At 70.3% G+C, this 113,711-nt stretch carries 100 protein-coding genes, 2 tRNA genes and 2 pseudogenes; 46 read left to right on the forward strand and 58 right to left on the reverse strand.

All coding sequences use genetic code 11. The features are described 5' to 3' along the window. Window positions 1-255 precede the first annotated feature (255 nt). Complete coding sequence (locus H180DRAFT_RS07215) at window positions 256-1,476, reverse strand: M6 family metalloprotease domain-containing protein (RefSeq protein WP_055485290.1); 1,221 nt, start codon at window positions 1,474-1,476, stop codon at window positions 256-258. 393 nt (window positions 1,477-1,869) lie between these two features. Here H180DRAFT_RS07215 and H180DRAFT_RS07220 point away from each other — a divergent pair, with 393 nt between their 5' ends. Then, entirely contained in the window at window positions 1,870-3,732 is a 1,863-nt protein-coding gene (locus tag H180DRAFT_RS07220) for a putative bifunctional diguanylate cyclase/phosphodiesterase (RefSeq protein WP_055485132.1), read from the forward strand. Window positions 3,733-3,797: 65 nt separating this feature from the next. Here H180DRAFT_RS07220 and H180DRAFT_RS07225 read toward each other — a convergent pair whose 3' ends face one another. The 4 genes from H180DRAFT_RS07225 to H180DRAFT_RS07240 form a co-directional block, all read right to left on the reverse strand. Further along, window positions 3,798-4,436: a LysE family translocator gene (locus H180DRAFT_RS07225; RefSeq protein ID WP_055485133.1), complete on the reverse strand. Its 639-nt coding sequence runs from the start codon at window positions 4,434-4,436 to the stop codon at window positions 3,798-3,800. 106 nt (window positions 4,437-4,542) lie between these two features. Next, window positions 4,543-5,553: an LLM class flavin-dependent oxidoreductase gene (locus H180DRAFT_RS07230; RefSeq protein WP_079099935.1), complete on the reverse strand. Its 1,011-nt coding sequence runs from the start codon at window positions 5,551-5,553 to the stop codon at window positions 4,543-4,545. 284 nt (window positions 5,554-5,837) lie between these two features. After that, a complete protein-coding gene (locus H180DRAFT_RS07235) occupies window positions 5,838-6,581 on the reverse strand; it encodes a maleate cis-trans isomerase family protein (RefSeq protein WP_055485134.1) in 744 nt (247 codons plus the stop codon). A gap of 340 nt (window positions 6,582-6,921) precedes the next feature. Continuing rightward, window positions 6,922-7,902 (reverse strand): maleate cis-trans isomerase family protein, encoded by a 981-nt coding sequence (locus tag H180DRAFT_RS07240; protein WP_055485135.1) that lies wholly within the window; start codon window positions 7,900-7,902, stop codon window positions 6,922-6,924. 220 nt (window positions 7,903-8,122) lie between these two features. On the opposite strand from H180DRAFT_RS07240, the gene H180DRAFT_RS07245 reads away from it, so the two are divergent. Then, a complete protein-coding gene (locus H180DRAFT_RS07245) occupies window positions 8,123-9,088 on the forward strand; it encodes a D-2-hydroxyacid dehydrogenase (RefSeq protein WP_055485136.1) in 966 nt (321 codons plus the stop codon). 205 nt (window positions 9,089-9,293) lie between these two features. Further along, window positions 9,294-10,706 carry an amidase gene (locus H180DRAFT_RS07250; protein WP_055485137.1) on the forward strand — a complete coding sequence of 471 codons (1,413 nt, stop codon included), beginning with the start codon at window positions 9,294-9,296 and terminating at the stop codon, window positions 10,704-10,706. Window positions 10,707-10,710: 4 nt separating this feature from the next. Here the strand turns inward: H180DRAFT_RS07250 and H180DRAFT_RS07255 are convergent, their stop codons facing one another. Then, a complete protein-coding gene (locus H180DRAFT_RS07255; RefSeq protein WP_055485138.1) occupies window positions 10,711-11,232 on the reverse strand; it encodes a DUF3830 family protein in 522 nt (173 codons plus the stop codon). A gap of 129 nt (window positions 11,233-11,361) precedes the next feature. Here H180DRAFT_RS07255 and ehuB point away from each other — a divergent pair, with 129 nt between their 5' ends. The 11 genes from ehuB to H180DRAFT_RS07310 all read left to right on the forward strand — a co-directional run bounded on the left by ehuB (window position 11,362) and on the right by H180DRAFT_RS07310 (window position 24,375). Further along, complete coding sequence (gene ehuB, locus H180DRAFT_RS07260; protein ID WP_079099912.1) at window positions 11,362-12,297, forward strand: ectoine/hydroxyectoine ABC transporter substrate-binding protein EhuB; 936 nt, start codon at window positions 11,362-11,364, stop codon at window positions 12,295-12,297. Further along, window positions 12,294-13,046, forward strand: a complete 753-nt coding sequence (gene ehuC / locus H180DRAFT_RS07265) for an ectoine/hydroxyectoine ABC transporter permease subunit EhuC (RefSeq protein ID WP_055485140.1) — start codon at window positions 12,294-12,296, stop codon at window positions 13,044-13,046. Before ehuB ends, ehuC begins: the two co-directional genes overlap by 4 nt. Beyond that, on the forward strand, window positions 13,043-13,693 hold the full coding sequence (gene ehuD, locus H180DRAFT_RS07270; RefSeq protein WP_055485141.1) for an ectoine/hydroxyectoine ABC transporter permease subunit EhuD: 651 nt from the start codon (window positions 13,043-13,045) through the stop codon (window positions 13,691-13,693). Before ehuC ends, ehuD begins: the two co-directional genes overlap by 4 nt. Continuing rightward, window positions 13,683-14,498 (forward strand): ectoine/hydroxyectoine ABC transporter ATP-binding protein EhuA, encoded by an 816-nt coding sequence (gene ehuA, locus H180DRAFT_RS07275; protein WP_055485142.1) that lies wholly within the window; start codon window positions 13,683-13,685, stop codon window positions 14,496-14,498. Before ehuD ends, ehuA begins: the two co-directional genes overlap by 11 nt. Before the next feature lie 246 nt (window positions 14,499-14,744). Continuing rightward, entirely contained in the window at window positions 14,745-15,503 is a 759-nt protein-coding gene (locus H180DRAFT_RS07280) for an IclR family transcriptional regulator (protein ID WP_055485143.1), read from the forward strand. A gap of 66 nt (window positions 15,504-15,569) precedes the next feature. Then, window positions 15,570-15,643: transfer RNA gene (locus H180DRAFT_RS07285), tRNA-Lys, on the forward strand. A 314-nt stretch (window positions 15,644-15,957) separates the two neighbouring features. After that, window positions 15,958-16,551 carry a lytic polysaccharide monooxygenase auxiliary activity family 9 protein gene (locus H180DRAFT_RS07290; RefSeq protein WP_055485144.1) on the forward strand — a complete coding sequence of 198 codons (594 nt, stop codon included), beginning with the start codon at window positions 15,958-15,960 and terminating at the stop codon, window positions 16,549-16,551. 259 nt (window positions 16,552-16,810) lie between these two features. Next, window positions 16,811-17,953 (forward strand): winged helix DNA-binding domain-containing protein, encoded by a 1,143-nt coding sequence (locus H180DRAFT_RS07295; RefSeq protein ID WP_055485292.1) that lies wholly within the window; start codon window positions 16,811-16,813, stop codon window positions 17,951-17,953. 408 nt (window positions 17,954-18,361) lie between these two features. Continuing rightward, window positions 18,362-20,332, forward strand: a complete 1,971-nt coding sequence (locus H180DRAFT_RS07300; RefSeq protein ID WP_055485145.1) for a glycosyltransferase family 2 protein — start codon at window positions 18,362-18,364, stop codon at window positions 20,330-20,332. Then, on the forward strand, window positions 20,329-22,317 hold the full coding sequence (locus H180DRAFT_RS07305) for a radical copper oxidase GlxA (protein ID WP_055485146.1): 1,989 nt from the start codon (window positions 20,329-20,331) through the stop codon (window positions 22,315-22,317). The genes H180DRAFT_RS07300 and H180DRAFT_RS07305 overlap by 4 nt, the downstream gene beginning before the upstream one ends. A 534-nt stretch (window positions 22,318-22,851) precedes the next feature. Continuing rightward, window positions 22,852-24,375: an alanine/glycine:cation symporter family protein gene (locus H180DRAFT_RS07310; RefSeq protein ID WP_055485147.1), complete on the forward strand. Its 1,524-nt coding sequence runs from the start codon at window positions 22,852-22,854 to the stop codon at window positions 24,373-24,375. Window positions 24,376-24,532: 157 nt separating this feature from the next. Here H180DRAFT_RS07310 and H180DRAFT_RS07315 read toward each other — a convergent pair whose 3' ends face one another. From H180DRAFT_RS07315 to H180DRAFT_RS07325, 3 genes are all read right to left on the reverse strand, one after another. Next, window positions 24,533-25,522: a glycoside hydrolase family 6 protein gene (locus H180DRAFT_RS07315; protein ID WP_055485293.1), complete on the reverse strand. Its 990-nt coding sequence runs from the start codon at window positions 25,520-25,522 to the stop codon at window positions 24,533-24,535. A 330-nt stretch (window positions 25,523-25,852) separates the two neighbouring features. Then, window positions 25,853-26,632: an HAD-IIA family hydrolase gene (locus H180DRAFT_RS07320; protein ID WP_055485148.1), complete on the reverse strand. Its 780-nt coding sequence runs from the start codon at window positions 26,630-26,632 to the stop codon at window positions 25,853-25,855. 77 nt (window positions 26,633-26,709) lie between these two features. Further along, the gene (locus H180DRAFT_RS07325; protein ID WP_055485149.1) at window positions 26,710-28,344 is read right to left on the reverse strand and encodes an ROK family transcriptional regulator; all 1,635 of its coding nucleotides are present in this window, start codon (window positions 28,342-28,344) and stop codon (window positions 26,710-26,712) included. A gap of 55 nt (window positions 28,345-28,399) precedes the next feature. On the opposite strand from H180DRAFT_RS07325, the gene H180DRAFT_RS07335 reads away from it, so the two are divergent. Beyond that, the gene (locus tag H180DRAFT_RS07335) at window positions 28,400-29,488 is read left to right on the forward strand and encodes a Gfo/Idh/MocA family protein (RefSeq protein ID WP_055485150.1); all 1,089 of its coding nucleotides are present in this window, start codon (window positions 28,400-28,402) and stop codon (window positions 29,486-29,488) included. Window positions 29,489-29,655: 167 nt separating this feature from the next. Here the strand turns inward: H180DRAFT_RS07335 and H180DRAFT_RS07340 are convergent, their stop codons facing one another. The 3 genes from H180DRAFT_RS07340 to H180DRAFT_RS07350 all read right to left on the reverse strand — a co-directional run bounded on the left by H180DRAFT_RS07340 (window position 29,656) and on the right by H180DRAFT_RS07350 (window position 32,070). Beyond that, a complete protein-coding gene (locus H180DRAFT_RS07340; protein ID WP_055485294.1) occupies window positions 29,656-30,516 on the reverse strand; it encodes a fumarylacetoacetate hydrolase family protein in 861 nt (286 codons plus the stop codon). 116 nt (window positions 30,517-30,632) lie between these two features. Further along, window positions 30,633-31,415 (reverse strand): YidC/Oxa1 family membrane protein insertase, encoded by a 783-nt coding sequence (locus tag H180DRAFT_RS07345; RefSeq protein WP_074466670.1) that lies wholly within the window; start codon window positions 31,413-31,415, stop codon window positions 30,633-30,635. Window positions 31,416-31,776: 361 nt separating this feature from the next. Further along, the gene (locus H180DRAFT_RS07350) at window positions 31,777-32,070 is read right to left on the reverse strand and encodes a DUF6412 domain-containing protein (protein WP_055485295.1); all 294 of its coding nucleotides are present in this window, start codon (window positions 32,068-32,070) and stop codon (window positions 31,777-31,779) included. Window positions 32,071-32,404: 334 nt separating this feature from the next. On the opposite strand from H180DRAFT_RS07350, the gene rdgB reads away from it, so the two are divergent. Then, window positions 32,405-33,037, forward strand: coding sequence for an RdgB/HAM1 family non-canonical purine NTP pyrophosphatase (rdgB, locus tag H180DRAFT_RS07355; RefSeq protein ID WP_055485151.1), 633 nt, complete (start codon window positions 32,405-32,407; stop codon window positions 33,035-33,037). Window positions 33,038-33,096: 59 nt separating this feature from the next. Here rdgB and H180DRAFT_RS07360 read toward each other — a convergent pair. The 3 genes from H180DRAFT_RS07360 to bcp form a co-directional block, all read right to left on the reverse strand. Further along, a tRNA-Leu gene (locus tag H180DRAFT_RS07360) sits at window positions 33,097-33,178 on the reverse strand. 13 nt (window positions 33,179-33,191) lie between these two features. Continuing rightward, window positions 33,192-34,211 (reverse strand): HNH endonuclease signature motif containing protein, encoded by a 1,020-nt coding sequence (locus H180DRAFT_RS07365; RefSeq protein WP_055485152.1) that lies wholly within the window; start codon window positions 34,209-34,211, stop codon window positions 33,192-33,194. 288 nt (window positions 34,212-34,499) lie between these two features. After that, window positions 34,500-34,973, reverse strand: a complete 474-nt coding sequence (bcp, locus tag H180DRAFT_RS07370) for a thioredoxin-dependent thiol peroxidase (protein ID WP_055485153.1) — start codon at window positions 34,971-34,973, stop codon at window positions 34,500-34,502. Window positions 34,974-35,301: 328 nt separating this feature from the next. Between bcp and H180DRAFT_RS07375 the strand changes: the two genes are divergently transcribed. Then, the gene (locus tag H180DRAFT_RS07375; RefSeq protein WP_055485296.1) at window positions 35,302-35,625 is read left to right on the forward strand and encodes a DUF3618 domain-containing protein; all 324 of its coding nucleotides are present in this window, start codon (window positions 35,302-35,304) and stop codon (window positions 35,623-35,625) included. Window positions 35,626-35,710: 85 nt separating this feature from the next. Further along, window positions 35,711-36,043: a GroES family chaperonin gene (locus H180DRAFT_RS07380; protein WP_055485297.1), complete on the forward strand. Its 333-nt coding sequence runs from the start codon at window positions 35,711-35,713 to the stop codon at window positions 36,041-36,043. 284 nt (window positions 36,044-36,327) lie between these two features. Here the strand turns inward: H180DRAFT_RS07380 and H180DRAFT_RS07385 are convergent, their stop codons facing one another. Continuing rightward, the gene (locus H180DRAFT_RS07385) at window positions 36,328-38,625 is read right to left on the reverse strand and encodes a transglycosylase domain-containing protein (protein ID WP_254665913.1); all 2,298 of its coding nucleotides are present in this window, start codon (window positions 38,623-38,625) and stop codon (window positions 36,328-36,330) included. 262 nt (window positions 38,626-38,887) lie between these two features. Between H180DRAFT_RS07385 and H180DRAFT_RS07390 the strand changes: the two genes are divergently transcribed. From H180DRAFT_RS07390 to H180DRAFT_RS07400, 3 genes are all read left to right on the forward strand, one after another. Then, on the forward strand, window positions 38,888-39,697 hold the full coding sequence (locus tag H180DRAFT_RS07390; protein WP_055485154.1) for an ABC transporter permease: 810 nt from the start codon (window positions 38,888-38,890) through the stop codon (window positions 39,695-39,697). 169 nt (window positions 39,698-39,866) lie between these two features. Continuing rightward, the gene (locus H180DRAFT_RS07395) at window positions 39,867-40,631 is read left to right on the forward strand and encodes an ABC transporter permease (RefSeq protein WP_079099936.1); all 765 of its coding nucleotides are present in this window, start codon (window positions 39,867-39,869) and stop codon (window positions 40,629-40,631) included. 133 nt (window positions 40,632-40,764) lie between these two features. Then, window positions 40,765-41,724 (forward strand): ABC transporter ATP-binding protein, encoded by a 960-nt coding sequence (locus H180DRAFT_RS07400; RefSeq protein WP_055485155.1) that lies wholly within the window; start codon window positions 40,765-40,767, stop codon window positions 41,722-41,724. Between the two features lie 7 nt (window positions 41,725-41,731). On the opposite strand, the gene H180DRAFT_RS07405 is transcribed toward H180DRAFT_RS07400, so the two are convergent. Beyond that, the gene (locus H180DRAFT_RS07405; protein ID WP_055485156.1) at window positions 41,732-43,030 is read right to left on the reverse strand and encodes an SGNH/GDSL hydrolase family protein; all 1,299 of its coding nucleotides are present in this window, start codon (window positions 43,028-43,030) and stop codon (window positions 41,732-41,734) included. Between the two features lie 227 nt (window positions 43,031-43,257). Between H180DRAFT_RS07405 and H180DRAFT_RS07410 the strand changes: the two genes are divergently transcribed. Beyond that, on the forward strand, window positions 43,258-44,733 hold the full coding sequence (locus tag H180DRAFT_RS07410) for a DUF445 domain-containing protein (protein WP_074466671.1): 1,476 nt from the start codon (window positions 43,258-43,260) through the stop codon (window positions 44,731-44,733). A gap of 55 nt (window positions 44,734-44,788) precedes the next feature. On the opposite strand, the gene H180DRAFT_RS07415 is transcribed toward H180DRAFT_RS07410, so the two are convergent. The 3 genes from H180DRAFT_RS07415 to H180DRAFT_RS07425 all read right to left on the reverse strand — a co-directional run bounded on the left by H180DRAFT_RS07415 (window position 44,789) and on the right by H180DRAFT_RS07425 (window position 46,409). Further along, window positions 44,789-45,244, reverse strand: coding sequence for a hypothetical protein (locus tag H180DRAFT_RS07415; RefSeq protein WP_254665914.1), 456 nt, complete (start codon window positions 45,242-45,244; stop codon window positions 44,789-44,791). Window positions 45,245-45,328: 84 nt separating this feature from the next. Then, complete coding sequence (gene rph / locus H180DRAFT_RS07420) at window positions 45,329-46,054, reverse strand: ribonuclease PH (RefSeq protein ID WP_055485159.1); 726 nt, start codon at window positions 46,052-46,054, stop codon at window positions 45,329-45,331. 121 nt (window positions 46,055-46,175) lie between these two features. After that, complete coding sequence (locus H180DRAFT_RS07425) at window positions 46,176-46,409, reverse strand: PTS sugar transporter subunit IIB (protein WP_055485160.1); 234 nt, start codon at window positions 46,407-46,409, stop codon at window positions 46,176-46,178. A 266-nt stretch (window positions 46,410-46,675) separates the two neighbouring features. On the opposite strand from H180DRAFT_RS07425, the pseudogene H180DRAFT_RS07430 reads away from it, so the two are divergent. After that, window positions 46,676-47,893, forward strand: a pseudogene (locus H180DRAFT_RS07430) (PTS transporter subunit EIIC); the annotation flags it as partial. Window positions 47,894-48,331: 438 nt separating this feature from the next. Here the strand turns inward: H180DRAFT_RS07430 and H180DRAFT_RS07435 are convergent. Beyond that, complete coding sequence (locus H180DRAFT_RS07435; RefSeq protein ID WP_055485161.1) at window positions 48,332-49,093, reverse strand: MBL fold metallo-hydrolase; 762 nt, start codon at window positions 49,091-49,093, stop codon at window positions 48,332-48,334. Between the two features lie 164 nt (window positions 49,094-49,257). On the opposite strand from H180DRAFT_RS07435, the gene H180DRAFT_RS07440 reads away from it, so the two are divergent. Then, a complete protein-coding gene (locus H180DRAFT_RS07440; RefSeq protein ID WP_055485162.1) occupies window positions 49,258-49,725 on the forward strand; it encodes a hypothetical protein in 468 nt (155 codons plus the stop codon). Between the two features lie 453 nt (window positions 49,726-50,178). Here H180DRAFT_RS07440 and H180DRAFT_RS07445 read toward each other — a convergent pair whose 3' ends face one another. The 6 genes from H180DRAFT_RS07445 to clpS all read right to left on the reverse strand — a co-directional run bounded on the left by H180DRAFT_RS07445 (window position 50,179) and on the right by clpS (window position 53,530). Then, the gene (locus H180DRAFT_RS07445; protein ID WP_055485163.1) at window positions 50,179-51,129 is read right to left on the reverse strand and encodes a PLP-dependent cysteine synthase family protein; all 951 of its coding nucleotides are present in this window, start codon (window positions 51,127-51,129) and stop codon (window positions 50,179-50,181) included. Then, a complete protein-coding gene (locus H180DRAFT_RS07450) occupies window positions 51,129-51,431 on the reverse strand; it encodes a MoaD/ThiS family protein (protein WP_055485164.1) in 303 nt (100 codons plus the stop codon). Before H180DRAFT_RS07450 ends, H180DRAFT_RS07445 begins: the two co-directional genes overlap by 1 nt. A 131-nt stretch (window positions 51,432-51,562) precedes the next feature. Continuing rightward, window positions 51,563-51,694, reverse strand: coding sequence for a putative leader peptide (locus H180DRAFT_RS07455; protein WP_368073112.1), 132 nt, complete (start codon window positions 51,692-51,694; stop codon window positions 51,563-51,565). A 130-nt stretch (window positions 51,695-51,824) separates the two neighbouring features. Then, a complete protein-coding gene (locus H180DRAFT_RS07460; RefSeq protein WP_055485166.1) occupies window positions 51,825-52,262 on the reverse strand; it encodes a M67 family metallopeptidase in 438 nt (145 codons plus the stop codon). Between the two features lie 276 nt (window positions 52,263-52,538). Next, complete coding sequence (locus tag H180DRAFT_RS07465; RefSeq protein ID WP_055485167.1) at window positions 52,539-53,219, reverse strand: DUF2017 domain-containing protein; 681 nt, start codon at window positions 53,217-53,219, stop codon at window positions 52,539-52,541. After that, window positions 53,219-53,530, reverse strand: coding sequence for an ATP-dependent Clp protease adapter ClpS (gene clpS / locus H180DRAFT_RS07470; RefSeq protein ID WP_055485168.1), 312 nt, complete (start codon window positions 53,528-53,530; stop codon window positions 53,219-53,221). Before clpS ends, H180DRAFT_RS07465 begins: the two co-directional genes overlap by 1 nt. A 130-nt stretch (window positions 53,531-53,660) precedes the next feature. On the opposite strand from clpS, the gene H180DRAFT_RS07475 reads away from it, so the two are divergent. Beyond that, window positions 53,661-54,989, forward strand: a complete 1,329-nt coding sequence (locus tag H180DRAFT_RS07475; protein ID WP_055485169.1) for a nicotinate phosphoribosyltransferase — start codon at window positions 53,661-53,663, stop codon at window positions 54,987-54,989. Window positions 54,990-55,076: 87 nt separating this feature from the next. Further along, the gene (locus H180DRAFT_RS07480; RefSeq protein WP_055485170.1) at window positions 55,077-55,670 is read left to right on the forward strand and encodes a nicotinamidase; all 594 of its coding nucleotides are present in this window, start codon (window positions 55,077-55,079) and stop codon (window positions 55,668-55,670) included. A gap of 60 nt (window positions 55,671-55,730) precedes the next feature. On the opposite strand, the gene H180DRAFT_RS30325 is transcribed toward H180DRAFT_RS07480, so the two are convergent. Both H180DRAFT_RS30325 and H180DRAFT_RS07490 read right to left on the reverse strand, forming a co-directional pair. After that, window positions 55,731-56,057, reverse strand: a complete 327-nt coding sequence (locus H180DRAFT_RS30325; protein WP_107097600.1) for a hypothetical protein — start codon at window positions 56,055-56,057, stop codon at window positions 55,731-55,733. 333 nt (window positions 56,058-56,390) lie between these two features. Next, entirely contained in the window at window positions 56,391-58,772 is a 2,382-nt protein-coding gene (locus tag H180DRAFT_RS07490) for an immune inhibitor A domain-containing protein (RefSeq protein WP_079099916.1), read from the reverse strand. Between the two features lie 310 nt (window positions 58,773-59,082). Between H180DRAFT_RS07490 and H180DRAFT_RS07495 the strand changes: the two genes are divergently transcribed. After that, complete coding sequence (locus tag H180DRAFT_RS07495) at window positions 59,083-59,400, forward strand: hypothetical protein (RefSeq protein WP_055485172.1); 318 nt, start codon at window positions 59,083-59,085, stop codon at window positions 59,398-59,400. Between the two features lie 87 nt (window positions 59,401-59,487). Here the strand turns inward: H180DRAFT_RS07495 and H180DRAFT_RS07500 are convergent, their stop codons facing one another. Continuing rightward, window positions 59,488-60,177, reverse strand: coding sequence for an RDD family protein (locus H180DRAFT_RS07500; RefSeq protein ID WP_055485173.1), 690 nt, complete (start codon window positions 60,175-60,177; stop codon window positions 59,488-59,490). Between the two features lie 216 nt (window positions 60,178-60,393). Continuing rightward, window positions 60,394-62,097, reverse strand: coding sequence for an RDD family protein (locus H180DRAFT_RS07505; RefSeq protein ID WP_055485174.1), 1,704 nt, complete (start codon window positions 62,095-62,097; stop codon window positions 60,394-60,396). A gap of 265 nt (window positions 62,098-62,362) precedes the next feature. Here H180DRAFT_RS07505 and H180DRAFT_RS07510 point away from each other — a divergent pair, with 265 nt between their 5' ends. After that, complete coding sequence (locus tag H180DRAFT_RS07510) at window positions 62,363-62,839, forward strand: SsgA family sporulation/cell division regulator (RefSeq protein ID WP_055485175.1); 477 nt, start codon at window positions 62,363-62,365, stop codon at window positions 62,837-62,839. A gap of 234 nt (window positions 62,840-63,073) precedes the next feature. On the opposite strand, the gene H180DRAFT_RS07515 is transcribed toward H180DRAFT_RS07510, so the two are convergent. Both H180DRAFT_RS07515 and hppD read right to left on the reverse strand, forming a co-directional pair. Next, complete coding sequence (locus H180DRAFT_RS07515; protein ID WP_055485176.1) at window positions 63,074-64,441, reverse strand: FAD-binding oxidoreductase; 1,368 nt, start codon at window positions 64,439-64,441, stop codon at window positions 63,074-63,076. A gap of 221 nt (window positions 64,442-64,662) precedes the next feature. Further along, on the reverse strand, window positions 64,663-65,805 hold the full coding sequence (gene hppD, locus H180DRAFT_RS07520; protein WP_055485177.1) for a 4-hydroxyphenylpyruvate dioxygenase: 1,143 nt from the start codon (window positions 65,803-65,805) through the stop codon (window positions 64,663-64,665). A gap of 134 nt (window positions 65,806-65,939) precedes the next feature. On the opposite strand from hppD, the gene H180DRAFT_RS07525 reads away from it, so the two are divergent. From H180DRAFT_RS07525 to H180DRAFT_RS07545, 5 genes are all read left to right on the forward strand, one after another. Continuing rightward, complete coding sequence (locus H180DRAFT_RS07525) at window positions 65,940-66,425, forward strand: Lrp/AsnC family transcriptional regulator (protein ID WP_055485178.1); 486 nt, start codon at window positions 65,940-65,942, stop codon at window positions 66,423-66,425. 129 nt (window positions 66,426-66,554) lie between these two features. Further along, window positions 66,555-67,202: an ABC transporter permease gene (locus tag H180DRAFT_RS07530; RefSeq protein WP_055485179.1), complete on the forward strand. Its 648-nt coding sequence runs from the start codon at window positions 66,555-66,557 to the stop codon at window positions 67,200-67,202. Between the two features lie 127 nt (window positions 67,203-67,329). Next, on the forward strand, window positions 67,330-68,526 hold the full coding sequence (locus H180DRAFT_RS07535) for an ABC transporter ATP-binding protein (RefSeq protein ID WP_055485300.1): 1,197 nt from the start codon (window positions 67,330-67,332) through the stop codon (window positions 68,524-68,526). Then, entirely contained in the window at window positions 68,523-69,434 is a 912-nt protein-coding gene (locus H180DRAFT_RS07540; protein WP_079099918.1) for an ABC transporter permease, read from the forward strand. Before H180DRAFT_RS07535 ends, H180DRAFT_RS07540 begins: the two co-directional genes overlap by 4 nt. 107 nt (window positions 69,435-69,541) lie before the next feature. Further along, window positions 69,542-70,432: a glycine betaine ABC transporter substrate-binding protein gene (locus tag H180DRAFT_RS07545; protein ID WP_254665927.1), complete on the forward strand. Its 891-nt coding sequence runs from the start codon at window positions 69,542-69,544 to the stop codon at window positions 70,430-70,432. Window positions 70,433-70,457: 25 nt separating this feature from the next. Here the strand turns inward: H180DRAFT_RS07545 and H180DRAFT_RS07550 are convergent, their stop codons facing one another. The 4 genes from H180DRAFT_RS07550 to H180DRAFT_RS07565 all read right to left on the reverse strand — a co-directional run bounded on the left by H180DRAFT_RS07550 (window position 70,458) and on the right by H180DRAFT_RS07565 (window position 74,678). Further along, entirely contained in the window at window positions 70,458-71,246 is a 789-nt protein-coding gene (locus tag H180DRAFT_RS07550) for a S16 family serine protease (RefSeq protein WP_107097601.1), read from the reverse strand. A gap of 166 nt (window positions 71,247-71,412) precedes the next feature. Continuing rightward, window positions 71,413-72,057, reverse strand: coding sequence for an IclR family transcriptional regulator (locus tag H180DRAFT_RS07555; protein ID WP_055485181.1), 645 nt, complete (start codon window positions 72,055-72,057; stop codon window positions 71,413-71,415). 255 nt (window positions 72,058-72,312) lie between these two features. Further along, a complete protein-coding gene (locus H180DRAFT_RS07560; RefSeq protein WP_055485182.1) occupies window positions 72,313-73,353 on the reverse strand; it encodes a hemolysin family protein in 1,041 nt (346 codons plus the stop codon). Beyond that, window positions 73,350-74,678: a hemolysin family protein gene (locus tag H180DRAFT_RS07565; protein ID WP_055485183.1), complete on the reverse strand. Its 1,329-nt coding sequence runs from the start codon at window positions 74,676-74,678 to the stop codon at window positions 73,350-73,352. The genes H180DRAFT_RS07560 and H180DRAFT_RS07565 overlap by 4 nt, the downstream gene beginning before the upstream one ends. Window positions 74,679-75,090: 412 nt before the next feature. Between H180DRAFT_RS07565 and H180DRAFT_RS07570 the strand changes: the two genes are divergently transcribed. Then, a complete protein-coding gene (locus tag H180DRAFT_RS07570; RefSeq protein WP_055485302.1) occupies window positions 75,091-76,119 on the forward strand; it encodes a sodium:calcium antiporter in 1,029 nt (342 codons plus the stop codon). 481 nt (window positions 76,120-76,600) lie between these two features. Further along, window positions 76,601-77,968 carry an MBL fold metallo-hydrolase gene (locus tag H180DRAFT_RS07575; RefSeq protein WP_055485184.1) on the forward strand — a complete coding sequence of 456 codons (1,368 nt, stop codon included), beginning with the start codon at window positions 76,601-76,603 and terminating at the stop codon, window positions 77,966-77,968. A gap of 286 nt (window positions 77,969-78,254) precedes the next feature. Here the strand turns inward: H180DRAFT_RS07575 and H180DRAFT_RS07580 are convergent, their stop codons facing one another. From H180DRAFT_RS07580 to H180DRAFT_RS07610, 7 genes are all read right to left on the reverse strand, one after another. Next, on the reverse strand, window positions 78,255-80,048 hold the full coding sequence (locus tag H180DRAFT_RS07580; protein ID WP_055485185.1) for a DEAD/DEAH box helicase: 1,794 nt from the start codon (window positions 80,046-80,048) through the stop codon (window positions 78,255-78,257). Window positions 80,049-80,234: 186 nt separating this feature from the next. Beyond that, entirely contained in the window at window positions 80,235-81,485 is a 1,251-nt protein-coding gene (locus H180DRAFT_RS07585) for a YeiH family protein (protein ID WP_079099919.1), read from the reverse strand. After that, window positions 81,485-82,087, reverse strand: coding sequence for a cysteine dioxygenase family protein (locus tag H180DRAFT_RS07590; protein ID WP_055485186.1), 603 nt, complete (start codon window positions 82,085-82,087; stop codon window positions 81,485-81,487). The genes H180DRAFT_RS07585 and H180DRAFT_RS07590 overlap by 1 nt, the downstream gene beginning before the upstream one ends. Window positions 82,088-82,225: 138 nt before the next feature. Continuing rightward, window positions 82,226-83,131: a LysR family transcriptional regulator gene (locus tag H180DRAFT_RS07595; RefSeq protein ID WP_055485187.1), complete on the reverse strand. Its 906-nt coding sequence runs from the start codon at window positions 83,129-83,131 to the stop codon at window positions 82,226-82,228. A 149-nt stretch (window positions 83,132-83,280) separates the two neighbouring features. Then, on the reverse strand, window positions 83,281-83,652 hold the full coding sequence (locus tag H180DRAFT_RS07600; protein ID WP_055485188.1) for a type II toxin-antitoxin system death-on-curing family toxin: 372 nt from the start codon (window positions 83,650-83,652) through the stop codon (window positions 83,281-83,283). A gap of 10 nt (window positions 83,653-83,662) precedes the next feature. After that, entirely contained in the window at window positions 83,663-83,863 is a 201-nt protein-coding gene (locus H180DRAFT_RS07605; protein WP_055485189.1) for an Arc family DNA-binding protein, read from the reverse strand. Between the two features lie 43 nt (window positions 83,864-83,906). Continuing rightward, window positions 83,907-85,577, reverse strand: a complete 1,671-nt coding sequence (locus tag H180DRAFT_RS07610) for an MFS transporter (RefSeq protein WP_079099920.1) — start codon at window positions 85,575-85,577, stop codon at window positions 83,907-83,909. A 146-nt stretch (window positions 85,578-85,723) separates the two neighbouring features. Here H180DRAFT_RS07610 and H180DRAFT_RS07620 point away from each other — a divergent pair. Continuing rightward, window positions 85,724-86,235 (forward strand): annotated as a pseudogene (locus tag H180DRAFT_RS07620) (transposase). 18 nt (window positions 86,236-86,253) lie between these two features. On the opposite strand, the gene H180DRAFT_RS07625 reads toward H180DRAFT_RS07620, so the two are convergent. Beyond that, complete coding sequence (locus H180DRAFT_RS07625; protein WP_055485191.1) at window positions 86,254-86,682, reverse strand: VOC family protein; 429 nt, start codon at window positions 86,680-86,682, stop codon at window positions 86,254-86,256. Window positions 86,683-87,056: 374 nt separating this feature from the next. On the opposite strand from H180DRAFT_RS07625, the gene H180DRAFT_RS07630 reads away from it, so the two are divergent. The 3 genes from H180DRAFT_RS07630 (at window position 87,057) to H180DRAFT_RS07640 (ending at window position 92,960) form a co-directional block, all read left to right on the forward strand. After that, window positions 87,057-87,926: an alpha/beta fold hydrolase gene (locus H180DRAFT_RS07630; protein WP_055485192.1), complete on the forward strand. Its 870-nt coding sequence runs from the start codon at window positions 87,057-87,059 to the stop codon at window positions 87,924-87,926. 296 nt (window positions 87,927-88,222) lie between these two features. Beyond that, window positions 88,223-88,564 (forward strand): trypco2 family protein, encoded by a 342-nt coding sequence (locus H180DRAFT_RS07635; protein WP_055485193.1) that lies wholly within the window; start codon window positions 88,223-88,225, stop codon window positions 88,562-88,564. Beyond that, on the forward strand, window positions 88,551-92,960 hold the full coding sequence (locus H180DRAFT_RS07640) for a S1 family peptidase (protein WP_055485194.1): 4,410 nt from the start codon (window positions 88,551-88,553) through the stop codon (window positions 92,958-92,960). The genes H180DRAFT_RS07635 and H180DRAFT_RS07640 overlap by 14 nt, the downstream gene beginning before the upstream one ends. A gap of 28 nt (window positions 92,961-92,988) precedes the next feature. Here the strand turns inward: H180DRAFT_RS07640 and H180DRAFT_RS07645 are convergent, their stop codons facing one another. Together H180DRAFT_RS07645 and H180DRAFT_RS29750 are read right to left on the reverse strand one after the other, a co-directional pair. Beyond that, window positions 92,989-93,435 carry an acyl-CoA thioesterase gene (locus tag H180DRAFT_RS07645; RefSeq protein WP_079099921.1) on the reverse strand — a complete coding sequence of 149 codons (447 nt, stop codon included), beginning with the start codon at window positions 93,433-93,435 and terminating at the stop codon, window positions 92,989-92,991. Window positions 93,436-93,476: 41 nt separating this feature from the next. Beyond that, window positions 93,477-93,623, reverse strand: coding sequence for a hypothetical protein (locus tag H180DRAFT_RS29750; protein ID WP_159033565.1), 147 nt, complete (start codon window positions 93,621-93,623; stop codon window positions 93,477-93,479). A 64-nt stretch (window positions 93,624-93,687) separates the two neighbouring features. Here H180DRAFT_RS29750 and H180DRAFT_RS07650 point away from each other — a divergent pair, with 64 nt between their 5' ends. From H180DRAFT_RS07650 to H180DRAFT_RS07675, 6 genes are all read left to right on the forward strand, one after another. Next, complete coding sequence (locus H180DRAFT_RS07650; protein ID WP_254665915.1) at window positions 93,688-94,512, forward strand: helix-turn-helix domain-containing protein; 825 nt, start codon at window positions 93,688-93,690, stop codon at window positions 94,510-94,512. Further along, a complete protein-coding gene (locus tag H180DRAFT_RS07655) occupies window positions 94,509-94,760 on the forward strand; it encodes a DUF397 domain-containing protein (RefSeq protein WP_055485195.1) in 252 nt (83 codons plus the stop codon). Before H180DRAFT_RS07650 ends, H180DRAFT_RS07655 begins: the two co-directional genes overlap by 4 nt. Window positions 94,761-94,832: 72 nt before the next feature. Beyond that, a complete protein-coding gene (locus H180DRAFT_RS07660; protein WP_074466673.1) occupies window positions 94,833-95,525 on the forward strand; it encodes an HAD family hydrolase in 693 nt (230 codons plus the stop codon). 119 nt (window positions 95,526-95,644) lie between these two features. Beyond that, window positions 95,645-96,097 (forward strand): NUDIX hydrolase, encoded by a 453-nt coding sequence (locus tag H180DRAFT_RS07665; protein WP_055485197.1) that lies wholly within the window; start codon window positions 95,645-95,647, stop codon window positions 96,095-96,097. A 104-nt stretch (window positions 96,098-96,201) separates the two neighbouring features. Then, a complete protein-coding gene (locus H180DRAFT_RS07670; protein ID WP_055485198.1) occupies window positions 96,202-96,783 on the forward strand; it encodes a GNAT family N-acetyltransferase in 582 nt (193 codons plus the stop codon). 331 nt (window positions 96,784-97,114) lie between these two features. After that, window positions 97,115-97,321 (forward strand): hypothetical protein, encoded by a 207-nt coding sequence (locus H180DRAFT_RS07675; RefSeq protein ID WP_055485199.1) that lies wholly within the window; start codon window positions 97,115-97,117, stop codon window positions 97,319-97,321. A gap of 158 nt (window positions 97,322-97,479) precedes the next feature. Here the strand turns inward: H180DRAFT_RS07675 and mycP (H180DRAFT_RS07680) are convergent, their stop codons facing one another. From mycP (H180DRAFT_RS07680) to H180DRAFT_RS07725, 10 genes are all read right to left on the reverse strand, one after another. Then, window positions 97,480-98,787, reverse strand: coding sequence for a type VII secretion-associated serine protease mycosin (mycP, locus tag H180DRAFT_RS07680; RefSeq protein ID WP_074466674.1), 1,308 nt, complete (start codon window positions 98,785-98,787; stop codon window positions 97,480-97,482). Window positions 98,788-99,116: 329 nt separating this feature from the next. After that, window positions 99,117-100,421 (reverse strand): type VII secretion-associated serine protease mycosin, encoded by a 1,305-nt coding sequence (mycP, locus tag H180DRAFT_RS07685; RefSeq protein ID WP_055485200.1) that lies wholly within the window; start codon window positions 100,419-100,421, stop codon window positions 99,117-99,119. Between the two features lie 91 nt (window positions 100,422-100,512). Next, window positions 100,513-101,877 (reverse strand): hypothetical protein, encoded by a 1,365-nt coding sequence (locus H180DRAFT_RS30775; protein WP_055485201.1) that lies wholly within the window; start codon window positions 101,875-101,877, stop codon window positions 100,513-100,515. A gap of 21 nt (window positions 101,878-101,898) precedes the next feature. After that, entirely contained in the window at window positions 101,899-102,219 is a 321-nt protein-coding gene (locus H180DRAFT_RS07695) for a hypothetical protein (RefSeq protein WP_254665928.1), read from the reverse strand. A gap of 438 nt (window positions 102,220-102,657) precedes the next feature. Then, on the reverse strand, window positions 102,658-104,991 hold the full coding sequence (locus tag H180DRAFT_RS07700) for a xanthine dehydrogenase family protein molybdopterin-binding subunit (protein WP_055485202.1): 2,334 nt from the start codon (window positions 104,989-104,991) through the stop codon (window positions 102,658-102,660). 175 nt (window positions 104,992-105,166) lie between these two features. Continuing rightward, a complete protein-coding gene (locus H180DRAFT_RS30330; RefSeq protein ID WP_055485203.1) occupies window positions 105,167-107,206 on the reverse strand; it encodes a 2Fe-2S iron-sulfur cluster-binding protein in 2,040 nt (679 codons plus the stop codon). Further along, window positions 107,203-108,063, reverse strand: a complete 861-nt coding sequence (locus tag H180DRAFT_RS07710) for an FAD binding domain-containing protein (protein ID WP_055485309.1) — start codon at window positions 108,061-108,063, stop codon at window positions 107,203-107,205. Before H180DRAFT_RS07710 ends, H180DRAFT_RS30330 begins: the two co-directional genes overlap by 4 nt. Window positions 108,064-108,399: 336 nt before the next feature. Beyond that, the gene (locus H180DRAFT_RS07715; RefSeq protein WP_055485204.1) at window positions 108,400-110,178 is read right to left on the reverse strand and encodes a beta-N-acetylhexosaminidase; all 1,779 of its coding nucleotides are present in this window, start codon (window positions 110,176-110,178) and stop codon (window positions 108,400-108,402) included. Between the two features lie 269 nt (window positions 110,179-110,447). Then, complete coding sequence (locus tag H180DRAFT_RS07720) at window positions 110,448-110,744, reverse strand: DUF3039 domain-containing protein (RefSeq protein ID WP_055485310.1); 297 nt, start codon at window positions 110,742-110,744, stop codon at window positions 110,448-110,450. Between the two features lie 11 nt (window positions 110,745-110,755). Then, window positions 110,756-111,406, reverse strand: coding sequence for a YqgE/AlgH family protein (locus tag H180DRAFT_RS07725; protein ID WP_055485205.1), 651 nt, complete (start codon window positions 111,404-111,406; stop codon window positions 110,756-110,758). A gap of 370 nt (window positions 111,407-111,776) precedes the next feature. Between H180DRAFT_RS07725 and murA the strand changes: the two genes are divergently transcribed. Further along, entirely contained in the window at window positions 111,777-113,096 is a 1,320-nt protein-coding gene (gene murA, locus H180DRAFT_RS07730) for a UDP-N-acetylglucosamine 1-carboxyvinyltransferase (RefSeq protein WP_055485206.1), read from the forward strand. A 119-nt stretch (window positions 113,097-113,215) separates the two neighbouring features. Here murA and H180DRAFT_RS07735 read toward each other — a convergent pair whose 3' ends face one another. Further along, window positions 113,216-113,497 (reverse strand): HU family DNA-binding protein, encoded by a 282-nt coding sequence (locus H180DRAFT_RS07735; protein ID WP_028436141.1) that lies wholly within the window; start codon window positions 113,495-113,497, stop codon window positions 113,216-113,218. Window positions 113,498-113,711: the final 214 nt, after the last annotated feature.

Below are 113,711 nucleotides of genomic sequence, written 5' to 3' on the forward strand. Positions count from 1 at the left end.
TGGAGTTTGCGGGAGTCCACGGAAAGAACAAGGGCGAGCCATGACCACGGAAAACGCGAACCAGGTCGCCCTCCTTGCTCTGCCCGGCTCCGCCTCGCGAGCAGGGGCTCCGCCACCCGCACCCCTCCAGGTTCACGGGTGATCGAGGGCTCAGTCGCACCGACAGCAAGGGCCCCCACACCGAGAGGGAAGACCCTCAGCGCGACGCGGACCCCCAGGCGGCCGGCCGCCGCGCCCGCCGGGGCCCCGTCCCCGCTACGCGACGTCCTTGCGCGTCACCTTCACCCGCCAGCCGCCGTCCGCCGTCCGCCCGGTGACCTCCACGCGCACCCCTCCGCCGTGGTCGGTCGTGTAGCTCTCGCCCTCGCCCAGCGGGGCGTCCGCGAGAGACGGATAGACCGAGCCGTCGGAGCAGCCATGGGTGCCCGGATGCCCGTCCACGACCTTCACCGGTCCGTAGGTCGACGCGCGGTCGCTGCGCACCCAGTACAGGAGGACGCCCTCCGCGCACAGCCCCCTGTCGTTGCCCTCGGAGTCGCGGACCTCTATCGCGAGCGCCTCGTAGCGGCCAGTGCGCACGACGGCCAGCCTCCGGTCCCCCCGGCCGCCCAGCGGATGCGCAGCCAGCGAGCGCAGGGTGTGCGCGGAGGCTCCGGCTTCGGACGGTACGCAGCTGACGTTGCGCCGGGTGAGCCAGCCCAGCTTCCACTTCTCCCAGGCGAAGAGATCCGGTGCGAGCCCGAACTGGCTGCCCATGAGGTCCCAGTCGCCGACGTACGTGTCCCAGTCGGCGAGCCCGGAGGCGGGACGCTGGTAGAGGTCCGGCAGGTCGAAGGCGTGGCCGGTCTCGTGTGCGAGGACGTGACGGTCGGGAGGGCTCTGCTCGAAGACGGTGACGAGGCGGCGCAGCTCGGTGCCGTCGGCCTCGATGGGGTTGTCGAAGTTCACGACCTTCGTGGCGTCCGAGTCGACGCCCCGCGCGTCCGGGTCGGCCACGAGGTAGACCAGGTCGTACCGGCCGAAGTCGACGCTCGGATCCGCCGCGGCCACAGCGTCCCTCAGGTAGGCGGTGCGCTGCCGCTCCTTCCAGTCGCGCTTTATCCCGTACGAGCTGGAACTGGCGGGCATCCGGATCCAGCGCTTGCCGAATGTGGTGTGCAGCCGGAACTTTCCGTAGGAGGCGCGTCTGTAGAAGTCGGACGTCGCCGGGAAGTGGTCGGCGGTCAGCTCCCGTGGCGTGGTCTGCGGCCGGGAGTCGGGGAACGACAAAAAGATCATGACGGCGTCTATGCGATGCCGCGGACGCGGATAGGCCGGGTCCCAGCTGTCCACCCCCAGCGAGTGGTGGGCATCGGTCCGCGGCAGGGCGCACGGGGCGGCGACGGCGACGGCGCTGATCGGCCCGGCGAAGAGACCCATCCCGATGAAGGCGGTCAGTGCGACGAAGACCGCTGCGGCGCGGCGCCATCCGCGCATCACGGAGGAAGGTCTCCGGAAGCCGTGCTTGGTCGGACGCGCCACGTGTGGACCTCACTGGGACGGGAGCAAGGACCCTTCAACCGTTGCCCGTAATGCCCGTTAAGTCCTGTTCCGTTAGACCATGCGCGTGAGCGGCAATATGGCTACTGTGTGTGATGCGCTGCCTTACGCGGACGAGCCCGTTCCCGCACGCCTGCCGGAACGGTCACCCTCGCGTTCACACTTACGTCCCACGCGCACCAACGCCCCTGTGGGACGCCGTGGTTGCTGGCTCCGCTCACGCCCGAACCTCTATGATCGGCACATTTCCAGCGCGGATCGCCAGACGGCACCCCGGGCACGACCGCCCGGCCGGTCCGCACGAGACGAGCCCCCCGGCGGGAGCGATTGGTGAACGGACCCAGCGAAGGACCGGGCAGGAACTCCGGCGAAAGCACCGGGACTTCACCGCAGAAAATCACGCAACGTAGCCGCGCGCGAAGTGGATGGCACGGCAGGGCGGAGTGGCGGACGCGGAAACGGGAGAGCGACTTCCGGGCCGCGTTCAACGCCGCGCGGCTCGCCATGGCCATCGTCGACCGCGACGGCAGAGTGGTCAGCGCCAACGACGCGCTCGGCACGCTGCTGGGCACCGCGCCCGAGTCGCTCGTCTCCACGTCCCTCACCGACCTGCCCTCGCTCGGCCTGGACGGGAACGTGGTCCGCGACGGGCTCGGCGTGGCCGCCCTCCCCCACCCCGTCGCTCCCCCTTCCGCTTCCGCCTCCGGCGACGCCGCACCAGTGGCCGGCGCCCCGGGCGGCACCGCGGGTGTGAACTGCACGCGGCGCCTGAAGAACATGGACGGGCACACCTTCTGGGCGGAGATCTCGCTCCTGCCCACGGCGCACGACGGCGAGACGCTGCTGTCGGTGGCCGACGTGACCGAACAGCGAGAGCTGCGCGACCGGCTCCGCCACCTCCAGATGCACGACCCGGTGACGCGCCTTCCCAACCGCACACTCTTCTTCGAACGCCTGGCGACTGCGCTGGCCGACACGGCCACCGGCCGCGTGGGCATCTGCTATCTCGACCTCGACGGGTTCAAGGCCGTCAACGACACGATGGGCCACCGGGTCGGCGACGAACTGCTCGACGCGGTGGCCCGGCGGCTCGTCCAGTGCGCCGAGAACGGAGGCCAGCGGCACCTCGCGGCACGGCTCGGCGGCGACGAGTTCGCGCTGCTCGTGGACGGCTCGACCGGCACGGAGCAACTGACAGCCCTGGCCGAGGCCACCCTGAAGGCGCTTCAGCAGCCCTTCGACCTGTGCGGCCAGCGCCTCACCGTCTCCGCCAGCATCGGCGTCGTGGAACGCGAGGCCGACGGCACCGACCCGACACAGCTGATGCAGGACGCCGACACGACGCTGTACTGGGCGAAGGCCGACGGAAAGGCGCGCTGGACGCTCTTCGACCCGGAACGCAACGCCCACCGGATGACCCGTCAGGCACTCTCGTCCGCACTGCGCGGCGCCGTCGAGCGAGGCGAGTTCGTACTGGACTACCAGCCGATCGTGGGCCTGGACGACGACCGGCTCGTAGGCGTCGAGGCGCTGGTGCGCTGGCAGCATCCGCAGTTCGGCAAGCTCGGACCGAACCGTTTCATCGGGCTTGCCGAGGAGAACGGCGCAGTCGTACCGCTGGGCCGCTGGGTCCTTGAGGAATCGTGCCGCCAGGCGAGGAAGTGGATGCTCGGCCACCCCGGCCCGCCCGCGTACATCAGCGTGAACGTGGCCGTGCGGCAGGTGTGGGATTCCGACCTCGTCGCGGACGTGCGCCGCGTGCTGGAGGAGACCGGACTGCCGTCCGGGCTGCTCCAGCTCGAACTGACGGAGTCCGCGGTGATGGGCTCCGCGGGGCGTCCCCTGCAGGCCCTTCAGGACCTGAGCGAGATGGGCGTCCGCATCGCCATCGACGACTTCGGCACCGGCTACTCGAACCTGGCGTACCTCAGCCGCCTGCCGGTACGGGCGCTGAAGCTCGACGGCAGCTTCGTACGGGGCTTCCGCGCGGCCCGGCACCCCAACCCCGCGGACGAGACCATCGTCACCGCGCTGGTGCAGCTCGCCCATGAGCTCGGCCTGACGGTGACCGCCGAGTGCGTGGAGAACCCGTCGCAGGCGGACCGGCTCCGCCGCATCGGCTGTGACGCAGGGCAGGGCTGGCACTACGCCAAGCCCATGCCGGCCCACTGCATCTCGGCGCTGCTGCGCTAGCGACCGCAGGCTCCGCGTACGGCGGGGCTGTTCGCCCGGCCCAGGCGGTGTCCGCCGGACACTGCCTAGTCCTTGCGTCCCGTCGCGGCGACGGTGACTCCGAGGCCGATCATCGTGAGTCCGCCCGCCCCGCCGACCATTGCGAGACGCCGCGGAGAGCGCGCGAACCAGCCGCGGGCGGTGGCGGCGGCGAGGCCCCACACGCTGTCGCAGCCCACGGCGATGACGTTGAAGACCAGGCCGAGCAGCAGCATCTGAAGGGGGACGTGCCCCTGGCCGCGGTCGACGAACTGCGGAAGCACCGCGGCGAAGAAGACCATCGTCTTCGGGTTGGCGACACCGACGGCGAACCCGTCCCACAGCGTGCGCAGCCCACCGTGCGAGGGTCCGTCACCGGTGACGGCCGCATGCAGGGAACCGCGCTCACGCACCGCCTTGACACCCAGGTACACCAGATACGCGGCGCCCACGAGCTTCAGCACGGTGAAGGCGACGGCGGAGCGCTCCACGACGGACCCGACGCCCAGCGCCACGCACACCACGAGCACACAGGCACCGAGGGTGTTCCCGACGACCGTCGTCAGCGCGGCCCGGCGTCCCTGCGCGAGCGCGCGTCCGACCACGAACAGCACGCTGGGGCCGGGAATCACGATCAGCAGAAAGGACATGGCGGCGAACGCCGCCAGTCGCTCGGTGGACACCATGACGTCATGGAATCAAGGGCGGCCGGACTCCGCGACTCCTTTACCCGGCGGCGGGCACCTCGCCGCCGGGGCGCCCGCCGCCACCGGACCGGCGCGGCGCCGGTTCTCAGGGCAACTCGTAGGCGTCCGCGATGAGTTCGAATGAGCGGACCCGCGCCGAGGGCGTGTGGACGTTGGCCGTGAGCATCAACTCGTCAGCGCCGGTGCGCTTGACGAGGGCGTCGAGCCCCTCGCGTACCGCATCGGGGGTGCCGTAGGTGACGTTGGCCAGCCAGCTCTCGACGAAGTCACGCTCGGCCGCACCGAATTCGTACGCCTCGGCCTCCTGCGGCGAGGGGACCAGGCCGGGCATGCCCGTGCGCAGCCGCAGCATGGCGAGGGCTCCGGTGAGCACCTGGCGGCGGGCCTCGGCCTCGTCGTCCGCGGCGAGTGCGGCGGCGCCGATGAGTGCGTAGGGCTCGTCCAGCACTGCCGAGGGGCTGAAGGTCTCGCGGTAGAGCTCCAGCGCGGGCAGGGTGTTGCGGGCCGAGAAGTGATGCGCGAATGCGAACGGCAGCCCGAGCCGGCCGGCCAGCTCGGCGCTGAACCCGGACGAGCCCAGCAGCCAGACCGGAGGACGCGTCACCTCTCCCTGCACCGGGCCGGGCACCGCGTGGATGCGGGAGTAGCGGTGCCCGTCGGGGAAGCCGTCGTCGAGGAAGCGGATCAACTCGGCGAGCTGCTGCGGGAATTCGTCCGCACCCTCACGCAGAGTGCCGGTTCGGCGCAGCGCCGCGGCCGTCGCACCGTCGGTTCCGGGGGCACGTCCGAGGCCGAGGTCGATGCGGCCGGGGGCGAGCGCCTCCAGCGTGCCGAACTGCTCGGCGATGACGAGCGGAGCGTGGTTGGGCAGCATCACCCCGCCCGAACCGAGCCGGATGCGTTCGGTGCGGGCGGCAAGGTGGGAGAGGATCACGGCCGGCGAGGAGCTGGCGACGCCGGGCATGGAGTGATGCTCGGCGACCCAGTACCGCGTGAAGCCGCGCCGCTCGGTGAGACGTGCCGTCTCGACGGTGGCCCGCAGGGCGTCGCCGGAGCTGAATCCGGTGCCGACGTTCACGAGGTCCAGGACCGACATCGGTACGAGGGCGGTGCCCCTCGCCTCGCCTCGTATGCCGCCGCCCTCGCCGCGTATGCCCTCGCCGCGTGTGCCCTCGCCGCCGCCTCCGCCGGCCTCGTTGCCGGTGCCTTCTGCGCTGCCTGTGGCGTTGCCCTCGTGCACGGGTGCCGCCCTCCGCTCGCCGGTGATACGTCCAGCTGTCGTCAACGGCGGGCGGCGCCCGTCTCTTCCCGCGTCCGCGGCTCTTCCCGGGCCGCGGCTTCCCGGGCCCGCGGCGCGTGCGCGCAGGCCCGGCGCGCGCCTCAGGCGGCGAAGAGCGTGCCCAGCGCCGGGCAGCGCACGGAGAGGTCCAGCAGCCGCAGTCCCTCCCAGGCGGTGACCTGGTTCGCGGTGAGGACGGGCTTGCCCAGCGCGTCCTCGATGTCCTCGATCCATGCGGCGGTGTGCAGAGCGGTGTCGGGTAGCAGCACGGCCTGCGCCTCCGGGTGGTCGCCGCTGCGGGCGAGCGCCAGCACCTCTTCCCTGCCCCAGGTGCCGACCTCCGCGGCGGTGATGATGCCGCTGCCGCGCATGGAGACGACCTCGGTGCCCGCCGCCTTGAGGAACGCGGTGAAGAGCTCGCCGACGTCTTCCGGGTACGTCGCGCCGATGGCGACGCGCTCCGCGCCCAGAGCCCGTACGGCGTGGGCGAACGCGAAGGAGGTGCTGGAGGCGGGCAGCCCGGCGGTCGCCGAGAGCTCGCGCACCTGCCCGTGCGCCCCGTCCCAGCCGAAGACGAAGCTGGCGCTGGTGCACGCCCAGACGACGGCCTGGATGCCGTGCTCCTTGACCTCTTCGACCTTCGCGGCGAGACGCTTCGCCGAGCCCATCTCCAGCAGGGCGTCGGCACGGTGCGCGTCCTCGCCGATGTCGGTGTGCACAAGCGGCAGCCGGACGTCGGTGCCGGCGTCCGAGAGGATTCGCTCGAGCCGCGGGTAGTCGTCCTCGGCCGAGAAGCCGGGGTAGAGGAATCCGACTGCCTGCGACTGTGCTGCCGCGTTTGCCATCTACGCCTCCTGGAGCGTCGCTGGGTGATCGGGTGCCCGGCACCGCTGACGTGGGACGGTCCGGGGGTTCTGGAGAGATTTGTCCGGCGTGCGGACTGCTTCGTCCTGCATGTAGCGGGTGCTTCCCGGCCGTGGCCGGGGCCGCCTCCCGGCAGCCGCCGGGGGAGCATGCTGCCGAGTGTCGCGCACCTCGCGCCCGTTCTGTCGTGTGCGCGCCCGCGCGGGACGCGCGACCTGGAGGGCCGGGGCACGGACCGGCGCCGGACTCCCTGTCCGGCGCCTGTTCTTGTGTGGTGCACCCCGCCCGGCGGCGGGGTGTCTCATCTCACACGGCCGGGGGTCACACCGGCGGCTGGTTGCCGCCGCCCCATTCGTCCGTGCCGCCGGAGGCGAAGCCCTGGTCGTATCCCTCGAGGGGTTCGCCGCTCTCGGTGCCCGCGCTCGCCAGCGCGGCCTCGGGCTCGACGGGAAGCACCACGGGCTCCGCGGCCGGCTCGACGGACTCGGCGGCCGGCTCTGCCGGCTCCTCGGGCCTGCTGACCGGAAGCGTCGGCGAGGGAGTCATCGCCGCGGGCCCACGCCGCGCCACCGGGTCGAGCAGCGCCTGGTACGGGCCCACCGCTTCCTTCCCGATGCGGCGCAGCGCGTCCCAGAGCGTGACCTGGTTCGCGGAGAGCACCGGCATGCGCAGCTCCGCCTCGAGCTGCGGGATGACGTCGTACGTCGGCAGGTTGGTACAGCTGATGAAGAGGGCGTCCGGGGCGTCACCGGCGACGGCCTCGCGCGCCATCTCCACGACGTCCCGGTAGGGGACGCGCCAGATCTCCCGGGTGAGCCCGAGGTAGCTGCGGCCGGTGACGGCGATGCCGGCCTCGCCGAGAAAGTCCTCCAGCGAGTCGGTGACCGACTTCGTGTACGGGGTGACGACGGCCACGCGCAGCGCCCCGATCTCCCGGAGCGCGGCGAGCAGCGCGCCGGAAGTGGTCAGCGAGGGGGCCTCGCCGGCTTCCTCCATTGCCGCGATCATGGACAGCTCACCGGCGGCGCCGCCGACGAAGCTGCCGGATGTGCACGCGTAGGCCACCACTTCGGGAGCCACCGCGTACAGCGCCTGCACACCTTCGCGCAGCGTCTCGTGCTCACTGACGAGGCGGGCCTGGTCGAGGCTCACCTCGACCGGCACAAAAGGGGTTCGGGTCAGGTGCAGTGACACATCGTCCGGCACCCAGCGCCACAGTTCCCGATCGAGTGCGAAGTCGAAGGGAGCGACGATGCCGACACCGCGCTGTGGCCGCGGTCCGCCGAGGAAGGAGACATCCATGGGTGAGCCCCAAAGAACGGAGGGGTGGCCTATGGCCAGAAAGGAAAAAAAATGAAAGCCGGTCATTAGCCGGAGAACGCCGGGACAGATGCCTTCATTGACGACGGTAGTTCGCGCTACCTACCGTGGTCAATCCTCACATGTGCCCGGGCTTCCCGCCGCCGAGTTGAGCCGTCCCGCCCAGTCAACCGCCCCCTCGTTTCGAAGTGGTTTCCTGCCTATGACCGAGCCTGTCCTCCTTGTCCTCGACGATGATCCATTGCCCCGGCTCGACCGGCTCGCCGGGCGTGCCCGCATCGAGCACGCGGACGAGAAAAGCCTGGTGGAGAAGCTGCCGACGGCCGACGTGCTGCTCGTGTGGGACTTCCTCTCCGACGCCGTCCGGCACGCGTGGCCGGGGTCCGGCCGACGGCCCCGCTGGGTGCACACGCCGAGCGCCGGAGTCGACCGTCTGCTGCCGGAGCTGGCGACCTCGCCGGACACCGTGATCACCAACGCAAGAGGTGTCTTCGACCAACCCATTGCCGAATACGTGGCGGGGCTGGTTCTAGCCATGGCCAAGGATTTCCGGGGCAGCTGGGAATTGCAGCGGCAACGACGGTGGAAGCACCGGGAGACGAAAAGGGTCGGCGGAACCCGGGCCGTTGTGGTCGGGTCCGGACCAATTGGAAGAACTATCGGCCGGACGCTGAAGGCACTCGGCGTCTCGGTGGACCTCGTCGGCCGCACCGAGCGGAGCGACGACCCCGACTTCGGACGTGTCCACGGCAACGCGGCGCTGGCAGATCTGCTCGGGCGGGCCGACTGGGTCGTGTGCGTCGCACCGCTGACGGAGGGCACGCGCGGCCTCTTCGACGCGTCGGCCTTCGCCCGCATGAAGCCCGACGCGCACTTCATCAACGTCGGCCGCGGTCAGCACGTGGTCGAGGACGACCTGGTGGAGGCGCTCGCCGGACGCCGGATCGCCGGGGCCGCGCTCGACGTCTTCGCGCAGGAACCGCTTCCCCGGGACAGCGGGCTGTGGGACGTCCCGGGGCTGCTCATCTCGCCGCACATGAGCGGTGACACGATCGGGTGGCGGGACGACCTCGCCGAACAGTTCCTCGACAACTACGAGCGCTGGGAGGCCGGGGAGCCCCTGATGAACGTGGTCGACAAGGACCTCGGTTACGTCCCCTCGGCCTGAGCCCACCAGGGTCCGGTCCAGGTCCGCCGCGCCGGGACCGGACCGGGTGCCGCTTCCTCCGCACCTCTTCTTCCCTCCTCGCCCCCGGGCCTCCCCGCCCCCCGTCCGTCCGGCGGCGGCTGCCGCCCGCTGCACGCGCGCGGCAGCCGCCGCCGGTCGCCCCTCCCTCGGCCATGGCCGGACTCGCTCGACTCGAAAGGCTCCCATGTCGGATCTCAGCAGCCTCACCGCCGGCCGGCTCCTCGCCGGATACAGCAACGGAGACTTCACGCCCGTCGAGGCGACACGCGCCGCGCTCGAACAGGCCGAGAAGGTGCAGCCCCACGTGAACGCCTTCGTCCGCATCGACGGTGAGGACGCCCTCGCGGAGGCGCACGAGTCGGCGGAGCGCTGGCGCCGCGGCGAGCCCTGCGGCCCGCTCGACGGCGTCCCGGTGACGGTGAAGGACATCCTGCTGCTGCGCGGCAAGCCGACCCTGCGCGGCTCCTGGTCCTCCTCCACCGAGGGGCCGTGGGAGGAGGACGCGCCGTCCGTGGCCCGCATGCGCGAAGCCGGCGCGGTGTTCGTCGGGAAGACCACCACGCCCGAGTTCGGCTGGAAGGGCGTGACCGACAGCCCCCGCCACGGCATCACCAGGAACCCGTACGACACCTCACGTACGGCGGGCGGCTCCAGCGGCGGCGGCTCCGCCGCCGTGGCGCTCGGCGCCGGCCCGCTGACCCTGGGCACCGACGCGGGCGGATCGGTGCGCATCCCGGCGTCCTTCTGCGGAATCTTCGCCCTCAAGCCGACCTACGGCAGGGTGCCGATCTATCCCGCCAGCGCCTTCGGAACCCTCGCGCACGTCGGTCCGATGACCCGTGACGCCGCGGACGCGGCGCTGCTGATGGACGTGATCTCGCAGCCCGACGCCCGCGACTGGTCCCAGCTGGCGCCGCCGCAGGGCAGCTTCAGCGAGGCGGTCGGGAGCGGGGTGCGCGGGATGCGCGTCGCGTACTCGCCGGACTTCGGCGGCAGGGTCGAGGTCGCCCCGGCCGTCGCCGCCGGGGTGCGCCGCGCCGTCGAGAAGCTGGAGGAACTGGGCGCCCACGTCGAAGAGGCCGACCCCGGGTTCGAGGACCCCCTCGAGGCGTTCCACTCCCTGTGGTTCGCGGGCGCCGCCCGCGTGACCCAGTACTTCACCGACGAGCAGCGCGAGGCGATGGACCCCGGTCTGCGGGAGGTCGCGGAGGACGGCGCGGCGCGCAGTGCCCTCGACTACCTGGCCGCCGTCGACGTGCGCATGGCACTCGGCAAGCGGATGGGCGTCTTCCATGAGACGTACGACCTGCTGGTCACGCCGACCATGCCCGGCACCGCCTTCGGCGCGGGCCTGGAGGTGCCCGAGGGGTCCGGGATGCGGCGGTGGACGGAGTGGACGCCGTTCACCTATCCCTTCAACCTGACGCAGCAGCCCGCCGGTTCGGTGCCCTGCGGGCTGGACGGGGAGGGACTGCCGATGGGCGTGCAGATCGTGGCCGCACGCCACCGGGACGATCTGGTGCTGCGGGCCTCGCACGCGCTGTACGAGGCGGGGGCCGCGCATGTGCCGGCCCCCGCGCTGGCCGGGAGCGCCTGAGCGGTCAGACCCGGCGGAAGTTGAGGGTCTCGCCGAGAGCGCCGGCCCGCCACAGGTCCTGACAGGCCTCGGCCATGGCGTCGAGGCCCTCGACGACCGCTCCCCAGACGATGCCGGGCACCCAGCCGGCGTCGCCGTTGATGAGCAGATTGTTGCGCTCGTAGAAGAGCGCGAGGTCGATGACGGTGGTCCGGGTGGCGTGGGCGGCCTGGCCGCCCTGCTGCTCGGCCGCCGCCTCGTAGCCGTACGACGCGGTGCTCAACTGCGTATTGGTGAAGGTGAAATAGCACAGGTCGCCCGGGATGGGCGTGATCGTCGGGTTCTCCAGCGGCGGCTCCTCCGGAGCGAACGGCGGGATCAGCGCGTAGATCTCGTTGCGGGCGTACTTCGCGTGGTAGACGTCGCCGCCGAGGGGCAGCGCGTTCCACACGGCCTCGCAGGTGATCGGGGCGCGGTCGTCGAGCAGCTTTGCCGTGCAGCTCACTCCCCGCTTGTCCAACGACACTTCAATGAACCGCTCGGCCATCGTGCCTCCGCGTCGCGCAGTGGTGATTCGTACGTGTCAATGGTGGCGCAGCGGTCAAGCCCACAACGAGCAGGTCAAGGGCTGAAAACGATCCGCATATCTTCCAGGCGCCTGGGTAGCTGCGGGCCCATGGCTCCACCACGAGGGAAAAACACCGGAAATGCCGCCAAAACCGGCAGAAGTCTGGGACGTCGTTCGATGCTTGCAGGTGCGGCATCGGTGGCGGCGCTCGGAACGCTGGGAACCACCACGGCGTGCAGTCGTGTGTCCAGCGCGGAGGCCGGAGACGGGGGCGATCTACTGGAGAGACTGAGGGCTCAGGGCACGGTCAAGCTGGGCATCGCGGGCGAACAGCCCTACAGCTACATCGACACCGACGGTGAGCTGACCGGCTCCTCCCCTGCCATCGCACGGGTCATCTTCGGACGGCTCGGGATCGACAACGTGCAGCCGATGCCCACCGAGTTCAACTCGCTGATCCCGGGGCTGAACTCCCAGCAGTTCGACGTGGTCGCCGCCGGCATGTACATCAACCCGGACCGGTGCCAGCAGGTGATCTTCGCCGACCCGGAGTACGAGATGCGGGACGCCTTCATCGTCCGCAAGGGCAACCCGAAGGACCTGCACAACTACAAGGACATCGCCGAGAAGGGCGCCAAGATGGCCACCGGCGTCGGCTACGCGGAGATCGACTACGCGGTGGACGCCGGCGTCAAGGAGAGCGAGATCAAGCTGCTCCCCGACCAGCTCGCGGGCCTGCTGGAGGTGCAGGGCGGCCGCGCCGACGTCTTCGCGGGCACGGCGATCACCGTCCGCAACGTGGTCAAGCAGTCCAAGAGCGGAAAGACGGAGTACACCGAGGAATTCGTCCCGATGCTGGACGGCAAGCCCGACCTGGGCACCGGCGCCTTCGCCTTCCGCAAGAGCGAGAGCAATCTCCGCGACGCCTTCAACGAGGAGCTCCACAAGATGAAGAAGAGCGGAGAGCTCTTCCGCATCATGAAGCCCTTCGGGTTCGTCAAGCAGGAGATGACGACCAAGACCGCGAAGGAGCGCTGCAAATGACGGACCTTACCTGGGGTCTGTGGGAGCTGCTGCTGAAGGGCGTCTGGCTGACCGTTCAGCTGACCGTCCTCAGCGCCCTGCTCGGCGCCTTCGTGGCGTTCGTGGTCGGGGTGGCGCGTACCCACCGGCTGCGCTTCGTACGGTTCCTCTCCGGCGCGTACATGGAAATATTCCGCGGCACGTCGGCCCTCGTCCTGATGTTCTGGATCTTCTTCGTGCTGCCGGTCGCCTTCGGCTGGCAGCTGGTGCCCATGTGGGCGGCGGTCCTGGCGCTGGGGCTCTCCTACGGCGCATACGGATCGGAGATCGTGCGCGGCGCGGTCGCCGCCGTGCCGCCCGCGCAGCAGGAGGCCGGCATCGCGCTCAGCTTCAGCCCGTGGCAGCGGCTCACCAAGATCGTGCTGCCGCAGGCGTGGCCGGAGATGATCCCGCCCGCCAACAACCTGCTGATCGAGCTGCTGAAGGGCACCGCCCTGGTGTCGATCATGGGTGTCGCGGACATCGCCTTCGGCGCATCGCTGGTGCGCAACGCGACGGGGCAGAGCGCGCCCGTCTACACGATCATCCTGGTGATGTACTTCGTACTCGCCTTCGTCCTCACCCGTGGCATGCGCGTCCTGGAACGCCATGCCAAGGCGGGTATCGGCCAGGCCCCGCCCGCCAAGACCCTGGGTGTACGCCGCCAGGTCAGGGTGCCCCGTCAGGCCGACGCCTCCCGTGACGTCCCCACCGCTGGAGGTGCCTCATGAGCTGGGACTGGTCCGCAGTCGGCGACTTCATGCCGCGCCTGTGGGACGGCGTGCTGCTCACGCTCCAGGCACTGGTGCTCGGATCGCTCATCGCCTTCGCACTCGGTCTGGTCTGGGCGCTCGCCCAGCGGTCGAGCCTGAAGATCGTGAGCTGGCCCGTGACCGCGGTCACGGAGTTCATCCGCAACACGCCGCTGCTGGTGCAGCTGTTCTTCCTCTACTTCGTGCTGCCCGAGTGGCACATCACCTTCTCGGCGCTCGTGACCGGCGTGGTCGGCCTCGGGCTGCACTACTCGACGTACACGGCGGAGGTGTACCGCGCCGGCATCGACGGCGTGCCCGTCGGGCAGTGGGAGGCGTGCACGGCTCTCAGCCTGCCGCGCAGCCGCACCTGGAGTGCGGTGATCCTCCCGCAGGCGATCCGGCGAGTGGTGCCCGCGCTGGGCAACTACGTCGTCGCGATGCTGAAGGACTCACCGATGATCGCGACCATCGGTGCACTGGAAATGCTGGGCCAGGCACGTCAGTTCAGTGCCGAGACCTTCCAGCCGACCGAGCCGATCACGGTCATCGGCATCGTCTTCATCCTGATCGCCTACCCGGCATCCCTGCTTATGAGAGCTCTGGAGCGTCGCCTTGTCCACTGAGAGCAGCACTTCGAAGGAAACCAAGAACCCTGCCGTCGACGGCAGTGAACTGATCGAGTTCAAGGACGTCACCAAGCGCTTCGGCAGCAACGTCGTCCTCGACAACCTGTGCTTCAACGTCGCCTCCGGCAAGCACGTCACCCTCATCGGCCCCTCGGGATCGGGCAAGACCACGATCCTGCGGCTGCTGATGACCCTGGTGAAGCCGGAGGAGGGCACGATCAAGGTCGCCGGCGAATACCTGACCCACGAGCAGAAGAACGGGAAGCTGGTGCCCGCGAGCGAGCGCCACTCCCGCGAGGTGCGCAAGAACATCGGCATGGTGTTCCAGCAGTTCAACCTCTTCCCCAACATGAAGGTGCTGCGGAACATCACCGAGGCACCCGTCCACGTGCTCGGGCTCTCCAACGACGAGGCGGAGCAGCGCGCCCGCGAACTGCTCGAACTCGTCGGCCTGACCGACCAGATCGACAAGTATCCGAGCCAGCTCTCCGGCGGTCAGCAGCAGCGTGTGGCCATCGCCCGCGCGCTGGCGATGCGCCCGCAGGTGCTGCTGCTGGACGAGGTCACCTCGGCGCTCGACCCGGAGCTGGTGGCGGGTGTGCTGGACGTCCTGCGGGACATCGCGCACACCACGGACATCACCATGCTGTGCGTCACGCACGAGATGAACTTCGCCCGCGACATCTCGGACGACGTGCTGATGTTCGACGAGGGCCGGGTCATCGAGTCGGGTGCTCCGGAGAAGATCTTCAGCGAACCGGAGCACGAGCGCACCAGGGAGTTCCTGAGCGCCGTCCTGTAACGGAAGGGCTGCACGGCGCCCGCGCGGGGCCGCACCCGGTACGCCGGGGGCGGCCCCGCGCGCGTGCCTGTATCCGGGAGGGCGTGACGGCGGGCACCGTACACGGCCTGCGAGTCTTCAGGTCGCATATGCCAAATCGCGGCAACGGCCCCCTCCGGCCGACCTGTTGACCGCTATCGTGAGAAGCGGACGTGACCGGACGCGACGGTCACGACGCAAACGGTCACATCTTCAGGGAGGCCCGTCGTGGGGCTGAAGCCGGAGCACAGCGCGCCGTTCCACTCAGTGCGTTACGCGCTGCGCGTGCTCGAGGCGATCGCCGCGCACCGCGACGGCGTCACGGAGACCGGCCTCTCGCAGGAGACGGGGCTGCCGCCGGGCCATCTCGCACACCTGCTGGCGATGCTCTGCCGGGAGAACTACGCGGAACGGCTCTCCGACGGAAGCTACGTCGTCGGCGAATCACTGGTGCTGCTCGGCTCCGGCGGAGACCGCGAACGCGCCCTGGACGAGCGTCTCCGGCGCACCCTCGCCGACTTGCGCGACACGGTCGGGGCCGCCGTCTACCTCAGCCGCTACAAGGACGGCGAACTGGAGGTCACCGGGTACGCGGACAGCCCGTCCACGCCCGCGGTGAACGAATGGGTCGACTTCCGTTCGGCTCTGCACGCGACGGCCATCGGCAAGTGCCTGCTGGGGCAGCTCGACCACAACGGCCGCAAGGACCACCTCTCCCGGCACAGGACCGCACGTCTGACGTCCCGGACGATCACGGACGAGAAGCTGCTGCTGAACACGCTGGACCGGCAGCCGCCCACCGTCCCCGTGCTGGATCTTCAGGAGTACGCGGTCGGCACGGTGTGCGCGGCGGTGCCCGTCACCGCAGGCTCCTCCGTGGGGTGTCTCGCGCTGTCCCTGCCGGTGGAGCACGCGCACCGGCTGCGTCGCGCCGCGGAGACGCTCAGCAGCCAGGCGGCTCCCGTCATGCTGTCGCTCGCCATCTGATCATGGTCATGAGCACCCTTCCGAAGGGGGTAGTATTTCCCATGGCCGGTCCGCGAGGACCGGCGGGCGCCGTTAGCTCAGTTGGTTAGAGCAGCTGACTCTTAATCAGCGGGTCCGGGGTTCGAGTCCCTGACGGCGTACCGAGCAAGACCGGAAGCCCTCCGCGCGAGCGGGGGGCTTCCGTCGTTCTCGCCCCTCCCGCCTGCGTGTTCTTCGGCCGCCTCGGCGTCCGCCCGGCCCCGTCGCGGGCTTCCACCCGACCCGCTTTGCTCCTCCACCCTTCCGTCCTCGTGGCGGTCCCACGACCCCGGGTCGCGCATGGCCGTCGGCGAGTCTCCGCCCCCGCCCCGGAATTGGTCTGGACATGGCTGGACAGCCGCGCTACATTCACCGTCTGGTCTAGACCGTTGAACGTCATGTGCGCACTCCGCCCCCCACGAACACCTGGAGAGACATGCGCAAGAAAATCACAACGGCCGTCGTAGGGCTGGGACTTGGCGGTGCCGCCATGTTCTTCGCCGGCGGCCCGGCACAGGGGCACGGCTTCAGCACCGACCCCGTCAGCCGCCAGGCGAACTGCGCCGACGGCAAGGTCACCGGCTGCGGAGCCATCGAGAACGAGCCACAGAGCGTCGAGGGCCCGAAGGGCTTCCCCGAAGCGGGCCCCGAGGACGGCTCCATCTGCGCGGGCGGCAACGAGGGTTTCAAGCAGCTCGACGACCCCCGGGGCGGCGACTGGCCCGCCACCGAACTCGAAGCGGGCGCGGACCACACCTTCAAGTGGTCCATGACTGCGATGCATTCGACGACGGACTTCAAGTTCTACGTCACCAAGGACGGCTGGGATCCGGGCAAGAAGCTCACCCGGGCCGACCTGGAGCCGAAGCCCTTCCTCACCGTGGACATGAACGGTGAGAAGCCCCCCGCCGAATGGACCGGGAAGGGCAAGCTCCCGGAGGGCAAGTCGGGCCGGCACCTGATCCTCGGGGTGTGGACGATCGCCGACACCGCGAACGCCTTCTACTCCTGCTCCGACGTGAAGTTCTGACCGCCGGGTCCGCGGGCGCGGACGCCGCAGCACAGCGAGCCCCGTGAGCACCGCACGACCCGAGGACCTGGCGGGGTCCACGGGACCCGAATTCCCGGACGGCCCCACAGGAGGGGTCCGGCCCGCGCGCCCACGCAGCACGGACCGGGCCCCGCCGCCCCGCCGGGCCCCGCCGGGCCGCCCGGCCCTCCGGTCTCCGCGGCGAGCCGTGCGGCCCCGCCGCATGGCGTGGCCGCGTCCCGTCCGCGAGACTCCCCTCATGCACCCCGCCACCCTCACCGCCCGAGCGCTCGGCCGCGCCTACCTCGCGCGTCAACTGCTGGCCCAGCGGGAGGCGATGACGGCCCTCGACGCGATCGGACATCTGGTCGGCATGCAGTCGCAGGCGCCGAAGCCGCCCTACTACGGGCTCTGGTCACGGCTGGTGGACTTCCGCGCCGAGGAGCTGTCCGCACTCCTGCGCGAACGGCAGGCGGTTCGCGTCAGCGTCATGCGCGGCACCGTGCATCTGGTGACCGCGGCGGACTGCCTGCAACTGCGCCCGCTGACGCGCGTCCTGTACGAGGGCCTCCTGCGCAGCAACTACCGCACGCGACTGGCGGGCCTGGACCCGTGGGACGTCGCGGCCGCCGGTCTCGAACTCGTGCGGGAGGAGCCGCGCACGGCCCGCGACCTGGCCCGGCTGCTCGCCGAGCGGTGGCCCGGCCACGACCCGAACGCGCTGGGGCAGGCCGCCCGTTACCTGTGCGACGTGGTGCAGATCCCGCCCCGCGGGCTGTGGGGGCACTCCGGGCAGCCGACGTACGCCACCATCGAGTCCTGGGCCGGCCGGCCCGTCTCGTCCGATCCGTCCATCGATGCCGTGCTGCTGCGCTACCTGGGCGCCTTCGGGCCGGCGTCCGTCATGGACGCGCAGACCTGGTCCGGACTGACCCGGCTCGGCGAGGTCATGGAACGGCTCCGTCCGCAGCTGCGCGTCTTCCGCAGCGAGAGCGGACGGGAGCTGTTCGACCTGCCCGACGCACCACGTCCGGACCCGGACCTTCCGCTCCCTGCGCGCTTCGTCGCCGAGTACGACAACCTCGTCCTCTCCCACGCGGACCGCACCCGCGTGATCAGCGACGCCGCCCGCAGGATCATCGCCGCCCGCAACGGTCAGGTCCCGGGAACCGTGCTGCTCGACGGGGAGGTGCGCGGCACCTGGAAAGTGGAACAGCCGCGGAAGTCGGCGGTCACGCTCACCGTCACGCCCTTCCACCGCAGGCTGACGGACGGGGAGGAGCGGGCGCTGGCCGCCGAGGGCGAGGGCCTGATGACATTCACCCTGCACGGCGGCGCGGAGGGCGAAGCAGCTCCGGGAACGCAGGAGTTCACCGTCGTCTTCGCCGACCCGGCGGGCTGACCGGCCGGCCGGCCGACGGGCCTCGGGGGGCCGAGAACTACTCACGGATCACACACAACGTGTCCAGTTCGGTGACACCTCCGTCACAGAGAACCCGGAAAACACTCCGCATCCGGGACCAACTGCCCCTTATCGCCCTTGCGTTCGGGCCTCGAGTCGGAGAACCTACCGACGTCTTCGACCGTCGTGAAGCCCTGCCGAACGGCGGCCGCCAGGGGGCACAAGCTCAGCCCACGGGCCGCGCCCGAAGCTCCGGCCGGACGGCTTCCGCGGTCCGCTCCACGGAAGCGGGCGCCGCCCACGCGCAGTCCCTGCACGAAGCAGCCGACGCCTGCCGCGCCGGGGCCGCGGGAAAGGACGCGGGACGTACGACCACACGCAGCCTGCTGCGTTCAGGGGGAATGACCCATGACCTCGACCTGGTCCGGCGACAGCGAGCCGGAACACGAGCAGGCCGCCGACGACGACCCCACGCGCACGACGCAGCTGCGCATCCCCGCGCACATCAGGCAGCGGGCCAGAGGCACGCTCGGACGCGGACTGCGCTGGACGCCCGCAGAGCTGCCCCGCTACGACTACGAGCACTACAGCCGCCTCGCCGGACCGCTCAGACAGCCCGACCCCGGCAAGCCCTACCGCGTCGCCTACCGCAGCCTGCTCTCGGACGAACCCCACCGGATACGCGCCGCAACACTGCTCTGCCTGGCGCCGCTGCTCTCCGCCGGTCTCCTGGTGTGGCTCATGCAGCCGCAGCACTGGACGCGCCGCGACGACGGCGCCGTCTCCGACCTGGTGCTCAAGCTCGACATCGTGATGCTGGTCTCCATCGGCCTCATCGAGCTCTTCCGCACGCTCAACGTCCTCTCCAACGCGCACGCCACGCTCGTGGCCAGGGACCCGGTGCCCGTCGTGCCGGAGTCCGCCACCCGCGTCGCCTTCCTCACCTCCTTCGTTCCCGGCAAGGAACCGATCGAGATGGTGACGAAGACCCTCGAGGCGGCCGTGAAGATACGCCACCGCGGCCTGCTGCACATCTGGCTCCTCGACGAGGGCGACGACCCGGAGGTCAAGGCGGTCTGCCGCCGCCTGGGCGTGCACCACTTCACCCGCAAGGGCGTCCCCCGCTGGAACAAGAAGAAGGGTCCGCACCGGGCGAAGACCAAGCACGGCAACTACAACGCCTGGCTCGCCGCGCACGGCGACAACTACGACTACTTCGCCTCCGTCGACACCGACCACGTGCCGCTGCCCAACTACCTGGAGCGGATGCTCGGTTACTTCCGCGACCCGGACGTCGGCTTCGTCATCGGCCCGCAGGTCTACGGCAACTACGACAACTTCGTCACCAAGGCCGCGGAGAGCCAGCAGTTCCTCTTCCACGCCCTCATCCAGCGCGCCGGCAACCGCTACAGCGCTCCCATGTTCGTCGGCACCAGCAACGCCGTACGCATCAAGGCCATCAAGGCCATCGGCGGTCTGTACGACTCCATCACGGAAGACATGGCCACCGGGTTCGAGATGCACCGGCACCGGAATCCGGAGACGGGCCGCAAGTGGCGCTCGGTCTACACCCCGGACGTGCTGGCCGTCGGTGAAGGGCCCAACGCCTGGACGGACTTCTTCACCCAGCAGCTGCGCTGGTCACGCGGCACGTACGAAACGATCCTCAAGCAGTACTGGCGCGGTCTGTTCACACTGCCGCCCGGCAAGCTGTTCAACTACACCATGCTGATGATCTTCTACCCGATCTCGGCGCTCAACTGGATCCTCGCGGCGCTGAGTTGCGCTCTCTTCCTGGGAATGGGCGCCTCCGGCGTGCAGATCGACCCGACCATATGGATGGCCCTGTACGGCAACGCGACAGCGCTTCAGATCGGCCTGTACATCTGGAACCGGCGGCACAACGTCTCCCCGCACGAACCCGAGGGGTCGGGCGGCCTCGCGGGAATGCTCATGTCCGCGCTCTCCGCACCGATCTACGCCCGCTCCCTCTTCGACACGGTGCTGCGCCGCAAGAGCAAGTTCGTCGTCACCCCCAAGGGCGACTCGGCCAGCCCGGACACCCTCTTCGGCACCTTCCGCATCCATCTGTTCTTCATCCTCGTCTTCGGCGGCTCACTGGGCGGCTCCTTCTATCTGGGGCACGACCACCCGGCGATGCTCACGTGGGCGGCGCTCGCGCTGCTCATCACGGCCGCCCCGATCTTCGGCTGGCGCGTGACCGTACGCGCGGAGAAGAAGAAGCGGAAGCAGCGGCGCCACCGGCACCGGATGGGCGCTCCGCTGCCCCCGCCGGACGAAACCGCGCACGGCGGCGGCCTGCCGCACGCGCAGCAGCCCGTACCTCTGCAGACCGCCCCTGGGGGACGTGACAGATGAAGTTCCGACCGAGCCGTCGTACGCGCCGTACCGCGATAGGCGTGACCGTGGTGCTGGTGATCGCGGGGTTCAACGGCCCCGCGATATACGGCATAGCCTCGGAGAAATACCACGACTACAAGATCAACCAGCCCGAGTACAAGGCCGAGAACGGCCACTGGAAAACCGTCGACGTTCCGAAGAAGTACCGGATCAACACCATCCACGCGGCGCTTCTGCACACCGGGAAGGTGCTGCTGGTGGCCGGTTCGGGCAACGACGCCAAGCAGTTCAAGGCCAAGACCTTCCGAACGGTCCTGTGGGACCCGGTGAAGAACACCTTCAAGAACATCCCCACGCCCAACGACCTCTTCTGCGCGGGCCACACCCAACTGCCCGACGGGAAGCTGCTCGTGGCGGGCGGCACGCGGCGCTACGAGAAGCTCGGCGGCGATGTGAAGAAGGCCGGCGGCCTGATGATCGTCCACAACGAGAACCCCGACCGCGCCAAGACGCTCAAGGCCGGTACGCGCTTCACCGGCCGGCGCAACGGCAAGACCTTCGAGGCCAAGGACAACGTCCTGGTGCCGCGCGCCAAGAAGAAGGTGAACCCGGTCACCGGCGAGGTCGAAACCTCCCCCAGCGTCGCCCGCGTCTATGTGGAGGCGGCCCGGCGCGGCAAGAAGTACCAGACCGGGACCGAGGACAACTACCGCGTCAGCGGGCTGCGGGGCGCCGAGCGCAGAAACATCTACGGCATCGCGCAGAAGCTCTCCTTCGACAAGAAGGACTTCCAAGGAATCAAGGACAGCTACGAGTTCGACCCCGTCGCCGAGCGCTACATCAAGGTCGACCCGATGCACGAGGCCCGCTGGTATCCGACGCTGACCACGCTCTCGGACGGCAAGGTCCTCTCCGTCTCCGGTCTCGACGACATCGGCCAGGTCGTCCCGGGCAAGAACGAGATCTACGACCCGCGGACGAAGAAGTGGGAGTTCCTGCCGCGCAAGCGGTTCTTCCCCACCTACCCGGCGCTGCACCTCACCGACGACAACAAGATCTTCTACTCCGGTGCCAACGCCGGCTACGGCCCCGCCGACAAGGGCCGCACGCCCGGGCTGTGGGACCTGGAGACCAACGGCTTCCGCAAGATCCCCGGCATGAGCGACCCGGACAAGCTGGAGACCGCGATGTCGGTGCCGCTGCCGCCCACGCAGAGCCGCAAGTTCATGGTCCTCGGGGGCGGCGGCGTCGGAGAGTCGAAGAAGGCCAGCGAGAAGACGCGCATCGTGGACCTGAACGACCCGGACCCGCGCTTCCGGGACGGGCCCGACCTGTACGCGAAGGCGCGCTACCCCAGCAGCGTCATCCTGCCGGACGACAAGGTGCTGACCACGAACGGCTCGGGCGACTACCGCGGCCGCAGCGACTCCAACATCCTCAAGGCCGAGATCTACAACCCCGCCGACAACACGAAGAAGCCCGTGGCCGACCCGCTCGTCGGACGCAACTACCACTCGGGCGCCCTTCTCCTGCCCGACGGGCGGGTGATGACGTTCGGCTCCGACTCGCTCTTCGCCGACAAGGAGAACACCAAGCCCGGGACGTTCGAGCAGCAGATCGACATCTACTCGCCGCCGTACCTCCACACGAAGGGCGAGCGGCCGGAACTGAGGAACACCGAACGGGACGTGCAGACCGTGCGGCTGGGCGGGACGGCCGAGTTCAGCAGCGAGGACGCCGGTTCCATCGAGAAGATGCGGCTGATCCGGCCGGGTTCGTTCACGCACGTCACCAACGTCGAACAGTCCTCCGTCGCGCTGAAGTTCAAGAAGACCGCGGACGGTGTGACGGTGAAGCTGCCCGACGACCCGTCGCTGGTTCCGCCCGGCTGGTGGATGGTGACGGCCGTCGACGACAAGGGAAAGCCGTCGAAGTCCGTGTGGCTGAAGGTGCCCCGCTCGCTCACCGCCGATTCGCCCACGACGACGCCGCGCTCGCCGTAGGGCCGCCGCTCCGGAAGGGCGCAGAGGGTCCGCTCCCGCCGGCGGCCGGGCCGGCGGGAGCGGACCTGTCGCCGGCGGGGAGGACGCTCCGGTCCGGGGGCGGGGAAGACGCTCCGGCCCGGGGGCGGGCCCCGCAGAATCCGCCGGTGCGGACCGGCGCGGAGGGGCCGTTTTCCGTTACGGACGGTGACCGGTCACGTGCCCTCGGCGGGGCACCGGTGAGGTCTCCACAGCCGCTCGAAGGTGCGGTGCAAGCACCCCAGAATCATGACAAGATGCACCTTGTCCTCCCGCTCAGACAAACCTCAAGCAGCGGTAACAGTCGCATCAACATCACCTGATACGCGCCCTCGAGTGATCTACGCCACTTGACTCGGTCGCCATACGTGATACGAACTGGCAATCCCGAAATTGCCCGGCCTTTCCCTCTGCACCGCGAGAAGGCCGCGCAGCCGGGGACAACCTGCGCTCGGCACACCGCAACCCTGAGGCGTGTCCGCAGCCGTACCCCGCCCGAACCGCCGAAGGTGGCACATGTCGCTCGACTCCATGACGAAATCCGTCGATGAGGCCGTGAACCGCCTCTTCGACCCGGTCGCCACCTGGCTGAGCGACCTCGTCTTCTACGCAGTACCCGTGGCCGGCACCGAACTCCCGCTCATCGTGGCGTGGCTCGTCGTCGGCGGGCTGGTCTTCACCCTGTGGTTCGGTGTGATCCAGTTCCGCAAGTTCAAGCTCGCCGTCGACGTGGTGCGAGGAAAGCACGACGAAAACGACTCGCCGGGAGAGGTCAACCACTTCCAGGCCCTGACAGCCGCCGTCTCCGGCACCGTCGGACTCGGCAACATCGCCGGTGTCGCGGTCGCCGTGAGCATCGGCGGCGCCGGCGCGACGTTCTGGATGATCCTCTGCGGGCTTCTCGGCATGGCCACGAAGTTCGTCGAGGTCACCCTCGGCGTGAAGTACCGCGAACACCACGCGGACGGCACCGTCTCCGGCGGCCCGATGCACTACCTGCCCAAGGGCCTGGCCGAACGCTTCGGCAATGGGGGCAAGATCTTCGGCACGGTGCTCGCCGGGCTCTCCTCCGTCATGATCCTCTTCTTCGGTCTCTTCGGCGGCAACCTCTTCCAGATCAACCAGAGTTACGCGCAGCTCGCCTCCACCACCGGCGGCGAGGACGGCCCGCTCGGCTCGTCCGCCGGCGCCCTCACCTTCGGCGTGCTGATCGCCATCCTGGTCGGCGTCGTCCTGATCGGCGGGATCAAGTCCATCGCCTCGGTCACCAGCCGCCTCGTACCGGCCATGGCCGTCATGTACATCCTGGCCTGCCTGACGGTCATCCTGTGGAACGCCGACCAGGTGCCGAGCGCAGTCGTCAGCATCATCGACGGAGCCTTCGACCCCGAAGGCGTCGCGGGCGGTGTCATCGGCGCCCTGATCATCGGCTTCCAGCGCGCCGCCTTCTCCAACGAGGCCGGTCTCGGCTCGGCCCCGATCGCGCACTCCGCGGTGAAGACCAAGCACCCCGCCAGCGAGGGCCTGGTCGCGCTGCTCGAGCCGTTCATCGACACGGTCATCGTCTGCACCATGACCGCGCTGACCATCGTCATCGCCAAGCCCGACAGCTGGAAGGTCGGCAAGGAGCCCGAGGGCGTCACCGTGACCTCCGACGCCTTCGGGACCGTACTGCCCTGGTTCCCGACCCTGCTGACGATCGCGGTGCTCCTGTTCGCCTTCTCCACAGTGCTGACCTGGGGCTACTACGGCCTCAAGTCCTGGTGCTACCTCTTCGGGAAGAGCAAGACCAGCGAGACGATCTTCAAGGTCCTCTACAGCCTGTTCGCGGTGGCGGGTGCGGTGCTCTCCCTGGAGACCCTCATCAGCATGGCCGACGCATTCCTCTTCATGCTGGCCGTCTTCAACATCATCGGCCTGTACCTGCTCGCCCCCGTCGTCAGGCGCGAACTCGGGTCCTTCGTCGCACACGTCCGCGGCGAGGCGCCCGGGAAGGCGGGCAAGCCGGCCGCGGAGGAAACCCCCGCTGCCCCCAACTGAGGCCTCACGGCTCACACACCTCGGCCCGCACCGGCGGAGAACCGGTGCGGGCCGAGGTGTGTCCGTGTCCGTCGGGGCCGCTCGGGCCCCGCGGCGGGGGCCCCGGCCGAACCGCTGCCCCGCGGCGGGGGCCCCGGCCGAACCGCTGCCCGGCCGGTCAGTCCCCGGCGTTGCGGGCCAGGTCCAGTGCGTACCGCGGCCACCACCGGCCCGCCTTCGGGCCGCCCTTGCACTCGCCGTCCGACTCACCGGGGCGCTTGATCCACAGATAGCCGTCGACGATCCGGTCGCCCGTCTTCGTCGTCGGCGCCTCACCGAGCGCGCGGCCCTTCGGGTTGCACCACGCTTCCTCGTCGGCGCCCGCGCCCTCGACCGGACCGTTGCCGTTGCGGCTGGTGTCGATGACGAACGGCTTGTTCCCCACCATGGGCGAGAACTTCTTGCCGTAGGCAGTGTTCGACGCGGTCGTCTGATAGTTGGAGACGTTCAGGGAGAAGCCGTCCGCGGCCCCGATGCCGGCGCGCTTCATCGGTTCGACGAGCGCACCCGGGTCGCGCACCCAGTCCGGGTTGCCCGCGTCCAGGTAGACCCGCACGTCCGGGAGGCCCTGCAGCTTGCCGACCGCCTCGTTGAGCAGCTGGTACCGCTCGTCGACGTACTTGGCGGGGGTGCAGCCCTTCGTGAGCACGTGCGGAACGGCGTCCGGCTCCACGATCACCGTCGCCGGGCGCTTGCCGATGCCCTTCATCACCTCGGCCAGCCAGGCGCGGTACGCCGCGGCGTCCGCGGCGCCGCCCTTGGAGTACTGGCCGCAGTCGCGGTGAGGCAGGTTGTACAGGACGAGCAGCGCTTCGCGGTCGGCCTTCTCCGCGGCCGTCGTCACCTTGCGCGCCTGCCCCTGCGGATCGTCCGTACCGATCCACTCGGCGACCGGCTGCGCTGCGATCCTCCGCATCAGCGACGCCTGCCGCTTCTTGCCGTCCTTGCGGTAACTCTCCGCCTGCCGGGCCGCGTTGCCGTCCGGGTCGACCCAGTACGGCGTGACGGACCTGGGCCGCTGTGCCACGCCGCCCGAACCCTCTGCGTTGCCGTCGTCGCCCGTGCCGGCGCCCGAGCCCGAGCCCGACGAGCATCCGCTCAGCAACAGGCCGGCGAGCGCCGGCGCGCAGACGGCGGCGGCGCGGGAACGGACGGGGCTGCGGCGCGGTCGTTCGCCGTGGCCGTCCGTTCCGCGCCGGAGAACGAACCGGAGAACGCAACTGCCTCTGCCGTGCATCGACTTCCCCCTGGGTGGGCCTGCCCCCTCGGCAGGCGCCCGGAACCGGAGAGCCATCGTGTCACAGCGGCCACACCGGCTGCCGGAGTCTCAACCGGCTGTTACAGCGCCGTTCTTCGCGTGGACGGACAGGGCGCGCGTGGTGGTGTGCGCTTCGTGCTTCGGGGCGCCGACGAGGTCCGGTCCGCCGGATCCCGTACGTCAGATCCGGTCGACGAGGTCCGCGATGGATTCGACCACGTTCGACGCCCGGTACGGGAAGACATCGACCTGGTCCGGCCTGGTCAGCCCCGTCAGTACCAGGAACGTCTCCAGACCGGCCTCCATCCCGGCCCGCACGTCCGTGTCCATCCTGTCGCCGATCATCGCGGTCGTCTCCGAGTGCGCCCCGATCGCGTTCAGACCCGCCCGCATCATCAGCGGGTTGGGCTTGCCCACGAAGTACGGCTCCCGCCCCGTCGCCCTGGTGATGAGCGCGGCGACCGAACCCGTCGCCGGCAGCGCACCCTCGGCGGAGGGGCCGGTCTCGTCCGGGTTGGTCGCGATGAAGCGGGCGCCGTCGTTGATCAGCCGGATGGCCTTCGTCAGCGCCTCGAAGCTGTACGTGCGGGTCTCGCCCAGCACCACATAGTCCGGTTCGGAATCCGAGAGCACGTACCCGATGTCGTGCAGCGCCGTCGTCAGGCCGGCCTCGCCGATCGCATACGCGGTGCCCCCGGGACGCTGGTCGTCGAGGAACTGGGCGGTGGCCAGCGCCGACGTCCAGATGTTCTCGGTCGGGACGTCCAGTCCTATCCGGGCCAGACGGGCATGCAGATCGCGCGGCGTGTAGATCGAGTTGTTCGTCAGCACCAGGAAGGGGCGGCCGGACTCCTTCAGACGCTTGATGAACGCGTCCGCACCCGGAACCGGGACTCCTTCGTGCATCAGCACACCGTCCATGTCGGTGAGCCACGACTCGATCGGCTTTCGCTCTGCCACGTGACGGCTCCTGCCAGGGTTCGGATCGGCCAGGTTTCGAATAGGCGTGCCCGCACTCCCGAGCGCCCCGCTTCACCCTAACCGCCGTTCGCCGGCGCCCCCGGGGCGCGGCCGAACAGCGGAGCGAGGACGAGCTGCGCGGCACCGTCGGCGACGCTACGGGTGCCCTCCGGGGCCAGCTCCACACGAACGGCGCGGCCGCCGCCACCCGCCACGTCCCGAGCGGCACCCGCCACGCCCGCGGCACCGCGCAACTGGGCCGCGACACCGTCGACGTAGGCGTCCGGTGCGGCCAGGACCGTGCGACCGCCGAGCAGCACGCGGTCGACGCCGAGGAGACTGACGAGGTTGGCGGCCCCCACGCCCAGCACGCGGGCCGCCTCGTCCGTCCTGCCGTGCCGCACGGCCTCCAGGCACAGCGCCTCCAGACAGCCGTTCCGGCCGCACCGGCACGGCGGCCCGTCCAGCTGGACCACCTGGTGCCCGAACTCCCCCGCCCCGTTCCGGCCTCCGCGGTGGATGCGTCCGTCCAGCACCAGTCCGGCGCCCAGGCCCGTACCCAGATGCAGGTAGGCCAGCGACTCCTTGCCGCGCAACGCGAGCCCGAGCGCGGCGGCATCGGTGTCCTTGTCGACGACGACGGGCAGGCCCAGGCGCCTGGCCAGGGCGTCCCGCAGCGGGAAGCCTGCAAGCCGCGGGGCCCCCGTGACGTCGCGCAGCACTCCGCGGACGTGGTCCAGCGGGCCGGGCACGGCCACGCCGACACCGACGACGCTGCCCCAGCGGCTGCCCGCGCCGGGCGGCAGGCCGGCAGAGTCCGGCGCCTCTGCCGCTTCGACGGACTCTGCTTCCGCGGCCTCGGCTTCTGTCACCTCTGCTTCCGCGCCCTCTGCTTCTGTCACCTCTGCCACTGCCGCGGCCTCCGCCTCGGCTCCCCCCTCCGGCTCGGCGGTGCGGTCAGCGGGCCGCCCGGGCTCCGGCGCCCCCTCCCCTTCTTCTGTTTCTGCTGCCGTCTTCCCCGCGGGCTCCGCGGCAGGACCCGGCCCGGGCTGCGGTGTGGCCCTCCCGGTCTCCTCGTCGCTCCACAGCTCCCCCTCCTCCGCGACGGCGCGCCTCGCCTCGTCCAGGGCGGCGCGCTCCGCGGCCGGGGCGGCCGCAGCGGGAGTCTTCGCGCGGCGGCCCGTCCACTCCTCGCCCGCGGGAGCCCGCTGCCAAACCTCCCCGCCGGTGGCTCCTTCCGCGCCGACGCCGCTCGTACCACCGGCGCCCAGGGCCGGAAGCCCCGAGCGGACCAGGTCGTGAACCGCCGATTCGACCGCTTCCAGCAGCGACTCCGTACCGGCGCCCAGGTCCAGCGGGGCGCTGTGGCCCGCCACGACACCGCCGGAGAGGTCGACGAGCACGGCGGTCAGCCGGTCGCGGTCGAGGTGTATCCCCACCGCGTGACGCGCACCCGGCGCCAGCCGAAGCACCGTGCTCGGCTTGCCGCCCGTCGAGGCGCGGCGGCCGGAGTCGGTGACGAGGCCGTGGGAACGGAGCCGGGCCGTGATCTTGCTGACCGCCTGAGGGGTGAGGCCGGTGCGCCGGGCCAGCTCGCTGCGGTTCGCGCCCTCCTGGCCGGCGAGGCGCAGCAGGCCGAGGACGCGGGCGGCGTTCCTGCCGTACGGGACGGCGAGGCCGTTGCCACTGCTCGGAGCGGGTTCGCTGCTCATGTCCCCATTGTCCGCCGGGCTTGCACTTACGCAACCGCGTTGCGAAAGTGTCTCCATGGACCGTACGGAATCAGCTGCCCCTCCTCCCCTGCGCGTCGGCCTCATCGGATACGGCCTGGCCGGTTCCGTCTTCCACGCACCGCTCATCTCAGCCACGGAGGGCCTCACCCTCGACACCGTCGTCACGGCCGTCCGCGAGCGGCAGGCACAGGTGCAGGCGGAGTTCGGCGACACCCGTACGCTCGGCACGACCGAAGAGCTCTTCGCCCGCGCGGACGCACTCGACCTCGTCGTCGTCGCCTCCCCCAACCGCACCCACGTGGCGCTCGCCCGCCAGGCACTCCAAGCAGGGCTCCCCGTCGTCGTCGACAAGCCGCTCGCCGGCACCGCAGACGAGGCGCAGCAGCTTGCGTCGCTCGCCGCCGAACGCGGGCTGATGCTCTCCGCGTTCCACAACCGGCGCTGGGACAACGACTTCCTGACCGTCCGCGCGCTCCTCGCCGACGGCACACTCGGCGACCGCATCCACCGCTTCGAATCCCGCTACGAGCGCTGGCGTCCCCAACTCAAGGGCGGCTGGCGCGAATCCGGCGACCCGGACGAAGTCGGCGGGCTCCTCTACGACTTGGGCAGCCACCTCGTCGACCAGGCGCTGACCCTCTTCGGTCCTGCCACGTCCGTCTACGCGGAGACCGACCTGCGACGCGCCGGCGCCGAAGTCGACGACGACGCCTTCATCGCCCTCACCCACGCCGACGGCGTCCGCTCACACCTGTGGATGAGCGCCGTCGCCGCCCGACTCGGGCCTCGCTTCCGGGTGCTGGGCAGCGAAGCGGCATACGTGAAGGACGGCCTCGACCCGCAGGAAGCCGCGCTGCGGGAGGGCGCCCGCCCCGCACGCGGCCAACGGTGGGGCGTAGAACCCGAGGCCGACTGGGGCACGGTCGGCGACCTGCACACGCACCGCCCCGTACCGACCCTCGACGGCGACTACCCCGCCTACTACAAGGGCATCGTGGCGGCCCTGCGCGGGGGAACCCGGCCGCCGGTCACCGCGGACGAGGCCGTGGCCACCATCCGCGTACTCGAAGCCGCCCGCACCTCGGCGCTCGAATCCCGCGTGGTCACCCCGGACTTCGGCTGACGCGCACCCACAGACCCGGGCGGGCCCGGCCCCCGACAAGCCCGGCGGGCCCGGCAGACACGACCCGCCCGACAACCTCGGCGGGCCCGGCAGACACGACCCGCCCAGGGCACGATCCGGCAGGTCAGGACAAGACCCGACGCCTCACGCCCGCCGGGCCGTTCACCTCACGCGTCCTTCAACACCTGGCGCTGCCTGCCCAGTCCATCGATCTCCAGCTCCATCACGTCACCGGCACGCAGATACGGCTTCGGCTCCGCGGCCCCCATGGCCACACCCGCAGGCGTGCCCGTATTGATGACGTCTCCCGGGCGCAGCGTCATGAACCGGCTGAGATAGCGCACCACTTCGGCCACCGGAAAGATCTGCTCCGCCGTCGTGCCGTCCTGCTTCAACTCGCCGTTCACCCACAGCCGCAGACCCAGCGCCTGAGGATCACCCGCCTCGTCCGCCGTGACCAGCCACGGACCCAGCGGATTGAACGTCTCGCAGTTCTTCCCCTTGTCCCACTGACCGCCGTGCTCCAACTGGAAGGCCCTCTCCGAGACATCGTTGGAGACCGCAAAGCCGGCGACGGCCGCCAGAGCCTCCTCGTCCGAGGAGAGGTACCTGGCGGTCCGGCCGATCACCACCGCCAACTCCACCTCCCAGTCCGTCTTCACGCTGCCCCGCGGCACCAGCACCGTGTCGTACGGACCGACCACCGTGTCCGGAGCCTTCATGAACAGGATCGGCTCCTGCGGAACCGCACCGCCCGTCTCCCGCGCGTGATCGTGGTAGTTGAGACCGATGCAGACCACCTTGCCGATCCCGGCAAGAGGCGGCCCCGTCCGCAGCCCTTCCGCCTCCAGCGCGGGCAGCTCACCGGGAGCGGCAGCCGCGTCACGCACACGAGCCATCGCCACCTCGTCGGCGAGGAGAGCACCGTCGACGTCCGGGACGACGCCCGACAGATCCCGCAGGACACCGGCCTCATCCAGCAGAGCCGGACGCTCCGCCCCAACCGGACCCACGCGCAGCAACTTCACGTCCCACTCAACTCCCGAGGTCGTGCTCGGCAGGCCCCGCCCGGGGCCGGCCACCGGAATGTCCTGATCGGAACGGCCGATCCTCCAAGAGGCCGTTCAGCCGCACAACCCCGTGTTCATGTAGTGGACCGCCGTCGCCGCGACGCCGCTCCCGCAGCGGGTGCTCCCGACGCTCCCGGGGCCCTGCCCGCACGCAGAGCAGCACGCTCCACCGCCGTCCAAGTCGTACTCGTCACCACGTACAGAGCGGCAGCGAGCGGCACGAACGCCACCGTGGCCAGCGTCCCGAACGACAGCAGCGGCAGCATCCTCGCCATTGCCGCACCCCCGGCCACTCCAGGAGCCGCCCCGGCCGTCGCAGCGGCTCCCACGGTCCCGGCAGCCATGAGCCTCCGGGTACGCACATACGTCCACGTCGCCACAGCACCGACGAGCACGAACAGCGCCCCGTACACCAGCCCCGGCCCGCCCAAGACACCGCCCGCCTGCAAGGCGCCGAACCAGCGCCCGCCGAGCGGAGCGCCCAGCAACGTATGACCCAGCAAGGCCTCGTCGGCCGTGAACAAGTGGTACATCGCGAAGAACACCGGCAGTTGCAGCAGCATCGGCAGGCAGCCCGCCACCGGGGACGCCCCCTCCTGGGAGCGCAGCCTCTCCAACTCCCGCCGCAGCCGCACCGGATCGGAGCCGTAGCGACGGTTCAGCTCCGCCATGCGGGGAGCCAGCGCGGCCCGCACTCGCTCACCCCGCACGGCGGCACGCGCCAGGGGGTGCAGCGCCAGCCGCACGCACAAAGTGAACCCGACGATCGCCGCGGCCGTTGCCGAGGCTCCGAATACAGGAGCCAGAACGCCGGACAGCCGCGCTACGAGTTCAGCGAATACATCGAAAACAGACATGGTTCGAGCCCTCCACGGGTCTCGTCGAGCCGGATCGGGAAACACCGGCCACCACCGGTGCGAAGAAGACCGACGCGACGAGCCGAGGCACGCACCCACGCTCAGGCCCGGAACTCGAAGGCCTCTCCCGGCCCTCTCCCGGCCGCTCAACAGCCATTCGCAAGAGACGAGTTCGAGACAGACCAAAGGAATCCGGAGGAATCCAGGAACCCGGAGGAATTCGGAGAACCCCGAAGAGCCGGAAGGGGCCCGAGAAACCCGGATGAACTCCAGCGAACCCGACGGGACCCGGGGAATCCTGACAGCCCCGGAAAACCGGAGAGCCGAAGACCCGCAGATGGCAGACGGAGCGGAGTGAGCGCTACACGGCCGTCGCAGGACGACGGCCCGGCGCTCGCGGACGCGGCCGCCCCGCAGCGTCCGGATCACGCTGAGGCAGGAAAGCCGTACGCAGCTCACGGTCCCTGATCGCCGTACGGACACGGGCCCGGACCACCTGCGGCACAGCCGCACCCACAGCCCCACAGGCCAGAGCGTCGCACACCAGCGCCACGGCGGCCGACGTCGCGGCAGCCGTCAACGCGGTGGTCAGCCCGGACCCGGCCAGGAAGAACGAGACGAGGCAGAACAGTGCACCGGAGAGACGCACACCCAGGGCACGCGCCGCCGTACTCGCGCCGGAACCGATCACGCGCCCTGCCACCTCCCCGCCGTCAACTCGCAACTGGGCCTGCCCGTACGAGAATAGCCCCTCAGCAAACACCACGCCTCAGCCCCGGCGCGGCCCTCTCCCACCCCCGTACCCGTACCCACGCCCGCACCCGCACCCGCACCCGCACCCGCACCCGCACCCGGGAACGCCCGCACAGCACGCAGCGCACGGGCGGCACGGCGGCACGCACCCCCACAGACGGCAAGGCAAGAGGCGCGGCGCCACCCGGCGGCCGGCGGCCGGCGGCCGGCGAAACCGCCGGTGGATAATCGGACCCATGAGCAGCAGCGCCCAACACCAGCCCGGCCGCCTCGTACTCGCCACCCGCAACGCGCACAAGGTCACCGAGCTCCAGGCCATCCTCACCGACGCCGGCACGGACCTCGAACTCCTCGGCGCCGACGCCTACCCCGACATCCCCGACGTCAAAGAGACCGGCGTGACCTTCGCCGAGAACGCCCTGCTCAAGGCCCGCACCCTCGCACAGGGCACAGGACTCCCCGCCGTCGCCGACGACTCCGGCCTGTGCGTCGACGTCCTCGGCGGAGCCCCAGGCATCTTCTCCGCCCGCTGGGCCGGACGGCACGGCGACGACAAGGCCAACCTCGACCTGCTGCTCGCCCAGCTCGCCGACATGGACGCCGCGCACCGCTCGGCCCACTTCGCCTGCGCGGCGGCGCTCGCCCTCCCCGACGGCACGGAACGCGTCGCCGAGGGCCGGCTCCTCGGCACCCTCCGGCACGCACCCTCCGGCACAGGCGGCTTCGGTTACGACCCGATCCTCCAGCCGGACGGCGAAACCCGTACCTGCGCGGAACTCACCCCCGAGGAGAAGAACGCGATCAGCCACCGCGGCCGCGCCTTCCGCGCCCTGGCCCGGGAGATCAGGGACCTGGGACTGGTGCGCTGACCGAGCGGCACCGGGGAAGACGACGGGCCCCACTCGGCATGCCGAGTGGGGCCCGGTTGTGCGCGAGGAGGGACTCGAACCCTCACGCCCGCAGGCACCGGGACCTAAACCCGGCTCGTCTGCCAATTCCGACACTCGCGCGCGCCAGCGCAGTCTACTGCCGCGGAGAGCCGGCCGATCTCGCTCCCCGTCCGCGGTTGCGTCCGCACCAGGTGTCGGTCACCGCGTGACAGTTCGGGCACAGATAGCGCAGGTTCTCCGGTCTGTTGTCGCGCCAGTCACCGTTGACGTGGTCGATCTGCAGCGTCATCGGCCGCCCGTTCCAGGAACCCGGGTTGACGCATCCGGCACATGCGTACGGCACCCCGGTCTCGTCCAGCGCCCTGCGCAGCCGCGCATGGTTGACGCGCGGCATGCCCTCGGGGCGGACCCGGAGGATCTCCTGGGCGTTCCGCCTCGCCGGCACGGACCGCCGGGCAGTCGCCACCGGCCGGCGGAAGTGGGAAGTGTCCAGGCCGAGCCGGGCCGCGCGCCGCTGGACCTTCGTGCGGTTCGACTCGTTCACCGGCATGCCCAGTTCGCGCAGCACTCCGGCGTGGGAATCGCTCCGCGCCACGGCTTCCCGCAGCGCCGCTTCGGGGACGGCGATGCGGGCGTGGGAGAAATGCGAGACGTCCGCCCCGGCTTCATGCAGCATCCTGCGCAACGCGGCGCGGGAGCGGCCGTCGTCCGGCACACCGAGGTCCCGTGCAAGCGCGCGAAGACTCCGCACGGACTCGGCCGCCCTCCGCAGCTCCTCGCGGGAGAAGGGCAACTCGGCCCCGTGCCGGTTCAACCCCGGGAAGTGGCCCACGTCCACACCTGATGCGGCGATGCGCCGGCGAATGTGGGAGAGGGTTCCCGTCGACGGCGCGGCGCCCAGTGCGGCGACCACTTCCCGGAGCCTGGTGGAGGAGGCAACGGCCTGCGCGATCTGCTCGTCCGAATACTTGCTCCAGGGACTGCGGCCTGTGAAGTGACCGGTGTCCAGGCCGTGTTCGGCCACAGCTCTCTGCAGCGAGCGGCGGCGGCCTCCGCTGGCACGCACGCCCAGGGTGCGCATCAGCTCCGACCAGTTCGAGGAGGCACCCACCGCCTCCGCCAGTTGCTCACGCGTGTACTTGGTCCCCCGCACGTTTCCGCTCCCTCGTCCGACGCCCCCGGCGAATCCGGCCGCGTTTCCGGACATCCGTAGTGGTCTCGCACAGATCAACGACCGGGACGGGCCACGGTTACGCCGTTCGGGGCGGGGGAGGCAGCAGCCGGGACCCGCCTCCTCAGGCAGGTCCCGACGACGCCGAGCGGGCCGCCGGTCAGGAACGCAGTGCGCCGTCCCCACGGGACGAGGTCGCCCTCGCCGGGATGTGCTGGAGGAGGCCGCGATGGCGGCCGCGCACGAGTGCGTGCACGGTGGTGGCCCGGCCTACTGCCCCAGTTCGAGGTCCTTGATCAGCTTGGCGACGTGTCCCGTCGCCTTGACGTTGTAGAGGGCGCGCTCCACCTTGCCGTCGGCGTCGACGATGACCGTCGAGCGGATCACGCCGGTGACGGTCTTGCCGTACAGCTTCTTCTCGCCGAAGGCGCCGTAGGCCTGCATGACCTCCTTGGACGGGTCGCCGACGAGCGTGACCCCGAGGTTCTCCTTCTCCCGGAACTTCGCGAGCTTTTCGGGCTTGTCCGGCGAGACGCCGATGACCTCGTAGCCGGCGCCGCCGAGCAGGTCGAGGTTGTCGGTGAAGTCACAGGCCTGCTTGGTGCAGCCCGGAGTCATCGCGGCGGGGTAGAAGTAGACGATGACCTTGCGGCCCTTGTGGCCGGCGAGCGAGACCTGCTTGCCGTCCGCGTCCGGCAGGGAGAAGTCGGGGGCGGTGTCGCCGGGCTGCAGTCGCTCACTCATCTGTGCTCCTCGGTGTGGCTGGCGTCGGTCCCGAGAGTAGCCGCACCGTTCCGCGCCGGGGGTGCCGCGGGCCACCACGTGCGGTGAGCTGAGAGACTGTACGGCAGGCCCGTCCAACGGCCCGCGGCGCTCGCACATTCCGGTGTCACCGGTCCTTGCGTGGCGAGTTCGCGCGGCCGGTCCGGGGGAACGCGGAGAGGCAGCGGAAGCGACGAGCGCGACCGTGCCGCACACCGGGGCGGCCGACCGGCCGGAACCGGGCCTCGGTTGGCCGGTGAACGGCGTATGACGACGTATGAGCGACGGATCGATCGACGGAGGCGGCGCGGTGCCACAGGGCAGGACTCCCGCGGACATCGAGGCGGACATCATCAGCAGGCGGCGTGAACTCGCCGCGACGCTCGACGAGATCGCTGTGCGCGTGCACCCCAGGACGATCGCGGGGGACGCGAAGGCCAAGGCCGCCGCGGCCGTGGACCGTACGGCTGGGCGCGCCTACGTGGCGGCCAATCGCGCGGTGGCGGACGTGCGGTCGCAGTTCGTCGACGAAGAGGGCTCGCCCCGTCTGGAGCGGCTGGTGCCGGTGGCCGTGGTCGCCGTGGTCGTCGTGGGCGGGCTGTTCGCGCTCTCGTCTCGCCGCCGCCGGCGCTGAGCCCCTGGGATACGGTCTAGCCGTGAGTTCCGAAACGTCTACCGGCCGTGCGGCCCCCGGCGAGAAGTCCGGCGCGGGCTCGGGCATGGCGCACCACGACAAGCTGCCCATCCGGATGCTGCACGACCGGGTGCTGGTCCGTACGGACATCGAGGAGGGCGAGCGGCGTTCGTCGGGCGGGATCGTGATTCCCGCGACGGCGGCGGTGGGTCGCCGGCTGGCGTGGGCCGAGGTCGTGGCGGTCGGGCAGAACGTCCGTACGGTCGAGACGGGTGACCGTGTGCTCTTCGACCCGGAGGACAGGGCCGAGGTCGAGGTGCGGGGTGTCGCGTACGTGCTGATGAGGGAGCGCGATCTGCACGCGGTGGCCTCCGAGCGGCTTCAGGGCTCGGAGGATTCGACGGGGCTCTATCTGTGATGCGGGATCCGTGATGCGGGATCTGTGATGCGGGGCGGCGGAGCCGTCTGCGCTCCGGCTCCTCGGCTTCCGTCCGTGAGGTCTCGGCTCCCGTTCCCGGCTTCCGTCCGTGAGGTCTCGGCTCCCGTTCGCGAGTCCCGTTCGGAGGGCCTGAGACGTCGCGGGGCTTGAGACGTCGCGGGAGTCGAGGCCCCACCCCGCTTCGAGGGCCCGCCCCTCACTTCGCCTGCCGAGCGAACGCGCACCCGTTCAGCGCCGTCGGACTCCCGCCCGTTCCGCGCCCGTCAGCCGCCCTCCCGTTCATCGCCCGACGCCGTGAAGCGGGCGGCAGTGGCAGGCTGTCCTGTGGTGTTGCCGCCCTGCCAGCCGCCCCCGTCGCCGGGGCCGCCCGAGGTGCCGTCGGTGTCGCCGCCGTTCTGCCCCTCCGTGTTGCCGCCTTCGAGGCCGCCTGTCGGCGGGGTTCCGGGGTCGGTGGGTTCGGTCGGCGGGGTGCTGGGTGTGCCGGGGTCGGTGGGCGGCGTCGTGGGACCGGTGGTCGGCGGCTGCGAGGTGGGGCCGCCGTCGCTGGGCGGGACGCTGGGTGTCTCGCTGCTCGGGGGCTTGGTGCCGGGGATGTCGGCGTCGCCTCCGGTCTTCAGGTCGAAGTCGCGTACGGGCTCGCCTTTGAGGGCGGCCTTCGTGTAGTCGCCCCAGATCTCGGCGGGGAAGCCGCCGCCGTTGATGCGTTTGAGACCGGCGGCTCCGTAGAGGGGCTTCTGCACGCCGGTCTCGGAGTTCTGGCCCATCACGCTGATGACGGTGGCCAGTTCGGGCGTGTATCCCGCGAACCAGGCCGCCTTGTCCTCCTCGGCGGTGCCGGTCTTCCCGGCCGCGGGGCGCCCCGCGCTCTGTGCCGCGGTTCCGGTGCCGCCCTGAACGACCTTGCGCAGTACGGCGGTTGTGGCGTCGGCGGCGCTGCGCTCGACCTGCTCGGAGACGTCGCGCTCGGGCAGGTCGATGACTTCGCCGCCGTGCGTGGCCTTCTCGACGAGGCTGTAGTGGCCGCGTTTGCCGTGGTTGGCGAGCGTGGCGTAGGCCTCGGCCATGTCGGTGGTGGAGGCGGTGGCGACGCCGAGGGCGATCGAGCCGTCCTCGGGCATGTTGGGGGTCTTCTCGGGCAGGCCGAGGTCGATGGCGGTGCGCTTGACCTTCTTGGGGCCGACGTCGACTCCCATCTGTGCGAAGACGGAGTTGACGGATTTGTTCATGGCCTGGGTGACGGGGATGTCGCCGTAGGACTTCTCGTCCTCGTTCTCGGGGGCGTAGTCGGTGCCGCGGCCGTCGCTGACGACTTCGCGTTTGTTGGTGCCGTCGTAGATGGTGCCGGCGGTGATGCGGCGCCCGTCCTGGGTCTTGGCGTCGTTCTGCAGTGCCGAGGTGAAGATGAACGGCTTGAAGGTGGAGCCGACCTGGTAGTCGCGGCGGGTGGCGTTGTTGACGTACTGCTCGGTGTAGTCGATGCCGCCGTACATGGCGACGATCTTCCCGGTCTTGGGGTCGACGGAAGTGCCGCCGGCGCGCACGTACTTGTCGACTTTCCGGTCCTTGTCGAGCTTGGACATCAGCCGCTTGTCGACCGCTTTGGCCATGGCTTTCTGCCGCTTCGGGTCGAGCGTGGTCGTGATGCGGAACCCGCCGGCCGCCAGGCGGCGTTCGTCGATGATGTCGTTGCTTATCAGGTAGTTCTTGACGGCTTCCACGAGATAGCCGCGCTGTCCGGACAGGCCGGTCGCGGGCTTGTCGCGGCCGGGCTCGGGGAACTTGAACGCTTCCCGCTCGGAACGGCTGATCCAGTTCTTCTTGAGCATGCCGTCGAGCACGTAGTGCCAGCGGGCGACGGCCCGTTTGCGGTTCTCGGGGTGCGCCTGGGTGTCGTAGGCGTTGGGCGAGTTGACGAGGGCGGCGAGGTAGGCGCCCTCGGCGGTGCTGAGTTCCTCGACGTCCTTGCCGTAGTAGGCCTGGGCCGCCGCCTGGATGCCGTAGGCGTTGCGCCCGAAGTAGCTGGTGTTGAGGTAGCCCTCGAGGATGTCCGCCTTGCTGACCTCGTTGTCCAGCTTCAGGGCGATGAAGAACTCCTTGGCCTTGCGTGTGAGGGTCTGGTCCTGGCTGAGGTAGTAGTTCTTGACGTACTGCTGCGTGATCGTCGAGCCGGACTGCTTTCCGCCGCCGGTGACCATGTTCCAGCCCGCGCGGAGCATCGCCTTCGGGTCGACGGCCGATTCCTGGTAGAACTCGCGGTCCTCGGCGGCCAGGACGGCTTCCTGCACGCTCTTGGGGACCTGGGCGAGCTTGATGTTCTCCCTGTTGATCTCGCCGTCGCGGGCGATCTGCGAGCCGTCGGAGTAGAGGAAGACGTTGGTCTGGGCGGCGGCGGCCTTGTTCGCCGGGGGGATGCTCACCAGGAGGTAGCCGGCGACAAGGACGCCGCAGGCGAGGAGGAGCAGCAGCATGGCCCCGCCGAGCGCCCACCGCCAGGTGGGCACCAGCCGGCGGAGGCCGGTCCTGCCGGGGGCGCTCCCCGTTGCTTTCGCCTCGTCGCTCATCTCTTCTGGGACCCCTCGTCCGAATTCGGGCGATCCGGTCATAACGCCCATCGTCGTAAGCGCGCCTGCTCGATCGTCCAGCTCACCGGGGTCAGTCGTATACGAGCGCGGCCCCGTCACTGTACGTGCCACGGATCGGTGACCGTGCACGCGAATAATCGTTGGCTGCCCGTTTCCCGCGTGAGCTAGGCTCCTTCGTTTCCCAATCGTGAGAATCCGCGAGGAAGCTCTACCGGGGTAGACGGAGAAAGGCTTCAAAAGGATGCGCCTGCGAGGCGTCTATTTCGCCGTGGCGGCCGGCAGCTTCCGCCGTTACTCCACATACCGGGTCGCCACCGCAGCCGGGGTGTTCACCAACACCGTCTTCGGCTTCATCCTCGCCTTCACCTTCAGCGCCCTGTGGAGCGAGCGCCCGCACCTGGGCGGCTACGACGAGTCACAGGCGCTGACCTTCGTGTGGATGGGCCAGGCGATGCTCGCCGCCGCGGCGCTGATCGGCGGCGGCTTCCAGGAGGAGCTGCAGGAGCGCATCCGCACCGGCGACGTCGCCGTCGACCTCTACCGGCCCGCCGACCTTCAGCTGTGGTGGCTGGCCGCCGACCTCGGCCGGGCCGGCTTCCATCTGCTGGCCCGCGGCGCCGCACCCGTGGCCGTCGGCGCGTTCGTCTTCGAACTGGCCCTGCCCGCATCGCCGTTGGTGTGGCTGGCCTTTCTCGCATCGGTCACGCTCGGCATCGTCACGGGCTTCGCGCTGCGCTACCTGTTCGCGCTGAGCGCCTTCTGGCTGCTGGACGGCACGGGTTTGAACATGCTGAGCACCCTGCTGAGCATGTTCTTCTCGGGAATGCTGCTCCCGCTGACCGTCTTCCCCGGCGCCTTCGGCGAGGTGGTGCGTCTGCTGCCGTGGGCGGCGACCATGCAGGTCCCGGTGGACGTGCTGCTGGGCCGGTACGAGGGGGCAGGGGTGCTGACGGCCTTCGGGTTCCAGTCGCTGTGGGCGCTGCTGCTGCTCGCGGCGGGCAGGGCGCTGCAGTCGCTGGCCACGCGGAAGGTGGTGGTCCAGGGTGGCTGAGCCCGCACTGAGAGGTGGTGCGCGCACTGATGTCGCGGAGCCGGGCGAGGCGGGCGCGTACGCCGACGGCGATCCCGCGGGGCCGGCCGCCGGCCGGGACGGCGCAGCGGCCGAGGGCCTCCTGGCCCGGCTGGGCTGGGGCCTGCGGGCGTACTGCTTCATCGCGGCGATGTGGGTGCGCTCCACGATGGTCTACCGGGCGTCGTTCGCCATGCTCGCTCTGGGCAGCTTCGCGACCTCGGCGCTCGACTTCGTCGCCATCATGATCATGTTCTCGCATGTGGAGGTCCTCGCGGGGTTCACCTTGCACGAGGTCGCCCTGCTGTACGGCACATGCGCGGCGTCCCTGGGCCTGGCGGATCTGCTGCTGGGCTCCTTCGACCGCGTGGGCACGCGGGTGCGTGACGGCACGATGGACACGATCCTGGTGCGGCCGGTGCCGGCGCTGGCGCAGGTCGCCGCGGACCGGTTCGCGCTGCGGCGGCTGGGCCGTCTCGTCCAGGGCGTCCTTGTGCTGGGGTGGGCGCTGAGCGGTGTGCGGCTCGAGGGCGGCCCGTGGGCGCCCCTGCTGCTGGCGGTCACGGTGCTCAGCGGTACCGCGGTCTTCGGCGCGGTCTTCGTCCTGGGCGGCGCCTTCCAGTTCGTCGCGCAGGACGCCGCGGAGGTGCAGAACTCCTTCACCTACGGCGGCGCGACGATGCTCCAGTACCCGCCTGCGGTCTTCGCGAAGGACCTGGTGCGCGGGGTGACGTTCGTGATCCCGCTGGCCTTCGTCAACTGGATGCCCGTGCTGCGGCTGCTGGGCCGCGACGATCCGCTGCGTCTGCCGGGGTGGGTGGACTTCGCGGGCCCCGCGGTGGCGGCGGGCTGCTGCGTCCTGGCCGGGCTGGCCTGGCGGGCGGGGCTGCGGGCGTACCGCAGTACGGGCAGCTGAAGCGCCACCGGACGGGGACGGAACAGAGCGGCACAGGACGGGATGCAGAAGCACGGAACCCGGCCGGAAGGCCCGTTCCGCGCACGGACGAGCAGGTGCTGAGCGGCGACGAGCGGGAGGGGAACCGGAGGAGATGGACGGCGACTTCATCGTGCTGGAGGACTTGGAGAAGGTCTTCCATGTGCGCATCAGAAGCGGCAGGCTGCGGCGTGAGCGGCGCGAAGTCCGTGCTGTCGACGGGATCTCCTTCGGCGTCGCGCGGGGCGAGATGGTCGGCTACATCGGCCCGAACGGCGCGGGGAAGTCGACGACGATCAAGATGCTCACGGGCATCCTCACGCCCAGCGGCGGGCGGCTGCGCGTCGCCGGCATCGACCCGGCCCGCGAACGCACCAGGCTGGCGCGGCGCATCGGCGTCGTCTTCGGGCAGCGCACGACCCTGTGGTGGGACCTGCCGCTGCGCGACTCCTACGCGCTCATGCGCCGTATGTACCGCATCCCGCAGGCCCGCTTCCGCGAGAACCTGGAGCGCTGCGTGGAACTGCTGGAACTGGGCGACCTGCTCGAAGTCCCGGTGCGGCAGCTGTCGTTGGGGCAGCGCATGCGCGGCGACATCACGGCGGCGCTGCTGCACGACCCGGACGTGCTGTATCTGGACGAGCCGACGATCGGACTCGACGTCGTCAGCAAGTCAACGGTGCGCCGCTTCCTCAGCGATCTCAACGCGTCGCAGGGCACGACCGTCCTGCTGACCACCCACGACCTCACCGACATCGAGCAGCTGTGCAAGCGCGTGATGGTCATCGACCACGGGCGCCTGATGTACGACGGTGCACTGGCGGGGCTGCACGAGGTCGGCGAGAGCGAACGGACGCTCGTGGTGGACCTGGAGCGCGAACTGCCCCCGATCGAGGGGATCGAGGGGGCGCGCACAGTGCGGACGGAGGGCCCGCGCCAGTGGCTGGCCTTCCCCGCGTCGGCGAGCGCCGCGCCGATCGTCTCGCGGATCGCCGACGGCTATCCGCTTGTGGACCTGTCCGTGCGGGAGCCGGCGATCGAGGACGTCATCGCCCGCATGTACGGGGCGGGTTGACGGGCTTCTACGTCGTGGCGGGTGAGGAGCCCTTCAGCATTTTCAGGTCGAGCGCTTCGGCCATCGCCCTGTACCCGTTGTCGCTGGGGTGCAGGTGGTCGCCGGAGTCGTAGGCCGGGCGCAGGCGCTCGGGGTTGGCCGGGTCCCGCAGCGCGGCGTCGAAGTCGACGACGTCGTCGAAGACCTTGCCCGAGCGGATCTCCTCGTTGACCCGCTGGCGGATCGTGTCCAACTGCTTTTCGTAGCCCCGGTGTCCGCCGAAGGGGGTGAGGGTGCCGCCGATGACGCGCAGATTGCGCGCGTGCGCGTACTTCACCAACTGCCGCAGCCCGTCGACGATTCGCTCGGGGTCGCGCTGCCGGGGCTGCTTGATGATGTCGTTGAGGCCCATCTCGATGACGACGGCCTTGACCCCGGACCGCGAGAGCACGTCGCGCTGGATCCGGGTCAGGCCGCTGGGGCCGTTGTTGGGCGAGTAGCGGGGCCCGTCGACGAGGACGCGGTTGCCGCTGATGCCGCCGTTGAGGACGCTGTACCGGGGCGCTCCCCGCTCCGTGCGCAGACGTTCGGCGAGGAAGTCCGTCCAGCGGCGGTTGGCGCCCGGGCTGGAGGTGATGCCGTCGGTGATGGAGTCGCCGAGCACGGCCACCGCGCCGCGCGTCTGACTGGTCCACACGTCGACTGCGGTGAGGTAACGCCAGTACGGGCTCTGCTGGGTGAAGGCCGTGCCCGAGGTCTCCTCGGCCTTGTCGCCCTGTGCCACGTAGCTGGTCTGACGCGCATAGGGGTGGTACGTGACGGGCCCGGACGGCTTCGGGGAGTAGGTGGTGACGAGGAGGTCGGCTGCGTGCGGGACGTTGAGTCTCACCGAGTCGCTGACCGCCTTGCGGCCCGGAGGGATGGTCACCGAGCGGGAGTTGCCGAAGGTCAGCCGGCGCATGGTGCCTGTGGCCGCCGTGGGGTTGCTGGGTGCGGCGGCGAGGGCGAGCGTCGCGTGCGTGATCGTGAGGGGCTTGGTGCCGTAGAGGTTGGAGAGGGTGATGCGGGCGCCCGATCCGCCCACCGAGGTGTGGACGACGTTGCGTATCGACATCTTGGGGTAGCCGTCGGCGGTGTTGGGCTCGGCCGCGACGGCGGGCGCCGACCAGGTTCCCACCCAGTTGCCCGAGGAGGCGGGCGCGGCGGAGTCACGGGTGCCCTGCGTGATGCCGTCCAGACTGCCGTCGTCGCCGCCCGCACCGATGAAGACGGCGGTGGACACCAGCACGACGATGGCCGCCAGACCGGCCAGCAAGGCATAACCCATGTTTCTGGTCACGCGCGGTGTATCTCCTCGGGCAGGCGGAGCCCGAGGCTCCGAGTGGTCGCGGTGGAATGATCCCACGATCGCGGCGAGGCCCTCTCCCTGGGGGCGGCCAGGCCGGGGCGACCCGGGTGGTCGTCCGCAATGACAGACGCCGTATGCCCGGGCTTCGTTCCACCTGTCAGGCACCTTGGGACACTGTAGGGGGGACAGGCCGAACGGTGGAGTGGATGGATCAGGCAAAAGCGGGCGACGTGACCCCCGCAGGCGCGGGTGGAGTGAGAGCAATCACAGACGGGAAGGCCGCGCGAACCGCGGGGCCCGGCCCGAACGGCCGTACGGGCAGCGACAGTTCGGGCCGCAGCGCGGCATCGGATTCCGGCGCCGCAACGGGTTCCGGCGCCGCATCGGGTTCCGGTGGGCGGCCCCCGAACCCGGGCCCCCTGGGTACCTTCACCGCCGCGGACGAGGAGCGGCGCCGCGGTGTGCGCAGGATGAAGACCATCGCGACAGGCGCATTGCTGCTGATGGCCGTGGTCTTCGTGCTGGCGAAGTGGGCGCAGCACGAGGGTGCGGGAGTCTGGAGCGGATACGTCGCGGCTGCCGCCGAGGCGGGCATGGTGGGCGCGCTGGCGGACTGGTTCGCGGTGACTGCGCTCTTCCGTCATCCGCTCGGGCTGCCGATTCCCCACACCGCAATCATCCCCACCAAGAAGGATCAACTCGGACATACGCTCGGGGAGTTCGTCGGCGAGAACTTCCTCTCCGCTGACGTCGTACGGTCCCGGCTGCGGACGGTGGGCATCGCCGGCCGCCTCGGTTCGTGGCTCGCGCAGCCGGAGCACGCGGACCGGGTGACCTCGGAACTGTCGACGGCGCTGCGCGGCACGCTGGCCGTCCTGCGGGACTCGGACGTGCAGGCGGTGGTGGGCGAGGCCATCACGCGCCGCGCCGACGCGCAGGAGATCGCGCCGGCGCTGGGGTCGATGCTGGAGCGCGTCGTGGCCGACCAGGGCCACAGGCGCGTGGTGGATCTGGTGTGCGGGCGGGCGGCGCAGTGGCTGGAGCAGCACAGCGACTCCGTGGTCGAGGCGGTCACCGGCGGTGCGCCGGGCTGGACGCCCCGCTTCATCGACCGGCGCGTGGGCGACCGCGTCTACCGGGAGTTGCTGCGGTTCGTGACGGAGATGCGGGACATGCCGGAGCACCCGGCTCGCGGGGCGATCGACCGCTTCCTGACGGACTTCGCGGCGGACCTGCGGTCGGATCCGCAGACGCGGGCGCGGGTCGAACGGCTCAAGAGCGACGTGCTCGGCCGCAGCGAGGTGCAGGACCTGATCTCCTCGGCGTGGAACTCGGTGCGTTCGATGATCGTCGCGGCTGCGGAGGACGAAAGCAGCCAACTGCGCCTGCGGGCAAGGGCGTCGCTGCTGTCGCTGGGGAAGCGGATGGCCTCCGACGGGCGTCTGCGGGGCAAGGTCGACGGCTGGATCGAGGACGCCGCGGTGTACGTCGTCACCACGTACCGGAACGAGATCACGTCACTGATCACGGAGACGGTCGCGGGCTGGGACGCCGGACACACGTCGAAGAAGATCGAGGCACACATCGGCCGTGATCTTCAGTTCATCCGTCTCAACGGCACAGTCGTCGGCTCGATGGCGGGACTTGCGATCTATGCGCTGGTGAACCTGGTCACGCGCTGAGCCCGGCCGTGGCGGCGGGGCGGCCGTGGCGCGGCCGCCCCGCCGGAACCACGCGTCAGCCTGTGCAGACCTTGGTCAGCTCGTCGGCCGCCTCGCCGACCGGACGCACATCGGGCTCGCGCCCGGCGTCGACGGCCTTCTGCGCATCCTCGACCGCGCTGTTCATGTGACCGACGGCCTTGTCCACGTCGGCATCGCCCGTGCTCTGGTCGATCTTCTCGAGGTTCTTGTCGATGCGGTCTATCGACTCCTTCGCCTGCGCCGGGTCCTCGGAGGCACCGGAGACGGCCTTCTGGAGATCGTCGGCCGCTTCGGCGACCGTGACCGCTGTGTTGGCGCAGCTGACCGCCTTGTCGACCGCGCTGCACCCGGTCAGAACGGTGGCGGCGAACACTGCGGCGCCGAGAACGGGGAGCACGGGAGAACGGCGCACTGGGACCTCTTCCTTGGCGATGGACGGGCCGCGCGGTTTGACACGCGCGGCCCGTACCTCTTCAGACGCGTAAAGCATACGCAAAGTTCCCGGCTTCCAACCGCCCTGCGCAAGTTGCGAATTCGCCTCGGAACGGCCCCGGCGACAGCGGCCGGGATGCCCTCAGCCCGCGAGCGCCTTGCGCTGCGCACCGTCGAGCTGCGCGCACCCCTTGACGGAGAGGTCGAGGAGTCCGTCGAGCTGCTCACGTGCGAACGGCTCCCCCTCGGCGGTCCCTTGGACCTCGACGAACTTCCCGTCGCCGGTGCAGACGACGTTCATGTCGGTCTCCGCGCGCACGTCTTCCTCGTAGCACAGGTCGAGCAACTGGTTCCCGTCGACGATGCCGACGCTGACGCCGGCGACGGTGCCCGTGAGCGGCTGGGACCTGCTCTTGACGAGCTTCTTCTCCTGGGCCCAGGAGACGGCGTCGGCCAGTGCGACGTAGGCGCCCGTGATCGCGGCGGTGCGGGTGCCGCCGTCGGCCTGGAGAACGTCGCAGTCGAGGACCACGGTGTTCTCCCCGAGCGCCTTGTAGTCCACGACCGCGCGCAGCGAGCGCCCGATGAGGCGGGAGATCTCATGTGTGCGGCCGCCGATCTTGCCGCGCACGGACTCGCGGTCGCCGCGGGTGTTCGTGGAGCGCGGCAGCATTGCGTACTCGGCCGTGACCCAGCCCTGTCCGCTGCCCTTGCGCCAGCGCGGCACTCCTTCCGTGACGCTGGCGGTGCACAGCACGCGGGTGTCGCCGAAGCAGATCAGAACGGAACCCTCGGCGTGCTTGCTCCAGCCGCGGTCGATGGTGATGGGGCGCAACTGGTCAGCCGTGCGGCCGTCGATACGAGTCATGGTGCGAGCCTAAGCCCTCGCGCCTGAAGGCCCGTTCAGCCCTTTGTCCGCTCGCACTTCCCCGGATCGGCGGCACCGGCGGGCCGGAGAAGCCGTGGCCCGCCGGTGCGGACGCGGTGCGTCACATCATGTCCTCGATCTCGACGGCGATCGGATCGGCGTCGGTGCCGATGACGATCTGTATGGCCGACCCCATCTTCACGACTCCGTGCGCACCCGCGGCCCGCAGGGCCGCTTCGTCGACGAGCGCTGCGTCCGCGACCTCGGTGCGAAGACGGGTGATGCAGCCCTCGATCTCGGAGATGTTGTCGAGTCCGCCGAGCCCGGCGACGATCTTTTCGGCCTTGCTGCTCATGTCATTCTCCTGCTCTCCGGCGCCGGCTCACGTGCCGAGCACGCACCCCGGCAGGCCGAGGTCTACACCAGTATGGGCCAATCGTCGGCTCGCGCCTCTTGCGTCCGGGATGCCGGTGACACTCCCCGGTTCCCCGGGTACATATGCGCCCTTAACACAACAAGTTGCGCTTTCCGCGCTGCTGCACCCGTGCTACAAGAGGTCTACACCATTCACGGGGTCTGCTCCGCACGGTCCGACCTCCCGCAGACCACTGGAGGACGTTGATGACCACGGCTACCGAAGCCCGGACGACGGGCCGGGGCTCGGGTGCGATGGCTGTAGCCCAGCGCATCGGCCGCAGCCTCATGCTTCCGATCGCCACCCTGCCGGCCGCCGCGCTGATGGTCCGGCTGGGCCAGCCCGACATGCTCGGCCGTCCGGGATTCCCGGACTCCCTGAACCGCATCGCCCAGTTCCTCGCCAGGGGCGGCGGCGCACTGATCGACAACATGCCGCTGCTGTTCGCCGTCGGCATCGCCGTGGGATTCGCCCGCAAGTCGGACGGGTCGACGGCGCTGGCCGCCGTCGTCGGCTACCTGGTCTTCAAGAACGTGCTGGGGGCCTTCAAGGACGGGAATCTGCCCCCGGTCGAGAAGGTCGTCGACGGCAAGGTCGGCACGGCCGCACCGCCGGTGGACGCCGGTGTGCTGGGCGGCGTGGTCATGGGCATCGTCGTCGCCCTCCTCTACCAGCGCTACTACCGCAAGAAGCTCCCCGACTGGCTCGGCTTCTTCGGCGGCCGCCGTCTCGTGCCGATCCTCTCGGCATTCGCCGGCCTCTTCATCGGCGTGATCTTCGGCTACATCTGGCCGGTGCTGGGCACGGGGCTGCACGACTTCGGCGCCTGGCTCGTCGGCTCGGGAGCCGCGGGAGCCGGTGTCTACGGGGTGGCGAACCGGGCCCTCATCCCGATCGGCATGCATCACCTGCTCAACTCCTTCCCGTGGTTCCAGGCCGGCTCGTACAAGGGGCAGCACGGTGACATCGCGCGCTTCCTCGCGGGCGACCCCAGCGCCGGCCAGTTCATGACGGGGTTCTTCCCGATCATGATGTTCGCCCTGCCCGCCGCGTGCCTGGCGATGTACCACTGCGCACGGCCCGAGCGGCGCAAGGTGATCGGCGGCCTGATGATCTCCCTCGCGCTCACCGCCTTCATCACGGGCGTGACGGAGCCCATCGAGTTCTCGTTCATGTTCATCGCACCCGTGCTGTACGCGATCCACGCGGTGCTGACGGGCATCTCCATGGCCCTGGTGTGGACCCTGGGCATGAAGGACGGCTTCGGCTTCTCGGCCGGCGCGATCGACTTCATGCTGAACCTCGGCATCGCCACGAACCCGTGGGGCCTGGTGGTCGTGGGCCTGGGATTCGCGGTGGTCTACTACACCGTCTTCCGCTTCGCGATCATCAAGTTCGACCTGCCCACGCCCGGCCGGGAGGCGCCCGAGCCGGAGGAGCAGGAGCGGCAGCAGGAGCGCGAGCCGGCGACGAACAAGGGCGGAATCCGCGGCGACGTACCGGTCGCGGTCGCGGAGACGACCACCGACAAGGCCATCGACAAACAGGAGTATCCCGTCTCCCTGGGCAAGGTCTCCCCGAACAGGCAGGACGCGGGGGCGGCGCAGCCCGCCAGGCCCACTCAGCCCCAGGAGGCACGGCGCGGCCGCGACGACGGGGACGAGGACCAGGACAGGAGCCGCTTGGGGATCTGACGCCGGGGCGGCCACGGGGCCGGCGACCAGCGACCGGCGGAACGGCAACCGAGCCGCACCCGCTGCCGACAGGCGGCGGGTGCGGTGCCGTGTGTGCCTGTCCGCGTGTGCCTGCCCGCGTGTGCCCGGAGGAGTCCGCGGGGCCGCGCCCCGCGCCGTGCGGCGCCGCTACAGCTCGTAGACCGCGCCCGGCCTGGCCAGCTCGACGGGGCCGCCGAAGGCGTCCTTGGCGTCCCGGAGGTTGACCTTCGCGTCGGTCCACGGCGGTACATGGGTGAGGACCAGCCGCTCCACGCCCGCGGACTGTGCGCACTCCCCCGCCTCACGGCCGTTGAGATGCAGGTCGGGGATGGCTTCCTTGCCGTGCGTGAAGGAAGCCTCACACAGGAAGATGTCCGCGCCGCGTGCCAGTTCCCGGAGCGGCCCGCAGGCCCCCGTGTCACCCGAGTAGACGAGCACCTTGCCGCTTTCCCGGTGGGTCACCCGGAACGCGTAGGACTCCACGGGGTGCAGGACCTCCTCCGTGCGGACCGTGAAGGGACCGAGGTCGAAGGAGTCCCCCCGCGTGAGCGTTCGGAAGTCGAAGACCTCGCTCATCGCGGAGTCCGACGGTGTGTCACCGTACGCGACGGTCAGGCGCCGCTCGGTGTCCCGAGGACCGTAGACGGGGAGCGGCTCGCAACGTCCGCCCTCGTGACGGTAGTAACGCGCCACGAAGTAGCCGCACATGTCGATGCAGTGATCGGGGTGCAGGTGGCTGAGCGCGATGGCGTCCAGGTCGTAGAGACCGCTGTAGCGCTGGAGCTCGCCGAGCGCGCCGTTCCCCATGTCCAGAAGCAGCCGGTATCCCTCGGCCTCGACCAGATAACTCGAACAGGCCGACTCCGCCGATGGGAACGACCCGGAGCAGCCGACGACGGTGAGCTTCATGAAAGCAGTGACCTCCGTTGGCGGCTGTGGGGTTTTCCGAGCGTAAGCCGCACGGTGCCGCCTTTGGACTCAAGAGCGCGCTGGTGTGGGCGGAATCACCAGCGCGGGGTACGGTCGGCAATCTGTGCGGTGCTGCCGTGCGCGGTCCGGGAGGCGAGGCGGGCGTGGACACTTGGTGGTGGCTGGCGCTGGGTGCCGTCGTGGCCCTGTCACTTGTGGCGGCGCTGATCGACGGGGGCGCGCGGCTCGCCCGTCCCGTCGGCCGGCTGCGCGGCGACCGGAACCGGCGGAACGTCTCGCTGCCCGACAGGGGACCGCGTCCCGGGGAGATCTGGTGGACGCGCGAGCCGCTCCTCGTCCTGGTCCTTGCGGTACGCATCGACAGCGCCCGGGTCGCACGGATCAGTGCGGAACGGCCTTCCCGCGATGGCGAGTACCGGCTGCCGGAGTCGTCCGGGGCGAAGCTGGCCCTGCCGCCGGGGACGGTCGCGGACGCCCCCGGCCGCGTGACCGCGCTGTGTACGGACGCCGATGCGGCATGGGACGTGGAACTGAGCGAGTTCGGACGGCGTGCGGGTGAGGTCGACCAGGACACCTGGGTGCAGGTGCGTCATCTCGCCGGTGAGGACTGACGCTCACGGCCGGAGCGGAACGGCCCCGGGTACCGCCCCGGGGGACCCGGACCGCGAACCGCACGACCACACGGACTGCGCGCGACGCGGGGGCACGGCGGCTGCGGGCGGCCTCACACGCCGCGCGCCGCGCACGAACTCACCCCTCCCCCGCCGGAGTTGACCGGCGGTGAGGCCCGGCGACCCGCCCGGGGCACGGGCCGCAACAGGGGGCGTCCGACGAACAGCGCCGTCCTCACCCGGGCGTCCGGCCGGGTGGTGCCGCGGCTTCCGCCTTGGTCCCCGGAAGCAGCCGGGGAGGGACCGGGCAGCTGCCCTGGAGGGCGTGTCCGCGAAGCGGTGTCGTCGCAGCGGGCTGCGCCGACCGACGACGCAGCGTGGGAGCACCCCCGGCCGAAGGCAGGGGGAATGCGTGCCAGGCCCCGCGGCCCGGACGGGACTTGCTGACGCTCCTCAGGCCCAGAGCTGGCCCTGGAGCGCCTCGACCGCCGCTTCGGTGGACTCCGCCGTGTAGATGCCGGTGGAGAGGTACTTCCAGCCTCCGTCGGCGACCACGAAGGCGATGTCGGCGCTCTCGCCCGCCCGTTGGGCCTTCCGCGCGACTCCGGCGGCGGCGTGCAGAGCGGCACCCGAGGAGACGCCCGCGAAGATGCCCTCCTCGGCGAGGAGTTCGCGCGTGCGGCGCACCGCGTCCTCCGAGCCGACGGAGAACCGCCCGGTGAGCACGGATTCGTCGTACAGCTCGGGCACGAATCCCTCGTCCAGGTTGCGCAGGCCGTAGACCAGGTCGTCGTAGCGCGGTTCGGCGGCGATGATCTCCACGCCGGGGCGCTGTTCGCGCAGATAACGGCCGGCGCCCATCAGCGTGCCGGTGGTGCCCAGGCCCGCCACGAAGTGGGTGATGGACGGCAGGTCGGCGAGGATCTCGGGGCCGGTGGAGGCGTAGTGGGCCGCGGAGTTGGCGGGGTTGCCGTACTGGTAGAGCATCACCCAGTCCGGGTTCTGCTCAGCGAGTTCCTTGGCCACGCGCACGGCGGTGTTCGAACCTCCGGCCGCCGGCGAGGAGATGATCTCGGCACCCCACATGCCGAGCAACTGGCGCCGCTCCTCACTGGTGTTCTCCGGCATCACGCACACGATGCGGTAGCCCTTGAGGCGAGCCGCCATCGCGAGCGAGATGCCGGTGTTGCCGGAGGTGGGCTCCAGGATGGTGCAGCCGGGCGTCAACCGGCCTTCCTTCTCGGCCTGTTCGACCATGTAGAGCGCCGGCCGGTCCTTCACGGAGCCCGTCGGGTTGCGGTCCTCCAGCTTCGCCCAGATGCGTACGTCCTCCGACGGCGAGAGCCGCGGGAGCCGTACCAGCGGGGTGTCGCCGACCGCGTCGACGGGGGAGTCGTAGCGCATCAGCGGGTTCCCATGCGCACGGGGGCGCCCGATCCGCCCGCCACGGCGGGGAGGATCGTCACGTTGTCGCCGTCGCTGAGCTTCGTGCTGATGCCGTCGAGGAAGCGCACGTCCTCGTCGTTGAGGTAGACGTTCACGAAGCGGCGCAGTTCGCCGCCGTCGACGAGGCGGCCCTGGATGCCCGCGTGGCGGCTCTCCAGGTCGTCGAAGAGCTCCTTGAGCGTGTCGCCTTCCCCCGTGACCGACTTCTCGCCGTCGGTGTAGGTGCGGAGGATCGTCGGAATGCGGACCTCGATGGCCATGGAAGCTCCTGTGTGGAAGGTGGGCAGAGCGGTCTGTGCGGGCGGTGCGGGAGCACCTCGGGGTGCGGGATGCGCGGCGGTGCCGGTCGCTGTTGTCCGTGCAGGGCGGCCCGCTGCGGGCCGGGGCCGGATCAGACGCGGACGTGCGCGCGGCGCCGGGTCGCCCTCAGCGCGCTGGCGAGACGGCACAGATCGACGTGCAGGCGCCCGACGAGCAGCGTGCTCCGGAGCGTCGAGGAAGCTCTCACGTCGTGGACAACCATGGGCTCATCGTAACGATTCCCGGTGCGGTGACCCGATCCCCGTTCCGCCATGTGGACGGAACCGTCTCATATGACGCCGATTCGCCCGTGACCTGCGGGAATCACCCGGCTCTGGGCGCCCTCGGGGGCTTCACGCGGACTGCGCCTGCCCGTCCACGATCTCGACTTCCTCCTCGGTGACCTCGCCCTCCACGATGCGGAACGACCGGAAGGAGAAGGGTCCTTCGTCGTTGCCGCACTCGGCGGTGGAGACGAGAACGTAGTGGGCGCCGGGCTCGTTGGCGTAGCTGATGTCCGTGCGTGAGGGATACGCCTCGGTGGCGGTGTGCGAGTGGTAGATGACGACCGGCTCCTCGTCCCTGTCGTCCATCTCACGGTAGAGGCGCAGCAGGTCGCCCGAGTCGAACTCGTAGAACGTCGGCGAACGGGCCGCGTTCAGCATCGGGATGAAACGCTCCGGGCGGCCCTCCCCCGCGGGGCCCGCGATGACTCCGCACGCCTCGTCCGGGTGGTCCTTGCGGGCGTGAGCGACGATCTTGTCGTGCAGGTCCTGGGTGATGGTCAGCATGCCCGGAAGGATATGCGGGAGCCTCTTGCGCCCGGCCGGGGGCGTCGCACCGGGGACTTCGCGGGGCCGCGCCCGGGGCCGATACGGGGGCGGTACGGGGCCGGCGCCGGGTCGGTGCGGGGCCGGTCCTGCCCGTACGAACGCCGGCAGGGGCCCCTCCACGACGTCACGGCCGGTCTTCCCAGAAGAGTCGTCCTTCCAGGAAGAGCCGTCCCTCCGGGAAGAGCCGTCCCTCCGGGAAGAGCCGTCCCTCCGGGAAGACCGGCCGGACAGGCCCTACGGCAGCAGCGTCTCGACGAGCGTCTCCTGCAGCCCGCCCAGCCACAGGTAGGCCATCACCATGGGCTTGCGGGGGTCCTCGTCGGGCAGCGCGTACAGCTCGTTGCTGTCCTCGTCGTCGGTGACCTCGAGGCGCGTGCCGATGGCCAATCGCAGGTCGTTCAGCGCGCCCAGCCACTGCTTGGACTCCTCCGGCTTGAGCGTGAGCACCGCACCCGCGCTGCCCTCCGAGCCCTGGTGGGACTTCCCCCGGCCGCGCCGGGTAGACCCCACCCCGGACCCGGAGGCCGCAGGGGAAGGGTCGGGAGTGAGGGAGTCCAGGGCCCGGACCACGGCGAGCAGGTCCTCGCGCTTGCGGGCACGCAGGTCGTTCTCGGTGAAGCGGCGGAACTCGGCGGAGGCCCTGCGCTCCTCCGCGTCCTCCTCGCCGGGGACCGAATCCGGACCGTCGCCGTACGCGTCGGGGAAGAGCCTGGCCAGTGCCGGGTCGGAGGGCGGCTCGCTCGGCCCGTCCGTGAGGAGGGCGCTCAGCGGGTCGTCGGCGCCGTCGGCGGGCTCCTCGCCCGGGCCGATCAACTCCAGCAACTGGACGGCGAGGCTGCGCAGAATCGAGATCTCGACCTCGTCGAGGACGATGGCGGCGCCTCCGTCACCGGTCGCCTCGAAGTGGCCCGCCATCAGCGGTCCTGCTGGAGGGTCGCCCAGAGTCCGTAGCCGTGCATCGCCTGCACGTCGCGCTCCATCTCCTCGCGGCTGCCGGTCGAGACCACGGCCCGGCCCTTGTGGTGGACGTCCATCATCAGCTTCTTCGCCTTGTCCTTGGGGTAGCCGAAGTAGCTCTGGAAGACGTAGGTCACGTAGCTCATGAGGTTGACCGGATCGTTGTGCACGATCGTCGCCCACGGCACGTCGGGTTCGGGCACCTCGAGGGGCGCCTCGGCCGACTCGGGGCGTTCGATCTCGGTGGGGGCAACACTCACGGGTCCCATGCTGCCACTCACAGGTGCCGGGTGGCCAAACGGCCACAACCGATATCGTCAGACTGACGAAATGTGTTGTACGCTCAGTTCTTGCCCCGCCCCTCCCCCAGGGGCTCGCCGAAGCGAGGAGTCAGGAGCAGTGAACATGGCAGACAGGGGACTGCCGGTGGCCGTGCCGTCGACGGCGCTCTTCACCGATCAGTACGAACTCACCATGCTCCAGGCCGCGCTGCGCGCCGGAACGGCCGAACGGCGTTGCGTCTTCGAGGTGTTCGCGCGGCGGCTGCCCGAGGGCCGCAGGTACGGCGTCGTCGCGGGAACCGGCCGCGTGCTCGACGCCGTCGAGAACTTCCGGTTCGACGACCAGGTCCTCGGCTACCTGCGCGAGTGCCGCATAGTCGACGAACCCACCCTCGAATGGCTGGCCGGCTACCGCTTCAGCGGCGACATCCTCGGATACCCCGAGGGCGAGGTGTACTTCCCCGGCTCGCCCGTGATGCGGGTGGAGGGCAGCTTCGCGGAGAGCGTGCTGCTGGAGACGGTGATCCTCTCGATCCTCAACCACGACTCGGCGGTCGCCGCGGCCGCCTCCCGCATGGCCGTCGCCGCCGGCGGGCGTCCGCTGATGGAGATGGGCGCACGGCGCACCCACGAGCTGTCGGCCGTGGCCGCCTCCCGCGCCGCCTACCTCGGCGGCTTCGCCTCCACCTCCAACCTCGCAGCCGGCTTCCGCTACGACATCCCCACCGTCGGGACGAGCGCGCACTCCTTCACGCTCCTGCACGACAGCGAGCGCGACGCCTTCACCGCGCAGGTCGACTCGCTCGGCAGCGGCACGACCCTGCTCGTCGACACCTACGACGTCGCGGAAGCCGTGCGCAGCGCCGTCGAAATCGCCGGGCCCGGGCTGGGCGCGGTCAGGATCGACTCCGGCGACCTGCTGCTGCTCGCCCACCGGGTGCGCCACCAGCTGGACGAGCTGGGCGCGACGGGCACCAGGATCGTGGTCACCAGCGACCTGGACGAGTACGCCATCGCCTCGCTCGCCGCGGCACCGGTCGACGCCTACGGGGTCGGCACCCAGCTGGTGACCGGCAGCGGTCACCCGACCTGCGCGATGGTCTACAAGCTGGTCGCGCGCGCCGCGTCCGACGAACCGGACGCGCCGATGCTCCCCGTGGCGAAGAAGTCGATGGGCGGCAAGAGCTCGGCGGGGGGAGCCAAATGGGCGGCGCGCCGGCCCGACGAGAACGGCGTCGCGGCGGCGGAGGTCGTCGGCACCGGCCCCGTCCCCGGGGATCTGCGGGAGCATCAGCTCCAGGTGCGGCTCGTACGCGGCGGCGCGGCCGTCGCCCGCGAGCCGCTCGACAGCGCACGGGAGCGGCACACCCGTGCTCTCGCCGGGCTGCCGATGTCCGCCATGCAACTCTCACGCGGCGAGCCGGTGTTGCCGACGGAGGCCGTGTGACAGGTCTGCGTGGGACCTCCCACGGAGGCGGCGGATTCTCTAGGGTCGTGCCGACGCCCCGCCCACCTTCCCCGAAAGGCATCTCCAATGCACCGGGCACTGATCGTCGTAGACGTGCAGAACGACTTCTGTGAAGGGGGAAGCCTCGGGGTCAACGGCGGGTCGGACGTAGCCGCCGCCATCACCGATCTCGTGGGCGACGCCTCCGCCGGATACAGCCATGTGGTCGCCACCCGCGATCACCACATCGAACCGGGCGGCCACTTCGCCGACAACCCCGACTTCGAGCGCTCCTGGCCGCCGCACTGCGTCGCCGGCACCGAAGGCGTCGGATTCCACCCGAACTTCGCGCCCGCCGTCGCCGCCGGCGCGATCGAGGCGGTCTTCAGCAAGGGATCGTACTCCGCCGCCTACAGCGGCTTCGAGGGCTCCGACGAGAACGGCACACCGCTGGAGGAGTGGCTCCGGAGGCGGAACGTGGACCAGGTCGACGTGGTCGGCATCGCCACCGACCACTGCGTGCGCGCGACCGCGCTCGACGCGGCCTCCGCCGGCTTCGCCACCCAGGTCCTGCTGAACCTCACCGCCGGGGTCGCGCCCGCCACCACACAGAGCGCGCTCGACGAGATGCGCGACGCGGGGATCCGGCTGTCGGGCACACCGGTGCTGCGGGAGGCCTGAGCGCCGCTCCGCGCAGGGGCGGGCCCCAGGGGCTGCCCGCTGGACAGTGCCGGACAGTCCCTAACCCGTGCGCACCCGGTCCGAGGGCCGCAGCAGGGTCTCGATCGGGTGCCACGACTCACGGTCGTCGCCCGGCGTCGTGCGCCACACCAGCCCGTCGGGGTGGTGCAGCACGGCCGTGATCTCGTCGGCTGTCGGCGGCTCGGCGTTGCCCCGCAGGTAGACCGCCCGCATGCCCAGGTTCCGCAGCCTGGTCAGGGCGCGGGCCCGGTTGACGGAGTGGACGAGGACGCGCACGCGCGGCTCGTCGCCGTGCCGCCCGGCCGTGACGGCACGCACCGTGTGCGCCTCGTCGGCATGGGCGGACCAGCGCCGCCGCTCCGGCATGAGGCCGTCGTACGGACCGCCGCCGCGGCCCTGCCGCCCAGGACCCGGCTGCCGGCCTATTGCCGCCGCCTCCGGGCCCGCGTCGGAGCCTGCCCCCGTGGCCGGCTCCGCGTGCCTGGCTGCACGCTGGGCCGGGACCGGAATCGTGAGCGCGACGATCACGCTCCCGTCCGGCAGCTGGACGAATCCGCCTCCAGCCATGATCAAAAACACCCCCGCGAGAACTGTTCCGGTGGGCCTCCGCAGACACCCGTCACAGGCATCTAAACGCGATCGGCCGCCGCCCGCCAGGGGGGCAACGGCCGATCATGTTTTGACCTGCAACGATGCAAATTAATTTGTGGAAGGTCTCACCTGGACGGTGATCGTCTCACCGGAACGGGGTTGCTTCACGACCATGATCCGGGTGTTGGTGTCCGGCACCTTGACCCCCTGCGTGGGGTTCGATTCGTACCAGTACGTCCCCTTGTGATCGTCGAAGACTCGAACGCCCTTCTTCGACTTGATCTTGACGGCCTTGCCGTCGTTGTGAAGCGTGATCCCCTTTGTCGCATACTTTCCGAAGGTCGAATCGTAGGCCTGCATGCGGTTGCGCAGGGGCTTGCCGTCCGACCACTTCTCCGGCTTCGCGTGCGCGTCGACCGGCAGGATCAGGCCCGTGCCGGGGTGCGCCGAGACGTTGTTGTCCAGCTGAGAGGTGTCCCAGAGCCAGATGAGCAGCCCCTTCTCGTACGCGTAGCGCTCGACCCAGTCGGGCCGTGTCGAGACCCAACCGAAGTTGTACGGGCCGTAGTTGAGCGACTTGTCGTAGGAGACGTGGTTGCGGTTCTCAGCGATGTAGAACTGCGGGTAGGGCTTTGTGAAGGACTCCCCGATGCGCGAGAACCCCTTCGTCGCCCAGCCGTTGTCGTCGTCGCCCTCGGCGCCGTCCTCGAAGATTTTCTCGCCGTCCGCGGTGATGCTCAGAGCGTCCGCCGCGAACCCCTTCTGGGCGACCCCACCATCCGTCAGATAGCGGAAGCGAACATCGATCTTCTTGCCCGCGAAGTCGTCGAGGGGGTAGGAGAGATCGCGGTACGACTCCGACACACCGTGCAGCGCCGGCTGGTCGCTGCCGTCGCGCGGGATGGGCTCGCCGTCGGCCGTCCCGTCGATCGGCGTCCAGTTCTCGCCGCCGTCCTCGGAGACCTCGGTGTAGAGGTAGTCGTAGTTCTCCTCGATGTCCCACCAGCCCTGAAGGTCCAGCGACGCCTCGGACTTGCCCGTCAGATCGACGCTGCGGGTGAGGGTGTTGCGCAGATCGTCGCCGCTGCCGCTCCACCACTGCTTCTCGCCCTCGGCGGGCTTGGTGATGGTCGTCGTCACGTCCTTCTCGGGCAACTCGACGATCAGCGCCTGCTTGTTCTTCGTCTGGTACGAGTGCGTGCCCAGCTTGTGCCGCGACTTGGTGGCCGCCTTGGCCGTGTCGTAGTCCAGCCAGCCCAGTTGCAGCTTGTCCCACGCGTTCATGTCGCCGGCCGAGTCGCCGATGGCGTCCTTGCCCTTGTTGAGCCAGGAGCCCACGGACATGATCGACCAGAAGCCGACCGAGTTCTCGCCGCCGCCGCTGGTGTCGTAGTGGTCGGGCAGACCCAGGTCGTGGCCGTACTCGTGGACGAAGACGCCGAGTCCGCCGTTCTCCGGCTGCGCGGTGTAGTCGCCGACCCAGATACCGCTGTCGCCGATCTGGGTGCCGCCGGCCTTGTTCTCCTCCGGACCGGTCTTGCCCGCGTCGCTGCCGTACGCGTACCAGCGGTGCGCCCAGATGGCGTCCTCGCCCTGCGCTCCGCCGCCCGCCGACTCGTCCTCACCGGCGTGCACGAACTGGAAGTGGTCGATGTAGCCGTCGGACTCGTTGAAGTCGCCGTCCTCGTCGAAGTCGTAGCGGTCCCACTTGTCGTACTCAGCCAGCTGCGCCTTGATCTCCGCGTCGCTCCTGCCGGCTGCCTTCTGCTCCTCCACCCACTTCTCGACGCCGTCCCGGATCGCGTCCCACACGGTCGGGCAGTTGCTGGAACCGCAGTAGTTGGAGCCGTAACGGGCCTCGTTGTAGTCGACCTTGACCCAGTCGGAGACGGTGCCCTCGACGGAGTAGCGGCCGGAGGACTGCTTCTCGAAGTAGCTCTTGACCGAGTCCTCGGTCTTGTCGGAGAAGTACGTCTTCTGGAAGTGCTCCCTGTTGAAGTCCTTCTTCCAGAAGGTGGAGTTGTCCTTCTTGCGGTCGGGCGCGGGGATCTTGTTGTGCAGAGGGCCCGGATCGCCGCCGTACTTGTCGTCGATCTTGTCGCCGAACTCGACGAGGATGGTGAAGATCTTGTCCGTCTTCTCGCGCGCCAGCTCCACGTACTTGCCGTCGTCGAGCTTGACGACCTCGGAGCCCTTGCGCTGGACGGGCTTGGCGTCACCCTGTGCCAGCTTCTGCAGCGCCGCCTGACGCTGCTCGTTCCGCTCCTTGTCGAACGGACCCTTGAGGTTGTCCTTGCTGTGCCCGTCCTGGCTCCCCCCGGGTGCCCCGGGCTGTGCTGCCGCGGACTGCGGCGCCGGATGTGCCCCGGGCGCCGGTATCTGCTGAGCCTGCGCCGCACTTGCGGGTATCAGTGCGGTTGCGCCGAGGGCCGCGACGGCTGTTGTCAGCGCCGCCACTCTGGATCTTTTGGATCTCCGTCTGCCGTTCACCTCTGAGGTGCCCTCCCCTGTGGAGTGTCATGGGACAGGAGGTATTGGACAGCAGAGGGGAGAGAAAAGACAGACCTGATGCGTACATTCGTGCTGGGTAAGCAAGCTTCCGCGGCCGTCCGCCAGTTGGGACGTTCAAAGGCCGTGCGACCGTGCGCCCCCTGTGCGACTTCGACGTGGGTCAGGTCACGCTTACCGTGGTGTTCGTCCGGGAATCCCGGACCGTAGAGTCGTTCGACGGGCACCGCGTGCCTCCGTACGGCTAGACCGACGGCCCCTCCCGACACGTCTTCTGAGGACGGATCACGCCATGCCGCGTCCGACCCCCGCACAGCTCGCATACGGTTCGGTCACCGTCATCTGCTCGACCCTCGCGATGCTCCTGCTCTCCCGGACCCAGTCGGGGCCCGGAGTCGCGCTGATCGCGGTCGTCGCACTGGCGGTCGGTGTACTGGTGGCACTCACGACTCCGGGGGTGCAGACGGTCCGGCGGGTGCGTACACGCTCGCAGGCACGCGCGGTCGCGCTGCGGGCCCGGACCTCCCCGCCCTCCCGCATCCACGCACGGCACGACGCCGCCGCGGCGCGGGCCGCGAGGCGGGTGGCGGAGCCTTCCCTGCGGTCCTGACCCGGGCAGCCGGACCTCGGCGTTCCGGCCGGCGAAGGCCGGCCGCCGCGCCCGCGGCACGCAGCGCACGGCCCGTCGTTCCGCGCTTCACACGGGGCGATCGGCGTCCACGACCACCGTCCTGGCCGCCTTGTCGTGCAGGCACTGCCGGTACGGCTTGTCCCACGTGCAGAAGAGCACGTTCACGAGCCAGAAGATGAAGCCGATGCAGGGCACCAGCGGCGGCACGTGGTAGACCGCAGAACGCAGCCACCCCGGCACTCCGCTCGGCACCGTTCCGTCGGCGAGCACGGCGACCCTGATCCCCACCACCTTCTTGCCCAGCGTCTGCCCGGACTGAGTGAGCATCAGCCCCTCGTAGACCAGATAGACGACTGTGTAGACGAGTTGCTGACTCGCCGTACGACCGCTGTCGTCCGGGTTCCACCACCCTTGCGCGAATCCCATGACGACGAAGACGGGGATGCCGACGATGAGCGCGTCGATGATCCGCGCGAGAAGCCGCCTGCCGCGGGACGCCAGGGGCGCCATACCCTCCAGGGGGTCGGCTGCTCCCGTCATGTCGCCGTACGGGTTGGAGGCGTACGGACCGCCGCCGTACGGGCCTCCCGTGCCGCCTCCGTACGGGTCTCCCCCGGGGCTCTCGCCCCGGTCGCCGGGCGGCGGGGGCGGACCGCCGTACGGACCCGCCGGATCGCCGTACCGGGGCGGCTCCTGCCCTTCGCCGGGCGGCTCCTGCTTGCGGAACGGGTCGTTGCCGGGCTGATCCGTACTCATGCGCCGAGTGGACCGCGCCCCGCTCCGCCTCGCACCCGGCGGGCGTCATCGGAGTGACCGGCGCGGCGACCGGGCGGGCACGGTGCACCGCAGGCCCGCGCCCGCACCTCCTCGGCGGCCGGTCCGGCTCCTTCGGAAGCCGGTCTCGCTCCGGGAGGGACCATGCTCGGAGGCGGGCCTCGCTCAGAGGCGGACCTTGCTGAGAGGGAGTCTCGCTCAGAGGCGGATCTCGCCCGAGTCCTTGGAGACGAAGGTGCCCGCCAGCTTGTCGTGCCAGCACTGACGCCAGGGGCGGTCGAAGAGGCACCACAGAACGTTGAGAATGCCGATCACCAGGAGCGACAGCACGCCGTACGTCAGCCAGCGCGTCAGGGCGCTGCCGAAGCCCGGCTTGTCCTGCTGCTCCATCGTCAGCACCCTCAGCCCGAACAGTTTCTTGCCCAGGGTGCGGCCCCAGCGCCCCGTGGGAAGCACCTCGTACAGCAGACCGAAGAGGAGCAGGGCACCGAGGACCAGGGCGAGATAACCGCCGGTCGTACCGTCGATCAGCCAGACCGTCCTGGTCTCGCCCGCATCCCGGACCGCCTGGATCTTCGCCTCGACATGGTCCACGGACGGGCCGATGAAGGGGAACGCGACGGCGGTTGCCACCACCCCGGTGAGCACACCGTCGACCACGCGGGCGCCCAGGCGCTTGCCCAGCGCGGCGGGACGCGCCTCCCGCTGCGCCTGCGCGAAGGGGTCGGCGGCCGGAGGACGCCAGGCCATCGCGGCCTCCGCGCCCGGAGCGGCATGCGCGTCGGGGCTGCCGCCGGGGGCGCCGCCTGCCAGGTCGTGCACCTGCTGGGCCCAGGACGGCTGCGCGGGCGCGGGCGCGGCGCCCTGGTGCGGTGCGCCCTGGTGCGGTGCGCCCTGATGCGGTGCGCCCTGATGCGGTGCGGCCTGATGCGGCACGGCCGGAGGGGCCTGGGGTGCCGCGCCCGGGGCGGGCGACTGCGGCTGCGCGGGCGAGCCCTGACCGGGAACTGAGGGAGGCTGCTGCGCGGCCGGCGACGGCGCGGCCGCGGAGGACGGCGTGTGCCCGCCGCCCGTGCCGTACTGCTGCACGTCCGCGCGGCGCAGCCCGACGGTGTGCTCGGGCACCTGCGCGCCGGCGGCGTAGCTGCCGGCGCCGCGCGCGTCCTGCGCCTCCTGCCTGAACGCCTCGGGGCTCATCGCCCGCATCTGGAAGGTGCCGTCCCGGGGAGGCGAGCCCGCGGCGTCCCCGCCGGCGGCGGGGGACGCGGGGGCACCGGGCGAAGCGGAACCGGGGGCGGCGGCCGCGGCGCTGTCCGTGCGGCCCTCCGGGCCCGTTTCACCGGCGGGCCGTCCCCAGCCCCCGCGAGGATCGGCGGCGGCGTCCGCGACGGCGGCCGTTCCCTCACCGCCCTCACGGCCCCACGAAATGCGCTCGTCGCTGCGGCCCGCGAGACCGCCCTGCTGCGCGGCGTCGGCCTGCCACGCCGACGCCGGTTCGGGGCGCTGCCCGTGGAGCCGGCTCGGATCGTCCCAGTCGATGGCCCCCGGGGCTGCGACCTCGCCGCGCGGGCGCACCTCGGGCAGATGCGCATCGTCGCCGGTGCGGGCGGCGGGCAACTGCGGCTCCGGGCCGGCGCCGCCGTCCGTCGCCTCGTCGAGGAAGACGGGGCCGGTCTCCTCCGCCGGCGCCGGCTCCTCCCGGGTGGGCGGGGCGACCGCCGACGACGCGGCGGCCGACGACGGCGGCGTGGGCATCGCCTCGCCCTCTTCGGGCTCGGGCCGGCTGGTGCCGGGCACCCACGAGGAGCCGTTCCAGTAGCGGATGTAGCCGGGGATGGACGGATCCGGATAGAAGCCGGGGGCAGGGCTTCCGCCGGCGGATCCTGAGAGGGGCGCGCTCATAGTGTCCAGGTCCCGTATCTGTTTCGACTGTTGTGTCGTCTTGTGACGTACGCACTCCGCGGTTGACCCGCGCGGCGCAACCGAGAAGCGTAGTGTCCACATCTACCAGACAGGGCCGACAACTTGCCCGCCCGTGCTGGACGCACCTGCCCACTCTGAGGAGAGAATGGCGCGAACACGCGTAACCGGCCACGGCCTGGGCCCTCTTCAGTGCACGCCAAGACAGGCTGCGCGACTGATCACAGGATCACGAAAGGGCGGTCCGATGAACCTCGTCGTCGAATGTGAACTCGAGATCAGGCTGGTGCTCTCGCCCGAGCACAGCCTTCCCGTACAGGCGCGTCTGACCTACCTCGCGGAGGACCCCTACGCCGCGCACATCGCCTTCCACGTGGGCGCGGGTGCGCCCGTCACCTGGACGTTCGCGAGGGAACTGCTCGTCGAGGGCGTCTTCCGCCCGTGCGGAGAGGGGGATGTCCGGGTGTGGCCCGCGAAGGTTCAGGGGCGTGACGTGATCTGTGTGGCGCTCTCCTCCCCCGACGGCGACGCCCTGCTGGAGACACCGTCCGGTGCCGTGTCCGACTGGCTGGAGCGCACGCTGCGGGCCGTGCCGGCGGGCAGCGAGAGCGAAGTGCTGGGCGTGGACGCCGGGTTGGCCGAACTGTTGCGGGCGGGGCACGCCGACGGGGTGTGCCTGACCGATCAGTCACCGTCCGACGAGGCAGGCGACGCCGAGATGTGAGGGTGAATTTCCCTCAGACTTTCACTCGATCCGACGAATGTGCGTCGAGCCTGAACATCCCACGCACGGTGGGGAGTTCGACGGATCGCATCGTCGACCGACAGGTCCGCCGCCCGGGAGCGCCGGCTGCACGCCGCCGGTCCGGAAGGAGCACGGCCGGTCCGGGCCGTGCGCCCGCTGCCCGTCCGTCCCCGTCCCGTACGCCTGTTGCCTTGCGTTGCGTGTCCGGGCGTCTCAGAAGAGCTTGCCGGGATTGAGCAGGCCCAGCGGGTCGAGGACCTTCTTGATGCCGCGCTGCATCTCCAGCCCCACCGGGCCGAGTTCGCGCGCCAGCCACTCCTTCTTGAGGACGCCCACGCCGTGTTCGCCGGTGATGGTGCCGCCCAGTTCGAGGCCGAGCGCCATGATGGCGTCGAACGCCTCGTGCGCGCGGCGCGTCTCGTCCTCGTCGTCCGGGTCGAAGCAGACGGTCGGGTGGGTGTTGCCGTCCCCCGCGTGCGCGCAGACGCCGATCGTCAGCCCGTACTTCTCGCTGATGGCGGCGGTGCCGTCCAGCATGTCGGCCAGCTTCGTCCGCGGCACGCAGACGTCGTCGATCAGGCTCGTGCCCGGGAGTGCCTCCAGCGCCCAGTGCACGCTGCGCCGCGCCTCGAGAAGCAGCTCCGACTCGGCGGGAGTCTCCGCCGGTACGACCTGGCTCGCGCCGGCAGCCTCGCACAGCTCGCCCACCGCTGCGAGGTCGGCGGCCGGGTCGTCCGTGTCGAACGCGGCGAACAGCAGTGCCTCGGTGGACTCCGGAAGTCCCATGTCCCTCAGGGCGTTGACGGCCCGCAGCGTCGTGCGGTCCATCAGTTCCATCAGCGAGGGGACGTGGCCGCACTCCATGATCCGGCCGACGGCGTCGCCCGCCGCGGCGGCGGAGGGGAACTCGGCGGCCAGCGCCAGCTGTCGGGGCGGCCGCGGCTTGAGTGCCAGCACGGCACGCACGACGACGCCGAGGCTGCCCTCGGAGCCGACGAACAGCCGCGTCATGTCGTAGCCGGCGACGCCCTTCGCCGTGCGGCGCCCCGTCGACATCAGCCGTCCGTCGGCCAGTACGACGTCGAGGCCGAGCACGTACTCCGCCGTCACCCCGTATTTCACGCAGCACAGACCGCCGGCTGCCGTGCCGATGTTGCCGCCGATCGTGCACTGCTCCCAGCTGCTGGGGTCCGGCGGGTAGTGCAGGCCGTGCTCGTTGACGGCTCGGGAGAGGGCCGCGTTGACGACGCCGGGCTCCACGACCGCGATGCGGTCGACCGGGTTGATCTCCAGGATGCGGTCCATGCGTATCAGGGACAGCACGATGCAGCCGTCGGAGGCGTTGGCCGCGCCCGACAGGCCGGTCCGGGCGCCCTGCGGCACGACGGGGACGCGCAGGGCGGTCGCCGTGCGCATCACGTGCTGCACCTCTTCGACGGTGCGGGGCAGCACCACGGCGGCCGGTGTGCCCGCGTCGCAGAAGTCGGCCATGTCACGGGAGTAGGAAGCGGTGACGTCGGGGTCGGTGACCACGGCGTCTTCGGGCAGGCCGTCCCTCAGCCGCTGGATCAACTCGCTCATCGACTCAGCGTCGCACCTGCCCGCACCGTCGGGAAGGCCGGGCTTCCGGAACCGGCACGGCGGCCGTCGCGTGTGCGGCCGGCCGCCGCGGACGCGCGCGACGCCGGGACGCGGCGGGCGCCCGTCCGGTCCACGTCCCGGTGCGTATCCGAGTCCAAGTCCCGGTGCCCGTCCCGGCGCGCGTCCCGGCAACCGGGGCCGCACCGGGACGCAGGCGCGGGTCAGAGGTTGCCGCGCCGCTCCTGCTCGCGCTCGATCGCCTCGAAGAGGGCCTTGAAGTTGCCCTTGCCGAAGCCCATGGAGCCGTGTCGCTCGATCATCTCGAAGAAGACGGTCGGACGGTCCTGGACCGGCTTGGTGAAGATCTGCAGCAGATAGCCGTCCTCGTCGCGGTCGGCGAGGATCTTCAGCTCGCGCAGCGTCTCCAGCGGCACCCGCGTCTCGCCGACCCACTCGCCGAGGGTGTCGTAGTAGGAGTCCGGGGTGTCCAGGAACTGCACGCCCGCGGCGCGCATCGCCCGTACGGTCGCGACGATGTCGTTCGTGGCGAGCGCGATGTGCTGGACGCCGGCGCCGCCGTAGAACTCCAGGTACTCGTCGATCTGCGACTTCTTCTTGGCCACCGCGGGCTCGTTGAGCGGGAACTTCACCTTCCGGTGGCCGTCGGCGACGACCTTCGACATCAGGGCGCTGTATTCGGTCGCGATGTCGTCGCCCACGAACTCCTTCATGTTCGTGAAGCCCATGACCTTGTTGTAGAAGGCCACCCACTCGTTCATTTTGCCGAGTTCGACGTTGCCCACGCAGTGGTCGATGGCCTGGAAGTTCCGCTTGCCCGGTTCGACGACGGGCGCGGCGGCCACGTACCCGGGCAGATAGGGGCCGGAGTAGCCGGAGCGCTCGACGAGGGTGTGCCGGGTCTTGCCGTACGTGGCGATGGCCGCCAGCACAACGGTGCCGTGCTCGTCCTTCTGCTCGTGGGGTTCGACGATGCCGGTGGCGCCCTGGGCGACCGCGTACTCGTACGCGGCACGCGCGTCCGGCACCTCGATGGCCAGGTCGATGACGCCGTCGCCGTGCGCCGCGACGTGGTCCGTCAGGAAGCGGCCCCAGTCGGTGACGGGCTTGACGACGGAGGTGAGGACGAAGCGGGCGCCGCCCGATTCGAGGACGTAACTGGCGGTCTCGCGGCTGCCGTTCTCCGGTCCGGAGTAGGCGACGAGCTTCATGCCGAACGCCGTCGAGTAGTAGTGGGCCGCCTGCTTGGCGTTGCCGACGGCGAAGACGACCGCGTCCATCCCCTTCACCGGGAAGGGGTCCGCCTGCCTGGCAGTGTCGGGGGCTGCGTGGGTGGTCTCAGTCATGCACCAAGGCTCCCCCCGTTCCACAAGGTGCGCAATACTTCCCGTATTCACTGGACACCTTGACCAGTGTGACCGGCCTACCGCCGGACGATCTGTACAAGATGCTCAGAAGTCCGGCCACTGAGAGGAAGCCCGTGGGTATCGACCGGCTCGATGGACGACTGCTCGAACTCCTCGCGGACGAGCCCAGGATCGGCGTGCTGGAGGCGTCCCGGCGGCTCGGCGTCGCCCGCGGCACCGTGCAGGCACGGCTCGAACGCCTCCAGGCCAGCGGAGTGATCCGCGGCTTCGGCCCCGACGTGGACCCGGCGGCGATCGGCTACCCCGTCACCGCTTTCGCCACCCTGGAGATCAAACAGGGCCAGGGCGCCGACGTGCGCGCCCACTTGGACTCCGTACCGGAAGTGCTGGAGCTGCATACGACGACGGGTCACGGGGATATGCTCTGCCGCCTCGTCGCACGGTCCAACGCGGACCTGCAGCGGGTGATCGACCGCGTGGTGGGCTTCGAGGGCATCGTGCGGGCCTCGACGGCCATCGTCATGGAGAACCCGGTGCCGCTGCGCATCGTCCCGCTGGTCCGTCAGGCGGCAGGCGGAGACGGGGAGCCGGTGACGTGAGGAACCCGTGACCGGTGCGTCATTCCGGCTTCGCCGGGCAGAAGAGGTCGCGGCACAACAGGGCGAGCCCGCGCGTGAGCGGCGGGCAGGAACGGACGGAGCGGCTTTGAAGAGGCGAGGGACGCCGGGATGAGCTTCTGGGAGTATCTCGGCAACCGGCACATCCAGTTGCTCGCGGACTCGTTCCAGCACGCGAGCGCCGTGTTCCAGTGCATCGTGGTCGCGACCCTCCTGGGGGTCGCGATCGGTGTGCTGACCTACCGCAGCGAATGGGCCGGCGACGTGGCCACCACCACCGGGTCCACGATCCTGACGGTGCCGTCGCTGGCGCTGATCGGTCTGCTGATCCCCCTCGTCGGGCTCGGGGTGGCGCCCACCGTCACCGCGCTGACGCTGTACGGGCTGCTGCCCATCGTCCGCAACACGATCGTCGGGCTCCGCGGGGTCGACCCCGCGCTGGTCGACGCGGCACGCGGCATCGGAATGTCACGCACGAGGCAGCTGCTGAGGGTCGAACTGCCGCTCGCCTGGCCGCCGATCCTCACCGGCATCCGCGTCTCCACGCAGATGCTCATGGGCATCGCTGCGATCGCCGCCTTCGCCTCCGGCCCCGGGCTGGGCAACACCATCTTCCGCGGCGTGGCCTCTCTCGGCAGCGCCAACGCCCTCAACCAAGTGCTCGCCGGGACTCTCGGCATCGTCGTGCTCTCACTGCTCTTCGACGGCGCGTACGTCGTCGTCGGGCGACTGACCACCCCGAGGGGGATACGTGCCTGAGACATCCGCAGCATCCGGCTCCGGGACCACACCGCGCACGGACGGAGGCAGCGGGGCGGACCCCCAGGCAGGCGTCGCCCCGCAGCCGGGCGCAGCCGCCGCCGCTTCCGCCGCCAGCGGCGCGACCATCCGACTCGAGGGCCTCACCAAGCGCTACCCCGGCTCGTCGGTGCCCGCCGTGGACGACGTCAGCCTGGAGATCAAGGCCGGTGAGACCGTCGTCCTGGTCGGCCCCTCCGGGTGCGGCAAGTCCACGCTGCTGAAGATGATCAACCGGCTGATCGAGCCCACCTCGGGCCGCATCCGTATCGACGACGAGGACGTCACCGGTATCGACGCGGTGAAGCTCCGCCGCAAGATCGGCTATGCGATCCAGTCGTCCGGTCTCTTCCCGCACATGACGGTCGCGCAGAACATCGCCCAGGTGCCGAAGATGGCCGGCTGGCCCAAGGCGAAGATCAACGCGCGTGTCGAGGAGATGCTCGACCTCGTCGGGCTCGACCCCGCCGAGTTCCGCGGCCGCTACCCGCGCATGCTCTCCGGAGGGCAGCAGCAACGCGTCGGCGTCGCACGGGCGTTGGCCGCCGACCCGCCCGTGCTGCTGATGGACGAACCCTTCGGGGCCGTCGACCCCATAACCCGCGACCATCTGCAGGACGAACTCATCCGTCTCCAGCACGAGTTGCGCAAGACCATCGTCTTCGTCACCCACGACTTCGACGAGGCCATCAAGCTCGGCGACCGCATCGTCGTGCTGCGGGAACAGTCGCACATCGCCCAGTTCGACACCCCGGAAGCCATCCTCACCAACCCCGCCGACGACTTCGTCTCCGGTTTCGTCGGCGCCGGCGCGGCACTCAAGAGGCTCAACCTCACCCGCGTACGCGACGTGGAGATCGTCGACTTCCCCACCGCCACCGTCGAGGAACCCCTGGAGACGATCTCGGAGATGCTCGGCACCGGCACGACGAACGAGGTGCTGCTCCTCGACCCCAAGCAGCGCCCGTACAAGTGGCTGCGGCGCGGCGACCTCACCCACGCCAAGGGCTCGCTGGCCCGGGCGGGCACGCTCGTGAACGACACCGTCACCCGCGACGCGACGCTGCGCGACGCGCTGGAGGCGGTGCTCACCGACAGCGGCGGCCGCGTCGCGGTCACCGGCCGGCGCGGCGAGTACACGGGCGTCGTCGACCTCGAGACGCTGATGAACTGCGTCCACGAACTCCTCGACGCAGACCGGCTGGAGGCCATCGAGCACCGCCACAGCCTGAGCGAGACGCAGGCCAGGCGCACGTACGCTGCGCAGGAAGGCCTCACGTCGTGAGCGGAACGACCAACGGGACAACCGACGGCACGGCCGGCGCGGCGGCCACCGGAGCGGACCAGCAGCGCACGCCCGCACCGCAGGACCGGCCCGCGGACAAGGACCAACAGGCCGCGCACGGCGAGGAGCCGGCACCCGCGCCGGCCGCACACGGCGGGGAACGGCTCCGCGACAGGGTCACCTGGCAGAAGCTGACGATCCTGCCCGGCGTGCTCGCCCTCGTGCTGCTGGGCACCTGGCTGTGGTTCCGCGGCGCCGAACTCGACACGATCGCCCGCAACTCGCTCGCCGGCGGGAACGTCGCCCTCCGCCTGCGCCAGCACATCGAGATGACCGTCATCTCCACATTCTTCGTGCTGATCATCGCCATACCGCTGGGCATCGCCCTGACCCGTAAGAAGCTGCGCAGAGCCACACCCGTCGCCATGGCGGCCGCGAACCTGGGCCAGGCCGTCCCCTCCCTCGGGCTGCTGGTGCTGCTGGTGTTCTGGCTCAACATCGGCCAGACCACCGCCGTCGTCGGCATGGTCGTCTACGCCGTGCTGCCGGTGCTGGCCAACACCATCACCGGGCTGCGCAACATCGACCCCGCGCTGACGGAGGCCGCCAGAGGCATCGGGATGTCGCCGCTGGGAGTGCTGACGAAGGTCGAACTGCCCCTGGCCGTACCACTGATCCTCGCCGGCGTACGCAACGCCCTCGTCCTCAACGTCGGCACGGCGACGCTCGCCACCTTCATCGGCGGCGGCGGACTGGGCGACCTGATCTCCTCCGGCATCACCAACCAGCGCATGCCGGTGCTGATGCTCGGTTCGGTACTCACCGTCGCACTGGCGCTGCTGGTCGACTGGCTCGCCTCACTCGTCGAACTGCTGCTGCGCCCGCGCGGCTTGGAGGGATCGTCCTGATGCGCACCCCGCGCGCCTCACGCGCCCCGCGCACGCTCGCCGCCGGCCTGACGGCGCTCGCCCTCACCGGCACGCTCGGCGGCTGCGGCCTGGTCAGCGGCAGCCCGATGATCGACAGGGTCCGGCCCGGCACGGTGGGCGCCGGGCAGCCCCTCGAAGGGGCCCAACTGACCGTCACCTCGAAGGAGTTCACCGAACAGATCATCCTCGGCAAGATCATGGGGCTGATCTTCCGGGCCGCCGGCGCCGACGTCGTCGACCGCACCGCCGTCCAGGGCTCCATCGGCGCACGCTCGGCCGTCGAGACGGGCACCGCCGACGGCATGTACGAGTACACCGGCACGTCCTGGATCACCTACCTCGGCCACACCAAGCCGGTGCCGGACCCCGTCGAGCAGTGGAAGGCCGTACGCAAGGAGGACCGGGCCAACGGCGTCGAATGGCTGGAACCCTCCACCCTCGACAACACCTACGCCCTCGTCGTCAGCGACAAGCTCCAGAAGCGGTACGGCACCAGGACGCTTTCGGACGTCGCCGAACTGTCCCGCAAGAACCCCAATGCGGCCAGCATCTGCGTCGAGAACGAGTTCGCCTCCCGGCAGGACGGGCTGAAGGGCATGGCGAAGAAGTACGGCATGCGCTTCCCCACCGGACAGGTGCACAAGATGGCCGGCGGCGTCGTCTACACCCAGACCGCCCACGGCAAGCCGTGCGTCTTCGGCGCCATCGCCGCGACCGACGGCCGCATCCCCGCGCTGAAGCTGAAAATCCTCGAGGACGACAGGAAGTTCTTCCCGAACTACAACGTCGCGCCCGAGATGAACAGCGAGACGATGAAGAAGTACCCGGAGATCGCCGGGCTGCTCGCGCCCGTCACCAAGGCGCTGAACAACAAGACGGCACAGAAGCTGAACGCCAAGGTGGACGTGGACGGCCAGGACCCGCACGACGTCGCCAAGGACTGGCTCGTACGGAAGGGCTTCATCAAGGCGGGCTGAACCGGACGGCGTCCGGGGCCGCACATCAGCAACTCGGCACCCGGCCGCCGTCCCTGAGCGCGTCGAGCGCCTTCAAGGCGCCCGAGAGAGTCTCCACCGGCACCAGACGCAGACCCTTCGGCTGCTCCACCTTCGCATCGGCGCACTCGGCACGCGGCACGAGGAAGACGCTCGCCCCGTCGCGCTTGGCCGCCCTCGTCTTCAGCGGCACCCCGCCGACAGGCCCCACCTTGCCGTCCGCCTTGATCGTGCCCGTGCCCGCCACGACCCGGCCGCCGGTCAGGCCACCGCCCCGGCCGTCCCCGACGACCTTGTCGATGATGCCGAGCGAGAAGAACAACCCGGCACTCGGCCCGCCCACGTCCGCGAGGCGCAACGAAACCCGCACGTCCCGCGGCGACTTGCGCATCTGCCGCAGCGCGGCCTTCACCGCCGCGTTCTGCGACGAGCGCATCTCGTCCTGGTTGTGCTTCTCGACCTCCTTGAGGTTGTCACCCACCGGGTAGACCGCCTCGGCCGGCATCGCCGCCCTGTCCGTGCGGAACCAGTTCTCCACGACCTGCGGCAGCCGCACCGTCGCCCCGGGCGGCGTCGCGGCGATCGTCGTCATCAGCAGCTTGCCGTCGTCCGCTCCCGCTTCACCGCTCCCCGGGCCGGAAACCGTGATGACCGGCTTGTCCTTGCTGTCGCCGAGCACGTTCGCGGTGATGCCGGGCTGCGCCAGCACGAACGGCAGCGGCGCGAACGCCGCCACCGCGAACAGCGCGACAAGCGGCACGGCACATACGAGGAGGGTGCGCTGCCGCACCGACAGCCGGCGCGGGCGCAGACGCGCGCCGAGCCTGGAGAGCAGCGACGAAGACGGGGCGGGTGTGTTCACCCCGGCAACCTAACAACCGCGCCGGGGCACGCCCCACGCACGTGCGCCGGCCGCCGCCCGGCGGGCGAACGGAACACGGTGCCGGCCATGGGCCCGAGGGTCAGCGCAGCGCGTCGGCGACTTCCTGCGCCGCACGCACCACGCGCTCGCCCACCTGCGGCGGGACCGCGTCCGTCAGCATCACCACACCCACGCTGCCCTCGATGCCCGTCACACCCCGCACCGGAGCGGCGGCACCTCCGGCGCCGGCCTCCAGCTCGCCGTGCGTGAGGACGAACCCGGGGCCCAGCTCGCTGTCGGGACCACGCCCCGCGAGGATCGCGCGCCCCGCGGCGCCCTTGTCGAGAGGGTGGCGGAAACCGGTGCGGTAGGCGACGTGGTAATCCGTCCAGCTCGGCTCCACGACCGCCACCGCGAGGGCCTCCGAACCGTCGACCAGTGTCAGGTGCGCAGTGGCGCCGATCTCCTCGGCCAGGGACCGCAGCGCGGGCAGCGCCGCCTCCCGTACGAGCGGGTGCACCTGCCGCCCCAGCCGCAGCACCCCCAGCCCGACGCGGGCACGTCCGCCCAGGTCACGGCGTACGAGGGCGTGCTGCTCCAGCGTGGCGAGCAGCCTGTAGACGACGGTGCGGTTGACGCCGAGCTTGTTGGACAGCTCCGTCACGGTCAGACCGTGATCGGTGTCGGCGAGCAGTTTGAGGACACGCAGTCCCCGGTCGAGCGTCTGAGAGGTCTCCGCAGTCACGGCGCTCCTCATCGGGTCAGTGGGGGCGGCACCGGGTGGGGGCGTAGCGGTGGGGGGCTCAGCCGTGGCCGGGATCGCGCTGTGCGTTGAACCTAGCGACCCGCTCCGCTGACCGGAAGAGTGCGTCCAGAATCCGGTCACTTCTTCTTTGCGCTCGGGGTTCACTGTGAGGTGTGTGGCCGTTTCGCGGTGAGATGGGCCGTCGGTGCGTGCATGGTGCGTGATCCCTGCAGGGCGGGGGTTGCAGACGCCCGGCTACGAAACCGGATCTCCCGCGCTCTCGGTCGCGGGCGGACCGACCAGCTCACCGAGCACGTCGTCCATGGTGACGAAGCCGAGTACGGTGCCCTTCTCGCCGGTGACTGCTGCCAAGTGGGTGCCGGCAGCGCGCATCAGGGTCAAGGCGTCGTCCAGGGGGGTGTCGATCTTCACGGGGATGACGGTGTGCAGCGCCTCCCGGGGGAACGGCTCCTCACGGTGGGTCGCACCGAGCGCGTCCTTGATGTGCAGATACCCCAGGACCGTCTCACCGGGCCCCGTCACCGGCAGCCGCGACAACCTCGCGGCGGCAGCCGCCCGTTCCAGCCCCCGCGGGCTGATCAGGTGGTCGACGGTGACCATCTGCGCCAGCGGAACCATGACCTCGCCCACGGGGCGACTGCCCAATTCGAGAGCGTCACGCAGCCGTTCGCCGTCTTCCGGCTCCAGCAGCCCGGCGGCGCTGGAGGCCATGACGAGGTCGATGAGCTCATCGTCAGTGAAGACCGACTCGACTTCGTCTTTCGGTTCGACTCGCAGCAGCCGAAGAAGGGCGTTGGCGAAGGCGTTGATCCCGAAGGTGACAGGCCGCAGTGCCTGGGTGAGGCCGACGAGTGCCGGACCCAGCACCAGCGCGGTGCGAGCCGGAGCAGCCAGCGCGATGTTCTTGGGCACCATCTCGCCGATGAGCATGTGCAGATACGTCGCGACGGTGAGTGCGAGCACGAACGCGATCGGGTGGGTCAGAGCGGCCGGCACACCGATCGCCTCGAACCCGGGTTCCAGCAGGTGGGCGATGGCCGGTTCGGCGACCGCACCCAGTACGAGGGAGGAGACGGTGATGCCCAACTGTGCTGTGGCCATGGCTGCGGAGACGTGCCTCAACCCCCACAGGACGGTCTTCGACCGCTTCTCGCCTGCTTGTGCAAGCGGTTCGATCTGGCTGCGTCGTACGGAGATGAGGGCGAACTCGGCTCCCACGAAGAAGGCGTTCGTGACCAGGGTGAGCGCACCGATGATCAGTTGAAGGTTGGTCATCGGGCTTCCTCGTCGGACTGCTCGGCGGGCGCGGTGATGTGTATCCGGTCGGCACGGTGCCGGGCGGCGTGCACAACCGCGAAGGACCAGCCTCCTGCCTCGAGCCGGTCGCCCGCGACCGGAATACGCTCCAGGCGCGTGGCGACGAGACCGGCGAGGGTCTCGTAGGGCCCGGCGGGGGCGGAGAAGCCGAGCTCCTCGAGCTCGTCGAGGCGGACACTTCCATCCGCCTCCCACGCCCGGCGGCCGTCGCCGGAAGGAGTCAGCGGAGTCAGGTCGGGAAGAGCCTCCGGGTCGTGCTCGTCCCGCACTTCACCGACGACCTCCTCGACGATGTCCTCCATGGTGGCGACACCGGCGGTACCGCCGTACTCGTCGACCACGACGGCCATGGTGTGAGCGCGGCGCAAAGGTGCCAGGAGCCGATCGACCGGAAGCGAGTCGGGCACCCGAAGCGGATCGGTGATCAGGTCGGTGACCCGTACGTGGGGGCGTGACTGCTCATCGAGGGCCAGAACGTCCCGGATGTGGACGGTGCCCACGACGTCGTCCAGGGTGTCCCGGTAGACGGGGAAGCAGGAGAGGCCCGTGGCCAGCGAGAGTCCGGCTGCTTCCTCGGCAGTGGCGTGAGCCGCCAGAGCGTGTACGTCCACGCGCGGCGTCATGACGTTTTCAGCTGTCAGGTCTGCCAAGTGCATGGTGCGGACGAACAACTCGGCCGAGTCCTGTTCGATGGCTCCCTCTCGCGCCGAGTGGCGGACGAGGGCCACCAGTTCCTCCGGTGAACGCGCAGAGGCGAGCTCCTCGGCGGGTTCGAGACCGACACGGCGGAGCAGCCGGTTGGCCGTGTTGTTGAGGTGCCTGATGAGCGGGGTGAAAGCGGCCGTGAAACCCAGCTGAGGACCGGCGACGATACGGGCCACGGCCAGGGGCCTGGAGATCGCCCAGTTCTTCGGGACGAGCTCACCGACCACCATGAGGAAGATGGTGGAGACCGTGACACCGAGCACCGTCGACGTGCCGGCCACGGCGCCCTCCGGCACGCCCGCCGCTGTGAGGGGACCTTTCAGCAAGGAGGCCAGTGACGGCTCGGCCAGCATGCCGATCACCAGTGACGTGACGGTGATCCCGAGCTGCGCGCCCGAGAGCTGGAAGGTCAGCCGCTGCACTGCTCGCAGGGCATGGGAGGCGCCACGTTCGCCTGCCCGCGCAGAACGTTGCAGTTCGTTCCGTTCCACCGTCGTGAGGGAGAACTCGGCCGCGACGAAGACGGCGCACGCGAGAGTCAGGGCGATCGCGGCCAGGAGGAGAAGCACTTCGGTCACCGTGCCACCCCCGTCCGCGTAGGCGTGGGCGCAGGGATGGCACGGCAGGGACTGGGAGGCTCACCCATTACGGGACCGCGGCTCCTTCTCCGAGTGGACGGTTCGCCGGCGGTCGGGCCCGCCGGTGCAGTAAAAGGATAGTAAAGTGTATCGGTCCGGCCGCGTCAGGGACTCTTCGCATCCCCCTCCGTCACGGGCGTCTGCTCGCAGGTTGTGTGCGGGCCTGCGGCGGAACGGACCGGCTCGGGCAGCTTCTTCCCACCGGAGATCACACGCAGCGGGCGCGGCCCGAACGGAGATTTGCTCCGGCCGCAGCGTGCCAGCGGCCCTCCACACGCCCGCGGATGTTCTTCTTCCGTGAGAACCACAGAGCAAACCCGTCGTAGCCGAGCAAGGGAGCGTCGTGCTCGCACTGCTGGACGGCCGGTGGCCGGTGACCTGGAGTGTGGTGGCGCTGCTGTCGGCTGGCCTGCTCACCGTCGTGTGCAGCATCCGCCTCGCCACTCTCGGCGACGTCCTGGCAGACCGGACCGGCTGGGGCGAGGCAGTCTTCGGTGCCGTCCTGTTCGGGCTTGTGACGTCGCTTTCCGGGATCGTGATGACTGGCGTGAGCGCAGCGGACTCGGAGCCGCAACTTGCGTACAGCAACGCAGTCGGAGGCATCGCCGCCCAGACTCTCGCCGTCGTGATCGCAGACGTCTTCCACCGAAGAGCCAACCTGGAACACGCCACGGCTTCGCTGGAGAACATCCTGTTCGGCTGCCTCCTGACAGGGCTTCTCGGCATCGCCCTCATGGCATCCTTCAGCCCCCAGGTCACCGTGCTCGGCGGACATCCGGCCTCGGCTGTGCTCGTCCTCTTCTATGCGGGCGGTCTGCGGCTCATGCACAGCAGTGAACTGCCCATGTGGCGACCGGTACGCACGCAGGAGACGGTGCCGGACACGCCACAGCCACCGGGGAAGGACAACGAACGCGCCACCGGGCTGCTGTGGGCCGAGTTCCTCGCAGTCGCCCTGACCGTGGTTCTCGGCGGCTGGGCCGTCACCCACGCAGCCGAAGGGATCGTCTCGGGCACGGGCCTCACCCCCGGCCTGGTCGGCGCGGGCATCATGGGCGTCATCAACGCCCTGCCGGAAACGGTGACCGCGATCGCGGCAGTGCGCCGCGGCGCAGTCACCCTTGCCATCGCGGCAATCCTCGGCGGGAACTGCCTGGACGTGCTGAACCTTGTCGTAGGCGACATCGTCTACCCGGGCGGATCGCTGTACCACGCCGCCGGCCGCGACGAACTCTTCCTCACCTGCGGAGCGTTGGTGATGACGACGATCGTGCTCGGCGGGCTCCTCGTACGTCAGCGGCGAGGCTGGTTCGGACTCGGCTTCGACGGCACCCTGCTCATCGGGATCTACGCGACGACGCTGGTCACGCTGGCCTTCTGATCTCTCTACTGACATCGCTGACACGCGGCAGGCAAGTTGAGCCTGCGCGAGTGACCCGAAGGGCCGCCGACGGGGCAGCCGCTCGCAGGCCAACCGGACTCCCGGAGGGGAGAAGGGAACGAGAGCGGCAGACGCCGGACGGGCGGGAGGGGGCGGGACGTGCAGGCGGGGGGCACGGGGCTCAAACATGATTTGCGGACCGGCATATGGGAGGCAGCACAGAAACCCGTCCGGTCCAGGGAGGTAAATCATGCCGCCCCGGGACACCCGCCGGAACGGCCCGCCCCCGCACCCACCACGAACCCCACGCGCACCCCCGCACCAGCCGCAACCCGCACCCGCGAACAGCGGCCAACCCCCGGCACCCGCCGGCCGACACCCAGCCCCCGCGGGCCCTCGCCCGACCGGAACGCCAATGATTGCCGCACCTGTGCCGGGTACCCGGACGCTGATTCGGGATCATCGAGCAGGAGCCGGAGCCGTGTTTTTCGTCGACACCCTGGAGATCCAGGGGCTGGGCAATCGCAGCTATCTCGCGGGCGGCCCCGAGGCCGCAATCGCGGTCGACCCGCCGCGGGACATCGACCGGGTGGTCACCGCCACGGCCCGCCGCGGTGTCCGCATCGCGTACGTGGCGGAGACCCACGTCCACAACGACTACGTCACCGGCGGCCTGGAGCTGGCCCGGGTCACCGGTGCCCGCTACCTCGTGCCGGCCGGCGCGGACGTCTCGTTCGCCCGGACACCCGTCGCGGACGGCGACACCGTCACCGTCGACGGGCAGCTGACCGTGCGCGCCCTGTCGACTCCCGGTCACACACCGCACCACACCTCGTACGTCCTGGAGGAGAACGGCCACGGCGTCGCCGCGTTCACCGGAGGGTCGCTGCTGATCGGAACGGTCGGGCGGACGGACCTGGTGGAGCCGCGGCTGACGGAGTCGCTGGCCAGGGATCAGCACCGGTCCGCGCACCGGCTGGCCGGCTCCCTGGACGACGACGTCCAGGTGCTGCCGACCCACGGTTTCGGCAGCTTCTGCTCCAGCGAGCAGGCGGCCGGGGACTCGACCACGATCGGCGCCGAGCGCAAGGAGAACGACGCGCTGACGCTCGACGTGGAGACCTTCGTCTCGAGGCTGCTCACGGGCCTGGAGGACATCCCGGCCTATTACGTGCACATGGGCCCGGTCAACGCCGCGGGCCCCGACCCGGTGGATCTCACGCCGCCGCAGCAGGCCGGCCCGGAGCAGATCGCCGCCCGCCTGGCATCCGGTGAGTGGGTCGTGGACCTGCGTGACCGCACGGCCTTCGCGGCCGGTCATCTCGCCGGTTCGTACAACTTCGAGGGCGACGGGCGGCTCGCGACCTACCTCGCGTGGCTCATCCCGTGGGGGAAGCCGGTGACGCTGCTGGGTGAGAGCCCGGAGCAAGTTGCCGATGCGCAGCGGGAGTTGGCCCGTGTGGGCATCGACCGTCCGGCGGCTGCCGCCAGCGGCGGCCCGTCCGACTGGGCGCGCGGCGCGGATGAGGTCGCCTCGTTCCCCCGTGCCGGGTTCGACGAGTTGAGGGCCGCCCTCACCGGGGACGAGGTGCCGGTGGTGCTCGATGTGCGCCGCGATTCCGAACGCGCCCGCGGATACGTCGGCGGGTCGGTCCACATCCCCGTGCACGAGCTCCACGGCCGGTTGGCGGAGGTGCCGCCCGGTGTGGTGTGGGTGCACTGTGCGACGGGGATGCGCGCGACCATCGCGGCTTCCGTGCTGGACGCCGCCGGACGCTCCGTGGTCGTGATCGACGACGAGTTCGCCTCACCGGCGGCGGAACGGCTCACCGTCGTCCCGGCGGGCTGAGTACCTGCGGTCGTAGGGCGCGGCACCGGCCGGCCGCGTCGGAACACCCGGAAAGCCCCCGGAAGCCGCCGGGAATCCGACCGGGAGCCGATCACCGGAACCGACCGGGGGCCGATCGCCGGAGCCGACCGCCGGAACCGACCGGGAGCCGATCACCGGAACCGACCGCCGGAGCCGCGAAAAAAAACCCGGGCCCCGCTGATCACGGAGGCGGGCAGCCGCTGGCGCGCGGCGCTCGCCGGCCGCGGCCCCGGCGCCGGGAATCCCTGTGCCGCACCGGAGCCGCTCAGCGCATCCGCGTCGCCCACTCCCGCACCTTCGCGATGCGCTGTTCGATCTGGCCCGCCGTGGCCTCCGCGCTCGGCGGGCCCCCGCACACCCGGCGCAGCTCGTTGTGGATCACCCCGTGGGGCTTTCCGCTCTGGTGGACGTAGGCCCCCACGAGGCCGTTCAACTGCTTGCGCAGTTCCAGCAGTTCCTTGTGCGTGACGACGGGGCGGCGGTCCGCGGGCAGTTCGATGAGGTCCGCCTCCGCGTCGGGCCTCTTCCTGCTGTGCGCGATCTGCCGCGCCTGCCGCTTCTGGAGGAGGGCCTGCACCTGGTCCGGTTCCAGGAGCCCGGGGATGCCGAGGTAGTCCTGCTCCTCGTCGCTGCCGGGGTGGGCCTGCATGCCGAACTCGGCGCCGTCGTACATGACCCGGTCGAAGACGGCGTCCGACTCCAGTGCCTCGAAGGGCAGTTGATCCTGCTCGCCGGTGTCCTCGTCCTGTTCGCGTTCGGCCTCTTCGAGGAGGTCCGCCTCTTCCGCGTAGGGGTCGTCCTCCGCGTCCTTCTTCGGCTTGTCGAGCACGTGGTCGCGCTCGACCTCCATCTCGTGCGCGAAGGTCATCAGCATCGGGATGGTCGGCAGGAAGACGGACGCCGTCTCCCCGCGCCGGCGGGACCGTACGAAGCGGCCCACGGCCTGCGCGAAGAAGAGCGGCGTGGAGATCGTCGTGGCGTACACGCCGACCGTGAGACGGGGGACGTCCACGCCCTCGGAGACCATCCGCACCGCGACCATCCACCGGTCGTCGGAGTTGCGGAAGTCCTCGATGCGCTGCGAGGCGCCGCTGTCGTCGGAGAGCACGACCGTGGCGGCGGTGCCGGTGACTTCGCGGAGCAGCTTCGCGTACGCACGGGCCGAGTCCTGGTCGCTGGCGATCACCAGGCCGCCCGCGTCGGGGACGGCCTTGCGTACTTCGCTCAGCCGCCGGTCGGCGGCGCCGAGGACGGACGGCATCCACTCGCCGTGCGGATCGAGGGCCGTGCGCCACGCCTGTGAGACGGCGTCCTTCGTCATCGGTTCGCCGAGGCGCGCCTCGATCTCGTCGCCCGCCTTGGTCCGCCAGCGCATGTTGCCGCTGTAGGAGAGGAAGATGACGGGGCGCACGACGCCGTCGGCGAGTCCGTTGCCGTAGCCGTAGGTGTAGTCGGCGACGGAACGGCGCACCCCGTCGGCGTCCTCGGCGTAGTCGACGAACGGGATGGGGTTGGTGTCGGAGCGGAAGGGTGTGCCGGTGAGGGCGAGCCGCCGCGTGGCCGGCTCGAACGCCTCCTGGCATGCCTCGCCCCACGAGCGGCTGTCGCCGGCGTGGTGGATCTCGTCGAGGATGACGAGCGTCTTGCGCTGCTCGACCCGGTTGCGGTGAAGCATCGGCCGCACGCCCACGCCCGCGTACGTCACCGCGACACCGTGGTACTCCTTGCTGAGCGGGCCGGCGCTGTAGTCGGGGTCGAGCTTGATGCCGATGCGCGCCGCCGCTTCGGCCCACTGCTTCTTCAGGTGCTCGGTCGGCGCCACGACGGTCACCTGCTGCACGACGTGGTGGTGGAGCAGCCACGAGGCGAGGGTGAGTGCGAACGTCGTCTTGCCCGCGCCCGGCGTCGCCACCGCGAGGAAGTCCCGTGGCTGCTGCTGCAGATACGCGTCCATCGCCGCCTGCTGCCAGGCCCGCAGCTTGCCGGCCGTGCCCCAGGGGGCGCGGCCGGGGAAGGCGGGCGACAGGTGGTGGCTGGTGGAGGAGGTGCTGGTAGTCACGGTCTCCGGGTGGGTCGGTGGCGTGGTCGTCCGCTGTGGTGCGAGGGCCGCTGTCGAGTGCTGCCGGACAACACGGCGAGGCCGGTTCAGCCTACCGGCGGCCGCTGACGGTCTCCGTGGGGAGTCCGTTTCCGGCGGATTCCCCGGGCCTGCACGGAAGTTGCGCGCGGAGTGCTGCCGGCCGCGTCACGCGGTCAGCAGCACGCCCCCGTACGAAACACCGGCGATGACGATCCACGAGCACAGCCCGAGCGCGGCGACCCTGCCTCCGGTGCGGGCGAGCGTGGGCAGATGGACGGCGCTTCCCAGCCCGAACAGGGCGGCGGCCAGCAGCAGTTCCTGCGCGGTGGCGGCGGCGCCGAGGGCCTCAGCGGGGAGCAGTCCCGTCGTGCGGAGGAGGACCATGAGGAGGAAGCCGGCGACGAAGAGCGGCAGGAGAGGCGGGCGCCGGCCCGCCACGCGGGTGCCGGTGCCGGTGCCGGTCGCGGCGCGAGTGCCGGTGCCGGTGCCGGTCGCGGCGTCCTCACCGGTGCTCTTGCCGTCCTCGGCTCCGTCGGGCCGCACTTCGGCGCCGGCGTCCCGGGAGTGCGCGTGGCGTGCCCGTACGGACAGCACGACGGCCGCCACCAGCGGCGCGAGCAGCGCCACGCGCATCAGCTTCACCAGCACCGCCTGCCCGAGGGCGTGCTGCCCGGCGGTCTGGGCGGTCGCCACGACCTGGCCGACGTCGTGCACGCCCGCGCCGACCCAGCGTCCGAACTGACCCGCGTCCAGGCCCAACGGCTGGTGCAGCAGCGGCAGTACGGCGATGGCGAGCGTGCCGCACAGCGTGACGAGGGCGACGGACGTGGCCACGTCGCGCTCCTCGCTCTCCCGCACCTCGCTGACGGCGCAGATCGCGGAGGCGCCGCAGATCGAGTAGCCGGTGGCGATCAGCAGCGGCTGGTCGCCGGGGAGACCGAGCCTCCTGCCGAGCCACAGCGTCCCGGAGAAGGTCGCCGCGACGACGACGAGCACCATCGCGACGGTCGCCCAGCCGAGACCGGCGATGTCGCCGACGCTCAACTTCAGCCCGAGCAGCACCACTCCGACCCTCATGAGCCGCTTGCCCGCGAACGACAGACCGGGCCGGGCCGTCCCGCTCACCAGCTTCCGCGCACCGGGCAGGTGGGCGGCGAGGATGCCGAGGACGACGGCGGCCGTCAGCAGCGGCACGGCCGGCACCAGCAGATGCACGGATCCCGCGGCGGCGACGCCCAGCGCGGCCACCGCCAGACCCGGCAGCGGGCCGGTGGTGAGCGGTCCCGGGGGGCGGACGCTGCGGGCGGAACGGTCGGTGCGGGCGGCTTCCCTGCGGGAGGGCCGGACCGTGCCCGCGACGGGACGCGCGGGCGAGGGGGCGGGGGAGGCCGGTGGCCGGTCCCCCAGCAGCGCCATCAGCGGTCCGCCGGCAACTCGTACACGCGGCGCACGCTGCTGCCCAGGCGTGAGATGTCGGCACCGTAGACGTGGAGCGAAATCGCCTTCTCCCCGCAGCCGTTCCACACCTTGTGTATGTCGCCGGGCGGAGCGAATCCGCACACGGCGCCCACCGGGTTGACCACGTCCTCCGTCGCGACGAGCCGCGCGCTCCCGCCCGGTTCCTCCGCGGGCAGCAGCCGGTAGCGCCGTTCGTGCTCCTCGCCCTCGTGGACGCCGGTGACGCACCAGGAGACGTGGTCGTGCACCGGCGTGCACTGACCGGGCAACCACACCAGGGCGACGATCGAGAAGCTGCCGTCGTGCTCGGCGTGCAGCAGGTGCTGGCGGTAGCGGCCGGGGTCGCCCTCCTGCTGCTCCGGAGTGAGGAGGCCGTCCGCGTCGCCGGTGCCGAGGTGCGGTGCGAGCTTCTCACCGACGAGGTACGCGGTGACGTCCGGTGCCGTTCCGCGGCCGACCACTTCGCGCACTTCCCCGACGAGGGCGTCGAGCCGTGCGGTGGTACGGGGCACGGTGCCGGCGGCGGTCTCCGCGGGGTGGTGCTGCGTCGAAGTGGCCATGTCCGCAGAGTGAGGCCACGGAACCATCACGTCCAACGAGGGTTTCTTCGCCCTTCCCCAACGAACGCTTATGGAAGCGAAGTCCGCCGGCCGGATTCCCACCTCGCGGCGGGGCGCCGACCGGGACGTGCGCGGCGTTCAGCACCCGACGCGGTTCGCGGCGGCCGTCCTCAGTTCGTCCAGCACGAGCGCGGTCGTCGGGATTTCGAGGTGCTCGCGCAGCACGTACGCGGAGACCTGGCGGCGCGAGGGCGGGTCCAGGGCCCGTCCGGTGACCTTGCGGTGCACGAGGAAGGAGAGCACCAGCCCCGGCATCATCGCGATGCCGAGCCCTTCGGCGACGAGGCTCTGCACCACGAGTATGTCGTCGGTGGTGAAGGCAATGTCCGGCGCGAAGCCCAACTCGGCGCACTCGTGGAGGAAGTTGGCCCGGCAGCGCAGGCAGCCCGCTATCCACCGCTCGTCCGCCAGCTCGGAGAGCCTTACCGCGCGGCGGCGCGCCATCGGGTGCCCCGTCGGCAGCAGCACGGTCAGCTGGTCCTCCATGAGCGGGATCTCGACCAGCTCGTCAGGGACCTGGGCGTGGAGCCCGGGATAGGTGAAGGCGAGGGTGATGTCGCACTCGCCGTCGGCGACGCGCCGCATCGAGTCGGGCGGCTCCGCCTCCTGCAACTCGACCCGCACGCCCGGGTGTCCGTCCGCCAGGCGCGCCAGCGCCTCCGGCACGAGCGTCGCACCCGCGCTGGGGAACGCGCACATCCGCACCCGTCCGGCGCGCAGCCCTGTGATCGCCGACATCTGCTGCTGCGCGGCCGCGATCCGGTCGAGTATGACGCCCGCGTGCCGCTCCAGCGCCTCGCCCGCCTCCGTCAGCCGCATCTGCCGCCCCACCCGGACGAACAGCGGTGTGCCGACGGACCGTTCGAGGGCCTTCATCTGCTGCGTGATCGCGGGCTGCGTGTAGCCGAGCGTCCGCGCGGCCGCCGAGTACGAACCGACCCGCACCACTTCGTGGAACGTCCGGATGTGCCGCGAGTCGAACATGCCAGAACCATAAGCAGAATTTGGGCCCCCGGCGACACACCGGCACCGGAGCTCGGAAACCGGCGGGCAGAGCACGACCGTGCGCAGCAACGGCAATGGGGGCGCCGGCTTCGCCGGCCACCCCCGCACGCGACACCCTTCATTTCCACTTACGCGTCGTCCCGCAGAGCGCGAAGTCCTTCCGCGATGACCTTCACCTCGTCGATCCTGCCCGTCACGACGCCGATGACCAGCCTCTCGGCCGCATCGATGTCGGGCCGCAGGCTGACACCATTGAGCGTCAGGAAGGTGACGCAGGACAGCCATGCCATGCGCTTGTTTCCGTCCACGAGCGGATGGTTGAGGGCCAGCGACTGGAGAAGCGAAGCCGCCTTGTCCAGGAGATCCGTATAGGCCTCTTCGCCGAACATCGACGCGGAGGGACGATGCACCGCCGATTCCAGGAGGCCGGCGTCCCGTACCTCGACTTCCACACCACCGCATGCGGCACGAGCGACGGTCGAGACCTCCTCGGCGGCCAGTTGGAGGAGGTCACTTGAGCCGCTCCATCAGCTCGTGCCACTTGGCGGCTTCCTTGGTCGCGGTCTCCCGCACCATGGCTTCGCGCGCGTTCCGCGCCAGACAGCGCTCCACAGCCCTGAGCACTACTGCGTGCATACTGCGCCCTTCGAGCTCCGCCTGCTTCTTGAGTGCTTCGGTGAGCTCGTCGTCGAGACGAAGGTTCATAGCCATACCAAAACGGTACGTACGACCTGGGGTCAAGGTGGTACCGAGCTCATGCCCGCTCCCGCAGCCGCCCCGCGACGGCCACGCCCAGCGCGCAGACCGAAGCCGCGATCGCGTAGACCGCCACGAACGCCAGCGGCCGGCCGTCGGACGCCGCGGCCCCCGCAGCGCCGCCCCCCGCGACGCCCACGCTGACCGAACCGCCTCCGCACAGCGCGAAGGCGGCGCCGGTCGCGGCGAGCAGCACCACGTTCGAGAGGCTGTCGGACATCTGCAGCGCGGCCGAGTTCTTCCCCGCCTCCTCCGGAGCGGACAGCTGCAGGAGCAGCACGCTCGTGGAGGAGATGACCAGGCCCATGCCGTAGCAGCCCACCGCCATCGCGACGGCCAGCGTCCACACCGGCACGCTCTGCGCAAGCGCCGCCGGGGTGCAGGCCACGCCGGCCGTCACCAGCACCATCCCGGCGCGTGCCAGCCGTTCCCGGTACGGCGCCATACGCTGCCGTGACTGCGTGAAGGAGCCCAGCGCCCACGTCGCCCCGCCGGCCGCCAGCGTCAGCCCGGCCATGGTGACGGACAGGCCGCGCTGGCTGACCAGCATGAGCGGCACGAAGCTCTCGGCGACGACGAATCCGCCCGCCGCGATGCCGCGCAGCAGCACCACCGCGGGCAGCCCGCGCGCCGCCCGGTACGTGCCGCGCGGAAGCAGCCGCAGCGCCGCCGGCACGAGCAGCGCGGCCCCCGCGACTGCGGGGAGCACCGCGGAGAGGGTCAACTCCTGTCCGGCGTACTGCAGCAGGCCCGCGCCGGCGGCCAGCACCACGGCGAACCTCAGCCGCCGGCGGTCGGCCGGACTCTTGCCGCGGCGGTCCTTGGGGTCCGTGGAGCCCGTGGAGCCCGCGGCGGAGTCACCGGGCGGCGGCCCCGACGCGGTGCGCCGCACCGCCGGCAGCATCACGGCGAGCGGCACCGTCACCAGGAGCGGCACCCCGAGGAACACCCAGCGCCAGCCGAGATGCTGCGTCACCGAACCGGCGATCAACGGCCCGACGACGGCGGGCACCACCCACGCCGCGGCGAAGCACGCCAGCACCGTGGGCCGCAGCCGCTCCGGGTAGGCGCGGCTGACGGTGACGTACAGCGCCACGATGACCAGCCCTCCGCCGATGCCCTGCACGGCGCGGCCCGCGACGAAGATCCCCATGGTGGTGGCCGTGCCCGACAGCAGGAGACCCGCCGCGAACGACCCGATCCCCCACGCCAGCGGCGGCAGCGGCCCGCTCCGGTCGCTCCACTGTCCGGAGACGACCATGCCGAGCAGGGAGGTGGTGAAGAGCGCGGAGAAGGCGAAGGCGTAGACGGAGACGCCGTCGAGTTCGCCGGCCGCCACGGGCATCGCCGTGCCGACGGCGGTCGCTTCGAAGGCGATGAGGAAGACCACCGACACGATGCCGAGCGTCAGTGCCAGATAGCCGCGCCCGAGGACGCTCTGCGTCCGGGGAAGACCGGCACCGCTCTGCGTCCGGGGACGACTAGCGCCGCTCTGCGTCCGGGGAAGACCGGCGCCGCTCGGCGGCGGTGGCAGTCCGGCAGCCGCATCGGCTGCATCCGCCGGAACGGGTACGGGAACGGGAAGGTCCGACGACGGGGCGGTGGTCCTCACAGGTGCCGGGTCCTTCACGCCTCCGGGCTCCCGGGCGCCGTCCCCAGATGCAGTCATACGGGAACGGTAAGGGCCACGACTGACATTGGCACCTGTCAGTGGTCCCGGTGCCGTCGTCCGTTCGACCTAGGGCGCGTATCGAGTCGTGATCAATCTGCGGGATTTACCTTTGCGGTGGGGCCTGTTCCGGTAGATCGTTTTGCGTGACGCGAGTGCAACTGACGGATGTGGAGTGGGAGTTCATCGGCCCGTACCTGCCGATCGGCGAGTACGGGCCGTACCCCGAGCGGCTGCGGCAGCAGTTCGAGGGTGTGATCTGGCGGTTCAAGCGGGCAGTGGCCGGAGATGAAAGATCCGCGTCCGCGGTCCTGTCGGCCGCCCCCGCACCAGGCCGGAAGCGGTCGCCGGGGACAAGGCCTACTCGTTCCGCGGCAACCGGGCCCACCTGGGAAAACGCCACATCAAGGCGGTCATCTCGGAGAAGTCGGACCAGGCCGCCAACCGGAAGAAGAGGGGCTCCAGGGGCGGCCGGCCCGTCAGCCACGACGCCGACCTCTTCAAGGAGAGGAACACGGTCGAGTGCCTGTTCAACAAGCTCAAGTCCTGGCGGGGCATCGCCACCCGATACGACAAGACCCCGGACAGCTACCTCGCCGGACTGCACCTGCGCGCCTCGATGATCTGGATCAAAGACCTCACCCGAGGCGCCCCTTGACCACAGCCCTGTCGCGCCCTACGGGCGGACGTAAGGCCGAGTCATGACCTCCATGTTGTGACCGTCCGGGTCGTCGAAGTAGGCGCCGCGACCACCGAATAGACGGTTGATCTGGCCGGGTTCGGTGTGGCTGGGGTCGGCGTAGTAGGTGACCCCGATCACCTCCAGACGGGTGATAACGGCGTCGAACTGCTCGTCAGGGACGAGGAAGGCGTAGTGCTGCGACTGGATCGGCTCGTCCCTCTTCTCGTAGTAGTCGAGCGTCACGCCGTTGCCAAGGTCGACGGGCAGGAACGGCCCAAACGGGGCGCCGACCTTCAAGCCCAGGACCGCGGCGAGAAACTCGGCAGACAGGTGCCGGTCGCTTGCGTAGATGGCAGTGTGGTTCAGCTGGACGCTGGCCGCTGGCAGTTCGGATTCATGCGGGTACTGCTGGGCATAGGACATCAGTGATGTGTCTCCGGTCTTGGGATCCGCTGGAATGGGGCGCCGTATGCGGGCGCCGGGAGCAAAGACGCGGAGAAGGGGGCGGGCCTCTTGCCCGCCTCGTGCTCACGCCGAGGCCGGGAACCTCACTTGTGTGTGGCCCATGGCCGACCCGGCAGTCACCCGACCGACCTTAGTGACCATCACAGGCGGGGGCAACAGCGTTCCTTGGTCGTGCCCGGCCGCGGGTCGAGCCGCCGTTGCGTCATAGCGGGTCGTCACGGCTCCGCTGATCACAACCCGATACGCGCCCTAGTGCGGCCGGATCTCGACGCCCCCCGGGCAGGGGCGGACGGTCACGGCTGTTCACCCCTCCTTGGGGCACGCTGAGGGGTATGCCGTACTTCACCTCGTACGACGGGGCCGAACTCAGCTACCGCGTCATCGGCGACGCTCCCACGAGCTGGGACCGTCCGCCCCTGGTCTGTCTCGCGGGCGGTCCGGCTCGCGACGCCGCCTACCTCGGCGACCTCGGCGGGCTGAGCGCGTACCGGCGCCTGATCGTTCCCGACTCGCGCGGCACCGGCGATTCTCCGGCCGCCGCGGACCCGGACGAGTACGCCTTCCCGCGCCTCGCCGAGGACGTCGAAGCCCTGCGCCGGACACTGGGGTTCGACCGCTTCGCCCTCCTCGCGCACGACGCGGCGGCGGCCACCGCCCAGACGTACGCAGCCGCGCACCCTGCCCGTCTGAGCCATCTCGTACTGCTCAACCCCGGCTCGCGGCTGCAGGGCGAACTCCCCGACGACGCACGGGAGATCTTCGCGTCGCGGGCGGGCGAGGGCCCCTGGTGGGAGGAGGCCCGAGAGGCCGTACGGCTGCTGGAGAACGCCACGGATCTCACGCAGATCCGCGAACTGCTGCTGCGTGCCGCGCCGATGGCCTACGGACGCTGGGAAGCTCCGCAACGCGCGCACGCCGCCACCGAGAGCGACCAGCTCAACCCCGTGCCGCGCGCGGGTTTCTGGCAGGGCATCGACGAACCGTCGCGGCTGACGGTCCTGGAGGCGCTGGCCGACGTCGCCGTCCCCGTCCTCGTCGTCACCGGCGATCTCGACGCGGTGACGGGCATGCGCGCGGGGGAAGCGGTGGCCGAGTCCTTTCCGAACGCGCGGCTGCACGTCCTCAAGGGCGTGGGGCACTTCCCATGGATCGACGCTCCGGGCTCCCTCACGCGCCTGCTGAGGGACTTCCTCTCGGTCTGACCCCGGCTTCGCCCGCCCACCGGCCGAGCCCGAAGCACGTCGAGCGGACGGGGAGTTGGGGGGCACGCGCCTTGATAGCCGGCAGTACGAGGACATGCGTGCGGCCGGATCCGGCATCTGATCGATGACGTACGCCGGACGGTCCGGCCGACCTGGACGGGAACGGGCCACCCCGAGGCCACGGAGCAGGCCGCGGGGTAGGCGTCCGGAAGCCCTCCGTACGAGGGGCGGGTTCCGTACGAGTGGCGGATTCCGTCGCATCGACTCGCTCCGCGGCGCCCCATAGAATCCGCACCATGGCGGGGAACGGGGAGCAACGGCAGCCGATCGAACTGTCCGAGCTGGTGCGGCAATTGCGTACGGAGTTGAAGACCGCGGCGGCGGAGGGCGCCGAGGCGGGCGAACAACTCCAGTTCGAACTGGGCCCGGTGGAGGTCGAGGCCACCGTCGCCGCCGGCCGCGACAAGGGCGCGAGTGGGAAGGTGCGCTTCTGGGTCGTCGACGCGGGCGGCGACGCCAGGTTCACCCGCTCGCAGACTCAGCGGATCACGCTCACCCTGCACCCCAGGAGAGTGGGAGAGGACGGGACGACGCGCTCGCCGCTGATCTCCGGCGACGAACTCCGTGACGAGATCTGACGGAGGGACCCCCGGCGCAGCCCCCTGGACGGCGCTGCCCAACGGCCGGGTCGCCGAGGTCATCGTCAGCCGCGACAGCGCGAAGGACAGCCGCGGCTCGGGCTACCTGATCGCTCCGGGCCTGGTGCTGACGTGCGCGCACACCGTCGAGAACGCCTCCGGCATACGCGTGCGCTTCAACGCCGGCCGGCAGCCGCACGAGCGCGAGTTCGACGCGGCCACCGCGTGGCACCACGCGCGCATCGACATCGCCGTCCTCACCATCGGCTCCCAGGAGCCCGTACCGTCCGAGTCCTTCGCCCGGATCGGCGACCAGACCGTGCGGCTTCCCTGCGAGGCGAAGGGCCTGCCCCTGTTCAAGTTGGTCCACGCCGCGGCCGGAGGCCGGTTCCGCGACGTGGACCACGTGCACGCCACATGCGCCCCACACGCCAACTCACGTGCCCGCACACTGAACTTGAGGGTCGAAGATCCCCCCGACCCGGACGCGGACCCCCGCCACCCGGACGAGCAGCACGGTGAGTACAAGCCCTGGGCAGGCATGTCCGGCGCGGTGGTCTTCAGCGCCGGCCGCATCATCGGCGTCGTCACCGAGCACCACAAGGCCGAGGGAGGCCGCCTCACCGCCAGCCGCGTCGACGCCTGGAAGGACCTGATCGGCGACGAGGACGAACTGCGGCGCCTGGAAGCCCTCCTCGGCTGCGGCAGCCTGGACCCCGCTTCCCTTCCCGACGCGACCGAGGGAGCCCGGCAGCTCCCCGACGGCGTCCGCACGCACGAGCAGGAGCTGGTGAAGGGCTGGAACCAGAGGAAGTACCTGACGAACGCCCAGGTCTCGTTCGTCAGCCCGGGGAAGACCCACAGGGCCGAACCGGACAACCTTCTCAGGCACCTGACCACGCTGTCCGCGCCGGGTTCGAGACCCGGAGACCTGGGGGTGGTGCTGGTCGGCGCCGCGGGCAGCGGCAAGACACGCACCTGCTTCGAGGTGGCGGAGAGAGCGGCAGAGAAGGGCTGGACCGTACTGCACGTCGAGCGGGACGCCACCGTCTCCGCAGAGGAGTTGGCGGACATCGTCGGCGCCTTCCATTCGGCGGGCCGTGACGTCCTGCTCGTTCTGGACTACCTCGACCGCTACACCGCGCTCGGCGCGGACTTCGCCGACAAGGTGGAGGAACGGCGCACCGCCCGGGCCCGGTTGACGTGCATCGCCTCGCTCCGCCCGGGTGCTGTGCAGGACGCCGAAGACCGCGGACAGATGCGGCTCTTCGAGCAGATCGAGGTCTGCCAGGAGGATTCCCACCAGGAGGCGGTGACGCGCGGCATCGTCGCAAACGCCGCGCAGAAGGCCGTGGAAGCCTTCGGCACGGACGAAGTCGCCCAGGTGTGCGGGACCCGGCCCGTCCTCGCCCTGCTGATCGCCAAAGCCATCGAGTACCGCTACCTCCACGGCGAGCGTGACGTGCTGCAACGCACCGGGCTGCGCAACGACAAGGACCTGTCGTACTGGCTGAGTCAGCGCACCCGCGAGGACCTGGGAGACGGGCGGACGGGGCCCGGGCGGACGCGGCTGCTGGCCTCCGCCGTTGCCGCCGCCGCCTGCCCTCAGGGGCGGGACGCCGTGGAGGACGCCGTCGCCGCCTTCCTCGACGCCCACGGCGACCGGGACTTCGAGGACGGCGAGATCGGCGTCGTGGGGCACCTGATCGACCTGAGCTGGCTGCTCGAATCGGCCGGCGGACTCGACGTCATGCACGACTTCGTGGCCGACGAACTGCTCCAGCAGGCCCTTCTGCCGAACAGGACCCGCCTCGAAAGCACCACCGCCGCACGGATGCTCACGGCTTTCCTCGTCTCCGCCGGCACCTTCGCCCGCGCCGCGACGCACCTGCGGCGGTGGAGCACGGACCTGGACGCCGGAAAGCGGGAAGAAGTCCGGCGCGTCTGCGACAAGTGGCTCCGGCGAGAGGGCGCCGCCGGCCTCGCGGCGCGCCTGGCCTCCACTGCCGACCCGGCGGAGAGCGAACGGACGCTGCGGGCGCTGCTGTCGGGCCCGCCGTGGCAGTCGGGCGTCATCGAGGCGTGGGACCGGCTCGTGGAGCCGTGGCTGGCCAGAGCCGCCGAGGAGGCGCCGCATCTCACGCAGTGGTTCCTCGTCGGCGCTGTACGCGACACCTCCGAAGCCGTGCCCGAACGCCTGTCCGCCACGGCCGTCGCCTGGGTCGAGGCGAACCCGGGCTTGCGGCGCGAGACCCGGAGCGTGCTCGAAGCCCTGCTGCGCGCGCCGGGCGTCTGCAGGACACACCGCTCCACGGCCGCACGCCTGGCGGTGAAGTGGCTCGGCGAACACGGCACTTCGTGGGGCAGCCGTCCCCTTGTCCTCGCCGAGGCGCTGCTCGCCCGTGAGGACCTCCCGGCGGACGTCGTGGAACAGGCCGTCGCCAAGGGCCTGTCGGTGGCCGTCTCGCACCTCCCCGTGCCCGCGACGGCACATGTGCTGGACAGGCTCCTGGGCCGTGCCGGTCTCGAATCCCGCTTGCGTGACGAGGTGTTGAGGCTCGCCTTCACCTGGCTCGGACGGCATCCTGACGCGGAGTCGGCGTCCTTCGTGCTCGTCCCGCTGCTCAAGAGCGAGGACCTGGGACGCCCCCGGGTCCAGTCGGTCTTCGACCGGTCCCTCAACTGGCTCGCCGGCCAAGGCACTTCACCGCTGGCTGCCTTCGTTCTGCGACACCTGCTGATGCACCCGGACCTGTACGGGAAGCGCTCGGAGACCGCCGCCGTCGCCGCCGTGGAGTGGCTCGCCAAGCGGGGCACCAGCCACGAGGCGACTTTCGTGCTGTCACCGCTGCTCCTGCGTTCCGATCACGGGCTCGATCCGGAACACCTCACGAACCTCGCCCTCGCCTGGCTCAAGAGCCATCATCCGTGCGGAGACGCCCACTTCGTCCTCTGCGCCCTGCTTGCACGGACGCAACTCCCGGACGGAGTACCGGAGCGGACCGCGCAGTACGCGATGGCATGGCTCCGCACCGGCACCCACGGCGTGCAGGAGATGGCCAGGTCCGTCCTCGGCGACCTGCTGAAACGCACCGAAGTGCCAGGTGCCCACGACCACTGCGACGCGGCGGTCAGCTGGCTCGACGTCGAAACCAACCTCGCCTCGGAGGAGGCGAGTTTCGTACTCCGGCCGTTGCTGAAACACCCGGCACTCGGACCGCACACGCAGGACGCCGTCAGGCTCGCCCTCGGCTGGCTCGAGCGGCATCCTGAATCCGAGAACGTCTCGTTCGTACTCGGGCCGCTGCTCGCGTTGCACGGCGTCACCTGGAACCGCGACGCCCCCGGAACAGACGATCCCGTCGCCATCGCCTTCAACTGGCTGACCGCACATGGCACTTCACCGGAAGCCCGCTTCCTGCTGGGCCCTCTGCTGCGACCGGACAGGGCCGGTGTGCGGGCGGCACGGCCTGCCCTCACCTGGCTGCGTACGGACAGTCACGGCACACTCGACGTGGCTTCACACATGCTGCAACCGCTGCTGACGTGCCCCGGACTCGACGAAGATCTCATCGCCGAAGCCGTCGACCGTGCCCTCGACTGGCTGGAGGTCCACCACACCGCGGACACCGCGCACCGGGTCCTCACGCCGCTCTTCGACATCGACCCGCCCGACCCGACGCGCCGCAGCCGGATGGTCGGGCGGCTTCTGGAGTGCGTCGACGACGGCCACGTCGACATGTCGCACGAACAGCTCCGCGCCCTGTGCCGGAAGGGACCGCTGCCCGTGGGGCAGGGCTCCCGCATCGCCGAACACGTCGCAGAGCGGAGCCGGCCGCCCGCAACCCTCAGCAAGAGCGCCGTCGAGCGGCTGGGGGTGACCCTGCGTCGCCAGGAGATCGGAAAGCGGCAACTCGCCCCGCTCGTGGACCTGGCGGACAAGTGGCTGGGCAACGAAAGGTGCATGCGCTCGCGTGGGACCAAACTGCTCATGCCGCTGCTGAGCCGTACGGACCTCGACCACTCCCAGGCCCGCAGGGTCGTCGTCCGCGCCCTGGAGTGGCTCGACGTGGACCGCGACACCTCCTTCGCCGGGGTGATCCTCGGGCTGCTGCTGAGCCGCCCGGAGGCCCCCGTGTACCCGGACCGGGCCACGGGGGAGCCCTCGAAGCCCGTACGGAAGGCGCTCGCATGGCTCGAGGCGTACCCGTCGCACGCGTACACCGCCGGTGTACTGTCGGTGCTTCTGGAACGTCCCGGCCTGCTGACGCGTACGCAGGAAGACGACTGCTCACAGCTGGCGGCCGACTGGCTCCGCACGGCGGAACATCCCGAGGCCCCCGACGCCCGGCAACTGGCCGAGGTACTGGCGCGCCGGCCGGACCAGAACAGGTGAGGGACCGGACCGCCCCTGCCGCCACATGTCAGATGCCGGGATCGAAATCGGTCACGAGCGCCTGGGCCGCCCTCAGCTGCTCGTCAGGCAACGGGCAGGAACGCCGCCGCTCCACGTCGAAGTGGACGCCTGTCAGGACCGTGACGGCCGCCAGCTCCCCCGTGGCGGCGTTCTCCATCCGGTGACAGAAGCGGATCACCTTCTCGCGCACCTCCAGCACCGCCGAGCGCACCACGACGATGTCCCCGGCCAGCAACTCCCGCCGGTACGAAATGCGTTGATCGACGGCGACCATGCCACGGCCGCTGGTGCGCAGATAGCCGGGCGTGATGCCGAAACTCGCGAAGAGCTGCCAGGTGGCCTCGTCGAACTTCCCGACGTACCACATGACGTTCATATGGCCCATCTGGTCGCAGTGCCAGGGGTAGACCGTCCCCCGGTACATCACTTCCAGACCGGTGGCATCGGTGGCCATGGACGATTCTCCCTCGCTCGGTGGAGTGCCGGCCCGGCACGTTAGCCGACGCCGATCACTGCATCAGCGTGACCGAGCAGCTCGGAACCGACCCGCAGCTGCATCTCCTCCGCCGCGGCCGCCATCGCATCGATCAGTCCGTCGCCGCCGAGTTTCACCATCCATGCCTCAAAGGTGCTGACCTGCACATAAGCTCAACCAGTAACGACAGCGTTGCACAGTGTGACGCATCGCAGGGGAACGGTGAGCACCATGACCATCGACGGCACGACCATGACCCAGCCACCCATCGCCTGGCGCTACTGCGGCAACCAGCTCAAGCGCTGGCGCATCCAGACCGACGTCAGCCGCGAAGACCTCGCCCGCGAGGCGGGCTACAGCTACGAAGCCATCAAGTCCATGGAGCAGGGCCGCCGCAAGCCCACGCGGCGTGTTCTCGACATCGCGGACGACATGTGCGATGCGAGAGGCAAACTCCGGGCTGCGACGGACTACTTGGAGCCGGAGAAGTACCCGGCACGTACCCACGAGTTCATGCAGGCGGAAGCGTCGGCGCTCGCGCTGCACTCGTACGAGAACGTATTCATTCCCGGGTTGCTGCAGACCGAAGAGTACGCGCGGGCCCTGCTCGACGCGCACTGCCCACCGCTCGACGACGAGACGATCGAGCAGCGACTTACGGCGAGAATGCAGCGCCGGGAGAAGCTGGAGAGCAAGCCCACGTCGCTCTTCACGTTCGTGATCTACGAGGCAGCGCTGCGCACCTCGGTGGGCGGGCGGGAGACGATGCGCCGCCAGCTTGAACACGTGGCGGACATGGGTCAGTTGCGCAATGTCTCCGTCCAGGTGCTTCCGGCCGACACCGGTGCACATGCGGGTCTCAACGGGGCTTTCGTGCTCCTGGAGACCGAAGAGCGCGAGCACTATGCGTATGAGGAGAGTCACGAGATGCGGTACCTCTACGGCGACCCGGAAAAGGTCCGGGTGCTGAGGGAGCGGCATGGAATGATCCGAATGCAGGCTCTGAACGCAGAGCAGTCGGCACGGTTTCTCAGAAGGGTGGCAGCCGAGCTATGAGCAGCGAACCGACCTGGTTCAAGTCCAGCTACAGCGGTACGGAAGGCGGGGACTGCCTCGAAGTCGCCGTCACCTGGCGGAAGTCGAGCTACAGCGGCACCGAGGGCGGGAACTGCGTCGAGATCGCGCAGTGCCCCTCCACGGTCCACATCCGCGACTCCAAGCACGCGGACGGGCCCGTACTCAGCGTCGCCCCGGCCCGCTGGGCGGACTTCGTCGGATACGCCACTGCCACCCACCCCGCCTGAAAACCACTGGCAGGCAGGCCGCACCGCGATTACCGTCCGGCGAGGACAGTGGGGCGACTCGGGGAGGTCGGGGTGGGACACAGCCGCCAAGTGCTCGTCTTCGACGCGGACGACACACTCTGGGAGAACAATGTCCTCTTCGAGCGCGTCATCGAGGACTTCCTGGACTGGCTGGCCCATCCCACGCTGGACAGGCGCGAACTGCGGACCGTACTGGACGACATCGAACGGGCCAACACCGTCACGCACGGATACGGCACCCAGTCGCTGCTGCGAAGCCTCGCCGACTGCGTGGAGCGGCTGCGCAGCAGGCCGGCGACGGACCGGGAGCACGAGGAGATCAAAGAGCTGGCCGCGGCGCTCGTCGACCACCAGGTCGAGCTGATACCCGGAGTCGCCGAAACGCTCACCGCACTCGGCGAACGCCACGACCTGCTCCTGCTCACCAAGGGCGACCCGGAAGAGCAGCAGCGCAAGATCGACATGTCCGAACTGGCCCACCACTTCCGGGAGATCGGCATCGTCCCGGAGAAGAACGAAGCGACCTACCGCCGGCTGATTCGCTCCCACGGGCTCACACCCGCCACGAGCTGGATGATCGGCAACTCCCCCAGGTCGGACATCCTGCCGGCACGCCGGGCCGGCATGAACGCCGTCTTCATCCCCAACCAGCACACCTGGGTGCTGGAACACGACGAACTCGACCACAGCGACGAACAGGTCCTGCACCTGGAGACGTTCACCGAGCTGACCCGCCACTTCTGACACACGAACCGCCGCCGGAGAACGCGCCGGCTCAGCAGAAACCGACGGCCTCCGACCAAACAACTGCCACGCAGGCAGATCGAGGCACTTCCCAAGCAGCAGCACGACGAGCAGGAGCCATGAACGCGACACCACCGGCACTCCCCCGTGACAGGGCACTGACGGCACCCACCGTCTCCTGTGTCTTCGTCTGCCACGACGCGGCGGGCCGGGTGCTGCTGGCCCGTCGCAGCGCGGGCGCGCGGGACGAACCGGGCACCTGGGACACCGGCGCCGGCGCCCTCGAACACGGCGAGACGTTCGAGGAGGCCGTGACCCGCGAGGTCCGCGAGGAGTACACGGCGACCCCGCTCGCGATCGAGACCGTCGGCGTCCGCAACATCCTCCGCGGCAGCCCCGTCTCGCACTGGGTGGCCGTGATCTTCGCCGTGCACGTCGACCCCGAACGCGTGGCCATCGGCGAACCCCATAAGTTCGACTCCCTGGGCTGGTTCACCCCGCGCGACCCGCCCCGGCCCCACCACTCCCAACTCCTGCAAACCCTCGCCCTCTTTCGTACGTACGGGACCTGAAGCAGGGCCCAGGACGGGGACAAGAACTACTGGCAGGACTCGAACTATGGGCGGCGGGACATGACTTCGCGCCGCCCACCGCCGTCATCGATCGTGGAGGAACCATGTACGCGGTACCGCTTGGCATCGACGGCGCCGAACTGCGGCCGCTCGAACCGTGGCACGCCGAGGAGTTCCTGCACCACATCGACCGTGGGCGGGAGTTCATCGGGCAGTACATCGGACTGCCGGACGTCGTCCCCGACCTGGAATCCAGCCGCGCGCACCTCCAGCGGTACGCCGAGAAGGCCGCCACCGACACCGGCCGCATCCACGGCATCTGGCTGCACGGGACACTCGTCGGCGGAGTCCTCTTCCGGGTCATGGACGTCGCCCAGGGCACCGCGGAGGCGGGCTGCTGGCTGGAACCGTCGGCGGCGGGCAAGGGCCTGGTGACCAGGGCATCGCGCGTGATCATCGACTGGGCGGTCGAGGAACGCGGCATCCACCGGATCGAGTGGCTCGTATCGGTCGGAAACGAACCGAGCATCGCCGTGGCCCGCCGCCTCGGTATGACGAAGGAAGGCGTCCTCCGCGAGCTCTACGCGTACCGGGGCAAGCGCCACGACATTGAGGTCTGGTCGGTGCTGGCCCCCGAGTGGCGCAAGCACCGGGCGGCCGACCCGCGGGAAGAGGCGACGGGCTGACGGTCCGGCGGCCGCGGGGGCCGAGCGGCGCCCTGAAAAGCACCACCACGCGCAACCGCGAACTCGGGTGGGAGGAGGTCGAGTCGGGCTTTCGACCGGGCCTCACCCTCCACTCCGGGAGTCACGTGATCGTAGTTTCAACAGCGCCGACAGCACCAGACGGCGGCCTGCCGTCGAGGTGAGCACGTTGTGCACCCGGGTGTCCAACACTGCCGTGGCGGACGACTTCGGCTGACCAACCCACGGCGAGACAGGGAGCCTGTTAATAGCGGACCGACGTATCGAAGAGCGTGTAGCCGGAGCGCTGGCGCCGGGCGAAAGCCTCAAAGCCGTGTTTCGTGCTGAGCTCACCTCCTACCCCGACAGCAACAAGCCCTACGCCCCTGACGAGCACCGTCCCGAAGTGTTCTCAGGGCTGAGCATGCCGGGTGACCGCTGGGGCGCCTTCATCGGCACCATCGGCCGCATCCTGAGCAACGAAATCCTCAACAGCCCGATGAAAGGCTGCACCGGTCCGGCGTTCGCCGCTGACGCGTAAGGCTTACCGCTTGACCACCTGAACCGTAACGGTGCGGCATACCTCCACCAGCTGACCGCGGGCTCGAAGGCCGCGCGTTGCGGAGCGGGAAGCGACAAGACAGACAGGAGAAGGGTTCGCACACGGGCCAGATGCGAACCCCTTCCCCTGGAGAACCGTCAGTTGTACGGCGGCTGCTGAGGCGGAGCCGTCGGCTGCGGCGAGTACGGCTGCTGCTGGTGCGGAGGTTGGCCGTAGCCGACGGCTTGGCCAGGCGGGTACGGGTAACCGCCCGAAGCTCCTGGGCCACCAAAGCCGCCGGGACCGTTGTTCCGGTTCCTCTTGCGACGTCGTACGAGCACGACGGTGAGGATGATCCCGCCGACGAAAAGAAGGCCGAGTACGCCCGTGATGATCCACAGGATGACCGCTTCCCTGTCGGACTGCGCCTGCTGAATCTTCGACTCCCGTTCCTTTTCCGCTGCCTTCAGGTCATTTTTGATCTGTCGCGGGAGAGAGAGGGGGCCGTACATGGAACCCTTCGGGATGTCCTCCTGGAGCGCCGCCAGAGGACGGATCGCGCCGTAGCCATATCGCTCGTCCGGAAGCTTCGCATCCTTCTCGGAAGCGGGCATCTCGGCAGTCTTCGTCAGGCGGTTGACGATCTGACCGGCGGTGAGGTTGGGAAACTTGGCACGCACAAGAGCGGCGGCAGCGGATGCATAAGCGGTCGAGTCAGAGGTACCTGTGCCGGAGCGGTAGAAGCCACTTCCCCCACCGGCCGAGACAATCCGCGTAGCGGGTGCGGTCAGAAGCGTTTGCGGCCCCTTGTTGGAGTTCTCCCACAGTGTCCCGTCTTCCGTCACACCACCAACCGCGACGGCTCCCGGCTGCGCTGCAGGATACTCAACCTCCTCCCCGGAGTTTCCAGTTGAGGCGAAAACCGGGACGTTATTCTTCAAGGCGTAAGCAATCGCCTCGCCCTCGTCAGAAGCCTTTCCGGCGGTACCTCCCCGCGAGATATTGATCACCGTGGCGCCGTGATCAACTGCGTACTTGATGGGCTCTTTGAGCGCCGTCACACTGCCGCCATCAGCGCGGATCGGCAGAATCTTGGCTTCAGGAGCAAGGCCCATGACCCCATTCGCACCCCTGGGCCCATGGCCGTGGCCAGCGATGATCGCAGCCATGGCCGTCCCGTGGTCGTCTCCGTTTTCCGGGGCCGTGGAACCGCCGCTGATGAAGTCCTTGCCTTTGAGTACGCTTCCCTTGAGGTCGGGGTGCTGTGGATTGACGCCATCATCGATGACCGCGACCGTCTCACCCTTGCCCCTGGTGATCTTCCAAATGGACTTGGCATCCAGGGACTTCAGTGCCCACTGATCGTCTCTGACCTGATCGGCTGCAGCGTTCCGGGCTGAAGTGAAGACGAGTGCCCCGGTCAGCGCTGCGCTGCCGATTACGCGCAGAGTCCGCGTGATGCCCATCTGTCGAATCCCTTTTCCCGGCGGAGGGGTACCGCCAAGTGGCCGCACCCCCGAACTTGCGGTACCTCGCGGTGTCTCGGTACTTCTTCAGCCGATAGTGGGCGGTTACACCCCGGCGCTTGGGCATCCAGCTCTACCTCGTCCTCGACGAGCTTGTCCGGAGGCTCCCCTGTCTCCTGTCGTCGTGCTTGCGCCGGGAGCCCCTCGGCCATGCATCGCCGGCGACGACGACCCCAAAAGCTCTACGGACTCGGGCCTTATCCGGGGCTCGCACCCACATTGGGGCAGCAGCCCGAGCAGGCTTTACACGAAAAGGCGCTAGCAGTCCCTCAGTTGTACGGCGGCTGCTGAGGCGGCGCCGTCGGCTGCGGAGCGTACGGCCCCTGCTGGTGCGGGGGCTGGCCATAGCCGGGAGCCGAGCCGGGCTGAATAGGGTAAGCGCCGGGAGCACCGGGACCGCCAGAGCCGTTGTTTCGGTTCCGCTTTCGGCGGGACCTCACGACAAGAAGCACAATGACCAGCACTACAACGAGAATCAGGACCCCGATCACGGACCAGGCAATTACCATCTTCTGGTCGGCCTGTTCCTGGAGGGTCTTCGACTCGCGCTCCTTCTCCGCTGCCTTCTCTTCGTTCTTGATCTGCTGAGGAACAGACAGCGGACCGTACTTAGAGCCCTTGGGAATGTCCTCCTGGAGCGCAGCCAGGGGGCGGATCGCACCGTAGCCATACCGCTCATCCGGAAGCTTCGTACCCTTCTCCGAAGCGGGCATCTCGGCGGTCTTGGTAAGGCGGTTGACAACCTGACCGGCGGTGAGATCGGGGTACTTCGCTTTCACGAGAGCAACACTGGCGGAAGTATACGCAGTGGCATCGGAAGTACCGGTTCCGATGCGGTAAGCGTCCGCATTGGCTTTCCCCCCAGTCGAAACGACCTTCGAGGCAGGAGCGCTGAGCATGGTCTGCTTACCACGGTTGGAATTGTCCCAGTGAGAACCGTCGTTGTTAAGGCCGCCTGCCGCTACCACACCGGGGTAGGCAGCGGGATATCCAACTGGACCCCCGTCGTTCCCTGTTCCGGCAACGATGACGACGTTGCGTTTCAAGGCATAGGAGATGGCTTCCGATTCACCATCCCCATCCAGTTTCGTCTCTCCCGCCTGGGAGATGTTGATCACAGATGCGCCATGATCAACGGCGTACCTAATGGATGTCGCATATCCATCTTGGCGACGCCCAAGGTCCCGAATCGGGAGGATCTTGGCTTCCGGCGCCAGGCCAACGACCCCATCGCCGTTCCCCGGTCCGTGCCCATGAGCAGCGATGATCCCTGCCATGGCGGTACCATGGTCCTGACCTCCTGCCGGCGCCGTGGAACCACCGTCAATGAAGTCCTTGCCCTTTAGGACATTCCCAATGAGGTCGGGGTGGTCAGCGTTAACACCGTCATCGATGACAGCGACGGTCTGTCCCTTGCCCTTGGTTGTCTTCCAAATGGACTCGGCATCAAGGGCGTTCAATACCCACTGGTCGTCTCTGATCTGATCGGCTGTCGCGTTCGGTGCTGAGGAAATGACCAACGCCCCAGTTAGCACTGCGCCGCTGATGACGTGCACGGCCCGCGTAATGCCCATCTGTCGAGTCCCTTTGTTTCCGGCGGAGGGGTGCGGCCACATGGCCGCACCCCCAAAGCTTGCGATATCTCGTAAGTGTGCCCGGCGTTCGTCAGCCGATGGTGGGCGGGGTTACGTCTCGCCGCTTGGGCATCCAGGTCTCCTCGTCCTCGACGAGATAGTCGGGACGTTCTCCTTGCTCCCTCTCTCCCTGATTGCGCCGAGCATTGTTGCCGCCAATGCCGCCACGCATGGCACCGTTTGCACCTCTACCGCGCTCGCCTGCCATCGTGCCGCCGCGGCTGGAGTGCAGACCCTGACCGCCTTGGCGGGCAGTGCCCTTGCCCTGTGCCGGCGTGTCGAGCGTGCCGCCCCGCTGACGTGCGAGCGGGCCACGGCCCACTGCGGCACCCGCGCCCTTGCCTCCGGCGCCTGAACCGAGACCGGCCGGAAGCCGTCCACCGACGCCCTTCCCCGCACCGATGCCCTTACCGGCGACTCCGCGGTTCCCGGAGTTCGCACCCACATACCCCGGGCCACCCGGCACACCGCCTGTACCGGGGCCCGAACCAGCTCCGACAGCAGGAGCGCCGCCCGGTGTGCCCGCATTCGCGCCCCCACGGTGCGGGGTCGTCGCGGTTCCACCGGAGATACCGTCCACCTTCGTGGCCGCAGCGGGTGACGTCGACTTCGGCGCACTCTTTCCTACCGGGCTTGCCGTCCGGGAGGTACCGGAGACCGCCGCGCCAGGTCCGCCCCCGTCAGGAGTCACCGCCACAGGAACAGGGGCGACACCGCCCGGGTCGCCCGGATAGTCGTCCCCCGGGTCAACGGGGCGGGGTCGCTTCTCCCACGACCCCATCGTCTTCGTCTGCGACGAGTACGCAATGGCCAGAGTCTCCATGTGGGCGGCGGCCTTGAGTTGCTCTTCCTTGCCGGCCGAGAGGTCGTCATCGTGGTTGTCCAGGGCCTTCTGCGCACCCTGGTTGCCCTGGATCTCGCCCCTCCACTTGCTGTCGTCGCGAGAGAATCCGTCTCCCAGTGCGTTCAGCCCACTGGAGATTTTCCCGGGCTTCTCGATCGCGTCGACCTTCGGCTTGATCTCGCTCAGCTTCTGGCCGGCGTTTCGCATCGCGATCGATGTGTAGTTGGCATATGTGGCGCAGTCAGAGATCTGCTTGCTGATCCTCTTCGCCTTCTTGGCGAACTCGTCAGCGGACTCGCCCTCCCAGTGCTGCAGGATGTGTTCGACAGCCTTGTCGAAGTCTCCTTTAACGCTGCCGCCGCCGTTCACCAGGTGGTCGTGGATGTTCTGCCAGGCGTCGGCCACTTCGATGACCTGCTCCGGCTTGGCGTCGGCGAGCATGGCCTTCATCGAGTCGATGCTCTCCTGCGTCGCGAACGCGGTCTTGACCTCGCCCGCGTAGCACATGTTGCCGGTGTCGGTGTACTTGTCGAGCCCGGTGTCGTCACCCATGTCGTCCTTGCCCCCTGACCGTTAGTTGCCGGACCCTGAACGGCCGCTGTCCATACCGTGCTTCGCGTCGTGCTCGGCGTTCTGGTACTTGCCGTGCGCCTTCTTGGTGTTGGTTCCGAATTCGTCGATGACGTCGTGGATAACCTTGATGATCTCCTCGATGTGCGACTTCATCTCCGTGTGCGCACTGTCGAGTTCGGTCTGCTCGGCGAAGCCCTTACCCAGCGCATGCTTCGGAAGGAACGTGTTGTACTGACTCTTGGTCACCGAATCGCCCATGGCGGACGTCACCCGACCGAGCTTGCGTACCGTCTCCTCAAGCTCACTGAGGTCGACTCGCATCTCACCCACGGCTGCGCCTCCCCGTTCCGTCATCGTCATGCGGCTGTGCCGCTCCACCCTGCGCTTTGCGGGTGCGTGCAGGCCGACTCTGCGGCCGCGCCGCGGACAGCCGTGCACCATGGTGCCTTACGCGTGTATCAGGTACACCCTAGTAAGTGCCACTGACAGTCTGTCATTGGCCTGGAGTTACCTGCGCTTAGCGCGCTCGGAATCCGGCCGCCGGGACGGCTACTGCCCGCACGATGCACGAACCCGCTGGCAAGAGCGGAAGCGGACCCTGACCGCCGCCCGAGCAAATGGTGCAAATGCCCTACGGCGGTGCCCTGTTGTACAGGGTCAGGGATATCAGATTGTGATGCGAACTCACGCCGCGCGCACAACCGCCCATCGGCACAGGGCCGCCGCCATGCCCAGGCCCAGCGCCGATCAGGCGCCCCCTCATCCCCCCACAGCCGTCTGCGGCCGGATCGGAAGGCGGTTGACCGGCATGCCCGTGGCCGCGCGGACCGCCGCCGCCACCGCCGCCGGGGAGGTGACCACCGGTACCGCCGAGGCGGCCTTGGCTCCGAAGGGCGCCACCACGTCCTGTTCCTCGATGAGTTGGACGATGCGGATGTCCGGGGCGTCCAGGGCGGTCGGCAGGGCGTAGCCCGTGAAGTCGGGCTGACGTACGACGCCGCGGTTGATGCGGAGGTGTTCGGTGAGGGCCGCGCCGACTCCCTGGGTGACGCCGGCCTCGATGCGGGCGTTGAGCTGGCGGGGGTTGAGGACGCGTCCCACGTCCTGCGCGATGGCCATCTCCACCACGCGGATCGAGCCGAGTTCGACGTCGACGTCGACGACCGCGCGTACGGCGGCGAACGCGAGCCCGACGAAGGCGTCGCCCTGCCCGGTGTCGTCGAGCGCCTCCGTGGGGTGCGGACGGCACTGGGCGGTGGCCCACAACTCCTTGTCCTCCAGGGCCTCCGCGACCGTCGTGGAGAGGACACCGTCGTAGGAGGTGATCTTTCCGTCGGCGATCGTCAGCAGCTCCGTGGACATCCCGAACTTCGCGGCCAGCGGCTGCAGCAGCTGCGTGCGCACCATCTTCGCCGCCCGTTCGACGGCGCCGCCCGAGACCCAGGTGTGCCTGCTGTGCGAGCCGGCGCCCGCGGGCGGCTGGTCGGTGTCGACCGGGGCGACGTGCACCTCGTCGATGCCCAGCGTCTCCTGCACGATCTGACGGGCCAGCGTCGTGAAGCCCTGCCCGGTCTCGACGGCGGCGCACATCACCGTCGCAACGGGCCCGTCGACCTTGACGGTGGCCGTCGAGACCTCGTCGGCGCCCTCCGCGCCGAGCATGTGGACCATGCCGAGCGCGTAGCCGACTCCGCGGCGCACGGCGCCCGGTTCGCCCGCTCCCTCGGGGCCGCCCGGGAGCAGCCAGTCGCGTTCGGGGCTGTCCTTGGGCAGTGGCGGCAGCGGCGACTCCCGTACGGCGGTGAGGAGTTCGGCCACGGGTGCGGGGCAGGTGACGGTCTGGCCGGTGGGCAGCAGGTCGCCGGTGGCCAGTACGTTGCGCAGGCGCAGGTCTGCCGGGTCCATCTGCAACTGGGCGGCCAGCTTGTCCATCTGGCCCTCGTACGCGGCACACACCTGCATCGCGCCCTCGCCGCGCACGTGGCCGGACGGGGGGTTGTTGGTGCGCACGGCCCAGCCGTCGATGGTGGCGTGCGGCACGACGTACGGGCCGGCCGCGAAGGAGACGGCGGCTGCGAGGGCGTCGGCGCTGGTGTCCGCGTAGGCGCCGGCGTCGAGGAGGATCTGTGCCTCGACCTTCACCAACCGGCCCTCGCTGTCGGCGTGATGGCGGTAGCGCAGCAGGGTGGGGTGCCGGTGGGCGTGCCCGAGGAAGGACTCCTCGCGGGTGGCGGCGATCTTCACGGGGCTGCCGGTCTTCATCGCCAGCAGGCCCAACGGCACCTGCAGCCCGGTGTCTTCGCGGTCGCCCATCGCGCCGGGGACGCCCGTCACGACGACCTTGACCTGCTCGGGGGGCAGTCCGAAGCAGGCGGCGGCCAGGTCGCGGTCGGTGTGCGGGTCGGTGGATGCGGTGTAGATCTCCACGCCGCCGTCGGGACGCGGCACGGCGAGGCCCGCCTCGGCTCCGATGGGCGCGGGGTCCTGGCGGCCGATGCGGTAGAGGCCGTCGACGACGACGTCGCCGGTGACGTCCTGGTCGCCGAAGCGCAGCGGGATGTGACGGATCAAGTTGCCGTCGGGGTGCAGGGGTTCGGCCTCGAAGGACTTCTCCGGGTCGGTGACCGCCTCCAGCGGCTCGTACTCGACGGAGATCGCGGCGGCCGCCAGCCGTGCCGTGTCCGGGTGGTCGGCGGCGACGGCGGCGACGGGCTCGCCGAAGTAGCGCACGACGTCGCGGGCGAAGGCGGGCTGGTCCGCGACCCTGCGTCCGTGGCCCGCGTCGCCGGGGACGTCCTGGTGGGTGACGACGGCGTGCACACCGGGGAGTTCGGCGGCCTGCGTGGTGTCGATGGACACGATCCGGGCGTGCGGGTGCGGCGACCGCAGGACCGCGGCCCACAGCAGGCCCTCGGCCCACAGGTCGGCGGCGTAGGGGAAGGTGCCCTCGGCCTTGGCGGGGGCTTCGGCCGAGGGGAGGGACGCGCCGATTCCGTGCGTGACCGGGCCGCTGCCGGCGGGTTCGTGCGGAAGCGGTGTGCCCTGTGCGGGAGTCGCTGTGACGGCGCCGGGGCCGTCGGCCGTGCTGGTCATGCCGCTGCTGCCTTTCCGCGCCGTCCCTGCACGCGGTGATCCTTTGCTCCTCGACCCGTTACGTGCCGCTCCCGTACCGGGTGGTCCTGCACGGGCCGTCTCCACGGGCGGTGCCCGTTGCCCTGCCCGCTCACGCTGCACCCGTCAGGGAGGGCCGCCACGGACTCCCCGACCGTCATGCGCCACCTCCCGGGTAGTACGCGCCGCCCGCGCCCGGTCCCGCCTGGTGCGGGATGCGCGCGGGCCCGCCCGCCGACTCCTGTTCGTACGCCTCCGCTTCGGCTTCCGCCTCCGCCTGCTCCCGTGCGGCTTGTTCGGCGCGCTCGGAGACGACGGTGCGGACGGCGTCGAGCACTCCGCGGTAGCCGGAGCAGCGGCACAGGTTGCCGCAGATCGCCTTGCGGGTCTCGAGTTCGCTGGGCGCGTGGTTGCCCTCGAGCAGGTCGTGCACCGTCATGGCGAGGCCGGGCACGCAGAATCCGCACTGGACCGCGCCGGACTCGGTGAGGGCACGCTGCACGTCGGAGGGGACGCCGTCGACGGCAAGGCCTTCGACCGTGCGGATCTCGCTGCCCGCGGCGGTCGCCGCGGGGACGAGGCAGGAGGCGACCAGCCGGCCGTCGACCTGGACGGAGCAGGCGCCGCACTCGCCCTGCGAGCAGCCGTCCTTGGCGCCGGCGAGGCCGAGGCGCTCGCGCAGGACGTAGAGGAGGGATTCGCCGATCCAGGCGTCGGTGACGGGGCGATCGATGCCGTTGACGTGCAGGACGTAGGAGACGTGGGGGTGTTCGCCGCCGAGCTCGGGTGCGAGCTGCAGCGGGGGTTCCTCGGAGACCTCGGAGTCGGTGGGCGCTTCCCCGTCGCCGCGGTCCGTGGACGTCGCGTCGTCGCCGCGCGGTTCGCGGCTGTCCGAGGGTGTCTCCTCCGCTGCTTCCCGGGTCGCGGGGGCGGTTGCACCTCCCGGGGCCGGGGGTACGGCCCAGCTGTCGCCCGCCGCTGTGGCTCCGCGGTCCGGGCCGTGGTCCGTGTCCGGCTGCTGCTCGGGCTCCGGGCCACCGGCGCCGGGGCTGTCGGTGACGGGGCTGTCGGCGGGGGCGCTCGTCGCGACGGCGGGGCCCGACGAAGGCGTCCACGGCAGTCCGGAACGCACGGTTCCCATCGCGGGTCGCGCCTCGGTCTCCTCCGCCCCGGTCTCCTCCGCCCCGGTCTCCTCCTCGGTGGTTCCGGCGCCGGCGTCGCCGGCGGTGTCACCGGCCGGCGGTGCTTCGCTCGTGTGCGGTGCGGCGGAGGGCGCGCCGGCCGCCTCGCCCGGTGCGGCACCCCCGGCGGAGGCGTCCGCCACGGCCTCGGGACCGTCGAAAGGCACCTGCCGCCGTGCGTGCGCCTCTTCGTAGTGGGCGTCGCCCGCGGTGTCCTGGTGATGCTGCCCGGGAGTCTGCCGCGGGGCCGCGGGGCCGCTGAACTGCCTGCCGGTTCCTATCGGTTCCGCTTCTTCCGCGGTGACGCCGCCGCCCGTGCCGAGGGGACGCCGCTGCGTGCGGGCCTCGTGCGAGCCCGCGAGTGCCGCCGCGGCGCCCTGGCCCATGGCCGGGGCGGGGCCGGGGTCCTGGCGTTCGTGCCGACCGCCCGGCTCCGGGGCCGGGGCGCCGCCGAACGCCCCGTGCCCGCCGGGGTGTTGGTCCTGATGCTGCGGATAACGGCCCTCGTGGTGCTGACCGTACGAAGCGTGGTCGTGACCGCCCGGGACACCCGCACCCTGCCCGAACGGCATCGCCCACTGACCGCCGGCGGTCTCGTCCGGCGGTCCTGGCTGCTCGGCCGGCTGCGGCCCGGTGACCTCGGCCGGGTCGAAGGGCGGTGGCGTGTAGCCCCCCTGCCCCGTGCCCGGCGCGGCCAGCGGCCCCCAGGCGTCCGCTCCGGCACCGGGAGCCGGCAGCGGGCCGGCGGGCAGCTGGACGAAGGCGGTGGCGTCCTGGTCGGACTCGCCGCCCCAGCCTTCCTGCGGGTACGAGCCGTCCTGCGGGTACGACGGATAGTGCTGCCCGCCCGACTGCTGTGCCTGCGGCGGCTGTTGGCCGTATTCGCCCCAGCCGCCCTCGTCGCCGTACTCGCCGTAGCCGGAGCCGTAACCGTCTCCGTACTGCTGCCCGTACCCCTGCCCGTATCCGTATCCCTCGCCCCGTGCGCCGGGATCGTGCGGGCTGCCGTTGCTCATGCGAGCGCCCTCCCGAGTCCTCGGCGGGCCAGTGTTGCCACCGTACGCCGCAAGTGGAAGGCCGCGGGCGGAAGTGCGGGAGCCTCACCGCCCTCTTCCGGCGGGGCGGGGTCGGGGATGCATGCCATGGCGACGTAGTCGCCGAATGCCGCGAGTGCCTCGGGGGCGAGTCCGCGCTGCCCGTCCCAGTCGATGAGCGAGGCGATCCAGCGCTCCGCCTCCAGCGGGCGCAGCGGCATGGGCGCCACCGCGCCGACGGCGCAGCGCACCCCGCGCCGCACCGGGTCGAGCACGACGGCGACGGAGGCCATCGCACGGCCCGGGCCGGTGCGGCCCGTGGCTTTCAGGAAGGTCTGCGGTGCGTGCAGCAGCGGCACGCGCACATGTCCGACGACTTCGCTGGGCCGCAGCATGTCCACGTTCGCGAGCAGGTGGCTCACCGGGATCTCGCGCCGTGCGCCCTCCGGGCCCGCGACGATCAGTGTGGCCTCCAGCGCCGCGAGCACCGGCAGGGTGTCGCCCGTCGGGTGGGCGCTGACGACGTTGCCGCCGAGCGTGCCCGCGTTGCGGACCTGCGGCGGCCCCGCGGCGCGGGCACTGGCCGCCAGCGCGGGGATGAGGGCTGCGAAGTCGGGCCGTCCCATGCGCGCGTGGGTGAGGCCGGCGCCGAGGAGCGCCTCTCCGTCCAGGTACTGCCAGCCGCGGATCTCACTGATCCTTCCGAGACCGACGAGGGCTGCGGGGCGGAGATGGCCGGCGTTGATGCCCGTCATCAGGTCCGTGCCGCCCGCGACGGGCACCGCCGCAGGCACCGCGGAGAGCGCGGCCACGGCCTCGTCGAGCGTGGTGGGCAGCATGACCGACGGCACAGCCTGTGGCGCATGGTGTTCATGCTGTGCTTGCGTGCTCAATCCAGCCGCCCCTTCCCCGGTCGACCCGGCTGCTGTGCCCGTACGGTACGTGCTCACCGGCCGGACGAGGCAACTCTGGCACATCTCGGCGGGCGGCCGGACCGGGGGCCCGGTATGGGCTGTTCCGTGCGCTGACATCACTCTCGTCCCTGTCCGGAACGCGGGCCCGTAATCCCCAGCTCACACGGGCAAGCACGGAATTGCCACCCTCGGGGACTCTTGTGCGGATCTCCGATCCTGTGCGGACTTTCGTGCTACGGAGCACCCCCCCTTCGCCTGCGGTTACACGGAGGGGCCCGGCCCGTGCGGCGGCCCGTCGAGGGGGCGGCCCGCGATGCCCGGGCGGCGCTGCCACGGATGCGGGCCGCCGGGCGGCCGGAAGTCGACGCCCATCGCCGCGAGTCGCGCGTAGTGCCCCTGCGCCATGCGGCGTTCGAAGCCGGCGAAGTCCCTCTCCCCGGCGGGGGCGGGCAGCGGCGACCAGACGACCTCCGCGAACGCGGCGAGACGGGGGAAGGTCTGGTAGTCGATGCGCTGCTGGTTCTCGGTGCACTCGGTCCACATGTTGGCCTGGGCGCCGAGCACGTGCCGCTCGTGCGGCGTCCCGGCCAGTTCGGGCGGTACGGGCTCGTACCGGTAGACGTCGCGGAGCGTGCGCACGTACCCGAGCGGCACCGGCTCGCCCGCGCCGCCGTCCTGCCGGTGGTCCAGGTACAGCTCCTGCTCGGGGCACATCACGACGTCGTGCCCGGCGCGCGCGGCCGCGACACCGCCGGCGCGGCCGCGCCACGAGGAGACGGCTGCGCCCTCGGCGAGGCCTCCCTGAAGGATCTCGTCCCAGCCGATGAGGCGGCGGCCCCTTGCCGTGAGCCAGCGGTCGAAGTGCCTGAAGAACCACGCCTGGAGCGCCTCCCCGGCCGCTTCCGGGCTGCTTCCCTTGCCGGGTCCGGGTCCGGATCCCGGTCCGAGTCCCGCTTCACGCATGCGCGCCCGTGCGGCGGGCGATGCGAGCCACTGGTCCTTGGGGCACTCGTCGCCTCCGAGATGGATGAAGCGGGAGGGGAAGATCTCCAGGACCTCCTCCAGCACGCCCTCGTAGAAGCGCAGCACATGGTCGCCGGGGGCCAGCACGTTGGGGCTCACGCCCCAGTCGGTCCACACCCCGAGCGCCGAGGTGTCGACGACGTCGGTGTTGCCGAGTTCCGGGTAGGCGGCGATCGCGGCCTGAGAGTGTCCGGGAATGTCGATCTCCGGCACGACGGTGATGTGGCGGTCCGCGGCGTACGCGACGATCTCCCGCAGGTCCTCCTGGCTGTACCAGCCGCCGTGCGCCCGCTCGTCCCACAGCGGCGGTGCCCCCGGCCGTCCGCCGCGCCCGACGCGGCTGCGGGCACGGGTGCCGCCGACCTCCGTCAGCCGCGGCCGGCTCCGGATCTCGATGCGCCAGCCCTGGTCGTCGGTGAGGTGCAGATGCAGGACGTTGAGCTTGTGCGCGGCGAGCAGGTCAAGGGTGCGCAGGACTCCGTCCTTGGGAGTGAAGTGCCGTGCCACGTCGAGCATGTAGCCGCGCCACGCGAAGCGCGGACCGTCCTCGACGAGCAACGGCGGCACCCGCAGGGCCACCTCGCCGCGCGCCGTGCGGGCACGCCGGAACGCGGCGGGCCCGAGCAGTTGCCGCAGCGTCTGCGCACCCCGGAAGACACCGGCGGGTGCGCCCCCGGTGATGCGAAGGCTCCCGCCGTCCGCGCGGAGCACGTAGCCCTCCGGGCCGAACCGGGCGGCGACCGCCTCGTCCGTGCGCAGCACCAACTCCGCGCCCTCGTCACCGCGTTCGGCCCCGCCGCCGCGTCCGGCCGCGGCGCCGCCGCTGCCGCCCCGCCCGCCGGGCAGCAGCGGCGCGCCCGTTGCTGGGGTGAGCGTGGCGCGCAGCCAGCGGGCCGTGTCGTGCGTTCCGGGTCCGGCGTCGAGCGTGGTGTGCGGGTCCAGCACGAAGTCCGGCCCGCCGGCGGCGGGTTGGGGCGTGACGGAGCGGGGCGCGGGGAGCAGATCCGTGTACGGCATGTGCGACGCCTCTCGTCGGTCGGCCGGTGGGCGGGTTCCCCGGGGGACATTCGGCCCTCTCCCGGCGCGCACACGGAAGCAGCGGAGCGAGACCGGCTCCGAACAACCCAGCGCGCCCCGTCCGTCCCGGAGAGCAGGACGGACGGGGCGCGCTGTGAGCCTTGCGCGGAAAGCCGGAAGACGGACCGGCGGAGGGGCGAAGGACCGGACGGGCCGTGCGGTCCTGTCAGAAGGACCGGCGCCGCCGCTCCCGCGCCGGCGCCGGGCAGCTACTTGTCGCCGCCCTTGCCGTCCTTGCCGCCGCCCTTGTCGCCGCCGGAACTCATCGTCTCGTAGATCTCCTTGCACATGGGACAGACCGGGTACTTCTTCGGGTCACGGCCCGGAACCCAGACCTTGCCGCAGAGCGCCACCACGGGAGTCCCGTCCATGGCGCTCGCCATGATCTTGTCCTTCTGGACGTAATGGGCGAACCGTTCGTGGTCGCCGTCTCCGTGCGACGTCTGCGGGGTCGGCTCGACGAGCGTGCCGGTGCCCGTACCGCGCTCAGGCTCAAGAGTGCTCATGCGGACCAAGCCTAATTCAGCGACGCATCGTCCGGGTATGTGGCCACCATCGCCAGTTCGCTGCGCTGCCGCCGCAGTACGGACCGCCACAGACGCTCCGGCGACGGCGAGGAGACGTCACCCGGTTCGGACTCGACGACATACCAGGCGCCTTCGGACAATTCCTTCTCCAGCTGCCCCGGCCCCCAGCCCGCGTACCCGGCGAAGATGCGCAAGGAGCCCAGCTCCGCGGCGAGCAGCTCCGGCGGCGCCTCCAGGTCGACGAGGCCGATGGCACCGTGCACGCGGCGCCAGCCCAGCGGCCCGTCACCTCCTTCCCCGTCGGCCTCACCCGGGGACCCGTCTCCGTCCCGGGCGGCGGCCCCGGGCCGCTCCCCGGCCGCGTGCCCGCGGCCCTGCGAGGCGGGAACCACGGCCACGCCCAGTGCGGCGTCCAGTGAGACGGGGCCTCCCTGGAAGACCACGCCGGGCTCTCCGGCGAGCGCGGCCCATGGCTCCAGGATGTCGACGACGTCGACGGGCGTCGGGCGGTTGAGCACCACACCGAGCGACCCCTCCGCGTCGTGGTCGAGCAGCAGAACCACGGCCCGGTCGAAGTTCGGGTCGGCGAGCACCGGGGTGGCGACCAGCAGCCGCCCGGTGAGCGAGGACACCTCGGTCATGCCGCAATGATCCCGCACGTCGGCCCTCCGTGGGAGCCAACGGCCGGATCAGGAACCCCGGGTGGAACGTCCGCCCTGGTCACGGCACATTCACCGGATCCGCGCAGATTCCGCGCACCCGCTCCCGCAGACCCACGCACAATCCGGCCGGTACCGTCAACCGCGGTCACGTTCCGGACACTTCCCCTGCACACACCGTGATACGGCTCATCCGGTGCGGGGCCGGTGCCCCCACGGCCCGTGCGCGCCGGTGAATCCGGACCATTACGATTGTCTTTCGCCTTCGCCCCAGAGCTGCTTCAGGGGCCGGCCCGGCCCACGAGGCCTCGAATCATCTGCCCCGAACCCGTCTTCAGGAACGCGGAGATCCATGACCGATGACGTCCTGCTCGTCCACGGCGGCACACCGCTCGAGGGCGAGATCCGTGTCCGTGGCGCGAAGAACCTCGTTCCGAAGGCGATGGTCGCCGCGCTGCTGGGAAGCGAGCCGAGCCGGCTCCGCAACGTCCCCGACATCCGTGACGTGCGGGTGGTGCGGGGCCTTCTGCAACTTCACGGCACGACCGTGACCGCCGGCGAGGAGACCGGTGAGCTGGTGCTCGACCCGTCGTACGTCGAGAGCGCGAACGTCGCCGACATCGACGCCCACGCGGGCTCCTCCCGCATCCCGATCCTCTTCTGCGGCCCGCTGCTGCACCGCCTGGGGCACGCCTTCATCCCGGGGCTGGGCGGCTGCGACATCGGCGGCCGTCCCGTCGACTTCCACTTCGACGTGCTGCGCCAGTTCGGCGCGACGATCGAGAAGCGAGCCGACGGCCAGTACCTGGAGGCACCGCAGCGGCTGCGCGGCACCAAGATCCGCCTGCCGTACCCGTCCGTCGGCTCCACCGAGCAGGTGCTGCTCACCGCGGTCCTCGCGGAGGGCTCCACGGAGCTGAGCAACGCCGCCGTCGAGCCCGAGATCGAGGACCTCATCTGCGTTCTGCAGAAGATGGGCGCGATCATCTCGATGGACACCGACCGCACGATCCGCATCACCGGCGTCGACAAGCTCGGCGGCTACACCCACAGCGCCCTTCCCGACCGCCTCGAGGCCGCCTCGTGGGCGAGCGCGGCGCTGGCCACGCAGGGCAGCGTCTTCGTTCGCGGCGCCAGCCAGCGCGAGATGATGACGTTCCTCAACACCTTCCGCAAGGTCGGCGGCGCCTTCGAGGTCCTCGACGAGGGAATCCGCTTCTGGCACCCGGGCGGTCCGCTGAAGTCCATCGCGCTCGAGACGGACGTGCACCCCGGCTTCCAGACCGACTGGCAGCAGCCGCTGGTCGTCGCCCTCACCCAGGCCACGGGCCTGTCCATCGTCCACGAGACGGTCTACGAGTCCCGCCTGGGCTTCACCTCCGCGCTGAACCAGATGGGCGCCCACATCCAGCTCTACCGCGAGTGCCTCGGCGGGTCCGCCTGCCGCTTCGGCCAGCGCAACTTCCTGCACTCCGCGGTGGTTTCCGGACCGACGAAGCTGCAGGGCTCGGACCTGATCATTCCCGACCTGCGCGGCGGCTTCTCGTACCTGATCGCCGCTCTGGCCGCCCAGGGCACCTCCCGCGTCCACGGCATCGAGCTGATCAACCGCGGCTACGAGAACTTCATGAACAAGCTCGCGGATCTCGGCGCCAAGGCCGAGCTCCCGTAGCGCCTGCCGGGCCCGGCACGGCCCCGGGAGCGGACACACGAAGGGCGGTCACCCTCTGCGGGTGACCGCCCTTGTGCTGCGTGGTCCGGGAGGGCCGTGAGCCGCCCCGGCAAGCGCCGTTACTTGCCCTTCGCGGCTTCCTTGAGCTTGGAGCCGGCCGACACCTTCACGCTGTAACCCGCCGGGATCTCGATCGGGTCGCCGGTCTGCGGGTTCCGCGCGGTCCGGGCCGCACGGTGCGTGCGCTCGAAGGTGAGGAAACCCGGGATGGTGACCTTCTCGTCGCCCTTGGAGACGACCTCGCCGATGGTCTCGGCGAGAGCTGCCAGAACGGCGTCGGCGTCCTTACGGGTCACCTCGGCGCGCTCGGAGAGAGCGGCCACCAGCTCACTGCGGTTCATAACTCGTTACTCCCGTGTTCTTCTTGCCGATGAGGCGTGAGATCGAAGCCGATGCTGCCAGGGCCCTCGGACAGTCCCCTGACCAGGGTCTGCTTTGAGACCCTCCCGCCCCTTTGGGGAATCCCCAGGACGAAGTCCCCCGGGAACGAATCCTGCCCCTACGTGCGGCGGGAAAGCCAATCCGGAACGTTCTGACAGCTGCGGAGTCACACGA

Origin of the sequence: Streptomyces sp. WMMB 322, assembly GCF_900090145.1 — a bacterium.
GTDB lineage: Bacteria > Actinomycetota > Actinomycetes > Streptomycetales > Streptomycetaceae > Streptomyces.

Coding starts and splice junctions, on each gene's coding strand:
- H180DRAFT_RS07215 (WP_055485290.1), bottom strand. CDS start 1,476: ATGCGCGGATGGCGCCGCGCCGCAGCGGTCTTCGTCGCACTGACCGCC.
- H180DRAFT_RS07225 (WP_055485133.1), bottom strand. CDS start 4,436: ATGGTGTCCACCGAGCGACTGGCGGCGTTCGCCGCCATGTCCTTTCTG.
- H180DRAFT_RS07230 (WP_079099935.1), bottom strand. CDS start 5,553: ATGTCGGTCCTGGACCTCGTGAACGTCGGCACCGGATTCAGCTCCGGC.
- H180DRAFT_RS07235 (WP_055485134.1), bottom strand. CDS start 6,581: ATGGCAAACGCGGCAGCACAGTCGCAGGCAGTCGGATTCCTCTACCCC.
- H180DRAFT_RS07240 (WP_055485135.1), bottom strand. CDS start 7,902: ATGGATGTCTCCTTCCTCGGCGGACCGCGGCCACAGCGCGGTGTCGGC.
- H180DRAFT_RS07245 (WP_055485136.1), top strand. CDS start 8,123: ATGACCGAGCCTGTCCTCCTTGTCCTCGACGATGATCCATTGCCCCGG.
- H180DRAFT_RS07250 (WP_055485137.1), top strand. CDS start 9,294: ATGTCGGATCTCAGCAGCCTCACCGCCGGCCGGCTCCTCGCCGGATAC.
- H180DRAFT_RS07255 (WP_055485138.1), bottom strand. CDS start 11,232: ATGGCCGAGCGGTTCATTGAAGTGTCGTTGGACAAGCGGGGAGTGAGC.
- ehuB (WP_079099912.1), top strand. CDS start 11,362: ATGGCTCCACCACGAGGGAAAAACACCGGAAATGCCGCCAAAACCGGC.
- ehuC (WP_055485140.1), top strand. CDS start 12,294: ATGACGGACCTTACCTGGGGTCTGTGGGAGCTGCTGCTGAAGGGCGTC.
- ehuD (WP_055485141.1), top strand. CDS start 13,043: ATGAGCTGGGACTGGTCCGCAGTCGGCGACTTCATGCCGCGCCTGTGG.
- H180DRAFT_RS07290 (WP_055485144.1), top strand. CDS start 15,958: ATGCGCAAGAAAATCACAACGGCCGTCGTAGGGCTGGGACTTGGCGGT.
- H180DRAFT_RS07295 (WP_055485292.1), top strand. CDS start 16,811: ATGCACCCCGCCACCCTCACCGCCCGAGCGCTCGGCCGCGCCTACCTC.
- H180DRAFT_RS07300 (WP_055485145.1), top strand. CDS start 18,362: ATGACCTCGACCTGGTCCGGCGACAGCGAGCCGGAACACGAGCAGGCC.
- H180DRAFT_RS07305 (WP_055485146.1), top strand. CDS start 20,329: ATGAAGTTCCGACCGAGCCGTCGTACGCGCCGTACCGCGATAGGCGTG.
- H180DRAFT_RS07310 (WP_055485147.1), top strand. CDS start 22,852: ATGTCGCTCGACTCCATGACGAAATCCGTCGATGAGGCCGTGAACCGC.
- H180DRAFT_RS07325 (WP_055485149.1), bottom strand. CDS start 28,344: ATGAGCAGCGAACCCGCTCCGAGCAGTGGCAACGGCCTCGCCGTCCCG.
- H180DRAFT_RS07335 (WP_055485150.1), top strand. CDS start 28,400: ATGGACCGTACGGAATCAGCTGCCCCTCCTCCCCTGCGCGTCGGCCTC.
- H180DRAFT_RS07345 (WP_074466670.1), bottom strand. CDS start 31,415: ATGTCTGTTTTCGATGTATTCGCTGAACTCGTAGCGCGGCTGTCCGGC.
- rdgB (WP_055485151.1), top strand. CDS start 32,405: ATGAGCAGCAGCGCCCAACACCAGCCCGGCCGCCTCGTACTCGCCACC.
- bcp (WP_055485153.1), bottom strand. CDS start 34,973: ATGAGTGAGCGACTGCAGCCCGGCGACACCGCCCCCGACTTCTCCCTG.
- H180DRAFT_RS07380 (WP_055485297.1), top strand. CDS start 35,711: ATGGCGCACCACGACAAGCTGCCCATCCGGATGCTGCACGACCGGGTG.
- H180DRAFT_RS07385 (WP_254665913.1), bottom strand. CDS start 38,625: ATGAGCGACGAGGCGAAAGCAACGGGGAGCGCCCCCGGCAGGACCGGC.
- H180DRAFT_RS07390 (WP_055485154.1), top strand. CDS start 38,888: ATGCGCCTGCGAGGCGTCTATTTCGCCGTGGCGGCCGGCAGCTTCCGC.
- H180DRAFT_RS07395 (WP_079099936.1), top strand. CDS start 39,867: ATGTGGGTGCGCTCCACGATGGTCTACCGGGCGTCGTTCGCCATGCTC.
- H180DRAFT_RS07400 (WP_055485155.1), top strand. CDS start 40,765: ATGGACGGCGACTTCATCGTGCTGGAGGACTTGGAGAAGGTCTTCCAT.
- H180DRAFT_RS07405 (WP_055485156.1), bottom strand. CDS start 43,030: ATGGGTTATGCCTTGCTGGCCGGTCTGGCGGCCATCGTCGTGCTGGTG.
- H180DRAFT_RS07410 (WP_074466671.1), top strand. CDS start 43,258: ATGGATCAGGCAAAAGCGGGCGACGTGACCCCCGCAGGCGCGGGTGGA.
- H180DRAFT_RS07415 (WP_254665914.1), bottom strand. CDS start 45,244: ATGCTTTACGCGTCTGAAGAGGTACGGGCCGCGCGTGTCAAACCGCGC.
- rph (WP_055485159.1), bottom strand. CDS start 46,054: ATGACTCGTATCGACGGCCGCACGGCTGACCAGTTGCGCCCCATCACC.
- H180DRAFT_RS07425 (WP_055485160.1), bottom strand. CDS start 46,409: ATGAGCAGCAAGGCCGAAAAGATCGTCGCCGGGCTCGGCGGACTCGAC.
- H180DRAFT_RS07435 (WP_055485161.1), bottom strand. CDS start 49,093: ATGAAGCTCACCGTCGTCGGCTGCTCCGGGTCGTTCCCATCGGCGGAG.
- H180DRAFT_RS07445 (WP_055485163.1), bottom strand. CDS start 51,129: ATGCGCTACGACTCCCCCGTCGACGCGGTCGGCGACACCCCGCTGGTA.
- H180DRAFT_RS07450 (WP_055485164.1), bottom strand. CDS start 51,431: ATGGCCATCGAGGTCCGCATTCCGACGATCCTCCGCACCTACACCGAC.
- H180DRAFT_RS07455 (WP_368073112.1), bottom strand. CDS start 51,694: ATGGTTGTCCACGACGTGAGAGCTTCCTCGACGCTCCGGAGCACGCTG.
- H180DRAFT_RS07460 (WP_055485166.1), bottom strand. CDS start 52,262: ATGCTGACCATCACCCAGGACCTGCACGACAAGATCGTCGCTCACGCC.
- H180DRAFT_RS07465 (WP_055485167.1), bottom strand. CDS start 53,219: ATGGCGGGCCACTTCGAGGCGACCGGTGACGGAGGCGCCGCCATCGTC.
- clpS (WP_055485168.1), bottom strand. CDS start 53,530: ATGGGACCCGTGAGTGTTGCCCCCACCGAGATCGAACGCCCCGAGTCG.
- H180DRAFT_RS07480 (WP_055485170.1), top strand. CDS start 55,077: ATGCACCGGGCACTGATCGTCGTAGACGTGCAGAACGACTTCTGTGAA.
- H180DRAFT_RS30325 (WP_107097600.1), bottom strand. CDS start 56,057: ATGCCGGAGCGGCGGCGCTGGTCCGCCCATGCCGACGAGGCGCACACG.
- H180DRAFT_RS07495 (WP_055485172.1), top strand. CDS start 59,083: ATGCCGCGTCCGACCCCCGCACAGCTCGCATACGGTTCGGTCACCGTC.
- H180DRAFT_RS07500 (WP_055485173.1), bottom strand. CDS start 60,177: ATGAGTACGGATCAGCCCGGCAACGACCCGTTCCGCAAGCAGGAGCCG.
- H180DRAFT_RS07505 (WP_055485174.1), bottom strand. CDS start 62,097: ATGAGCGCGCCCCTCTCAGGATCCGCCGGCGGAAGCCCTGCCCCCGGC.
- H180DRAFT_RS07510 (WP_055485175.1), top strand. CDS start 62,363: ATGAACCTCGTCGTCGAATGTGAACTCGAGATCAGGCTGGTGCTCTCG.
- H180DRAFT_RS07515 (WP_055485176.1), bottom strand. CDS start 64,441: ATGAGCGAGTTGATCCAGCGGCTGAGGGACGGCCTGCCCGAAGACGCC.
- hppD (WP_055485177.1), bottom strand. CDS start 65,805: ATGACTGAGACCACCCACGCAGCCCCCGACACTGCCAGGCAGGCGGAC.
- H180DRAFT_RS07530 (WP_055485179.1), top strand. CDS start 66,555: ATGAGCTTCTGGGAGTATCTCGGCAACCGGCACATCCAGTTGCTCGCG.
- H180DRAFT_RS07545 (WP_254665927.1), top strand. CDS start 69,542: ATGATCGACAGGGTCCGGCCCGGCACGGTGGGCGCCGGGCAGCCCCTC.
- H180DRAFT_RS07560 (WP_055485182.1), bottom strand. CDS start 73,353: ATGACCAACCTTCAACTGATCATCGGTGCGCTCACCCTGGTCACGAAC.
- H180DRAFT_RS07585 (WP_079099919.1), bottom strand. CDS start 81,485: ATGGCGCTGCTGGGGGACCGGCCACCGGCCTCCCCCGCCCCCTCGCCC.
- H180DRAFT_RS07590 (WP_055485186.1), bottom strand. CDS start 82,087: ATGGCCACTTCGACGCAGCACCACCCCGCGGAGACCGCCGCCGGCACC.
- H180DRAFT_RS07595 (WP_055485187.1), bottom strand. CDS start 83,131: ATGTTCGACTCGCGGCACATCCGGACGTTCCACGAAGTGGTGCGGGTC.
- H180DRAFT_RS07605 (WP_055485189.1), bottom strand. CDS start 83,863: ATGGCTATGAACCTTCGTCTCGACGACGAGCTCACCGAAGCACTCAAG.
- H180DRAFT_RS07610 (WP_079099920.1), bottom strand. CDS start 85,577: ATGACTGCATCTGGGGACGGCGCCCGGGAGCCCGGAGGCGTGAAGGAC.
- H180DRAFT_RS07625 (WP_055485191.1), bottom strand. CDS start 86,682: ATGTCCTATGCCCAGCAGTACCCGCATGAATCCGAACTGCCAGCGGCC.
- H180DRAFT_RS07630 (WP_055485192.1), top strand. CDS start 87,057: ATGCCGTACTTCACCTCGTACGACGGGGCCGAACTCAGCTACCGCGTC.
- H180DRAFT_RS07635 (WP_055485193.1), top strand. CDS start 88,223: ATGGCGGGGAACGGGGAGCAACGGCAGCCGATCGAACTGTCCGAGCTG.
- H180DRAFT_RS07645 (WP_079099921.1), bottom strand. CDS start 93,435: ATGGCCACCGATGCCACCGGTCTGGAAGTGATGTACCGGGGGACGGTC.
- H180DRAFT_RS07650 (WP_254665915.1), top strand. CDS start 93,688: ATGACCATCGACGGCACGACCATGACCCAGCCACCCATCGCCTGGCGC.
- H180DRAFT_RS07655 (WP_055485195.1), top strand. CDS start 94,509: ATGAGCAGCGAACCGACCTGGTTCAAGTCCAGCTACAGCGGTACGGAA.
- H180DRAFT_RS07665 (WP_055485197.1), top strand. CDS start 95,645: ATGAACGCGACACCACCGGCACTCCCCCGTGACAGGGCACTGACGGCA.
- H180DRAFT_RS07670 (WP_055485198.1), top strand. CDS start 96,202: ATGTACGCGGTACCGCTTGGCATCGACGGCGCCGAACTGCGGCCGCTC.
- mycP (WP_074466674.1), bottom strand. CDS start 98,787: ATGGGCATCACGCGGACTCTGCGCGTAATCGGCAGCGCAGCGCTGACC.
- mycP (WP_055485200.1), bottom strand. CDS start 100,421: ATGGGCATTACGCGGGCCGTGCACGTCATCAGCGGCGCAGTGCTAACT.
- H180DRAFT_RS30775 (WP_055485201.1), bottom strand. CDS start 101,877: ATGGGTGACGACACCGGGCTCGACAAGTACACCGACACCGGCAACATG.
- H180DRAFT_RS07695 (WP_254665928.1), bottom strand. CDS start 102,219: ATGCGAGTCGACCTCAGTGAGCTTGAGGAGACGGTACGCAAGCTCGGT.
- H180DRAFT_RS07700 (WP_055485202.1), bottom strand. CDS start 104,991: ATGACCAGCACGGCCGACGGCCCCGGCGCCGTCACAGCGACTCCCGCA.
- H180DRAFT_RS30330 (WP_055485203.1), bottom strand. CDS start 107,206: ATGAGCAACGGCAGCCCGCACGATCCCGGCGCACGGGGCGAGGGATAC.
- H180DRAFT_RS07710 (WP_055485309.1), bottom strand. CDS start 108,063: ATGCTGCCCACCACGCTCGACGAGGCCGTGGCCGCGCTCTCCGCGGTG.
- H180DRAFT_RS07715 (WP_055485204.1), bottom strand. CDS start 110,178: ATGCCGTACACGGATCTGCTCCCCGCGCCCCGCTCCGTCACGCCCCAA.
- H180DRAFT_RS07720 (WP_055485310.1), bottom strand. CDS start 110,744: ATGAGCACTCTTGAGCCTGAGCGCGGTACGGGCACCGGCACGCTCGTC.
- H180DRAFT_RS07725 (WP_055485205.1), bottom strand. CDS start 111,406: ATGACCGAGGTGTCCTCGCTCACCGGGCGGCTGCTGGTCGCCACCCCG.
- murA (WP_055485206.1), top strand. CDS start 111,777: ATGACCGATGACGTCCTGCTCGTCCACGGCGGCACACCGCTCGAGGGC.
- H180DRAFT_RS07735 (WP_028436141.1), bottom strand. CDS start 113,497: ATGAACCGCAGTGAGCTGGTGGCCGCTCTCTCCGAGCGCGCCGAGGTG.